Below are 111,390 nucleotides of genomic sequence, written 5' to 3'. Positions count from 1 at the left end.
TAAAAGCAGCTCCCGTTTTGGTTTTCTATACACTCGTTTTTTATGCAGACGGGGCTGCCGCAGACACGTGGTCCGCTCCCTCTCCGGACGACTCCCCCCGTAGGAAACGGTCCAGTCTGTCGGCCTCGGCGGCAAAATCGCACCCGATCAATGAGCTTTGCAGGCCGGATGAGATGGACCACGTCTCCTCGCGTTCGGGCACTGTCATCTGCTGTGCCTGCTTTCCCAGCAGCACGGGCATCTTAAACAAAAGCTGCCACAGCTCACCGTTGGTAAGGTTCGTTTCGATGCGGGGCAGCAGCTTGTTTGCGATGAGGTCCAGCTTGGGCAGGCTCAGCGTGGCCACCTGGTCCGCCGCGGCCTGCACAACTTCACGCTGGCGCTCCACACGCTCCCAGTCGCTGTCCAGCTTGCGCATGCGCGCATACACCAACGCGGTGGGGCCATCCAGCCGCGCCGTGCCCGCCGTCCATTTCTGCTCCCCGGCAATGCCGTTCATATAATCGGCCTCCGCCTGGCTCATATCCACCACCACGCCGCCAATGTCGGTAATGGCGGTCTCAAACAGGGAAAAATCGATCTTCACATACCGGCTCACATCCACTTTGAAATACTCCTGCAGCGTTTTCATCAGCAAGTTCGCGCCGCCGTAGGCGTAGGTATGCGTCAGCCAGTCGTCGCCGCGGTTCGGAATGGAAACGCCCACGCCGCGCTCGAAGGATACCAGTTTCCATGTGTTCTTTCTGCTGTCCACCGAAAGCATCATGATGGAGTCCGCGCGGGCGCTGCCGTCGGCGCTGTTTTCCCGTTCGTCGGAGCCGATCAGCAGAACGTTGATGACGCCGCTGTTGATGTTAACCCCGCCCTCCGGCGGCGCGATGCTGCCGCCGTTTTCCATCACGTCGATGCCGCTCAGATCCATGCCGTCAAAGGAGAGCACTGCATCTCCGGGGTCCGTTCCGCTCTGGCTGCTGCCGCCCTGTCCCGCCGAAGGGCGGGACAGCAGGTCCATTTTTCCGCTGATATAAGCGGCTCCCGCCGCGCCGGCCAAAAATACAACCAGCACGACCCCCGCCGTTACCGATAAGAATATCTTTTTTCTGCGTGAAAAGCTGTGCTTCACTGTAATGCCTCCCCGCGCCGGGCGCGTTGTTTCCTTTGTAGACTGATACTAGCACAGAAATATAAAAAAATTGTGGAATTTCCGGATAAAATTTTTCCGCAAGGTACCGAAGAGCCCTAAAGTCCTCCATTTGTCTTTTGCCATTTATTTTATATTCCCCGCATTTTGGATTGATTTCACAAATTTTTGTTTTATAATTAAATTAATTTAGTGTTTTAGCATCAATATGAAGGAGGCTGTTTATGGAAAATCCCGCGTTTGACGTCGCGGCGCTGCTTGCGCCGCCGGATATTCTGAAAAGCAAATGTGCTCTCTGCATCCAGCCCCATCCCGACGACAACGAGATCGGCATGGGCGGCACCGTGGCGGTGTTGGCGCAGGCGGGCTGCACGGTGCATTACCTCACCGTCACCAACGGCGACCAAGGGAATAAGAACCGCACGGCGTCCCCGCAGGAGACCGCACGTGTGCGCCGCGCCGAAGCCATTGCCGCCGGAACACACCTCGGTGCAAAGGAGTTCCACTTTCTGGACCACGGCGACGGCACGCTGGACGATGTGCTGGGCCTTTCGGCACAGATCGCCCGGGTCATCCGCGAGGTGCGGCCGGACGCTATTTTCGCGCCGGACCCCTGGCTGGCCTACGAGAGCCACCTGGACCATGCTGTAACAGGGCGCGCGGCAGCCAACGCCTTTTTGATGAGCGGGCGCGCTGCCATTCCCGGCGGCGGGGACACGCAGCCGCACGCCGCGTCTGCCATCGGCTATTATTTTACCGCGCAGCCCAATACCGTTGTGGATATTTCCGCCGTATTCGAAAAAAAGTTCGAGGCCATCGCGCTGCACGACAGCCAGATGGATGCGCAGACGCTGGCCATGTACCGCGTCTACTTCGGCATGAAGGGAAAAGAACTGGCCGCGGGTAAGAACTTTGCGCTGGGCGAGGGACTGAAAGTTCTCTCTCCGCTGCACGCGCACTGCTTTGTGGATGCCGCGCGCATTTGAATACGATCGAAAGAGGCGAGAATATGGAAAAAAACAAGACCTGCAACCGCCCCTGGCGCTATTCTCTGGCGATGTTCGGTTTGTCCATCGCAGGATACATGTACGTTACTTACGGCACCTTTTTTTACACCGAGACTATCGGCCTTTCCATGAAGCTGATCGCGCTGGGCAATGTGCTGTATGCGGTTTGGGACGCTTTCAACGACCCCATCGCGGGTTATCTGTCGGACCGCACACGCACCCGCTGGGGACGGCGCAAACCCTGGCTGCTGGCGAGCGTGCCTGTGTTCGTGCTTTCGTCCATCCTGTTTTTCAGCCCGCCCGCATCCCTGGGCACGGGCGTGGGGCTGGCCGTATATTTCACGGTATTTCTGATGCTGACAGAGACGGGCAACACCATCTCCACCGTGAACTACCACTCCCTGCTGCCCGAGCTGTACCGCGATGAAAAGCGCCGCAACCAGGCGAACGCCCTGCGGCAGGCCATGCAGCTGGTGGGCATGATCATCGGCGTTTCGCTGGTGCCCATGATCACTGCGGCCATCGGTTACCGCGCCACGGCGCTGGCGCTGGGGCTGCTCAGCGGCGCGCTCATCCTTTATTCCATACTGGGGTGCCGGGAGCGCAGTGAATTCAGCCAAAGCGAACAGCCCGGCCTGCTGGCTTCGTTGAAAGCTCTGGCCACCAACGCCAATTTCTGGCTTGTGTCCGTCTCCCACTTTTTCTACCAGTCCACCAGCGGGCTGTTGCTGGCGGGCATTCCGTTCTACATCAAGTACGCGCTGCAGCTGCCGGACAGCAACGCCACATTTCTCTCCGCGGCCGTGTTCGTCAGCGCCATCCCCTCGATGTACCTCTGGTACCGCCTTATCAACCGGCTGGGCACGCTTAAATGCTGGCGCATCGCGCTGGCGTGGCTGGGACTTTCGCTGGTCCCGATGTACTTTGTGCACAGCCTGCTGCCCGCGTGCCTTGCCGGCGTATTGGTGGGTGTGGGCATCGCGGGCGTGACCGCCAACCTGGACATGGTGAATTCCGTGCTCATCGAGGACGACGCGGCCCGCTATGGCGTGCGCCGCGAGGCCACGTTCTTCGCGGGCATCAGCTTTATCACCCGTCTTTCCAGCCTGACGCGCAGCGGCGTTTTGCTTCTGCTGTTCACGCTGTTCGGCTTTGAATCCGGCGAAAGCCCCGGCGCAATGCCCGGCACTGCCGCCCGCTTTATGATGATCGTCTTTCCCATCGCGCTGATGGCGTTCTCTGTGTGCGCCTCTCTGCTTGTGCGCTTCCGCGCTCCCGCCGCCAGAGCCGCAAAGCCCGCGGCAAAGCTGTAGATCCCTCCGCCGCCCGGCGCTTCTGCGCATTTCCGGGCGGCGCTTTTTCTTACCGCTCTTTTCTCCTGCGGGGAAATATGGTACAATGCCCCGCAGAAGAGGCAGCGGCGCACAGGGCCGCCGGGGAAAGGGGAAATGGAGCATGGACTATACGCTCGTCAAGCAGGTGCGGGACAATGCTCCCCTGCGGGAGAGTTTTTTCGCACTGGCCCGGCGTGTGTTCGGCCTTTCGTTCGAGGAATGGCACCGCGCGGGCTGGTGGACGGACCGCTACGTTCCCTATACGATGGTATACCGGGACGGCAGCGCGGCAGCCAACGTCTCGGTCAACCGCATCGACACGGTGTGGCGTGGCGAGGCTCTGCGGCTGGTGCAGCTGGGCACGGTGATGACGGCTCCGGAGCACCGCGGCAAGGGCCTTGCCCGCAGTCTGATGGAAGCCGTACTGGACGACTGGGGCCGCACCTGCGACGGCGTTTATCTTTATGCCAACGACACGGTGCTGGAGTTTTACCCCAAATTCGGCTTTGTCCCCGCGCGGGAGCATGTCTGCACGCTGCCGCTGCCCGCCCGGGGCGCCGCTCCGGCGGAGGGCGGCTTTGCGCGGCTGCACATGGACACGCAGGCCGGGCGCGCGCTGCTGCTGCGCTGCTATGAGCGCTCCAACCCTTTCTCCGCTCTGCCCATGCTGGATAACCCCGGCCTGCTGATGTTCTATTGCAGCGGCTTTTTGAAGGACTGCGTCTATTATTCTTCCGCTTATGATCTGGCCTGTGTGGCCACGGAGGAGGACGGCGTTTTCACCTGCTGCGACTTTTTCGGCACGGGCCGCTGCACGCTGGAACAGGCAGTGTGCGCCGCTGCCTCGGCCGCTTCGCCCGGCGCGGCGCGGGCCGAGCTGGGCTTCACGCCCGCAAGCGCCGCCGCATGCGCCCGCGCGCCCGTGCAGGGCGACGACCATTTGTTCGTGCTGGCGGGCGGATCGAATATTTTTGCGGAAGACCGCGTGATGCTGCCGCTGCTTTCCCATGCCTGAACGCGGCGCTGCAAAACATTAAAAAAAGGGGAGGGCCAAAAAAGGCGCCTCTCCTTTCCGCTCTCCCATTACAGGCGTTCGCCCTGGGTGGGCTTTAAAAACCACAGGCACACAAAGCCCGCCGCCGTGGCCGCAATGGCAACGAAATGCCGCACGGCCTCGCCTTCAAAGCAGCGGGCCAGCAGCGGGAAGCCTACGCTGCCCACGCTCATGCCCAGCGCCAGAAAGCCGTAGTTGATGCCCGCGTTCTTCTGGCCGAACAGGTCCGTTCCGGCCGCGGGAATGACAGCGGCCTCGCCGGAATAGCAGAACGTAAGCAGACTGTACACCAGGATCACCCACCAGCTGCCTGCATAGATGAACCACACCGAAAATCCGCACAGCGCAGCCAGCAGAAGCATGTCGGTATACCGCCGGCCGATCTTATCGCTGAGCCAGGGCATCAAAAGCCGTCCTGCCGCCGAAAAGACCGAGCCCACCACGATGCAGGCCAGCGCCGCCGTCTGCGAAAGCCCGCGTTCCTGTGCCAGCTCCACGATGATGGGGCTGAACAGCAGCACGGCCGGCGTTGCAAGCCCCACTACGGCGAACATCAGCCAGTATTGGTTTGTTTTGAGCATTTCTTTTACGCTGTAGTCCCGCGGCTTTTTGGGCGCCGCCCCCCCGCCGCGCTTCTGCTTCGCCGTTTCCCGGGGCGGCTGCTCCGGGTTTTCCAAAATAGCCGCGCCCGCGCCGCACACCGCCAGCATCAGAAGGCCCAGCACCCAGAACGCGGTGCGGATGCTCCAGGTGCCGATGAGAAAGCGGCCCAGAAACGTGAGCACCGCGCCGGACGCGCCCACCGCGCCGCCGATGACGCCCGTGGCCAGGCCCTTGCGGTCCGCATACCATTTCTGCGCGCAGGACATGACCGAAGGATACAAAAACGCACAGCCCAGCCCTACAGGCACGCTGAACACACCGTAAAAGAACCACGGATTTTCCCCCGGGATGAAGCCCGCGCCGCAGAAGCCCGCCGCCAGCAGCACCGCGCCTGCAAGCCCGGCCGTGCGCGGCCCCTTTTTGTCCTGTAAAAGGCCGCCCAGGATACACCCAATGCCGAAAAAACAAATGGTGAGGCTGAAAATCATGGCCGCGTTCTCTTGCGAAAGGGAATAGCCCTCGCACACGCCGCGCTGAAACACGCCCCAGGCCGCGGGCACGCCCGTCAGGACCTGGATGGCCGCGCCCGCGGCGAGGATCACCCATCTGTGCTGCTTTAAAAACGCCTGCATCATTCCAACTCCTTTGCGGGCGGCGCACGCGGCCCCGCCTCCGGGATAGTATGCGCACAGGCACGGGGGATTATTTCTCTTTTCTCCGCTTGACGAGGCTCCGGTTTGCGTGTAAGATTTTTTCATAACAGAAAAAGGGATGGGACATATGAAAAAAACGACGAAAATCGGCATCATCGGGGCCGGGCATGTGGGCAGCCACGTGGCCAGCAGCCTGATGACCCAGGGCCTGTGCGATGAGATCGTGCTGCTTGACACAGACGAGGGCAAGGCGCGCCGCCATGCCGACGACATCGCGGACAGCGTGGCCTATATGCCGCTGCCCGCAAAAATATACGCGGGCGGCTATGAAGCGCTGGCGGACGCGGATATCGTGGTGCTCAGCGCGTGCAGCACCATTTTTGAACAGGACCGTCTTCTGGAGCTGGGCGCGACGGTCAAGGTCATTGCGGAAATCGCCCCGCAGCTTACCGCCAGCGGTTTTTCGGGCATCGTAGTCTCCATCTCCAACCCCTGCGACGTCATCGCGCAGTATTTTGCCCGCATCACCGGGCTGAGCGTGGTGGGTACGGGCACGGCTCTGGACTCCGCCCGGCTGCGCAGACGTCTGGCGGCGCTGCTGGGCGTTTCGCCTCACAGCGTCTGCGCCTACGAGCTGGGCGAGCATGGCGACAGCCAAATCGCGGCGTTCAGCGCCGCCACTGTGTGCGGCAAGCCGCTGACGGACTGGATGGAGGAGCAGCCGGACACCCGCGGCCAGGCGGATCTGTACGGAGCCTGGCGCTCTACCGTGGCGGCCGGCTGGGACATCGTGCAGGGCAAGGGCTGCACGGAATTTGGCATTGGTGCGGCGGCTGCGGCGGTCATCAAAGCCATTCTGCACGACGAAAAGGCCGTGCTCCCCTGTTCCACGCTGCTGGACGGGCCTTACGGCCAGCACGGCGTGTACGCCAGCGTTCCCTGTATTCTGGGCGCTGCGGGTGTGGAAGAGGTCATCGAACTGACGCTGAGCCGCGACGAGGCGGAGGGCTTTGCCAAAAGCTGCGCCATCATTCGGGAGCACTGCGAAAAGCTGTAAAAAGCAGCTTGCTTCCATTTTGAGGCTACGGGCTGTTAAGCGCCGAGCAATAGTCATAACCACCCGCTAATGGTGGTTTCCTTACTCAAAAGAAAAACCGCGGGCGGTGCGCATTGCACCGCCCGCGGTTTTCTGCCTGTGCTACAAATCGTCTGCGTCCTGCACGGGCCTTTCCGTTTCGTCCAGCGGCTTGCCCGTATAGCTGCCGCTGGGGTCCGTCCCGCTGGGCGGCTGCAGCACAATGGCCCGCACCGTTGGGTTCTGGATGCGCGCGGCAGCGTCCCGCTGGGGCTGCGTGTTCTTTTCCATACCGTTCTCCCTCCCGCTTTTTGTATATAAAGTGCGCCGGACGCCCAAGATATATACAAAAAACGGAAGGAGGCACGCACGTGAGCAGAGCAAAAGCGTTCTGGCTGGGGCTGGGCTGCACGCTGGCCGTGCTGCTGCCCATCTATCTGGCGGTAGCCGCCGTCATTTTTACGCGCAGCGCGCCCGCCGACACTGTACAAAGCGGCGTGCCCATTGCGCAGCCCACGCTGGGCGATGAAAAAAACTTTTTGCTGATGACCGGGCCGGAGCAGCCCGAGACCTTTGTGCTGCTGCGCTTCGATGCGCTGGAGGGCAATTTGTGCTCGGTGGCCATCCCCGGCGAGACCGTGGTGCTTGTGAACGGGCAGCCCGCCACGCTGGCAGATGCGGCCGAACAGGCGGGCCCGGCCCAGGCCGCGGCGGCTTTGATGGAAACACTGGACATTGAAATCGACAATTACCTTTACTGCACCGCGGACCGTCTGGTGGATCTTGCGGCGGGCTTCGGTACCGCGCGCATCCCGCTGGCCAATTACATGACGCCCGAGGCCCTGGGGCAGCTGCAATTGAACATCCCCGGGGTACAGACGGTCTCGCTGACGCCGCAGATGCTGGCAGACGTGCTGGCTGCGGGCGCGGCTACGCCGGACATGCAGGCACTGCTGCGCGCGGAGGGGTATCTTGCCTTTCTGCGCATCGGCGGCGACGCGCTGGCAGACACAGTACCGGATGCCGTGCGCGCGGTTCTGGCGCAGAGCTCCACCAACCTGACGGCCACCCAGATCTTCGACTATGAGCGTATTTTCGGTTTCCTGCGCAAGGAGCCTCCCCAATACCGCGCGGGCGTACTGCCCGGCACATGGGCGGACGGGCGCTATGAGCTTGCGGAAAATTCCGTCACTGTCGCGGCGGCCTACTTCAAGCGCGCCTCCTCGTACAGTGCGTGGAGCGGCGACGGCGTATCCGCCGCCCCGGACAGTGTGCCTCAGGGCGCGGCTGGAGACACAGACGGACAGCCCGTCTCTCCGTCTGCGGCAGGCGGCGGGACAGGCTCCGGCAGCGCGGCGGCGGGCCCCGGCCCGGAAGAAGAAGCGGGCGTTCCGCCGGACGGCGGAGCGGGGCCGGAAGATGACGCCGCGTGACCCCCTGCGCCCGGGCCGCCTTGCCGCTCAAAAGCTCCCCGTGCTATAATATACCGGTTGATGCCTGCCGTCGGCGCGGCACACATTGCATTTTACCGAAAGAGAGGGAATGCTCATGATACCCGCAAAGCTCCGCCCGGGGGACACCATCGCGGTGTTTTCCCCCTCGTCCCCCGCCACGGCGACGGCCGCGGCGCGCTACCGGCGCGGCAAAGAATATCTGGAAGCCAAAGGCTTTCGCTTTTTGGAGGGTTCTCTGACAGGTCGGCGGGATTTTTACCGTTCCGGAACGATCCGGGAGCGGGCGGAGGAATTCAACGCGTTGGTCCGCGACCCGAACGTTCGGTGTATCATGGCGGCCATCGGCGGCAACAATTCCAACTCCCTGCTGCCGTATCTGGAGTATGAGGGCCTGTGCAAAGACCCGAAGATCATCGTCGGCTATTCGGATGTGACGGCGCTGCTGCTGGGCATTTATGCCCAGACCGGGCTCACGACTTATTATGGCCCCGCCGTGGTGGCCTCCTTCGGCGAATTCCCACCGTTTGTGGACGAGACCTATACATATTTTACCGACATTGTAACAGAACGGCTCACCCTTCCTCACACCCTGCCCACGCCCCCGCAGTGGACCGACGAATTTATCGACTGGAATTCCCAGGATAAAGCCAAAAAAGGGCGCGTCAATGCGCTGTTGACGCTGCACCCGGGAGCCGCGACAGGCACGCTCATCGGCGGGAATCTGAACACCATGCAGGGGATCTGGGGCACAAAATATTTTCCGGAGATCACGGACGGAACGATCCTGATGATCGAAGATTCCCTCAAGGACGCGGCCACGGTGGAGCGGAGCTTTTCACTGCTGAAATGCGCCGGCGTTTTTGAACGCATCTCCGGGCTTATTTTGGGCAAGCATGAAAATTTCGACGATATGGGCACGGGCCGCCAGCCCTATGAGATTCTTCAAGAGGTGATGGGAGATGTAGATTTTCCCGTGCTGGCGGAATTTGACTGCTGCCATACCCACCCCATGCTCACGGTCCCCATCGGCGCAAAGGTCCGGCTGGATGCAGACGCGCAGACGGTCACGCTGCTGGAGGAATAGCGCTCCAGCCCCGCTTTGCCGCCTTGCGGTCATACATTTTCCTGTATCAAAATCATGACCTTTGTAATGTATTCGTCTGGGGCTGAGATCATGAATTCATTCATCCCTACCTCGTAGGCATATCCGGAAAGCGTCAGGCCATTTTGTTCTGCATATTCGGTCATTGCCTCGTACAGCAGCGGCAGCCTGCTCCAAACGCCTTTCTGATATCCGCACAAATAGTTCCCCTTTGGGCGCGTCAGGCTGTCCGCCGCAGACGCGCTGCTCAGCGCGGGCGTATAGATTCCATCATAAGCCTCAAAGTTTCCGCCGTACACCTTGTCCAGCGAAATAAAACCGCCGATGCCCATACGGATCTGCTCTATGCTCCATTTCTCTTTGGCATGGGCGAACACCCGCTGCATGTCGTCCTCCGCAAAGTCATAGGGCAGTACCAGAAGCCTCTCGGCCCTGCACGCTTCTATTCTGATCTCCCGTTCCCGCAGCTCTCCGCAAAAAGCGGCCTGTTCCCTTTTTGCGCGCAGTACCTTTTGGGCGTGCCGCAGCTTTTTGATCTGCCGGCCGATCTCTTCTTCCTTGGCGGACGCTATTTCAAGAAAGCGGGCGGGTGTGGGCGCTTTGCAGTACGCTGCAATCTCATCGATGCTCATGTTCAGCTCCTTGAGCATGCGGATGTATTCAAAATCCAGGCTTTGGGCGGCGTCGTAAAAGCGGTAACCGTTTTCTCCCTTTGCCCGCGGGCTGAAAAGGCCGATGTCATCATAGTAGTGCAGCGTGCGCTTGTTCACCCCGTGCAGCTTTGCAAACTGGGCCGTTGTCAGGCTTTTAAAACTTTTCTTCATTTGTGCAGCTCTCCCTGTTGACTTTACAGTTACTGTATCCTTTATCTTATAGGATACCGAGATATAAAACAAGGAGGCCCTTCATGCCGCTGCAATTGAGAGAATATCAAAAAAATGACTTTATCGCTTTAAAAAACATCATCCGCAAAACCTGGCGCTATGACGAATTCAGCAGCCCAAAAACCGCGTCCAGGCTGGCAGACGTATTTTTGAGCAGTTGTCTGACCAATTACACATTCTCCCGGGTGGCCGTGCTGAACGGCAAACCCGTGGGCATTATTCTGGTAAAGGATATCGCGCGTCACACGTGTCCGCTTCCGAACAGATTCCGGCAGCTTCGGGCCGTTCTGTCGCTCTATCTCACCAAAGAGGGCCGGGCCGTATCCAAAATTTTTGAAAACGTCACGGGGATAGACAGGGAATTGCTGCGCGAAAGCGGCAAGAACTATCCGGCGGAGCTTGCATTGTTTGTGATGAGTCCCTCGTGCCGCGGACAAGGCGTAGGCAAAGCGCTGTTTCAGGCGGCTCTCGATTATACCGGCCAACAAAAATTAGACGAAATTTATTTGTTCACCGACACAAGCTGCAACTACGGCTTTTACGAACACCAGGGCATGCGGCGCCGCTGCGAAAAGGAGCATCTGTTCCATATCAACGGGAAAGCCGCTTCCATGCGCTTTTTTATTTACGACTGCAAACGAACAAAAAGCCTGCACGGTAAAGGCGCCTCCACGTAAACAGACGCGCCGTGCTTTCAAACAAAGCGCCCCGGACGCGGCCGGCATCGTTCAGCCGGACGCCCGGAGCGTTTTTTGCCGCTTTGCGGTTGCTTTTATGCCGGCCTCTGCGGCCGCACCGTCTCAGCAGCCCGTGAAAGCCGCCACCGCGTCCCGCAAAAAAGCCGCGCAGCCCGGCGTTTCAGCGTCGTAGTAGGCAGTGAAGCGTTCGTCCGCCACATACATTTCTGCCAGGCCGAGGTGTGCCTTGGGCGTGTACTTGGGCCAAGTGAAGCACAGCCACTGCTTATGCAGCCCGGCGATGCGCCGCCCCTCGGGCCCGTCCGGCGCTTCGCCCGCGCGCACCGCGGCGGCCAGAGCGGCGTTGATCCGCGCGCTCAGCTTCTGCATCTCGCCGTACTGCTCGGGCGAAAGCCCCATCAGCTTCGCGTTGGAGGCATCCACGGCCGTGTCTCCGTATTTGCCCCTTGCCTCTGCGCCGTATTCGGCCTCGTTTTCCGCCACGAGCTTCTGTTTGAAGCCCTCAAATTTCTCTGCGTCTGTCATCGCACATTTCCCTTCTTCCGTCAAAATGGTTTTGTCCAGCGTGGCCAGCAGAGCGTCCAGCTGCGCGCGCCGGCAAAGCAGCGCGGCGCGATGGCTCTGCAAAGCGGCCAGCCGTCCGGCGGAGGCGTCCGCCATCAGCGCGCCGATCTGTTTGAGCGGCACGCCAAGCGCCCGGTAGAACAGGATGCTCTGCAGCGCATCCACCTCATCCGGGCCGTACATCCGGTAGCCCACTTCGGTGACGCGGGCCGGGCGCAGCAGGCCGATCTCATCGTACCAGTGCAGCGTGCGTACGCTCACGCCCGCCAGCCGTGCAAGGCCGTTTACGGTGTATTCCATGGCTGTTCCTCCTTTCTGTCCGGGAGGCAGGCGGCGGTGTGCCGCCGCATCCATGCCTCCCAAAAGCTACAATACACTATGACGCACCGTCAGAGTCAAGCAAAAATTTTGCCGGGGCGGAAAAAATCCGTCCCGGCCTGTCCCGTTCAAGGCTCCTGCTGGCCGCGGATATGGTGTTCCACCCGCTGGATGATCATATCCAGTGCAACCAGATTTTTGCCGCCCTCGGGCACGATGATGTCCGCACAGCGCTTGCTCGGCTCCACAAACTGCTCGTGCATAGGCTTGACGGTCGTAAGATATTGCTGCACCACGCTCTCCAGCGTGCGGCCGCGCTTCTTCACGTCCCGCACCACGCGGCGCAGAATACGCACGTCCGCGTCGGTATCCACAAATATCTTCACATCCATCAGATCCCGCAGCTTGGAATCCGCAAAAATGAGAATGCCCTCAAGGATGATGACGCTTGTGGGCGCAATGAGCAGCGTGTCCTCGGAACGGTTGTGCACCGTAAAGTCGTACACCGGGCAGGCGATCGTCTCGCCCCGGCGCAGCGCCTGAACCTGCTCCACCATCAGATCTGTATCGAATGCGTCCGGATGGTCGTAATTCAGCCTGCAGCGCTCCTCATAGGGCAGCTCATCGTGGCGCTTGTAGTAATTGTCGTGGCTGATGACCGAAACGTCGTCGCCGAAGCGCTCCTTCAGCCGCTTTGTCAGCGTCGTTTTGCCGCTGCCCGTGCCCCCCGCTATGCCGATGATAAAGCTCTCCATCCCGCAATGCCTCCCGTTCTTTTTCGTGCCGCACGCCAAGCGCCATTCCGGCGGCCCCGCCGGACCAGCTCCAAACAACCTGCGGCTGTTTTGCACCCTCCGGTTCAGTATGCGATCTTGAACACCGCTTTTTTCACCTTATCGCAGCCCTGCGCCTTAATGGCAGGCTTATGCGGCTCCTCCACCATAAACACTGCGAACCGGCCCTCTCCCAGTACCAACGCGGCGCTGGCGGCTCCGTTCCACAGCGCAAAATCCTTTTCCTCGTCATAGGGCTCTGCTTCCTCCACATCGCCCAGCGCCACCTCGCACAGCTCCGCACCCTCCAGGTCCATCTGAAGATCCATATAGCGGGAATGCGTCTCGAATGCGCGTCCCTCGCCGGGCGTGGGCTCGGCCTCCATCACCGTGACGTACACGTCGTCCCCGTCGATCTCCGTGCGGCCCAAAGGCAGCGCGGAAACGTCGTTGTCCTCAATAAAATCAATGGCTTTGTCCAGGTTTGGGAACAGGCCCGTGTACTGGTTCAGATTTTCCAGCGTATCGTACAGCATAAATATCCTCTTTTCTTTTGAACGGCGGAGCGGCCGCCGGCGCTTCCTTCAGCATTTCACATCCGCTTTTCCCAATTATAACAAACCGCGCGGAGGAAATAAATCCTTCGCGCGGTTTTTATTATGCGGCAAGCCGGAATTATTTCAGCTCCGGCAGGCTGGCAGCCGCGGCGCTCTGGCCCACGCGGCGCGTTTTTTCGTCGGGTGCTTCGGGGCGGAAGGCCACGTCCGGGTATTCCTCGTCCATTACGCGGGAGGCCGTTTCCATAATGATGTCGCCGCCCTTGCCGCTCATCACGCGGCCCATCATCTGCACGTGGCGGATGTCGTAGAACATGGCGTACAGGCCCAGCGTGTGGCCCAGGTATACGCCGATGGATTCGTACACAGCCTTGGCGCGGGCGTCATCCGCGGCCATCAGGGCCTGCACTTCCTTGAGCTTTTCAGCCGGAGACGCGCCCGTCAGCTCGATGCCCGCGCGCGGGGCCAGCTTGATGACGCCGTCCTGGCTGAAGTATTTCACGCCGCAGCCGATGTCGCCGCTCCACTCGTCCTCCATGGCGTCCGGCTGGCCGTCCACGGGAGCAAAGGCAAGCTCGTTCAGCCAGCCGCAGATGTTGCCCTCGGTATCCACATAGCCCACAGCCTCGCTGGTGCCCATGGCGATGCCCATGATGCCGTTTTCGCCCAGGCCCATGGCGCCCGCCAGCGCGCTGACGTCGCCGTCGTTGGCCACCACCACGGGGATGTGATAACCAAGCTGGCTGGAAAGCTGCTCGGCCGCACGGGTGTAAATGTTCTTGACCTTCTTGTCGAACTCGTCCTTGCCCACCTTCAAAAACAGGCTGGCGACCATGCACTTGTTGTCGATGTACACGCCCGCGGAGGACACGCCGATGGCGTCCACATGGCCGCCCTTTTCCAAAATCTTGGCCGCGGCTGTGGACAGCGCCGCCATGATGCCTTCAAAGTGGTAATCGGGGTTGGAGATCGTCTTGGGGAACCATACGACTTCCTCGCTGTAAATGGGCTCGCCGTCCAGCACGGCGGACACCTTGCGGTCCGAGCCGCCGGCGTCGAAGCCGATGCGCCCGCCGTCCAGGTGGCGGCCGATGGATTCGGCGCGCTGCACTGCCTCGGGCTTTTTGTCGTAGGGCAGGCTCTCGACGATGAACTCCGTCTCGTACACCTGCTCCATAAAGCCCTTGTCAAAGGCGCGGGAGCCGCCCTCGCTGTACGCGGCGCGGATGGCTGCGGCCACGTTGTCGTCGCCGCAGATGCTCACCTTGAAGCCGCCCCAGCTCCACAAAAGGAATTTGACCAGACGGTCCACATAATACGCGTCGGCCTGCTCCATTTCCGGCGTGCCGTAGATCTTGGTCTCGTAGGTGCCGATCTGGCCGCCCGAGCGTTCCACGGCGATGCACAGGGGCTTCGCCGCGCCCTTCTGGTAATTTTTGAAGAACAGGCCCAGGGGCACAAAGCCCTTGTCCAGCTCCGGCACGTTTTTGACGGGGATGTCCACATTCAGGAAATTCATGCGCGCACACTCCTTTTTTGTTGAAAGGCCCGCGTCAAACAGCGCCGGGCCGCGATTGTTTGCTTTCATTTTAACACAGACGCGCGCGGTTTTCTTGCGCTTGCCGTATTCGTTTTTTGCACTTTCAGTTTCGTTTGGCCCACAGCTTCTTTTTTGTGCAAAAATGTGCCATAATAAAAACAGGGAAATGCGCCCCGCGTCTTGACGGAAAAATTTTTCGCATTATAATGAAAACTATTATCAATAATGATTTTAGGGAGGCCCATCTATGGATTATCACGCATTCGATAAACTCAGCTACGGGCTGTACATCGTCTCCTCCGAAGCCGGCGGAAAAGCGGCGGGCTGCATCGTCAACACACTGGGGCAGGTGACCGTTTCCCCGGTGCAGGTGGCGGTGACCATCAATAAGGAGAATCAAACCACCCGGACCATTCTGGAGTCCGGCAAATTCTCGGCCACTGTGCTGGCCGAGAGCGCCTCGATGGAGCTGATCGGCCGGTTCGGGTTCCAGTGCAGCCGGGATGTGGACAAGTTCGCGGGCTTTGCCTGGGCGCGGGATATAAACGGCGTGCCCTATGTGACAGAGCAGTGTGCGGCGCGCTTCGCCTGCACCGTAGTGAACGAGGTGGACCTCGGCACACACATCCTGTTCGTGGCGCGCGTGGATGACTGGGCCGTGCTGGACGATGTTCCGCAGATGACCTATGATTATTACCACGCGGTAAAGAAAGGCCTCACACCGCCCAAGGCCTCCAGCTACCGTCCGCCCGAAGAAAAGGTGACGGGATGGCGCTGCACGGTGTGCGGCTATATCTATGAGGGCGAGGCTCTTCCCGCCAACTACAAATGTCCCATCTGCGGCCAGGGTGCGGAAGTATTTGAAAAAATCACCGGTTGAGTTTTCCCGGGAAAACAATGTAAAACAGCGCGGCGGGCGCTTCCCTTACCGGAAGCACCCGCCGTTTTCTGCACCCGCATGGCCCGGAAAGGGCCGGTGCGGGAGGTTACTTTTCTGTTTTGGCCAAACTGCGCCGCCAAACGCCCGAGCGGGTGTACAGCCAGCCCAGCGGCACCGAGATGGAAGGCGCTACGGCACAGGCCGCGTACAGCCCGTAGATGCCCCACAAATGATTGAACAGCAGGCTGAGCACCACCCGGAACACGATGCAGTTGGCAAAGCTGGACAGCATGGCAAAGGTGGAATGCCCCGCACCGATGGCCAGCGCGTGGTATACCATAAACACTGCGTAGAAGATCTGTCCCAGGATCTCGATGCGCAGGTTGAGCACCGCCGCATCCCGCACGGCGGCTTCATTTGTAAACACGGCGGCCATCTGCGGCGCAAACAGCTCCACCAGAACAATCATCGCCGCAGCCATGGCGCATGTGATCTTCATGGCAGTGTACATCACATCCTTTGCACGCTCGAACTTGGATGCGCCGAGGTTCTGGGCGATCATCGTGGTCGCACCGCTGGCCATGGCGGAGATGAACAGCTGGCAGATGTCCTTGATCTTGATGGCCACGCCGTTGCCCGCCGAAACATCCACTCCGTACTGATTGACAAGAAATGTTACCACCAGCCAGCTGAACCCGGCAATGGTCATTTGCAGTGCACTGGGGATGCCCAGCCGAAGAATGAGCCGGAGCAGTGCGCCGTGCATACGGAAAAACGACAGCTTCGGCTGCAGCAGCCCGGTGCGCCGCGCCACCAGCACCAGCGCCATGCCGAAGCTGACGGCCTGCGCGGCAGTTGTGGCAAGCGCGGCGCCCGCGGTGCCCATGCCAAGCCCCGCCACGAACCACAGGTCCAGCACGGTGTTCACCACCGTAGCCACGCCGATGATGAGCAGCGGCGTGCGGGAATCGCCCACGCCGCGCAGCACGGCGGAAAGCGCGTTGTAACCGAATACGAACACCATGCCCACCGCGCAGATGCGCAAATACGCCACAGACTGCTCCATGGCCGGGGCACCCAACAGGCCCAAAAGCGGATATGCGCCCGCGTACAGGCCCACAGCCGTCGCCGCCCCAAGCAGCAGCGAAAGCGAGAGCAGCGTGCCCGACGCCTCGCCCAGCCGCCCATGCTCTTTTGCGCCGTAATACTGGCCGATGATGATATTGCCGCCTGTTGTGATGCCGATGGCGATCTTAGTAAGGATGTTTAATATCTGTCCCGAATTGTTGATGGCTGAAATGGCCGCGCTGCCCGCAAAGTGGCCTGCGATGACCGTGTCCACCATGCTGTACAGCGCCTGCAGCAGGCTGCTGGCCACCAGCGGCATCGCATAGGCCAGCACCTGCCGCCATACGCTGCCGCGCGTCAGATCCCTCTCGCCGGACGCCAAGGCGTTTCCCCCTCCCCCGCGCGCTTTGCGCGCGGCCTGTTTTGTTCTTCCCGCACAGGGCGCCGCTCCGCCCCGCCGTTGTTTACCAGTATAACAAAAAAACGTGCGGCGTGCCAGTGCGGTACGCCGCGCGTTTTTTGTTTCAGACCGTGGAAAAAAGAACGCCTCCGCCCACCACCGTTCCTCCGTCGTACAGCACCAGCGCCTGTCCCGGCGCGGGCGCGCGCTGCGGCTCGTCAAAGCGCACGCGCAGTGTGTCGGGGCCTGTCTGCCACGCAGTGGCCCGGCGGGCGGGCTGTCGGTAGCGCAGCTTTGCCAGCAGGCGCACCGGACGTTCGCCCAGTGCGTCGCAGGCGATCCAGTTCAGCTCCCGCGCGTCCACGGTGTCGGTATACAGCGCACCGGCCCCGGCAACTGTAACGGTGTTGCGCGCCGGGCACACGCCGCGCACATACAACGGCTGCGGCGCAGCAATGCCCAAGCCCCTGCGCTGGCCCACGGTGTATCGGATATATCCCCTGTGGCGTCCCACGACGCGTCCGGCTTCATCCAGGATATCCCCCGGCGGACAGGGGCAGCCCGTGTGCCGCTCCACAAAGGCGGCATAATCGCCGTCCGGCACAAAGCAGATGTCCTGGCTGTCCCGCTTGCGGGCGTTGCCAAAGCCGTTTTCCAGTGCCAGCGCGCGCACCTCCGCTTTTGTCAGCGCGCCCAGCGGGAACAGCGTGTGCGCCAGCTCCCGCTGCGTCATGCCGTAGAGCATGTAGCTCTGGTCCTTGCCCGCGTCCAGCCCTGTCTGCAGCAGCATCCGCCCATTGGCGCCCCGGACAATGCGTGCGTAATGTCCCGTGGCCACATGGGTACAGCCCATGAGCTGAGCCCGGCGCAGCAGCGCGGAAAACTTGATGTGTTTGTTGCAGTCGATACAGGGGTTGGGCGTTTCACCCGCCAGATATCCCTGCACAAAGCGCCCGATCACATCCCGTTCAAAAGCTTCTGTGAAATTAAAGGTGTAGTGCCGGATGCCCAGCCGTCGTGCCACGGCGCGCGCGTCCTCCACATCCTCCAGCGAGCAGCAGGTGCGCGCGCCGTCCGGCGCGGCATCCGCACCCGCATACAGGCGCAGCGTCACACCCGTACAGGCCCAGCCCGCCTGTGCCAGCAGCAGCGCCGCAACAGAGCTGTCCACACCCCCGCTCATAGCCACAGCGGCACGCCGCGCGCCCGTTGCCTGTTCCATTGCGTTCTCCCTTCCGCGGGCTGTGCCCGCAAGGCAAAAGCGGCGGCCTAGGGCCGCCGCTTTGCGTATTTCTTTGAAGCCCTCCGCGGCATAGAGCGGCTTCCGGTTCAAGCCTCCAGCGCCGCGGCAAGGTCCGCCAGAATGTCATCGATGTGTTCCGTGCCAATGGACAGGCGGATGGTGTTTGGCCGGATGCCGCTTTGGGCCAGTTCCTCCGGCGTCATCTGGGAATGCGTGGTGCTTGCCGGGTGGATGGCCAGGCTTTTGACGTCCGCCACATTCGCCAGCAGCGAAAAGATGCGCAGTTTATCAATGAACGCCTGCGCCTCGGCCGCGCCGCCTTTGATCTCAAACGTAAAGATGGAGCCGCCGCCGCGGGGAAAATACTTTTCATACAGCGGGCGATATCCATTTTCCGGCAAAGAAGGATGGTTTACCCGCTCCACCTTCGGGTGGTTCACCAGAAAATCGACAACACGAAGCGCGTTTTCCACATGGCGCTCCACACGCAGGGAAAGGGTCTCCAGCCCCTGCAGCAGCAGAAAAGCATTGAAAGGCGAGATGGCCGCGCCCGTATCCCGAAGCAGCACCGCGCGGATATAGGTGACCAGCGCCGCGGGCCCCGCAGCCTGCGTGAAGCTGACGCCGTGGTAGCTGGGGTTGGGCGCGCTGAGGGCCGGGAACCGGCCCGCGGCCGCCCAATCGAACCCGCCGCCCTCCACAATGACGCCGCCCAGCGACGTGCCGTGCCCGCCGATAAATTTTGTTGCCGAATGCACCACCACATCCGCGCCGTATTCAATGGGGCGCAGCAGGTAGGGCGTGGCAAAGGTGGAATCCACCACCAGCGGTATGCCGTGACGGTGGGCGATGGCGGCCAGCGTTTCCACATCCGCCACGTCGGAATTGGGGTTTCCCAAAGTCTCGGCAAACAGCAGGCGCGTTTCCGGCCGGATGGCGGCCTCCACGGCCGACGGGTCGCCAATATCCACAAATGTGGCCGTTACGCCCGAAAGCGGCAGCGTATGAGCCAGCAGATTGTATGTGCCGCCGTAAATGGTCTTGGAGGAAACGATATGCCGGCCAGCCGGCGCCAGCGCCCCGAACACATAAGCGATGGCCGCTGCGCCCGAAGCGACCGCAAGCGCGGCTGCGCCGCCCTCCAGCGCCGCTACGCGCTGCTCGAACACATCCTGCGTGGGGTTCGTCAGGCGGCCGTAGATGTTTCCCGCGTCCCGCAGGCCGAAGCGGTCGGCTGCATGGGCGCTGCTGTGGAACACATACGAGGCGGTCTGGTAGATCGGCACGGCGCGGGCATCCGTGGCGGGATCCGGGTTTTCCTGCCCCGCGTGGAGCTGGAGCGTTTCAAAATGTACGTTCAAACCTTTAAAATCAGACATGGTAACAGCCTTCTTTCTGTGCAGGCCCGCGCCGCACGGCGCGGGCGGGTGTGCGGCGGTCATCCTCCCATGCACATTCGGCTGTTCCGCCAGCGGCACAGCCGCTGCTGAATGGTATCCCGGCTCATGCCCTGCGCCTCCATTTCCTATCATTTTAGTATGTTTTATAGGATAATGCATTCCTCCGCCTCTGTCAAGCGTTTTGGCCGCAATTTTTACGTTCCGTGAAAAATACAGATGGTTGCCTTTCCGCCCTTTTTCACTATAACCCTCCTGGAAACGGATGGTTCCCGCTTCCAATAGGAAAAGCGGAGGGAACATGTATGCCTACGGATAACAGCAGGATGGTATTTTTCCCGAGTATGTTGGCCAAGTACTCGACCGTAGGGTTTGTGTGGCGGATGCTGCGCCGGCTTCCGTACAGTCTCCCTTTCCCGGTTCTGGCGGACGGTTCGACAAGCTCTGCCCTGCTTGTCGTGTGCAAGTGCCGCGCATTCGGGCAATGCGTCTGCCTTGCCGTCAGCATGCTTTTCTTTGCGCCGGTCTTTACGCCCATCCCCGGCTTCGGCCGCCCCGGCCTATCTCGGCCCGCAGCATCGAGCCCTTTTCAAATTCCATACAAAAAACCCTTGGCCGCGTCCGGAGTTCATCCGCGGCCAAGGGCGAGGCGCTTTCCGCAAACGGAAAGGCGGAGGTTCAACTTACGCCGAGATAAGGCGCGGGGTTCACCAGGCTTCCGTTCACTGCTACCTCAAAATGGCAATGGTAGCCTGTGGCGACGCCGGAAATGCCGATGGTGGCGATCTGCTGGCCGCGCGTAACGGTGGAGCCCGCGCCCACCAGCAGCGCCGAGCAGTGAGCGTAGCGCGTGGTGATGCCGTTGCCATGGTCAATAAGCAGATAATTGCCAAAGCTCCAGTGGTAGCCGGCCTCGATGACCGTTCCGGAATCCGCCGCAAGGATGGGCGTGCCGTTGGGCGCACACAGGTCGATGCCGCGGTGGCCGCTGCCAAAGCGCGTGGTGATATAGGAGAGGCTGGGCACCGGGAACGTCATGGAGCCCGTGCCCACGACGCTTCCGCCGGCGGCTGTGGAAACACCGTACTGTGCCTCACGCGTGCCGATGGTATAGATGCGCGGTGTCATTTCCTTGGTGACGGTCACTTCCACGGGAACGGTGGAGATGACGCTGCCGTTGACGCTGGTCTGCTCGGCCACCACATGCTGGGTGCCGTCGCGCCCGCGCTGGGAGATAAAGCGCACGCCTTTGTTGTACTGGTCGGATTCTACTTCCTCTGTGGTATATTCCAGGGTCTCGTCATATTCAATGAGGTCCGTCACCTTTACGCTCAGCACGTCGCTGGACTGCAAAGCCTGCAGCACCATCGTGGTATCCTGCACAGAGTTTGTGAAATAGGTGCCGGGCACCTGCTCGATGGGGTACAAAAATTCCACGCGCTCGTGGGTGCCGTCGTTATAAGCGGCCAGTGTGTCGTCCAAAAGCTGCTGCACCGCACGTCCGTCCTCCACAACACCGATAAGCTCCCCGTTCACGCGGATGCCCACGGCTTTCATGATCTTGTCTGAGGATGCCGCGATGATCTTGTCCACCAGGTCGCTGGCGCTGGTGCGGGCGGCGGGGTCCACGATGCGAAGCTCGAACACCGGATGCTCGTCCCATTCCACCTTGGCGCCCTCGGACGCCATCACGCGTTCCTGCACCATTTTTTCGGCGGAATCCCAAACGCCTTCATTTTCGATGAATACAAGAAAGTCGCCGCTGTAGCTCACGCCCAGCGAGAAGCTGGAGCCCAGCACCTCCTGCACGGTGAAAACCAGCACACACAGCGCGGCGGCGGGCATCAGGTAGCGCAGAGCGCCGCCGATCAGATGCCGGTAGGCGTGGACGCCGTTTTTAAAATAGGCAAAACCGGCCCGCTTGCCGCTGCCGCCCGCCTGGGCTTCCGCCCGCGCGGCGTCGCGCATATGGCGCACGCCGCTGGCAAAACGGCGCGCCGGGGCCGTAAGGTCGTCCCAGATGCTGGAAAACAGCGCCAGCAGCGGGCCGCCCACAAAGCGCAGCAGCGCGGCCGCGGCGCGCAGCGCCAGCCGGAACGCGCCGCGTATGCCGCGCCCCAGCCGGATGCAGGTGTATTCCGCCTGCGTGCCCACGCGGTAGAGCAGCTGGCCCACTGCATTGTAGGTGGCACGCAGGGGCGGTTTACCGCCCTTGGGGGGCAGCGCGGCCTCGTTCTGGCCCCGCTGCATGCGCACCACAAATTGCTGCGTCACGCGGACGGCGGCGCGGGGCTTTTCGGCCGGGCGCTCCTGTGTTGCGGCGGGAGACTGTGTTGTAACAGGCGCGGCGTCCGGCTGCGGGGCCGCGTTCAGGGGTTCGTTCGGTTCCATCCGGTATCTCCTTGTTCCGGCGGTTTATCGGGCAAAGTACAGCCCGCTGCTGCCGTTGAAAAGCTGGTCGGGGTCAATGCTCTGGTTGCCGATGCGCGCCTCGTAGTGCAGGTGCGGGCCTGTGGAATAGCCCGTGCTGCCCGCCTGCCCGATAAGCTGTTCTTTTTCCACGATGTCCCCCTGCTTGCAGGCAAGGGAATCCAGGTGGAAGAAATAGCTTTTGAGGCCGCCGCCGTGTTCGATGACAACGGTGTTGCCCGTCATTTGCAAAAAGCCGGCATAGACCACCTTGCCCCGGCCCGGAGCCCAGACCGCATCGCCCAGGTCGCAGTCATAATCGATGCCTGCGTGTCGTTCAGGGTAAGGCGAACCGTTGGTGTAGCGGTACAGGCCGTACTGGGTGTTCTGGGCGGTGGTGCCGCAGGGGCGGATGAACGTGCCGCTCCAGTAGATCTCCGCGTCCGCCGAGGCGTACAGCGGAAACATTACGTCTTTCCATTCCTGATTGGCGGCGGCGCTGTTCACCGTGGCGTCGGCCACGCTCTGGTCAATGGTCATGTTCTGCTTGGGAAAATCCCGGTGAACGACAGTCACAGTCTGCGTCACGTCGACGCTGCCGCACGTTACGCGCACGGTATAATCGCCGGGCTCCCGGTTGTAGTGCACACCGATGAACGCGGCCTTTCCGCCAGGCACGTCACAGAATTGGGCCAGGCTGAGATCTGTTTCGACGGATGGCTCCGGCCCGTCCAGAAAGCCCGTGAGCAGCACGGTGACCACTGCGCCCTGTTCCACCCGTGTGGAGGAAAATTCCACCTTGGGTTGTGCGCTGACGTTGACGCGGGCGCTGTACCGGAACACGCCGTATCCGTGGGCGGGCGCGCCGGGTTTATCGGCGGAACTGTGCCGGGGAACCGTTACGTCCGCTTCCAGCGTGTACTTGCCGTTGGCGGGGAACGCAACGGTTACCTGAGCCTCGTTATTTACGTCCAGCAGCACATTGCCGGATGCTTCCTTCACCACAAGATGCGTGGGCCGGTCCGCGGGCAGTGTTATATCCAGCGAGGCCTGCTCCCAGGTGCCCAGATCCTGCGTTTCCAGCGTGGCGGGCGCGGACGCGCTTTTGAACAGGACGCCGCCCATCACAGGGGCGTTCCATTCATAGCCGTTGACGGCCAGCGCCGTGCCGCCCGCGGTAACGGCAGGAGCGTCGAATGCTTCGGGGTCGGTATTATAGTAAAACCAGGCCACCGCCCCGCCCACGATGAGCGCGGCCAGTACGGCCACGAGCAGCAGCCAGAGAAGGATTTTTTTCAGTACGCGCATGATCAGTCCTCCTGTTGCGGGGAAAGTCCGGATAAACAGACGTTCCGCCGCCCTTCTAAAGCCCGCCGCTCCACTTATCGCGCTTGGCCGCTTAGAAAGATGGCGTTGAAGCCGCCGGCGGCTTCAAACAAAATTTCACTCGCTGAAATTTTGCATGGTTCAATGTTCTTAAAGCCCTGTGCGCCAGCACATGGGCGTGTGCAATGCACACGCGCAGCCGTGTAAGCGGCAGCTTTGAGGGTTATTATACCATATTTCTAAGCTCACACTTCGCGTATCGCTCGTGTTCACTAAGAAACATGGTATCTATGCCGCTAGGCTCATGCTTCGCCTGTGGCTCGCATTCGCCAAGCGGACATATTATACCATATTCCTGCTGTGAACGCAAAAAGAATGGCACGGGCGGCGGCTTTGTGCTATACTTTTGGCATATCTTCAGCGCAAAAAAGGGAGGGACGGATATGGAGCCATCCGTAAAACCGGGCCGTTACCGGCACTTCAAGGGAAACGAGTATGAGGTGCTGTTCTGTGCCCGCCACAGCGAGACGCAAGAGGAAATGGTGGTATACCGTGCGCTGTATGGTGAGCGCGGGCTTTGGGTGCGTCCGGCCGCTATGTGGAATGAAACGGTGGAACGGGACGGCAAAGCGTCTCGGCGGTTCGCCTACATTGGCCCGGCGGACGGCCGGACCCCCGGGGAATAGGAGTGGAGAGAGCATGAAAGATTTCAGAGCGCGGCGTTGGCAGCAGGAAGACCGCAACCCCATGATGACAGTATTTGAGAAGGCGGGCAGATATCCTGATATCATCGACCTGTCCATCGGCGATCCGGACCTGAAAACGCCGCAGAAAATCATCGACCTGGCGTTTGCAGACGCGGGCGCGGGCCATACGAAATACACCGACCCCTGGGGGGACCCGGAGCTTCGGGAGGAGATTGCCCGGTTTTACGCCGAAGAATACGGCGTGGCGCTGGGTGAACGGGAAATTTTTGTCTCCACGGCCGGGTGCGTTGCCATGTACCTTGTTATGGAGGCCATCCTGGACCCCGGCGACGAGGTGCTCATTTTTGACCCGTACTTTTCAGCCTATGCCACACAGGTACGGCTGGGCGGCGGCGTGCCGGTGTTCGTGCCCTGCCGCGAAGCGGACGGCTGGCAGCCGGATATGGAGCGCGCTGCGCAGTATCTGACGCCGCGCACCAAGGCGCTGGTCATCAATACACCCAACAATCCCACGGGTGTGTGTTATTCCCGACCGACGCTGGAGGCGGTGGCGCGCTTTGCCCGGAAGAACGACCTGCTGGTGGTGGCGGATGATATTTACACCAGCTTTTGTTACAGCGAGCCATTTTTGCCTGTTTTGACGCTGCCGGGCATGAAAGAGCGCACGGTGGCCATCAACAGCTTCAGCAAGAATTTTGTGATGACGGGCTTCCGCGTGGGCAACATTGTAGCGCCGGAGCCCATTGCGCGGGCGGTGAAAAGCATCAACGACAGCGTGGTATATTCCGCGCCCGCGCCCTCCCAGCGCGCCGCGCTGCACGCGCTGCGCCGCCGCAAAGAGCTTGCTGCGCAGATCGTGCCGGAATTTTCCGCGCGCATGGCCTATGGCGCACAGCGCATCCGGGAGCTGCCGGGGTTCACGCTCAGCCCGGCGGGGGGCGGCATTTACCTGTTCCCCGGTGTGGGGCCGACAGGGCTTACAAGCGCCGAGGCCTGTGAGCGTATTTTGGAAGAAGCCCATGTGCTGATGCTGCCCGGCTCGGCCTTCGGCGACGCGGGAGAAGGGTATCTGCGCATCGCCTGCACCGTGGGGTTGGACAAAATGGAGGAGGCCTTCGGCCGCATGGCGCAGATGCCCATGCTGCAGGGCCGCTGAGATAAAGCAAAAGCGCCCCCGCGCGGCCCGTAAAAAACGGCCGCGCGGGGGCGCTTGCAAGATGCATGAAGTACGGGCGTCAGGAAATTGGGGTTCCGCAGCCGGGACAGAACGCTACGCCGGACGGCAGGCGCTGGCCGCACAGCGGGCAGAAGACGGGGACGGCGTCGGGCGCGGCTCCCGAGCGCTCGGTGCCCGGAGGCCCGGCCGAAGCGGTGGGAACCGGGGGGGCTCCCACCGTGGTAGCCCCAAAGGGCTCGGCCGCCGGCGGCATGGCCTGCGCCGGGACGCAAGGAGCGCTTTTTTTGCGCATGTTACGGATTACCCATGCGATGAGCCCCAGACAGGCTGCCGACAGCACGCCGACCAGCACTTTGTAGAGCGGGTCGTCCCCATTTAGCCCGGCGGAAGCCGTCCGGGGAAGTGGGGCCGGGCCGGTAAAGCGCAGGCCGCCGGCGACTTTCTCAACAAAATCGTATTCCGAAGAAGTGAGCGTGTCACCGTACAGGGCAATTCCTGTTAAGTAATAGACATCGGCGCCGCGAATGGTGATGTATTGACAGGAATGCGTTGTTATGCCATCCTTGGAACCTAGGATATTGGCGCGGACAAAGCGGATGCCCTGTTCAGAGGAGTAAACGCTACAATCGTCGGCCGTAATATTATCCAGTTGTTCGTAGATGGATTCTACAAAAGCGCACAATTGCGCATCCTCGGAGTTTTCCCAATCGATCAGGCTGTTGGAAGGGAGTTGAACGCGGACAAGGGTAAACTCCAAAGGAGGTTTAAAAAGAACGGCGTCCAGATACAGATCGTTTTTATTCATGTTTTCGAGTATGGCTGCGCCATCTACGTTCAACGTTTCGAAAATGGCGTCGTCCACGGGTGTTTCGCGTGTAAGGATGAGGCTGCCGGCGGGCAGCGACAGCGTGACGGGCACGCCGGGAACCTCCACTGTGTCGTCCTCCTGCGCGTAAGCCGGCACCGCGCTGAGTACACAGAACGCCAGCGCCGCCGCAAGGGCGCGGGTGTGTTTTGCAAGACGAATCTTCATTCTTTCCGTTCCCCCTTTTTTTCATGATCGCGTGGGTTTGAGATCATTATAGCATATCGGTCGGCGGCGCCGCCCTGGCCGTTTGAAAAATTGCCGAATTGCCGGGATAAAATCTTGTTTTTTGTGTGGTTTGTATAGCGCTGCCGGGCGGATAATGCTATAATACATCTGTATATACGCTTTACGGGTTGCAGGACGCCGGACATTTTATATCCGTTTTTACCTGGATTTTGCCCGAAAAATCGAAGCAACGGGGAGGTGCTGCCCATGGAGCAGCAGGAAAACGAGCTGGAACAGGCGCGCAGAGAGATCGACGCGGTGGACGCGGAGATGGCGGCGCTGTTCTGCCGCCGTATGGACGCCGTGCGCAGGGTGGCCGCATACAAGCAGGCCCGGGGCCTGCCTGTTTTGGACGCTTCCCGGGAGGAGGCCGTCGTGGCCAAAAACTGCGCCCGGCTGCCGGACGAGGCCTACGCTGAATATTACGAGGATTTCATCCGCCACACCATGGGCCTGTCCCGCGCGTTCCAACGCGCGGTGCTGGGCATGGGGACCGTGGCCTATCAGGGCGTGGAGGGCGCGTTCAGCCACATTGCCCTCACCCGCCTGTTCCAGCATGTACGGGCGCAGGCGTATCCCACTTGGGCGGAGGTGTTCGACGCTGTGGCCGGCGGCGACGCGGCCTACGGCGTGCTGCCCTTTGAAAACAGCCATGCGGGCGACGTTTCCGAGGTGCTGGACCTGTGCTATGCCCACAGGGATATCTGCGTGTGCGACGTATACGACCTGCCCGTCAGCCAGAATCTGCTGGGCGTTCCGGGCGCGCATTTGTCGGACGTGAAAAAGGCTGTGTCCCATCCGCAGGCGCTGCAGCAGTCGGCAAAGTTCATCCGCAGCCTGGGGCTGGAAACGCAGGCCTTCCAAAATACTGCCGCCGCGGCAAAAAGCGTAGCCGAGGCGGGAGATAAAAGCGTGGCGGCCATCGCTTCGCTGGAGACGGCGGCGCTGTACGGCCTTTCGGTGCTGGCGGAGAACATCAATACCAGCGAGACGAATACCACGCGCTTCATCGTCATCGGCAGGAGGATGAACGCTGCGGGCAACCGGTTCAGCCTGTTGTTCACTGTGGACCACCGGGCGGGCCGGCTGGCCCGTGTGATGCAGCTCATCGGTGCGATGGGCTTCAATCTGGAGTGCATCAAAAGCCGTCCCATGCCCAATGTGCCGTGGGAATATTATTTTTATGTGGAGGTCGTGGGCGACCTTTCGGCGGAAAAATCGAAAGAGCTGCTGGACACGCTGTCCGGCGTGTGCAGGACCGTGCGTGTGCTTGGCGTATATGACCGCCAGGCGGCACGGTAAAACAGCGGGAAAACAGTTTTCAGCCGCGCACAGCGCGGCGCAGAAAAACGCGGGTGTGAGGATATGAGTATGAAATTGACGATGCGCCTTGGCGTGCGCAGCTATGACATCATTATCAAGCAGGGCGGCCTTTCGCGCGTGGGGCAGCTGATCAACCTGAACCGCCGCGTGCTGGTGGTAAGCGACACCGGAGTTCCGGAGGCATACCTGAAAACCGTACTGGCCCAGTGCCGGGAGGGCGTGCCCGTAGTGCTGCCGCAGGGCGAGGGGACCAAGAGCCTGGAGTGCTTCGGCCAATTGCTCACCGTGATGCTGGAGCACGGCTTTACCCGCGGCGACGCGGTGTTGGCGCTTGGCGGCGGCGTTGTAGGGGACCTTGCGGGCTTTGCCGCGGCCAGCTATATGCGGGGCGTTACGTTCATCAACTGCCCCACCACGACGCTTTCGCAGATCGATTCCTCCATCGGCGGAAAAACGGCCATCAACCTGGCGGGCACCAAAAACACTGTGGGCGCTTTTTACCAGCCCAGCCTTGTGGTGGCGGACCCGGACACGTTGAAAAGCCTGCCCGAGCGCCATTTCATCAACGGCCTTGCAGAGGCCGTGAAGGCGGGGCTGATCGCGGACGAGGGCCTGTTTGAGCTGTTCGAAACAGAGGACGCCCACGAGAAGATCGAGGAGATCGTCTACCGCAGCCTGGTGATGAAGAAGAACGTGGTGGAGCGGGACGAGCGGGAGGCCGGCCTGCGCGCCACGCTGAACTTCGGCCATACGCTGGGCCACGCCATTGAAAGCGCAAACCATCTGGGCGGGCTGTACCACGGGGAATGCGTGGCGCTGGGCATGCTGCCCATGATCGAGGACGCCTCGCTGCGCCGCCGCACGCGGGCCGTGTATAAAAAGCTGGGCCTGCCGTCCCGTATCCGCTACGATGGCGATGAAATATTTGAATTTATCCGTCACGACAAAAAGACCGGGCCGGACGGCGCCATCACCGTGGTAAAGGTGCCCCGCCTGGGCGAATGCAGGCTGGACAAGGTTCCCTTGGAGGATCTGAAGGCCATCATCGGGGAGGGCGTGCGATGAGCGACACGTACGGCAAAAGCGTCACGCTCACAATCTTCGGCGAGAGCCACGGCCCCGCTGTGGGCGCCACAGTGACGGGCCTTGCGCCCGGCGTGCCCGTGGACATGGAATTCATGCGCGGGCAGATGGAAAAACGCCGCGCCAAGGGAAAAATATCCACTTCCCGCACAGAGGCGGACGCGGTGCGCGTGCTTTCGGGCGTATACAGGGGCGCGGCCACGGGTACGGCGCTGACGCTTGTGATTGAAAACACCAATACCCGCAGCGGCGATTATACAAAAACAGAGGAGCTGCTGCGCCCCGGCCACGCGGATTACACCGCCCACATGAAGTACGGCGGCCATCAGGACGCGCGGGGCGGCGGGCATTTCAGCGGGCGGCTCACGGCCCCCGTTGTGGCGGCGGGCAGCATCTTCACAAAACTGCTGCAAACAAAGGGCGTCGCCATCGCCACACATCTGGCGCAATGCGCGGGCATTGACGACGCGCCCTTTTCCGGCGACCCGGCGCGGCTGAAGGAGCAGCTGGACGCACTGAACGCCGCGGATTTTGCGGTGCTGGACCCGCTGCGCGCCCGCGCCATGACGCAGGCCATTGAGGCGGCCGCCGCCGAGGGCGATTCCGTGGGAGGGATTCTGGAAACGGTTGTCCTGGGCCTGCCCGCGGGCCTGGGCGAGCCGTTTTTCGGCAGCGTGGAAAGCACGCTGGCCGCGCTGCTGTTCAGCATTCCCGCCGTCAAGGGTGTGGAGTTCGGCCTGGGCTTCGGCTTTGCGGGGCTGACGGGCAGCAGGGCCAACGATGCGTTCCGCATGCAGGGAACCCGCGTCGTCACGGCTACCAACCACAACGGCGGCGTAAACGGCGGCATCAGCAACGGCATGCCGCTGGTGCTGCGCACGGTGGTAAAGCCTACGCCCAGCATTTACAAGGTGCAGCAGACCGTGGACTTTGCCGCAAAGCGCAATGCCACGCTGCAGATCAGCGGCCGGCACGACCCGTGCATCCTGCACCGGGCGCGTGTAGTGCAGGACAGTCTGGTGGCCTTCGGCCTGGCGGACCTGTGCGGCCAGCACTTCGGCACAGCATGGCAGGAGGGCACGGCATGGAATATGGATTGATCGGCGGGCGGCTGGGGCACAGCTATTCAAAGCCCATCCACGAGGCGCTGGCGGGCTACGATTACCGCCTGTGCCCGCTGCCTACGCCGGAGGAGGCCCACGCGTTCATGCGCGCGCGGGATTTTAAGGCGATCAACGTCACGATCCCTTATAAGGAGCTTGTGATGCCCTACTGCGACGTCATCGACGACGCGGCCCGGGCCATCGGCTCGGTGAACACCATCGTCAACAAAAACGGACGGCTGGAGGGCCACAATACCGATTTTGCGGGCTTTACCTGTCTGCTGCGGCGGAACGGCATTTCACTGCGGGGAAAAACCGTGATGCTGCTGGGTACGGGCGGCACACAGAAGACCGTGCTGGCTGTGGCAAGGGCCGAGGGGGCGGCGCAGGCCGTGCTCGTCAGCCGCCGCAGAGCCGGGAACGCCATCACCTACGAGGAGGCCGCGCGGCGCGCGGACGTGCAGGTGATCGTAAACACCAGCCCCGTGGGCATGTATCCGAACAACGGCGAATGCCTTGTGGCGCTGGAGAATTACCCACGGCTGGAAGCTGTGCTGGACGTTATTTACAATCCGTTCCGCACCGCTCTTTTGCAGCAGGCCGAAGCCCGCGGCCTGCCCGCCGTCAACGGCATGCTGATGCTGGTGGCCCAGGCGAAGTACGCGGCGGAGCATTTTCTCGGCAGGCCGCTCCCGGACGCGGAGATCGACCGCATCGACCGGGAGCTGCGCGGAAAGCTGTCCAATCTGGTCCTGGTGGGCATGCCCGGCAGCGGCAAAAGCAGCCTGGGAAAAGCCTGCGCCAAGCTGCTGGGCAAGCGCTTTGTGGATATGGACGACGTTCTGGTGGAACGCATCGGCGGGCCCATCAGCAGCATCCTTTCCCCGGGCAATGAAACGCCCTTCCGCAACCTGGAAAGCGCTGTGGCGGCGGAGCTGGGGAAGGAAAACGGCCAGGTGATCGCCACCGGCGGCGGCGCAGTGCTGCGGGCGCAGAACGTGCGCGCTCTGCGTCAGAACGGCGTGGTGGTCTACATCGACAGGCCGCTCGGGCAGCTCGCGGTGGGAGGGGCGCGGCCCCTTTCCCAAAGTGCGGAGGCGCTGGCCGCCATGCATGCGGCACGTGCGCCGCTGTACGCCGCGGCGTGCGATGCGCGTGTGGAAAACGACGGCCCCTTTGAAAGCGTGGCCGAAGCCATAAAGGAGCGTTTTTATGAAATTCTTGATCATTAACGGGCCGAACCTGAACATGCTGGGCATCCGCGAACCGGATCTATACGGCACGCTGACCTATGACGGCCTGGTGGAATACGTTGCGGCCGAGGCGCGGCGGCTGGGCGTGGAAGCGGAGTTTTACCAGTCGAACCACGAGGGGGACCTTGTTACGGCCATTCAGCAGGCGTATGGGCGCATGGACGGCATCGTCATCAACGCCGGGGCTTATACGCATACCAGCATCGCCATTCTGGACGCGCTTAAGGCTGTGTCCGTCCCTGCCGCCGAGGTGCATATCTCCGACGTGGCAAAACGGGAGGATTTCCGTCAGGTGAGTTATCTGGGCATGGCCTGCTGCTGTAAATTCGCGGGCGAGGGCAAGCAGGGCTATGTTCACGCCATGGAAAAACTAATTGAAATAATCAGAAACAAAAATACTTAAAGTATAAAATAATCCTACAGCGTGCCGCACGGAAACGGCACGCGGCGGCGCTGGGCCGCACCTGCCGCGCGGCGCGCGGTAATCCAACAAGCAGAGGGGAAAGAAAGCAATGATCATCAGCACAAAACGGGGCACTCCGGCGGCGGAACTGGATAAGATCATCCGCGAGTTTGAGGCGAAGGGCCTGTCCGTCACCATGATCCGCGGCACGGATTACAATGTGTTCGGCCTAGTGGGCGACACGACGGTTATCGACGAAAAACAGGTGCGGGCGAACCCGTATGTGGAAAACGTGCAGCGTGTGTCCGAGCCTTACAAAAAGGCGAACCGCCTGTTTCACGAGGTGGACAGCATCATCGACGTGGGCGGCATCAAGGTGGGCGGCAGCGAAAAGATCGCCGTCATCGGCGGGCCGTGCAGCATCGAGAGCGAGGAGCAGGCCGTGCGCATTGCCCGCGAAGTGAAGGACGCGGGCGGCTGCATGCTGCGCGGCGGCGCGTACAAGCCGCGCACCTCTCCCTATGCGTTCCAGGGCCTTGGCACAGAGGGCATTTTGGCCATGGCGGCGGCGCGTAAAGCGACCGGCATGCCCATCGTCAGCGAGCTGATGAGCGAGGACAAGATCGATGAATTTGAGGAATATGTGGACCTTGTGCAGATCGGTGCGCGCAATATGCAGAACTTCCAGCTTTTGAAGGCCGTGGGCAAAATGAAAAAGCCTGTGCTGCTCAAGCGCGGGCTTGCCAATACCATCGAGGAATGGATCATGAGCGCGGAGTACATCATGGCCGGCGGCAATGAAAACGTCATTTTCTGCGAGCGCGGCATCCGCACGTTTGAAAAATACACCCGCAACACGCTGGACCTTTCGGTGGTGCCCATCCTCAAGCAGAAATCCCATCTGCCTGTCATCATCGACCCCAGCCACGCCACGGGCGACTGGCGCCTTGTGGAAAGCATGAGCCTTGCGGCCATTGCGGCCGGGGCGGACGGCCTGATCATTGAAGTGCACGACAACCCCGAAGCCGCCTGGAGCGACGGTGCCCAGAGCCTGAAGCCGGAAAAATTCCGCGCCGTGGTGGAAAAGGGACGTAAAATCGCCCAGGTCATTGGGCGGGATATGTAAGCGTCTGCAGGTGCGGAAACACGGAAAGCCTCCTAAGCTCCTCAACGGCAAATAAGGGCTGGTTTTCCGCCGCGTCCTTGTCGGCCTTAAATCGGCCTCTGTTTTGCTTCGCAAAACCGGGCCCGCAGACATTGCCCCCTGCTGGAGGCAATGCGCGCGCCTTCCCGGCAGGCCTGCGCCTGCCGCGGCCCCGCGCCGGCGTAAAAAACACCGCCTCTGGAATGAAGATCTTTGCGCGGGAATGAAATTTTATCGAAGGGAGCAGGGTTCGTGGGAAAGCTGTGCGGGCTCTTTGCGCTTGGGGCAATGGCCGGCGGATTGGGTTATTTCCTTTATCTGAACGGATTTTTGGTAATAAATGCTAAGACAGCGCTGCTTTATATCGGTTCGCCCCGGTTCGGAATGAGACGGAATTTCACAAAAGCGAATTTTTCATCCTGCAGCGGAGTCGTCAAAAGGGTGATTTGCCTTCGGAAGGCGGGGCGTTATTCGTTCACCTTTTTGTCGAGCACGACAAAAGGGACGGTTTTTGTTGAAATTCAGGGCAGAGAGAGGAACGTTATTGCAACGCTGGATCGTGATAACCCGCGTACCGTTATCGAGACGGATCAAATGAAGAGATACCGTGTTGCAACCAGATTTGTTCAAGCCGATGGAGAATGTACGCTTTTCTGGAATAAGGAAGAAACGCTTTGAATTCCCGTTTTTAAACGGCCCGGAGAAAGCGTCGTGGGGTTGCTCTGCCGCATCGCCAACGACACAGCCCGAAACAGTCCCGCCGCGCCTCAGGCGCGGCGTCAGACTGTCGAAAAAGGCAAAGAAGCAAAAGAAGAATCCGGGGAAAAGCTGGCGGTGGCAAAGCCATGCATCTTTGCGCAGCAAAGTGCAAGCCACGCGGCGAATGCCGCCAAAAAGGGGTGGCGAACCCCTTTTTCATTTAAAATAAATCCGCCCCGTGCGCGGCGGATTTTAAACAGGAGGTTTGCCCATGCGCGCGATTCTGTACCCAAGTGAGATATCCGGCCGCGTGGCCGCGCCGCCGTCCAAAAGCATGGCACACCGTGCGCTCATCTGCGCGGCGCTGGCCAAAGGCGAAAGCCGCGTGTTGAACCTTTCCGCCTCGCAGGATATCACGGCAACGCTTGCCGCCATGCGCCTGCTGGGTGCGTCCGCGGCGGATATGGACGCGCCGGAGTGCAGGCGCGGCGCCGCGGCGGCCTATGCCCATTGGAGCGGTGAGCGCACTGTCTCCGGCCCGGGCTCCCTTATCCTAAAAGGAACGGGCGGCCTGCCCTTTGCGCCGGTGTCCGGCCCGGTGGATTGCTGCGAAAGCGGCAGCACGCTGCGGTTTCTCATCCCACTCTTTTCCCTCACGGACGCGCCGGTACGCTTTACCGGGCGAGGGCGGCTGATGGAGCGTCCGCAGGGCGTATATGCGCGGATGTTTGCGGAGCGGGGCCTCGGCTTTGCGCAGGACGCAGACGGGATTACGGTGCGCGGCGCGCTGTCCGCCGGGGAATATACGCTGGCGGGAAACATCAGCAGCCAGTTCATCAGCGGGCTGCTGTTTGCTCTTCCGCTGCTTTCCGGCGCCAGCGTCATTCGAATCACGCCTCCGTTCGAGAGCCGCAGTTATGTGGACCTGACGCTGCGTGCGCTGGCCGATTTCGGCGTGCGGGCCGCGTTCACGGATGAAAACACCATCGCCGTGCCCGGCGGGCAGACGTACCGCCCCTGCGCGTACACGGTGGAGGGCGATTATTCCCAGGCCGCGTTTCTGGCGGTTTTGGGCGCGGCCCGGGGCGGCGTGGCCGTCACGGGCCTGCGGGAGGATTCTCTGCAGGGCGACCGGGCCATACTGGATATCCTGGCGCGCTGCGGCGCGCGCATCATCCGGACGGACGGCGCGGCGCTGTTTGAAAAAAGCGCCTTGCGGGGGACGGAGATCGACCTTGCGGACTGTCCCGATCTGGGGCCGGTGCTGATGGTGCTGGGCGCGCTGTGCAAAGGCGAGACGGTCATCCGCAACGCCGCGCGCCTGCGCATGAAGGAAAGCGACCGTATCGCCGCCATGGAGCAGGAGCTGCGGAAAATGGGCGCGGAGCTGTTTTCCACACAGGACACCGTGACCGTGCGCGGCGGCGCGCTGCATGGAGCGGACGGTTTATACGGCCACAACGACCACCGTGTGGTGATGGCGCTGGCCGTGGCCGCGTATGCGGCGGGCGTGCCCGCCGCCATCGGCGGGGCGGAGGCGGTAAACAAGAGCTGGCCGGACTTTTTTGAAGCGGTCCGCGCGCTGGGCGGAAAGGTGGAACTGACGGATGAATAAAGAGCGCAATATCTGCATCGTGGGCCTGGGGCTCCTGGGAGGCAGCTACGCCATGGGCCTGACGGACGCCGGGTATACCGTCACGGCTGTGGATGTGCGGCCCGAGGCCATCCGTTACGCGCTGGAAAAGGGCATCATCGCCGCGGGCGCGGTGGAGGACTTTGCGCCGCTGCTGGCCGGGGCCGATGCGGTGGTGCTGGGCCTGTATCCTCACGCGCTGGTGGATTGGCTTCGAAACAACCAGAAGCACCTCAAGCCCGGCGCGCTGCTCACGGATGTGTGCGGCGTAAAGAGCGGTGTGGTGGAGGAGATCCAGGGCTTTCTGCGCCCGGACGCGGAGTTTATTGCCAGCCATCCCATGGCGGGCAAGGAAGTGAGCGGCGTGGAGCACGCGGATTGCGCGATCTTCAAACCCGCGAATTTCATCATCGTGCCCACGGAAAAAAACACGCCCCGGGGCCTTGCCTTTGCGCGCGGCCTGGCCGAGACGCTGGGCTTTGCCCACATCACGCAGCTCACCTGCGCCGAGCACGATAAAATGATCGGTTATGTCAGCCAGCTTACCCACGCCATCGCCGTCAGCCTGATGAACGCCAACGACAACACCCATCTGGCCGAGTACACCGGAGATTCCTTCCGGGACCTGACGCGCATCGCGAAGATCAATGAAAATTTGTGGAGTGAGCTGTTTTTCCTGAATAAGGAAAACCTGATCGCGGAGATCGACCAGTTTTCCGCCAGCCTGGAGGGGCTGAAACGTGCGCTTGTGGAAAATGACGAGACGGAATTGAAACGGCTGTTCGTGCAGTCCACTGCGCGGCGCAGGCTGTTTGATAAAAAACGGGAGGCGCGCTGAGATGAAGCTGGAGCAGATGCCGCGTTATCCGCTGCTGTGCGGCTTTACGCCGCTGCAGCGCATGGAGAATCTGGAGCAGGCGCTGGGCTGCGGCCCGCTGTACATCAAACGGGATGATCTGACGCCGCTGGGGCTGGGCGGCAACAAGACGCGCAAGCTGGAATTTCTGTTGGGAGACGCGCTGGCCGGGGGGGCGGACACGCTGGTGACCGTGGGCGGCGTGCAGACGAATCACGGCCGTCTGACGGCCGCCGCGGCAGCGAAGGCGGGCCTTGCCTGCACGCTGGTCCTGGACGGCGCGCAGCCGGAAAAGCTCTCCGGCAATCTGCTGCTGGACTGCCTGCTGGGCGCGTCGCTGGTGTACACGGACGGACGGAGCACATCGGCGGTCATAGAGGAAACGCTGGCTGCGTTGCAGGCCGCGGGCAGAGCGCCCTATTTCATCCCGGAGGGCGGCAGCAACGCCGTGGGCAGCGCCGGGTACCTTGCCATGGTGCCCGAGCTGCTGGCACAGGCGGGCAGTCTGCCGGTTCCCCCCGCGCGGCTGGTGTGCACCATGGGCAGCCTGGGGACGTTCGCGGGGCTGTGGCTGGGAGCCAGAGCCTTCGGCGCGCCGTTTTCCGTCACGGGCGTGGCGGTGAACCCCACAACAGGATACACGAGGGAAAAGGCCGCGGCGCTGGTGAATGAGATGAGCGCGGCCTACGGGCTGGACATTGCCGCCGCGCCGCAGGATATGGATATCATCTACGCCGACGCGGCGCACGATTACGCAGGCCCGGGCTACAACGTACCGGACGCAAAGACGCGCGGGGCCGTGGAGCTGCTGGCCCGCACGGAAGGCATTTTTTTGGACCCGTGCTATACGGCCAAGTCCTTCCGGGGCTTTTGCGATATTGCGCGGGAACTGGACGGCGGAGCCATATTTGTACATACGGGCGGCACGCCCGCTCTGTGGACGCAGGAGCATCTGGACGCTTTTGCGGCGGACTACTGGAATTGAATCAGACACGGCAGAGTCATAACCACCAGCTAAGCTGGTGGCTTGAGCAGGCTCTATAAGAGCCTTTTACCGGCAGGCGTCTCAAGGCGCACCGAATCCTCTTTCGTCTGCATCTCGCGCTCTGCCGCCCGTAAACGGGCAATTCGCTTTCCCGATCGCTTCACTCGACGCTTGACGCTAAAGCCTTTTTACGGGGTTCCTCCACCGGCATAGCCGGTGGTTTCCTTACTCAACAAAAGCGCCCCGGCACATGTGTGTGCCGGGGCGCTTTGTTTTGAAAGGGATCAGACCTGCGTGACTTCGCCGCCGTGCCGCGCGCGCATCCACGCTTCCAGTTCTTCGGCGGGCATGGGGCGCGCATAAACGTAACCCTGCACCAGGTCGCAGCCTATGCTGCGCAGAAAATCCACCTGTTCCGGCGCTTCAATGCCCTCGGCCACCGTCTCAATGCCCAGCTTGCGGGCAAGCTCCACGATGGATTCCACCACGTCGTGGGCGCGCTGGGAATCGTCCAGGAAAAAGCTGCGGTCCAACTTCACGGAATCCACCATGAAGGACTTGAGCAGCCCCAGCGACGAGAACCCGGCGCCGAAATCGTCCAGCGAGCAAAGGAAGCCAAGCTCATGCATGCGCCGGATGGCCTCTTTTACGTTCAGGATATCGCCGACAGTGAAAAAGATGGATTCCGTCAGCTCCAGCTCGATCAGGCCGCCGGGGATCTGGTACTGATCCCGGATATCCGCAAACCGCTGCAGAAAATCCGTTGTCTGGAAATGCCGGCGCGAGAGGTTCACCGCGACGGGAAACACCGGCGCGCCTTGCGCCAGGCGGCCTGCAAGCATGGCGCAGACCTCCTCGAACACATACAGATCCAGCCGGCAAATGTCGCCGCTGCGCTCGAACACAGGGATAAAATCCGAAGGGTAGATAAACCCCTTCTGCGGATGCTGCCAGCGCACCAGTGCTTCGGCGCTGGCTACCTGCCCGTCCCGCAGACGGACCTTCGGCTGGTAATACACCTTGAAGTCCCGGTTTGCCAGCGAGCTGTCCAGCAGGTTGACAAGCTCCTTTTCAAGATGCATCCGCGCGGTGATGCCCGCGTCGTAGAACGCGCAGCGCCCGTTCTCCGCGGGCTTGCTTTTGCGGGCGGCGTCCGCGCGGTCCTGCATTACAGTGATATCGAGCCCTGGCTCCTGTACAAGGTAGGCGCCCGCCAGCAGCGTCAGATAATAGGGCGTCTCCCGCTGGGCGTTGAAAGCGTTGACGTCGGCGCGTATTTCCTCCAGCCGGGCAATGACGGCGTCCTCCCGGTGCTCGTGCAGGCACAGGAAAAAGTGTCCGGCCTCACCGCGCGCGGCGGCCTCGTCCGGCCGGATATGGCGTCCCAGCACCTGCATCACATGGCGCAGCGTATCGTTGCCCTCTTTGGGGCCGAAAATCTCATTGATGAGGCGGTAGTCCATCAGGTTCAGCGAAACAACGGTGAAGGCGCCAGGCTTTGCGCCATCCAGAACACGGCGGCAGGAATACTGAAAGCGCGCGTTGTTCATGCCGCCCGTCACCGGGTCCACAAAGGCGATGTGCTCCAGCTGGCGGCGGTGGCTGTAATAGATGCCGCACATAACGGCCAGGATCAGCGAAAACAGTACGATGACCGCGGTACTGAGCCGGAAGGTATGCTGGATGTATGCATCGGTATCATGGGAGATGATGTCGGCGGGCAGGATTGTGAGAAGCACCCAGTCAAACGTTTCCAATGGATCGTAGGACATGATCACGTCCACGCCGTCCGGGGTGGTAAATACGATTACTCCGCTCACATTTGCCTGCATATTGGCCTGCATCTCTCTTACGGCAGAGGCCAGCTCCGGATCCTTGTTTGCGACAAACAGGTCGTCCAGGGCGAAGAAAAAGTCCAGGTTTGTGGGAGAGATGACTACGTTGCTGTCGCGGTCAATAATACAGGAAACGCTGTTGCCGTCAAAGCCGTCGGTCGCGATCAGTGCCTGCATGTTGGCTTTGTCGCGCTCTCCGGCCAAAACGCCGAAAATGCTTCCCTCGTAGACGATGGGAACGGTATAAAGGATGCGCTGGTTTTCCAGAAAGGAAACGCCGCGTTCCCCGGCCGCGGAAGCCTCGAAGCCCGGCAGGCCGCTGAAATTATGCGTGGAAGCATCGGTGCAGATGCCCTCCCCCTCTACATCGCACAAAACAAGCTGCGTAAAACCAAGCATCTGTGCTCTCTGCTTTAAAAAATCCATGCGATGCTCAGCTCCGTCTATCCGCACAAGGCTGTCCGTTAACATTTCCAGCGTCTGCATCACATTGGCAAGCTGTGCGTCGATATTCTGAGCCATCTGGAAAGTCACATCACTCACATAGGCCTTTGTTCTACGGTCCACGGCAGTCTGCAGGCCGTTGGCGTTTACCACAGAGAAGATGCACACGGCGGCGATGAGCACCGCCAGGAATACGATCAGCAGGCCATAAAGCGAACGGCGGAGCCAATTACGGGAATTGTGCCGGACAGGCATGCTCTGACGCCCCATAATCGTGAACCCTCCTTTGGCCGCACGGCCTGAAATATACAGCAGCGGCGCAGCGCCGAATATACTATAACTGTATAATATTTCAGTCAAAAAGACAAGCAATTGGCAGCTTTTTTATATAGAAAAAGTAAAAAGCAGCACCAGCGCAGAAATAAACTGCACTGGCGCTGCAAAAATAACCAGCCGGACTCAGACGCCGGAATAGGCGGAGAAACCGCCGTCGATGGGGATGACGACGCCCGTGATGAAGGAGGCTGCCTTGTTGTTCAAAAGGAACAGCAGCGCGCCGTCCAGCTCCTCGCTTTCACCGAAGCGGCCCATCGGGGTGGCGGCAAGGATCTTGCCGGTGCGCGCCGTGGGCGTGCCGTCCGCGTTCCACAGCAGAGCGGCGTTCTGCTTGGTGGAGAAGAAGCCCGGAGCGATGGCGTTGCAGCGGATGCCCACTTTGGAGAAGTGAACGGCCAGCCACTGGGTGAAGTTGGAAATGGCGGCCTTCGCACCGGAGTACGCCGGGATCTTCGTGAGCGGAGTGTAGGCGTTCATGCTGCTGATGTTGATGATGTTGCAGCCCTCGCGGCCCACCATCTGGCGCGCGAACGCCTGCGTCGGGATCAGCGTACCCAGGAAGTTGAGGTTGAACACGAACTCCACGCCGGAAGCGTCCAGGTCAAAGAAGCTTTTGGTGTCGGCGTCGATGTCGCCTTCTTCAAAATATTCCTTATCGGTGGTGGCTCGCGGATTATTGCCGCCCGCGCCGTTCACCAGAATATCGCATTTGCCAAAGTCCTTTTCCACGGCGTCCGCCACTTCATAGCAGACGGCCTTGTCCAGCACGTTGCACTTGTAAGCCTTGGCAACGCCGCCCTCGGCGGTGATCTCATCCGCGAAGCTCTGCGCGGCTTCCTCGTTCAGGTCCAGCAGGGCGACCTTCGCGCCCGCGCGGGCCAGCGTTTTGGCAAACGCGCTGCACAGCACGCCGCCCGCGCCAGTGACAACGGCAACTTTGCCGGAAAGATCGGTATCCAGTACATTTTTGTTCATGGGAATGACGCTCCTTTCAAAATTCAAATGGCGGGCGGCATGCGGCCGCCCGGCGTTTTGGCGGAATCAGCAAAAGCTGCGGGTTTCCTGCGGCCCATTCCGCAGGCTCCAGACAACCTGCTGGCGCAGCGGGCCGCGCGGCCTGTACGCCGGTTCGGCGGGAGTGCAAGCCCCGCCGGGCCGGAAAACATCCGAAGAAGCCGCCTTATTTGCGGTCCTTCTCGCAGGCTTCAAACAAGCCGTTGATATAAGTGGCCCCAAGGGCGCGGTCAAACAGGCCGTAGCCGGGCTTGCCCGTCTCGCCCCAGATCATGCGGCCGTGATCCGGGCGGACATAACCGTCGAAGCCCGTCTCCACCAGCGCCTTAACGATCTCGTAGATATCCAGGCTGCCGCAGCCGGACAGATGAGCGCGCTCCTCAAAGCTGCCGTCGTCCATGATCTTGACGTTGCGGATGTGCATGAAACCGATGCGGCCCATGGCGCTGTATTTGCGCACCATCTTGGCCACGTCGTTGGATTTGGCGCAGCCCAGGCTTCCGGTGCACAGGCACAGGCTGTTTGCGGGGCTGTCCACCAGAGCCAGGAAGCGGTCCAGGTTTTCCTCACAGGTGATGATGCGGGGCAGGCCGAAGATGGGATAGGGTGGGTCGTCCGGATGAATGGCCATCACAACGCCGCACTCCTCGGCCACGGGAATGACCTTCTTGAGGAATTTCTCAAGGTTTTTCCACAGGCCTTCCTCACCGATGGCGCCGTAGGCGTTGATGAGTTCGCGCACCTCCTCCTGGGAGTAGCTGGAATCCCAGCCGGGCAGATGGATGTCGTCCTTCAGCGGGTCAAGGCCGTTCATCTGGTCCCAGTACATCACCAGGCTGGTGGAGCCGTCCGGCGCCTTTTTGTCCAGCTGCGTGCGCGTCCAGTCGAACACGGGCATAAAATTATACGTGACGCACTTTACGCCGTACTTGGCGCAGCGGCGGATGTTTTCGCAGTACACGTCCAGCAGCTCGTCCACATTGTTGCGGCCGAGTTTGATGTCCTCGTGCACGGGGATGCTTTCGACAACATCGAACACAAGGCCGTGGGCCTCGCACTGGGCCTTCATCTTGGCCAGGCTCTCCTCGGGCCACACCTCGCCGGGCTTCACATCGTACACAGCGGAAACGATGCTGTGCATGCCCGGGATCTGCGAGATGTACTCCAGAGAAATGGGGTCGGATTCGCCATACCAGCGGAATGACATTTTCATAGAAAAAACCTCCCGTTTTGTTTTCGATACACTGGGGTGCGCAAAGCCGCAGAACGCGGCATTTTGATACTTTTAGTGTACCATACGGATTTACAATAAAAATTGTTATTATTGCTTGACGCATTGCGAAACTTGTCTTAAACTAAAAGCAAAGGACCGCTGGGGGACAGCGGCGGCACCGTCCATATGCGGTGCGGAAGGAGGGCTGCCGGTTGGCGGGCAAGGCACAGAATTTTACGCAGCGCCAGCACATGCTGCGCCCCGGATACGAGATCTTCCGCTACTGCGATTCCGAGCTGGGCGAGGTCTCGCTGCACCATCATGATTTTTACGAGATCTACCTGTTTCTGAACGGCAGTGTGGAATACAGCATCGAGAGCCGCATCTACCGCCTGCTGCCCGGCGACATCCTGCTCATCGGCCCCATGGAGCTGCACCAGCCCCGCATCGCGAAGGACCACGGCCCCTATGAGCGGATGGTGCTCTGGCTGGACAAGCGGTATCTGGAACAGCTCAGCACCCCCCAGACGAGCTTGACGCGCTGCTTTGACGCAAGCGCGCCCGGCCACACCAATCTGCTGCGCCTGCCGCCTGCCCAGCGGGCGGAGAGCCAGACGCTGATGGAACGCCTCGCGGCGGAGAGTGAGGGTGCGCAGGCCGCGGCCTATGGCAGCGATGTGGTGGCGCGGGCGTGCCTGCTGCAGCTTTTGGCCGGGCTGAACCGCTTTGCGCTGGCGGCCCCGGCCCGCCACGAGGTGGAGGACAAGGCGGGCCCTGTCGTGGCCGAGGTGCTGCACTATATCAACGAGCATTACCCGGATGAGCTGTCGTTAGACCTGCTCTCCGCAAAATTTTTTATCAGCAAATACCATCTTTCCCACGAATTCCACCGCCTGGTGGGTACCAGCGTATACCGGTACATCATCCAGAAGCGCCTTGTCATCGCAAAACAGATGCTGGCGAACGGCGTGGCGCCCACGGACGTATACGGCCATTGCGGCTTTGGGGATTACGCCAATTTTTACCGGGCGTTCAAAGCGGAATATCATATCAGCCCGAAACAGTTTCTGGGCCGGGCTGGAAATGAAAATACATTTGGAGGTTGACGCAAAATGTTTACTGTGACAAAAACCACTCAGGGCGCGTATACAGCCTATGTCCTGGCCGATACCGGCGCCGGCACCACCGCCACCGTCGTGCCCGAAAAGGGCGGCATGGTGACGAGCTTCACCAAAAACGGAGATGAATATTCCTGGCTGCGGGAGCCGAACTTCTCTCAGCCGGAGCGCCCGCGCTGCGCCATGCCCGTGCTGTTTCCCATGTGCGGGCGCGCGCCGCAGGACGCGAACACCTTCGGCGGCAAAAGCTATCCTATGATCATCCACGGCATCGTCCACTCCATGCCCTGGCAGGTGGTGGAGACGGGCGAAACGGACGGCGCATCCGTCACCGTGCGCGTCACGGACAACGCCGAAACGCGGGAAAGCTATCCTTTTGCGTTCAGCGTTACCATCCGGTATGTGCTCAGGGGCGGCGAGCTGCGCTTTGAGCAGACCTATGAGAATACCGGCAGCACGGACATGCCGTTCTCCTTCGGTTTTCATCCCTATTTCCGTGTTTCCGATGTGCGCAACCTGGAGTGGGATATCAAAGCCGGCCTGACGGCCGACCCGGACACGGGCAGAGACACGCCGTTTGAAGGCGTGGATTTCCCCTATGACGACGAGCAGACCACCCGCTATTATAAGGGCGTGCAGAGCCCCATGCGCTTTACAGACAAAGAGCTGGGCCACACCGTCACCGTGAAGTTTGACGGGAACTTTAAAAACGCCGTGCTGTGGAGCCAGTGCCCGCTGGGCTTCGTGTGTATGGAGCCGTGGAACGGATTCCCCGGCAGCCTTACCACCCCGGAACACGAGACGCTGGCCCCGGGCAACGCACTGAGCGCCGTTATGAGTATTGAAATTTAAGGCGATACCGTTTGCAAAGCAGCAGCCGCATGCCGGAAGTGTATTTCGGCACGCGGCTGCTGCTTTATGCATCGGCGGCCCGCTGAAGAAACCGCGCCGCCGCCGTCGTTTCGTCAGCAGAACACGAAAGGGAGCGGAACGGATGGAACAAACGGGAAAATTTTCAAACGGGCGGGCGGCGCTGGGGCTTCTGGCGCTGGTGATTCTGGCGGCGGCGCAGCTGGGCGCGCAGCTTCTGGCAAGCTTGCCGCTGATGGTGGGCGCACCGGTGTGGCTGGGCAATGTACTGGCCGGCGTGCTGTATGCGGCGCTGGGGGTGGCGGGGCTTTTGCTGCTGTGCGGAAAGGGCCTGCGCGTGACGCCGGAGGAATGCCGTTTTGCACCAGTGCGGCTGCGCCCTGTCTGGGCGGCGAGCGCGGTGCTGATGCCCGCGCTGGCGGCGGGCGCGCTGCTGTGTCAACCGGGACATTGGCAGGCTGGGTCTGCGGAGGACGCCGCGGCGGTGGCGGCGGGCGCGGTATTTTTCTTCGGCGCGGGCACGGGCATCGTCGAGGAGGCCGTGTTCCGCGGCGTTCTGATGACGGCCGTTGAGCGCCGCTGGAACAAAACGGCTGCGGTGCTCGGCCCCTCCCTGGCGTTTGCCCTGCTGCACGTCCTGGGGCGGGAGCTGAGCTTTGCGGGCATACTGCAGCTTCTTGCGGCGGGCACTGCGGTGGGCTTGCTGTTCTCGCTGGTGGCTTATGAGAGCGGCACGGTGTGGTGCGGCGCAGCCATGCACGCCGTATGGAATATGGTAATGATCGGCGGCGTGCTGCACATCGGCCCGGAGCCCGACGGATATGCGCTGCTCAATTATGTGCTGGACTCCGCTTCTCCGCTGGTAACGGGCGGTGATTTCGGCGTGGAAGCGTCTCTTCCCTCCATTGCGGTCTATCTGGGCTTCAGCGCGCTGGCGCTGGTGCGGCTGAAGCGGAGCAAGGCGTTTGCACACACTGCGTGAACAGCGCCCGGCCCGGGCTTGCCCTTCAGCCGGGGAGTGGCTGCGGGCCAAGTGGCAAAAAAACAACCGTCCCGGCACACACTGCCGGGACGGCTCTTGGCTATTTGTCCGGAGCGAAGGAAAACACCCGCCGCTCCGCGGGAATGCGGCGCGCCTTTATTCGGCCTGCCCGGCCAGCCTGGCCAGGTCCAGGCCTGTCACATCGCTGACAGGCACGCTGAACGCGATGCCGCGTTCGCCCGTACGGGCGAACGCCTCGTTGCAGATGGCCTTCATGATGGACTGCTTTTGGGCAGCGGCCGTCAGGATAAGCACTACGTCTTTTTCCGGCTGGATGGTGATGTGCAGGAATTTTTCGGCTTCCTCGCTGCTCAGGCCGCGCGCACGCGCCACAGTGCCGCCGCGTGCGCCCGCCGTCTTGGCCGCGGCCATCACGTCGTCCGCCATGCCGTGCTCCACCACGGAGATGATAAGCTCGAACTGGTTGTTTTCCGTCATCGGGGGAACCTCCCTTTCCACGTTGATCTCGGCGCGCACCCGGCCGCCGTCTGTTTGGCGGTTTGCCGCCGCGCTGATGCCGGAAAGCGGTACGGTGAATGCAATCCCCTTACCCGGCCGGGAAAAGCCAAGCGCCAGCGTCAGGTCCGCCAGCAGCGGCGCCACCAGAGCACCCGGCACAAGGCTGAGCACAATGTCCTTCTCCGGCTCGTCCAGCCCAAGGTAATCCATCACCTCGGCGCTGGCGGTGCCGTGCCCCAGCATCACCAGCTGCACGGCCACGTGCCGTGCCCGGCAAAGGTCCACTACGCGGTCGCCCTTGCCGCGGTCCACGATGGTCACCATGCAGCGCACGGGTGAAATGAAATCTGTCATGTTGCGTCCTCCCCGGCCGATACGCCGAATTCGATGATCTCCTCGTCCTGCACCGCGTGCACTTCGGCCGCTGCCGGCGCACGGCGCGTTTTGAACTGGTACACAAGGCCGATGATCTGGATGGTGATGAGCGGCGTCATGGCGACCATGGCCACGATGCCGAAGGCGTCTGTCAGAATATTGCCCCCCACGGCCTCGCACGCGCCCATGGCAAAGGGCAGCAGAAACGTGGCCGTCATGGGGCCGGAGGCCACGCCGCCGGAATCGAAGGCAATGGCTGTAAAGATCTTAGGCACAAGAAAACTGAGGCCGAGCGCAAGCGCATAGCCCGGCACCAGGAACCACAGCAGAGAAACGCCCGTCAGCACGCGTACCATCGAAAGCCCCAAAGATACCGACATGCCGATGGAAAGCCCTGCCATCATCACCTTCTGCGAGATGGCGCCGCCGGTGATCTCCTCCACCTGCTTGTTCAGCACCAGCACAGCCGGCTCAGCCTTGACGATATAATAGCCGATGAGCATGCCCAGCGGCACAAGCACCCAGTTATAAGGCAGCTCGGCCAGCTGCTTTCCGATGTAGTTGCCCGCGGGCATAAAGCCCACGTTCACGCCCGTCAGGAACAGCGTCAGCCCCACCAGCGTGTACAGCATGCCCACCAGGATCTTTACCAGAGCCTTGCGGCGCAGCTTCAGGAAGAAGACCTGAAACACCACGAAAAACGCGAGGATGGGCGCCAGCGCCAGCAGGACCTCTTTCGCGTAATCCGGCAGGGCGTGGCCGAATTCCAGCCAAAGCTCCCGCGTGCTGGCAATGTCCGGAATGGACAGCGGCGTATAGCCGGCCCCTTCGGGGTTGTAGATCATACCCAGGATGAGCACGGAAAGGATGGGCCCGATGCTGCACAGCGCCACAAGGCCGAAGCTGTCGCTCTCGGCGTTTTTGTCGCCGCGCACGGCTGTCAGGCCCAGACCCAGCGCCATGATGAACGGCACTGTAATGGGGCCCGTCGTCACGCCGCCGGAATCGAATGCCACGGCCAGGAACGCGTCGGGCACGAACGCCGCCAGAGCGAATACCACAATGTAGAAGCCGATGAGCAGCCACGAAAGGTTCCATCCGAACAGGATGCGCAGGAACGACACCACCAGGAAGAACCCCACGCCGGCGGCCACCGTGAAGATGAGCACGCGGTCCGGCACCGCGGGCGTCTGGCGGGCCAGTACCTGCAGGTCCGGCTCGGCCACGGTGATGATCATGCCGATAACAAAGCAGGCTGCAACGATGAGCCACAGCCTTTTTGAGCGCGTGAGCTGTGTGCCCACCTGCTCGCCGATGGGCATCATGGCCATGTCCGCACCCAGCGTGAAAAAGCCCATGCCCAGAATGAGCAGCGCAGCCCCGGCCAGGAACAGCATCAGCGTGGAAAGCTCCATGGGCACCACCGTCATGCCCAGCGCCAGTACGATCAGGGTGATCGGGATGACCGCGCTCAGCGATTCGTGGATCTTGAGTTTCAGTTTCTTGTTCATATCTCGCCACCTTTCCATGCGTCCGGGAATAATACCATATGTATTAATATTATCATAAGGAAAGGGCGAAAGATGTTAAGAAAGTATAAAGATAATGAAACCGGTAGGAATTCCCCTTTGTTCGCGGGAGCGAAAACATAAAATCCCCCGCAGCAGGCGTCGTCCTGCATTCAGGGGATTTTATCCGTTCTATGTTTTTTACCGCATCTGGTCAAAACTGCGGCGGGCCGGATGTGAGGGCGGATCCTTATACCTCGTAATCACAGCACACGCGTTCGCAGATGACGCTGTGCACGAACTCCTTGACCTTGCAGTGGGCCGGATGGTCCGCGTATACGGCCAGCGCCGCGCGGTCCTCCAGCTCAGTGTACAGCGCCACGTCGTAGCCGTTGAAGCCCACGCCTACCTCGGCGCGCAGCAGCCCGGGCACAACGCCCACCAGTGCCTCCAGCTTTTGCTTCATGATGGCACCGTTCTCCGCCACCTTGTCCTTGTCGGTCAGGTTCCACATTACGATATGTTTAACCACTTTTCATTTCTCCTTTTAGTATAATTATTGCACGCTGCCCGTGCGGCGTTTGTTTTCAACAGCATATCACGGTTTTTCTTCAATTTCAATGTCCTCCAGGCCAATATCGTTTTTGATGACGTTGCCCGGGGCGATGGAGGTCTTGCCGTATTTTCTGCGGATGGCGTCCAGGCTCTGTTCCAGCCGTTCCCGTTTTTCGTTCCGGGGACGCTCCGGCTCCAGCAGTGAGAGCTGGTGTCCCTCGCGTCCGTCCGTCAGGTTCAGCGCCGTAACCGTGAGCATGCGGATGGGCGCGTCCAGGCTCCAGTTGGCTTTTACCAGCTCCAGGGCCGCCCCGCCGATCTCTCGCGCCAGATGGGAGGGCCAGGGCAGCGGCTTCTGGCGGGAGATGCTTTTCAGGTCCGGGTTTTTGATGAGCACCTGCACGGCAGCAGCGTAAAGGCCGTGGGCGCGCAGGCGGGTGGCCACTTCGTCCGCCAGCGCATAAAGCCCGGCGCGCACGTCGGCTTCGCCCACCAGGTTGCGCTTGAACGTCAGGCCGTTTCCCACGCTTTTTATCTCCGGACGCTCGTCCGCGGTACGCACGGGAGAATTCTCCTCCCCTCTGGCGTAGGCGCCCAGCTCCGGCCCCAGCTTGCCCAGCGCCGCGCGCAGGTCCTCGTCCTTCGCCGCGGCCAGCTGCCCGATGTTCCGGACGCCCAGCCCTGCCAGTGTGTTTTGTGCCGAGCGCCCCACGTAAAGCAGCGTGTTTACGGGCAGCGGCCACACGATACGCCGGAAATTTTCCGTGTCGATGACCGTCACAGCGTCCGGCTTTTTATAATCCGACCCCAGCTTGGCAAATACCTTGTTGAAGCTGACGCCCACCGAGATGGTGAGGCCGGTCTCGGCCTTCACGGCCCGGCGGACGGCGTCGGCCACTCCGGCGGGAGAGCTGCCGAACAGCCGCCAGGTCTGCGTCATGTCCAGCCAGCTTTCGTCGATTCCGAACGGCTCTATACGGTCTGTATAACGGGCATAGATGGCGTTGACGGCACGGCTCATCTCCCGGTACTGCCCGTGGTGCGGGGGCAGCAGCTTCAGGCCGGGGCACTTGCGCAGCGCGCTCCAGACGGTTTCGGCCGTCTGGACGCCGTACCGCTTTGCGGGCTCGTTTTTCGCCAGGATGATGCCATGGCGGTCGTCCGGGCTGCCGCATACGGCCACGGGCACGCCGCGCAGCTCCGGGTAGCGCAGCAGCTCTACCGAGGCATAAAAGCTGTTGCAGTCGCAGTGAAAGATCACGCGCTGTTCTTCCGGCAAATCCGCCGCCCTCCTCTCAGGAACAGTACTGGACGATTCACAGCTGGCACCTTCAGCACGCAGCTGTCCGTTTGCGCGCCCGCCTTGCGCAGGCGCAGGGCCGTGCGTCCGGCCAAAGGCACGGGCGGCGTCTTTGCGGCTGTGCCGCCCCGCCCCCGCTTGTAAATTTTCCGCTCTGCTTCACAAAAATCCCCGTCAATACACAAACCGCGGCGGCCGGAGCCGGACAGCCTGCGCCCAAGACGCGGACTGCGGTTTTTGTTTCGTGCGGCGCAAAATTTTCCTGTGCGGTCCCGCGCTCCGAATTGTGCGGCGCCGGCCCAGGTTCCTTTTGCTTATTATAACATTTTGTAGTATAATACAAAATACATAACGGCGCATCCCGCGCCGTGGAAAAAACAGGTAAAAGCCGCATTTGAAAGGAGCTTTTGACATGGACAGCAATGTGAATAAAATTCTGCAGAATATCGTGAACACCGCCACCCTGGCCGCCGACGAGGCAAAGGCCGCGGTGCACAGCGCCGGAAAGGCCGTTGCCGGAAAATATGATGAAGTGAAGATGAACATCGAGCTTGCCCGCCTGTCCGACGAGCAGGAGGACGTATTCAGCGACATTGGCCGCATGCTGTTCCTCATGCATACGGGTGCCGTTAAAGATACGGTAATGAGCGACGAGGGCGAAAAGTCCCCGCAGCAGGTCATCGACGCGCTGCTGGTCTCGGCGGAGCAGGTACAGCAGGAGATGGACGTCATCACCGACAAGCTCACCGTGTGCCGCAACGAGAAAGTCTGCCCGTGCTGCGGCCGCATCTGTGGTGAGCACGACGCGTTCTGCGCGGTGTGCGGCACGCGCCTGTCCGAGGAAGAGCCGGAGGAGGAGAAAGCGCCCGCGGCAGAGCCGGAAATACAGCCCGCAGCCGCCGACGCCCCCGCGGCGGAGCCGGAAGCAGAAGCGGAGCTGCCCGCGGAATAAGCGCGGCGGAGAAAACAAATGACGTATACGATCTACGAATTGCTGTGCTTTTTTGTCATCTACTCGGTGCTGGGCTGGTGCCTTGAGGTATGCTTCTGTACCATCAATACGGGCCAATTCGTCAACCGCGGCTTTTTGAACGGGCCGGTGTGCCCCATTTACGGCTTCGGCATGGTGATCGTGCTGGTGGCTCTGACACCGCTGGCCCACAGCCTTCCGGTGCTTTTCGTGGGCGGCGCGCTGCTCACCAGCGCGCTGGAGCTTGCGGCCGGCTGGATATTGAAAAAGGTGTTCCACACCAGCTGGTGGGATTACAGCGACGTCCCGTTCAACCTGGGAGGGTATATCTGCCTGAAGTTCAGCCTGGCCTGGGGCGTGGCCGTGGTGGCCGTTATGAAAGGCGTCCAGCCCGCGGTGGCGGCACTGGTGCGCGCCGTGCCCCGCACGCTGGGCATTGTGCTGCTGTGTGCGGCAGGCGCAGCCTTTGCGTGCGACCTGGCGGTGACGGTGGCCGGCATCCTCAAGCTGAACCGCGACCTTGGGCATATTGCCGAGGTGGCGCGCCTGCTGCACGCAGGCAGCGACCGATTGGCCGAGGGCCTGGGCGACACGGCGCTGGCCGTGGACGGCAAGCTGGATGCAACAAAGCTGGACGCCGCCGCCCGCATCGACATCGCCAAAGCGGAGATCCTGGACCACCGCAACGCCGTGGCCCGCCGCCTTTTGAAGGCGTTCCCCAACATGCGCCCGGCCGAGCATGAAGCGCTGGAGCAGCTGAAAAGCTGGGTCGAGGAAAAAAATGCCGCTCTGCGCGCGCAGGCGGAAAAGGTAACCGGCAAAAAGAAGTGAAGAAGGAGCTTTATCCCACATGAAAACCACCCCGTTGAAAGGCATGAAAGACATCCTGCCGCGCGAGCAGCGCATCCGCGACTACGTGCAGGGCGAGATCTTAAAGACCTACCGCGCCGCGGGCTTCGAACGCATCTCCACGCCCATTATGGAAGACATGGAGAACCTGGACAAAAGCGACGGCGGCGACAACCTGAACCTGATCTTCAAGGTGCTCAAGCGCGGCGACAAGCTGGAAAAGGCGCTGGCCTCCGGCAGCGAAAAAGAGCTTTCCGACATGGGCCTGCGGTACGATCTGACACTGCCGCTCTCGCGATACTACGCGGCCAACCGGGAGCAGCTCCCCGCGCCGTTCAAGGTCATCCAGACAGACCGGGTGTACCGTGCCGAGCGCCCGCAGAAGGGCCGCCTGCGTGAATTCGTGCAGTGCGACATCGACATCCTGGGCGATGAAAGCCCCAATGCCGAGGTGGAGCTGATTGATGTGACGGCCCGCGCGCTGCTGGCCATCGGCTTTTCCGATTTCACCGTGCATATCAACGACCGCCGCCTGCTGCGCGGCATGCTCGAAAGCTTCGGCTTCGCGCCGCAGGCGCTGGACACCGTGTGCGTCACGTTCGACAAGCTGGATAAGGTCGGCCCGCAGGGCGTGGCGGCGGAGCTTGAGGAAAAGGCGATGCCCGCCGCGGCGGTGCAGGCGCTGGAGGCCTTTTTGGAAAAAGGCGCATTCTCGCTGGATGATGTATCCGCGCTGTGCGCGGACAAGAGCCTGGGCGGCTCGGTGCGTTATGTGTTGGATACCGTGGGCAGGCTGTCCGGCGGCCGGTATGCCGTCGAGTACACGCCTTCGCTGGTGCGCGGGCAGGGCTATTACACGGGGATGGTGTTCGAAGTAACGTGCGCCGCGTTTTCCGGCGCCGTCGCGGGCGGCGGACGCTACGACGACATGGTGGGTAAGTTCCTCGGGCAAAAGGTGCCCGCAGTGGGCTTTTCCATCGGGTTTGAGCGCATCTGCTCCATCCTGCTGGACCAGGGCTACGCGGTGCCGGACGAAAAGCCGCGTCTTGCGCTGCTGTACGGTGCGGACGCGGATTTCGCGGACGTGCTGCAAAAGGCAGAGGCGCTGCGCGGAGAATACGCGGTGACGGTGCTGGCCGCGGCCAAAAAAGTGGGCAAACAGCTGGACCGTTTGCAGCAGAGCGGCTGCGCGGCTGCGTGCTTTTATGAAAAATATCCCGAGATAAAGCCGCTCGGGGAAAACGCGTGAGCGCTGCGGCCGGGGCGGGCGACGCCCAATACCGGAAAATGACGCAGACGCCCATCCCAAGGCTCGTTGCTACGCTGGCCGTGCCCACCATCATCAGCATGCTGGTGACGGCAGTGTACAATATGGCCGACACGTTTTTTGTGGCGCAGCTGGGCACCAGCGCGGCGGGCGCCGTGGGCATCGTGTTTTCGCTGATGGCCGTCATCCAGGCCATCGGCTTCATGCTGGGTATGGGCGCGGGCAATCTTGTTTCCCGCTATCTGGGTGCGAAAGAGCAGCGGCAGGCGGACTGTGCGGCGTCCACCGCATTTTTTACGGCGTTGGCCTTCGGCCTTGGCATCACGGTGCTGGGCACGCTGTTTCTGGACCCGCTCATGCGTGTGCTGGGTGCGACGCCCACCATTCTGCCCTATGCGCGGGATTACGCGCGCTACATCCTATTCGGCGCGCCGGTCATGTGCGCGTCCTTCGTACTCAACAACATCCTGCGGGGCGAGGGCAAGGCCATGCTGGCCATGGTGGGCATCGGCCTGGGCGGCGTGCTGAACATAGGGCTGGACCCGCTGTTCATCTATACGTTCGGGCTTGGCATCGCGGGCGCGGCCATTGCCACGCTGCTCAGCCAGTGCGTCAGCTTCGCCATTCTTCTAGCGTGCTTTCTGCGCCGCAAAAGCGCGGTGCGCCTGCACATCGGGCAGGTGTCCCGCAAGGCAGAGGTGTACGCGCGCATCATCAAAACGGGCATGCCGTCCTTCTGCCGCCAATCTCTGGCCAGTGTGGCCACGGTGCTGCTGAACGTGAACGCCGCCGTTTACGGCGACGCGGCCGTCGCGGCCATGAGCGTGGTGGGACGCATTTTCATGTTCGTGTTCTCGTTCATGCTGGGATTCGGGCAGGGCTTCCAGCCCGTTGCGGGCTACAATTTCGGTGCAAAGCGGTACGACCGGGTGCGCGGGGCCACTTATTTCACAATGCTGGTGGGCACGGTGCTGATGAGCGTGCTGGCGGCGGCCGGTTTTCTGGCCGCGCCGGGCGCGCTGGCGCTGTTCCGCCGGGACGACGCGGAGGTCATCGCCATCGGCGCGCTGGCGCTGCGGGCGCAGTGCGTGGTTCTGCCGCTGTTCGGCGTTTCTACGGTGACGAACATGCTGCTGCAGGTGACGGGGCAGTCCGGGCAGGCGACGTTCCTGTCGCTGTGCCGCCAGGGCATTTTCTTTGTGCCGTTCATTCTGCTGCTGCCGCAGCTCATAGGGCTTTTGGGCGTGCAGCTCGCCCAGCCCGCGGCCGACCTGTGTACTTTCGCGGTGACGCTTCCGTTTTTGCTTTCATTCCTGCGGCGGCTGAAGCTGTGGGAACAGGCGGAACGTGCTGTGGCGGAAAAATAAGGATATGGAAAAGCCGCGGGGATAGCCCGCGGCTTTGTTCTTTCCTATTGCTTCAGTTTCCGCGATTCTTTCGCCAAACGCATTTTGACGGTTTCCATTTTTGAAATATACCGGCTGGCGTATAAAAACGTGCCGGCCACAAATCCCCGTGCAATGCCCACAATGGTTCCATACGGCTCCGTTTCCGCAAGTTCCGCTACGTCCATCGCCGCAAAAAAAGCCATGCTGGCAAGTGCCATAACAAACATGGCACACATTCTTCTCGAAAAAACTTTCCGCTCGATATTGCTATAGTCTGCAATTTTCAACATCAATTCCTCTGCGCTGCCGTCTGTGCGCCCGCCTTTTCTTTCTCCATCCAATATCTCGCTGACTTCGACCTTATAGTATTTTGCAAGCTCGATCAACAGGTCGAAATCCGGCATGGTCGTGCCGTTTTCCCAACGGGAAATACTCCGGTTGGAGACGCCCCGCGTCTCAGCAAGCTCCGCCTGCGTGATAGCTTTTTCATTTCGCAGCGTTTTTAAAAAATGACCTGTTTTTGTTGATTCATAGTCCCTGTCTCCTTTCGCTCCCTAAGAATATCGTTTTCACCCGAAAAAGTACAGGTCACAGGCCGAGAGTTGTGGGACGGCAAATGCAAAACGGTGGATCTGTCCGCCTACAGATTCGCCGTTTTCACATCATTGTTTAAAAAACTCATGCGGTAAATTTTATGGCGGCCCTGCTTCATGCGGTATAAGCCCACAGGTTTTTGATCTGCGGCTCCAAACGGCTGTACTCCCACAGGGATGCGCTGCGGGCGGGACTGTTGGGGTCTACGACGCACAGCAGCCCGTCCTGCGTGCCGGTCAGCACGATAAAATGTCCCGCCGTGGTAAAATCGCCGGGGCGCATGCTGCAAATGATGGGCTGCCCTGCTTCCAGCGCGCCGAACACGGCGGCTTCCGTGAGTGAAAGCTCCTGCGCGTACAGGCCAAAGTGCTCGCATCCGCTGCGCATCAGCTCCCAGCTGGTGCCGTCCGCGCCGGCATACCCCTGGCGCTGCGCCCATGCGGCGATGGCTGCGGGTGTGAGAGAAGCGTCCCCCGTCAGGCCGCAGGCCACCACCGAGAGCGCTGTCGGCCCGCAGCCCGTGATGGCGAGGATACTGCCTCCGTAAGGCGTGCAGCCCCAGCGCGCGTCCCATTGCAGCAGCGTGGGGAAGCTGCCGCGCACGGCCTCCTCCACCCTGGCGGGCGGCGCGGCGTCTATAAGGCTGGGATACGCCAGCACAAAGCCAAGCGCTTCCTCATTGCGGGCCAGCAGTGCGGCCACGTCGGCGGGCCAGCGGGAGGGCTCGTCCAGCATGGGCTGCACCTCGGGGTGCGCCGCGGCCAGCGTCTCGATGGCCAAGCGCGTCTGGGCGTCCCATTCGCCGCCCAGGCTCACAGATGCGGACGCGCCGCCCGTTCCCGCGCCGCTGTAAGGTGTGGCGGAAACCAGCGCGGGCCAGACCCGAGCCAGCAGCACCACCCCGGCGCACAGGCAGAGCACACCGCAGCAGCGCGCAAAAAAGCGCCGCGCGCAGTGCTTTCGCGCCCGTTTGCGGCGGCGTGCCCGGGCAGGGCGGCGGGGCGCGTCGTCATAGTGCAGATAACATGCAAGATCATTTTCAAAACGTTCGTTCACGGGAAACCATCCTCTCTGTGAGCCTATTATAGAGAACAAATCTTAAAATAGGCTCGAGCAGAGCTTACAAGTTTCTTAAGGCAACACCGCACAATTCACGGCTGAAGCCTTAAGCGTCGCCTCGCTTGCAGATTTTCCGGCAACTGTCACAAAAATGCTCGCGAATACACAAAGTATTCGCTGCGCTTTTTGTTTAACCTGCCAAAAAATCTGCCGGCGCGATTCGACTCTTAGAATTGTGCGGTGTTGCCTTAATCCTGCCGCTGCCGGCTCGGAATGAGAAAAGCCCCGTGAACGCGGGTTTTCCGCTGTTCTTCCCGGCGTCTCGAAGGTCGGCCGCCGGGTCATAACGCTTTTCTGCCGCGCGTGTTGAACCATACCACGCTGCAAAGCACCAGCACCGCCCCGGCAAGCGAAAAGCCGGAAAGCCGTTCGCCATAGGCAAGCGCCACCCATACAGGCGTGAGGATGGGCTCGATGGCCGTCACCAGGCTGGCCGTCATGGGCGGCGTGGTGGCGATGCCCCTGGCGATGAGGACATAGGAAAGCCCAAGCTGGAACACACCCAGCGCAAAGATACATACCATGGGGACAAAGCTGAAATCCGTCTCGCCCGAAAGGAACGGAAGGCCGATCAGCGCGCCCGCCACCTGTCCCAGAAAATAAGACGACATCGCGTCGCCTTCCGGCTCGGTGTTTACCAGGAATACTCCGGCATAAGCCACGCCGCTGCCCAGTCCCAGCGCGTTTCCCAGCAGCGTGCCCGCCGCAAGGCCGTCCGCCACAAAGCAGCCGATGCCTGCAAATACCAGCACGCACGCGGCCACGGCGGCGCGCGGCGGCTTCTGCCCCTTGGCCAGCCACAGGTACAAAAGCACAAAAATAGGCGCGGTGTACATCAGCAAAATAGCGTTGGCCGCGCCCGCCAGCTTGGTGGCGAATACATACAGGTTCGTTGTCAGCGCAAGGCTCAGCGCGCCGCAGGCCACGGCTCCGTTCCAGCGCAGGCGCCGCCCGGCCCGCCACAAAAACGCGCCCGTGATGCACGCCGCAATGACGTTGCGCGCGCCGTTGATGGCCAGCGGCGTCCACGGCACACCCTTGATGCACACGCCGCCAATGCTGCACAGCATCGCCGCCAGCGCCAGCAGCCACGCGCCGTTTTTCTGTTTCATGCCGCTTCCCCCTTTGCAAAAATGCGCCGCTTCACTCTTGCAAAGCGGGCGTTTGTGCCGTATCATAAAAAGATAACAGGCGCCGCGCGCGGCGGCCCATTCAAGGGTATGAAGCAGGGGTTGTCTGATATACGGAGGGGACGAAAATGAAACCATTTATCGCAGCGGATATTTTGCTGCCCGCACCGCAAACGGATATGGGCCTGTGGCCCGCGCTGGCGTGCGACCAGTTCACAAGCCAGCCCGAATACTGGCAGAAGGCCGAGGCGCTCACTCAAAACGCGCCCAGCACATTGCACATCACCTTGCCGGAGGCATATCTGGAAAGCCCGGATGTGGACGGTCGCATTGCGGCCATCCACACCGCCATGGCCGATTACCGCGCCCGGGTGCTCACACGCGGTGTCCACGGTTTTGTATATGTGGAACGCGCGACGCAAAGCGGTGTGCGGCAGGGCCTTGTGGGCGCTGTGGACCTGGAGGCTTACAGCTATGAAAAAGGCTCCGCACCGCTGGTGCGTCCCAGCGAAAATACCATTGTGGAGCGTATTCCGCCGCGCCTTGCCGTGCGCCGGGGCGCGCCGCTGGAAACGCCTCATATCATGATGCTGCTGGATGACGCTGCCTGCGGCGTGGTGGAGCCGTTCGCGAAAAAAAAGGCGGCGCTGGAAAAACTGTACGACACGGAGCTGATGCTGGGCGGCGGGCACATTGCAGGCTGGGCGGTAACGGACGCTGCGGACATTGCGGCTGTGGAAAACGCCGTAGCGGCGCTGGGCACACAGGCGGCGTTCGACGCAAAATACCCGGACGCGGCCGGCCGGCCGCCGCTGGCCGTCGCCGTGGGCGACGGGAACCATTCCCTTGCCACGGCCAAGGCGCACTGGGAGGAAATAAAGGCGGCCCTGCCGCCTGCCGCGCGGCAAAGCCATCCCGCCCGCTGGTGTCTGGTGGAGCTGGTGAATATCCACAGCCCGGCGCTGGGCATCGAGCCCATCCACCGCGCGGTATTCGGCGTTTCCATGACGGAGCTGGCAGGCGCGTTTTTGTCGTTCGCGGCGCGGCACGGCGCGCATGCCTGCGGCATGGCCGGGGCGCAGCAGACCTTTTGCTTTGTGGACGAAACGTGTGCAGGGCCGGGTACGGCGGAGCGTGTGGAGTGCCTGAAAAACGCGCCCTGGCCCCTGGCCGTGGGTACGCTGGACGCATTTTTGACAGAATTTCTGGCGCAGCGCCCGGGCGCGAAGGTGGATTACATCCACGGCGCGGACAATGTGCGCGCACTGGCGCGGGCAGGCGCGGTGGGCGTCATCCTGCCGGATTTCGCCAAGAGCGACCTGTTCCGGGGCGTTGTGCTGGGCGGCGTGCTGCCCAAGAAGACGTTTTCCATGGGCCACGCCGAAGAAAAGCGATACTACCTGGAATGCCGCCAAATCGCGCCGCAGACATTGTAAATTGCGGCCGGACGCGCTATACTGTTATAGATAAAGGCCGCTGCGCCGTTGTATCGCGTGGCCTTTGCCGAATGCCCCGCCAGTTTTGCTTCGCGTGGCGGGCGCCGGGGTCTGCTCTTGAATTTGTGCCGACGCGAAGCGGCGGAATGGATGATTTTTATGGAAACAATGGGAAACCTGCGCCGTACCCACTATTGCGGGACGCTGCGCGCCAGGGACGCGGGCACACAGATGACGGTGGCCGGCTCCATCGCAAAATGCCGCGACAAGGGCGGCGTTATTTTTGCGGACCTGCGGGACACCACAGGCATCCTGCAGCTTATTTTTGACGATTCCACGGACCGGGCCGTGTTTGAAAAGGCCTCCGGCCTGAAAAGCGAGTATGTCGTTATTGCCGCGGGCACGCTGCGTGAGCGCGAGGCGAAAACGGACAAGATCCCCACGGGCGAGGTGGAACTGTTCGTCACCGAGCTGCGCGTGCTCAGCGGCGCGCAGACAACTCCCTTTGAGGTGCGCGACGGCATCAATGTCAACGACCAGCTGCGCCTGAAATACCGCTATCTGGATCTGCGCCGCCCCTCCATGCACGAGCCCATCGTGGTGCGCTCCAAAATTGCCAAGGTGGTGCGGGATTATTACGACGAGCAGCATTTTGTGGAGATCGAGACTCCTATGCTCATCAAATCCACGCCCGAGGGCGCGCGGGATTATCTGGTGCCCAGCCGTGTGCAGCCGGGGCATTTCTACGCGCTGCCCCAGTCGCCCCAGCTTTACAAGCAGATTTTGATGCTCTCCGGCTTTGACCGGTATTACCAGATCGTCCGCTGCTTCCGCGACGAGGACCTGCGCGCCGACCGCCAGCCCGAATTCACGCAGATCGACATGGAAATGTCGTTTGTTACAGAAGACGACGTGATGGCCATGAACGAAGGCCTTGTAAAGCGCGTGTTCCGGGAAGTGCTGGGCGTGGACGTGGAAACGCCTTTTCGGCGCATGCCGTACAGCGAGGCAATGGCCCGCTACGGCTCCGACAAGCCGGACACCCGCTTCGGGTTGGAGCTGCAGGATGTGACGGATGTGCTGCGGGAAAGCGGGTTTGCAGTGTTTAAATCCGCCGTTGAGGCGGGCGGCAGCGTGCGCCTCATCAACGCAAAGGGCCTTGCCGGCGCGCTCACCCGCAAGGAGATCGACAAGCTGGTGGACGTGGCCAAAACCTATGGTGCCAAAGGCCTTGCCTACACGCGCCTGACGGCGGACAGCGTGACCTCCAGCTTTGAAAAGTTCCTCTCCGAGGAGGAAAAGGCCGCGCTGCACAAGGCGGCGGGCGCAGAGACCGGCGACGTGCTGCTGGTGGTGGCCGATGCGAAAAACAGCACCGTGTTTGCGGCGCTGGGCGCGCTGCGCCTTGCCGTGGCAAATAAGTGCGGCCTCATCGACCCGGACAAATTCAACTTCCTGTGGGTGACGGATTTCCCGTTCTTTGAATATTCTGAAGAAGAGGGCCGCTGGATGGCCATGCACCATCCGTTCACAATGCCCCGGGCCGAGGACCTGGACAAAGTAGAGAGCGACCCGGGCAGCGTGCGCGCGCTGGCCTACGACATGGTGCTCAACGGCTGTGAGCTGGGCGGCGGTTCCATCCGCATCAATGATCCGGCCGTTCAGGACCGCATGCTCAAGGCGCTGGGCTTCAGCGAGGAGCGCGCGCGGGAGAGCTTCGGATTTTTGATGGACGCCTACCAGTACGGCGCGCCGCCCCATGGCGGTATGGCCTTCGGCTTCGACCGCATGGTGATGCTGATGCTGAAGCGGGATTCCATCCGCGACGTTATCGCCTTCCCAAAGGTGCAGAACGCGGGCGAGCCTATGAGCGGCTGCCCCGAGACCGTGGAGGAAAAGCAGCTGCGTGAGCTTTCCATCGCTTATGCGCCCATCGAAACGGAAGAATAAAACCAAAAGGCCGCTGCGGGAGTTCCCGCGGCGGCCTTTTGCCGTTTGTATGTAATTTGAAAAGGCATCAATCCTGCGGGCCGAGATAAGCCGAGCTGCCGAAGCCGAGGATGAGCGTAAAAATCGGCTCAAAGAAAAGCATGCCGATGGCAAAGCCCACGCCATGGCCAAATGCACGGCACTTGCGCACGACAAGCAGGATGTTGACAACGAACGCAAACAACAGCAGCAGCATCGCGATGAAAAACATGGCATAATTGATCGAGCCGTCCGCCTGAATGGAGAAGGGAGACAGCACGAAAGCCAGAACGGTAGCCGCCAGAGTGGCCCAGAAAAGATTCTTTTTCTTCCAGGAAATTTTATAGGTGATGTAGGTGCTGTAAATGGGGATGATGGATTTCCAGCCGGCTTCCCCGGCTTTGGTAAAGATCCGCCATGCGGCAACCACATGGAGCAGCCACCACACAAACCCCACGATCGAGTATGTGGCCAGCATGCTCAGGAAAAACACCATCATACTGTTATCCATAGACATACATGATTCCTCCACTTTTTATATTGGAAACGGTAACCGTCCGTTTCTAAGAGGATTATAATAAAAAAGACAAAAAATGCAATTCTCTGTATTTTTCACAGAGCCGAAACAACGCGGCAAAAACTTTTGACAAGGACACGGAAATGCATTACCTTGCAGAAAATACGAAAGCGGCAGTGCCGCTGGAGGAACAGCCGAATGCGCATGGGAGATAACCGCCCGCGCCGGGACAGACGCTGGTACTGTACGACGGCGGAACAGCGGTGGGCGGGACGTCCTTTTTTCACTGTCTGAAACAAAAAACGCACAGCGTACCGCCACCGGCACGCCGCACATTTTTTGTTGTACTGGTAAACAACGTCAGGGCACAGCGGCGTTCTGCGCGGGAAGGACAAAACAGTCTGCCCTCAAGCGGGCTTGCTTCAGCATCGTCAGCTGCTCTCCTGCTCTGTCTTCCTCCAGCTACACAATGTCCGCAGCATTTCTTCTATCTCCCGCCCTTTCTCTCCGAAAATGACTTTTCTGCGCTATTTTGGCGCAAGCACATTGTGATATTTGCAATTCCAAATCGTATGCAATAAACCATTTACGTCATTCACCTGAATGGCCTTCCCTGTGTTTTTTAGTTCGTGCCGTCGGCTGGCCTCACTCCCTATCCTGTTACAGAGATTTTTCATTATCGGCATCAGCATTTTTGGACCGCTCGCCCAGCGAGTGGTTTTTTATAAAAAAACAGCCGCAGGAACGCCTGCAGCTGTGGACGGGAGCCTATTCTATTTGCAAAGCGGGTCCGGCGCTCAGCGTCCCACCTCGGAAAGACGAAGCTCCTTGTTGTGCTCCTCGGCCCAGGTGATGCTCCAGGCATTGGTGAACAGCAGCAGCTTGCGGCCCTTGAAATCCTCTACGCGGCGGGTATCACTGGTAAGATTCAGCGCCTTGGGGTCGCAGTCCTCGTTCTCGATCCACCGGATAAAGCTGTACGGCAGATTCTGCATGCGGATATCCACATTGTATTCGTTCTTAAGGCGGTACTCCAGCACCTCGAACTGCAGTACGCCCACCACGCCGACGATGACCTCTTCCATGCCGCCGCCCAGCTCCTTGAAGATCTGGATGGCGCCCTCCTGGGCAATTTGTTCCATACCCTTCACAAACTGCTTGCGCTTCATGGTGTCCACTTGGGAGACGCGGGAAAAATGCTCCGGCGCAAAGGTGGGAATACCTGCGAAAGCAAACGGCGTTTTGGCTGTGGTGAGCGTATCACCGATGGAAAAGATACCCGGGTCGAACACACCGATGATGTCGCCCGCATAAGCCTCCTCCACGATCTCGCGCTCGGAGGCCATAAGCTGCGTGCCCTGGGCCAGCTTTACCTTTTTGCCCCCCTGCACATGGAACACATCCATGCCGCGTTCAAACTTTCCGCTGCAGATGCGGATGAAGGCGATGCGGTCCCGGTGGGCCTTATTCATATTGGCCTGGATCTTGAACACGAATGCCGAAAAATCCTCCCGTCTGGGGTCGATGGGGCCGGCGGAGGAATCCCGCGGCAGGGGCGGGGGCGAAAGGCGCAGAAAATCCGCCAGGAACGGCTCCACCCCAAAGTTCGTGAGCGCCGAGCCAAAGAACACCGGCGTCAGCATGCCGTGGCGCACCTTGTCCAGATTGAATTCATAGGCCGCGCCGTCCAACAGCTCGATGTCCTCGCTGAGAGTGTCGTGCAGCGACTTCGTCAGCAGTTCGTCCAGGCCGGGGTCGCCCAGCTGCGCCTCGATCTTTTCGGCTTGCTGCTGGCCCACCTTGCCCGAATGCTGGAAAGCGAGGATCTCCTTTTTGTTGCGGTCATACACGCCCTTGAATTCCTTGCCTGAGCCGATGGGCCAGTTCATGGGATATGTTTCGATCCCCAGCACCTGTTCAATCTCCTCCAGAAGGTCGAAGGGATTCTGCGCGTCCCTGTCCATCTTGTTGATGAAAGTGAAAATGGGGATGCCGCGCATGGTACACACCTTGAACAGCTTTTTGGTCTGGTTCTCCACGCCCTTGGCCGCGTCGATGACCATGACCGCGCTGTCCGCCGCCATCAGCGTGCGGTAGGTATCCTCGGAAAAGTCCTGATGTCCCGGAGTGTCCAGGATGTTGACGCAATAACCGTTGTAGCGGAACTGCAGAACAGAGCTGGTCACCGAGATGCCGCGCTGCTTTTCGATCTCCATCCAATCCGACACAGCGGCGCGCGCGCCCTTTTTGCCTTTCACGATGCCCGCCTGCTGGATGGCGCCGCCGTACAAAAGCAGCTTTTCCGTCAGCGTCGTCTTGCCCGCGTCTGGGTGCGAAATGATCGCGAACGTGCGGCGCTTATCGATCTGTTCGATAAAGTTTTCCACAAAAATCCTCCAAACCCGATATCCATGTTGAAAATACAATTTATTGTATGATATTCCGCGCAAAAAAACAAGGCGGACGACCAAAAAAGCCGCATTTTTGCGGCGCTCGTGTCAAAGAGGTCACACGATGATGTTTTTGATGAGCAGCGACATGGAGCCGTCCGGGTTGCGGATGAACTCCAGGGCGCTCTCGTCCCGGTACACATTCACCGGTACCTTGATCTCAACGCCGCCCGCGCTGCGCAGGCTCTGCTTTTCCATACGGCGCACCGCCGGGGCCGAAAGGGGCAGCGGCTCGTCCAGCGTGATATCATGCTCGGCCAGAGCTTTGGTGAAAGCCTCCCGCGCGTGGGGCATATCGCCGTACAGCTTGTCGCAGATCGCCTGCACGGGAACGGGGTCCGGCTTGCCCGCCCTGGATTTTTCCTCCGCGCGGGCCGCATAAAATTCCTCGCACACAGCCATGGCGAGCTCCGGCTCGTCCACGCCGGTGTTCCCGTAGAACTGCTGGTTTACCTCACCCGCAACCGCCTGGATGGCCGAAAGCTTCTCCCGCGGGGACAGCCCTGCCCGACAGCCCAGGATTCGGCTGCCCAGGTACGTTTGTTTGCGGCCGTCTATCTCGTACTTTTTTTCCAGCAGGCGCACGGCGTTGGTGCGCAGGTCCACAAAAAACGCCTCGTCCGCCTTACCGGACGTGCCCGGCAGCACCGTGCCCTGGCGCACTACCTCATTGACGGCGGGCCCGCCGTCCATACGGCAGTAATGCAGCCACCCGGGCTTGTAATTCAGCTTCAGCGCGGCCAGATATTCCGCACCGTCGATCTCCAGCAGAAGAAACGCCGCGTCTCCCGCGGGGATGGCCGGATTTTCCTGCATCACACGGAACCAGTCTCCGGCAATGACAGCCGTCTTTTTTTCAAAATCATCCTCGATGTTCCATAAGAGCGGCAGGAAGGCCGAATCGTCCGCCAGCGTGCAGGCCTTGGCCTCGTCGCTGGCAAAGCACTTGGCTGCGTGGCCGGCCAGATATTGCAGCGCGTCCTCGGAGGGCGGCAGGATGGCCTCGGATAAAATGGGCGCGTCCACGGCCGGGTCCAGCACGTGGAGGATGGCCTTGATGAGTTCGATGTTCATAGCTCTGTTCCTTTCCTTTTGGCAACCTTTTTATTATACTAAAAAATGCCGCGTATGAAAAGGTGCCTTCGTGCAGGAAAACATCTCTCAAGGTATCCGCCATGGGCTTTGGATAAGCCGTCCGGCCGCGAAGCGACGGCGGCAAATCTTCGCCGCCAGGGACATGCCCCGGCAATTTTGGATGCCCGGTGCGCGAAAAAACCCCGGCAATCCAAAGAGGATCGCCGGGGTTTTAAATACACCTGGCGCCAAGCCGTCGGGGGCAAAGCCGATACCTTCCTGCACCAGAGGTACATACAGTGACATTTGGGTCAAGCCACAGGCGGACGCGTCACGCGGGACCTGTTCTTGAACCGACGTTCAGCCGTACAGTTCCTCCAAGACCGTTCCGCGGAATTCCAGAAATGCGGCGGCCTGGGTGCGCGCGCTTTCGTACGCGGCGGAAAGGCGGCGCTCCACGACAGCCATGTCGTCCGCGCTTTCCATGGGCAGCAGCAGCGCATACTGGCTGCGGCTGTATTTTGTAAAGGTGTCGCTTTTGCGCAGCGTGCCGGCGATCGCCAGTTTCAAATCGTCCATGGCCTCGGCCAGCGCTTCCCCCTCGGGTGCACGGCCGCCGTCCGGCCCCTGAACGGTGATGAGCATCAGCGCCACCACCTGCCGCGCGCGCTGCGCGGTACGGGCCACGATGGCGTACATGCGCTTGAACACCTCATAGTTGCAGTAAAACGCACCGCGGTCGCTGCGCTGGCTGCGCAGCGCGTCGGACAGCTCGTCCCGAATGGCCGCAAAATCCTGCTCGGTCTTATTCACAGCCTCGGCTGCCGCGGCGTAAATGGAGCCGATTTCCGCGCACAGCGGGCGTCCCATCTCCTCTTCAAAATAGCGCGCCGTCTTGTTGTAGGCGATCACAATGGCCCGCTGCATGTGCAGCGCGTCCAGCGCACGGAACGTCCACAGCGCGATATCCTCGTCCAGCGGGTCCGTCACAGATGCGCGGGAGGCAACGTCCAGCAGCTCGCCGTAGTCGTTCTCCCCGGCAAGGCAGGCGCACAGGGCGCGGGCGCTGGCAAGATACCGGCGCGTAAAGCCCCGTGCCGCGCGCATCACCCACACCTCACCGGCCAGCTGGGGCAGCAGTTCTCCCCGGAACGCTCCCTCCGCTTTGCGCCAGGCTGCCATTTTTGCTTCGCTGCCGCCGGTGCAGCGCTCGGCCTTTTCGCACAGCTGTTCAAAGCGCTCGGTATCGACGCTCCACTTGATATGCCCGTTCAGGCAATAACCGCCCGCACGGAACAGGATGGGACTTTCAGCGGGCTTGACCGGCCCGGCCAGCTCCCGCCGCAGCGCATAAACGGTATTTTTCAGCACGTTGGCCGGGTCCGCCAGCTCCTCGCCGCCCCACAGCTCCTGCAGCAGCACCGAGGACGGAGTGACATGCTCCCGGTTGAGCGCAAGGTAACAGAACAACTGCCACGGCTTCGTCAGCTTGGCTGTGGCGTCCACCACGCAGCGCCCGTCGGCAACGACGGAAAAGTCTCCCAGCATTTTTATGGCGATCTTCTGGAGCATCGGGCCACCTCCGGCAAATTTCTATCCATTCTGATAGTACCGCATTTTCGTCAAAAGGTCAAACATTCTATGAAATTTTTACCGCTTTGACTTAAAATACGGCAAAACGCCCCGGCGGGGCTGCGCGGGGAAGCATGCTGCTCCTCCGCGCGCCCGTGCCGGGGCGCGTTTTCGGTTCGGTCTGCGCCGGGCATCAGCCCTCCGTACGCTGGGTGCTGCTTGCCTGCGGCGTGGATTCCTCCAGCGTGACGTTCGCTGTAACGATCTGCGTACCGCGCACCACCTGCACCTCGATGGTATCGCCCACCGCGTGTTCGCCGATGATGCCCGTGATATCGCTGGTGGAATTGACAGCCGTGCCGTCGATGCTCACAAAGCGGTCGCCGGGCTGCAGGCCGGCCTTGTCGGCCGCTCCGCCCTCATTGACGCTCTGCACATACACGCCCGCCTGGTTTACACCGTACTGGAACGCTGTCTGCGCGTCGTTGATGCTCAGCACCGTGACGCCCATGGCCGGGCGGCCGGTAACATATCCGTTGTTGATAAGCTCCTCGGCCACCTGAATGGCCGTGTTGACAGGGATCGCGAAGCCCAGCCCTTCGGCATTCTGGCCGCTGGACTTGGCGTTGACGATGCCGATCAGCTCGCCGCGCTCGTTGAACAGGCCGCCGCCGGAATTGCCGGGGCTGACAGCCGCGTTCGTCTGCAGCAGGTTCATGGTCTGATTCTCCACGGTCACCTCACGGTCCAGCGCGGAGATGATGCCGTCCGTCACGGTTCCGCCCAACTCACCCAACGGGTTGCCCACTGCCAGAGTGAATTCGCCTACCTGCAGACTGTCGGAATCGCCTACGACCGCCGGTGTAAGGCCCGTGGCTTCAATCTTCAACACGGCAATATCCGTTTTGGAATCCGCGCCCACGACCGTAGCGGGATACTCGGTGCCGTCGCTCGTGCGCACCGTCACCTGGCTGGCGCCGCTCACCACATGGTTGTTCGTGATGATGTAGCCGTCCTCGGTGATGATGACGCCGCTGCCCGCACCGCTCTGGACGTACTGACCAAAGAACGCGTTGGTGGTAACGGCCTCGGTGGTCACCTCCACCACGCTGGGCCCTACCTTGCTGGCGATTTCTGTGACGGAAAGCGCGTCGGCTGTGCTGGCCGTGCCGCCCGCGGCGCTGCCTGTGCCGGACGAGGCCGCGGGCGCCTGATAAATGACGGGGCCTGTGGAGCCGCCCTTGGCGAAGGTGTAGCCCAGATATCCGCCGCCGAAGCCCACGGCGCCGCAGAACACCACGGCGGCCGCTCCCGCGGCGACGCGCTTGCCCCAGCCGCGTTTTTTCTGTGCCGCATGGGGCGGCACCGGCGCGCCGCCCACACCCATTCCGGGCATTCCGGCGGGGCCGGGCGCGCCCTGCAAGGGCGATTCCGCCTCCGGTGCAGCCGTGTTCTGCGCATTTCTGCCGGGGTTGTTATTATTGTAAAGTTCGGAATAGTCGAATTCCCAATTGTTGTTCATAAGTCAACATCCTCCTTCTTTCCTGATGTTGCTTTCAGTATAGGCCATGGGTGTGAAAGAACTATCATACGGGTGTGAAAAAAAGGTGAAACCATGGGCGCGCGGCACAAAAAGGCCGCGGCGTCACACGGAACGCGCCGCCCGTTCACCAGGCCCGCTTTTCGATGCAAACGGGGATGGGCGGACAGCCCGGCCGGCCGGAAAAATCGCGCACAGACACGCGGTATCCTTCCGGCGGCAGACCCGTGAGAAACGCCAGCACCGCATCCTTTTCCGCCATGCCCTGCGGCCCGCCGTAATAGACGCATACCGTCATCACACCGCCCGGCCGCAGCAGTTCCAGCGCCGTGCGCATGGCCGGCACGCTCACGCCCGGCGTGGTGAACACTCCGTGGTCGCCGCCGGGCAGATAGCCCAGGTTGAATACCGCCGCGTCCACACTGCCCGGAGCCGCATAGGCAGCCAGGTTCGCGTGGCTGTCCAGCACCGCGCGGCCCACCTGTCCGCAGCCGTTCTCCCGCAGGCGGGCGTTGGTGTTCTCCACTGCCTGCGGCTGGACGTCAAAGGCCAGCACACGTCCCGCAGCGCCCACCAGACGGCACAGGAACAGTGTGTCATGGCCGTTGCCCGCCGTCGCGTCCAGCGCGAAAGCGCCGGGCCGCACATGCGTCCGCAGAAAGGCGTGGGCCACGGCCAGCGCGTTTTCGCCGTCGCCGTCCGGCGCGCCTCGCACCCATTTTTGGGGGAGGCTCAAAGGGCCGGCAGCGGCGCCGGCTTCTCGCGCGCGGGCGGGCTCTTCCCCTGCGGCGGGCAATGCCTGCTCCTGTGGGCGAAACCCGCACCGGCGCAGCAGCGCCTCCATCGCGGCATTGCCCGGCGGCGTTTGAGTATAAACCGGCCCCGGCCCGGCGGCGCGCAGCGCCCGGCGCAGCAGGAAGGTTCCATACCCCCGTCCGCGCCATTCCGGCGCGACCGCGCAGCCGAAAATTTCCCCTGCCCGAAGTGTCAGCGCACCGATGACGGCCCCATTCTTTTCCAATACAAAAACACCCGCCTCCGGCGCGGCGCCCAGCGCATCCAGCGCGGGAGCGTCCCCGTGGCGGGCAGCGCGCACCTCCAGCATTCGGCACGCCTCCTTTTCTTTCGGGCTTGATACACATTTCTGTGTTCGCAAAAAGCAGCGGCGCCTATCCCTGAAGCGGACGGGAAAAGGCGTGGCGTGTTTTTACAAAGCCCCGCTTTTCCAAAAATTCCTGGCTTTTCAGGTTGACGCGGGCGCAGGACGCCTGCACGGAAACACAGCCTGCGGCCTTGAACTGCGTGGTAAGCGAGACCAGCATGGCGCTGCCCACATTGCGGCCGCGCGCATCCTCCCGCACATAAAACTCATGGATGACACCCACAGGCGCGCATTCCGAAAAAGGGAAACGCACTTCGGTGTCGGCAAAGCCCACCGCCTCCGGTCCCTCAAAGGCCAGCACGATGCGCCGCCCAGTCTGCTCCAGCGCTTGGGCCAGCGCCTGCGCGAACGCCTCTCTGGGCAGCTCGCGGCCCGCCGCCGTACACATCAGAGTATAAAATTTTTCCGCGTCGGGCGCGGAAAGGCTGCGCAGGATCATAAACGCAGACCCCCTTTTTCTGTTCGTTCCCGCGGCGCTGCCGCGCCGCCGTGCCCGCTGTGCCGGCGCGTGGGCCGCTCATGGAAAAAGCCCCGGCCTCCGCCGCAGGGACGCGCCCGGAGAAGCCGCACAGGCCCCCGGCAGCATTCCCCGGCAGGCAGCCGGAGCCGCGGTCAAAATGCCAGCATATGGCCGGTAAAGCCGTAAATGGCCAGAGCCAGGATGCCGATATACAGCAGCGTGATGGGCAGCCCGCGGAACGTGGCCGGCACCGCGTCGCTCTGCAGCTTGCGCTGCCCCTCCGTCACCACCTGCACCGCCAGCACATATCCCACGCCGCTGCCCAGTGCAAAACCCATGGTCTGCACCAGGCTGAAGCTCTGGATGGTGCTGATGAACAGCGTGCCCAGAATACAGGTATTGAATGTGGCCATGGGCAGCACCGCCACAATCTCCCGCGCGCCGTGCAGGCGAAAAAACACCACCACGACCAGCAGTACGATAAAAAACGCGACCGTGCTGCACAGCACCATCACCAGCGGGCGGATATACATGCGGTATGGATACTGAGCCAGCCAGAGGTTGACAAAGTATCCAAGCGGTGCGCTGATGAGCTGGACAGCACACAGCAGCGCGCCGAACGTCAGGGAGTCCACAGTGGTGTCGTCCACCAGCTTGACAAGGCGGGATACGCCCAACGCGCGGGTAAACACCGCGTTCTGGGCAAACACCGCCATCACCGCGTAGGCAAAAAATACGCTCAGGGCCTTCAGCACTTCTATCATAGATGCTCCGCCCCCAGACTCATTTGTTGTTTTACGCTGGCAGCTGCGGCGCGCCACACGCACATGACCAGGGCCAGCAAGATAAAACCGCCGCTGGGCAGCTGCGCCATGGGGAAGAGCGCGTTTTTCATTACCTGCGTCCCCATCAGCGCGCCCGCGCCCAAAAATTCCCGCAGGCCGGAAATCAGCAGCAGCATCAGGATATAGCCCAGCGAGGTGATGATGCCCTTGCGCAGCGCCGTGCGCACACGCTCGCGCTGCGGCCTTTCATACCGTTTGAGTACGATGGGGTCCGCCACCAGCAAAGGCAGGTACAGGCCCAGCAGCGCCAGGTCCGACACCGGGTACAGCAGGCCCATCACATACCGCACGCCTACGAACACGGCCGCGGCTGTGAGCGCATAGGTGAGCCCGCGGAACCGGAAATACGCAAAGCGGCTGAGCAGCGCCGCCAGAACGCGCGTAGGTGTGAGCAGCAGCAGTACCGCCACCGAAAGCATCACACCGTTTTTCAGCGTGGTAGCCGCCACGATGAGCGGCGCGAGCCCAAGCCCCTGCATAATGACCGGGTTGTTGAGAAACACACGGTCGCGCCGGGCGCGCTTTTCCACATCCGCGCGGTGGGGACGCGGGGTCTCGCCGATAAATTCGCTCATGAGCGCACCTCCCTGCGGAAGATCTTCTGGGAGAACAGGCGGTCCAGGTAGCCGGCCAGTGCATTCACCGCCAGCACCGCAAAGCACACGCCCGTGTCATACGAGCCGAAATAACGGAACATCATTGTCATAAAGCCCAGGATCATACCGTACACAAAATGCGCGCGGGTATTTTTCGGGCGCGTCACCGGCTCGTTCACCAGAAACACAGCCGCAAAAACAAGCGCGCCGGAGAGCATCTCGTATTTGAGCGAGAGCAGGCGGATGTCCAGATACTGCCAGGGCAGCTCCAGCCCCAGCGTGTTCACACGCGGGTAAAAAAACGCCACCAGCGCGCAGGAGAGCAGAAAGCCGAAAGGGATGCCCAGCGTGATGTCCCGGCGCATCCACAGGTACATGGCGCACGCCACGAGGATGAGCACCGAAGTGGCGCCGATGGGCCCCGCATAATTGCCGAGGATGAGGTCGAACGTATCCACGTTGGGCACGCCTCCGGCGCGCAGCGTGTGGGAAACGCTCTCCATCACGGTGGCGCTGCCGGTGTCCAGCACGCTCATCGTGGTGAACGGCACGGGATACAAAAACACCTCGCCCGGCCAGCTGACGGCGGCGACGGCATAGCCGAAGGCCGCGGGGTTGAACGGGTAATGGCCGTACCCGCCGAAAGCGTGCTTGCCCAGCAGGATGGCCACCGCCACACTGACGACGACCACATAGTAATGCACGGTGGCGGGCAGCAGCAGGACCAGCACCAGCGCAGAGGGGATGCTGCTGTTTTCCGTTTTGTCGCAGGGACGGTGGCGCAGCCAGGCCACCAGATGGTCGCACAGCATGGCCGTGAAAGCCGCCGTCAGGCACAGCACCGCAGGGCGCGCGCCGTAAAAATAGGTCGACAGTGCCAGCAGCGGCAGCGTCATAAACACGATGTCCCGGTTCGCCTCATAGGCGCTGGGGGGCTGCAGGGGCAGCGCAGTCTCAGGGCTCATAAAAGTCGCCTCTTTTCGTTTTGGGTTAAACGGGGCCGCCGGCGGGCCGCACGCAGGTTCCTTCCGGACGCCCGGCTTTCCGGGCCGGCCCGCACAAAGCCAGGCTTCCGCCTATACGCACGCGGCGCGGATGGCCGACATTGCGGCGGCGGGATCCTTTGCGCCGAACACGGCACTGCCCGCCACAAGCACGTTGGCCCCGGCAGCCGCACACAGCGGCGCGGTGGCTGCGTCAATGCCGCCGTCCACCTCGATGTCCGTCGAAAGTCCACGGCGCTGCGCCTCGGCGCGGATGGCCGCGATCTTTTCCACCGCCGCGGGCATGAACTTCTGCCCGCCGAAGCCCGGCTCCACGCTCATCACCAACACCATCTCCAGCGCGTCCAGATAAGGAAACACCGCCTCGGGCGGCGTGGCCGGCTTGATGCACAGCGCGGCCCTGCAGCCCTCGTCGTGGATGGCCTGGATGGTCTGTTCCACAGGGCTTTCGGCCTCTATGTGGAACGTCAACAGGTTCGCCCCGGCGGCGCAGAACGGCTTTATATATTGCAGCGGGCGCCGGATCATCAGATGCACATCGTAAAAGGCCGGCACGCGCTTTGCCAAAGCAGCCAGAACCGGCACGCCCAGACTGATATTCGGCACGAACGCGCCGTCCATCACGTCCACATGCAGCATATCCGCACCCGCGGCCATCACGGCCTCACAGCTACGGCCCAGCTCCGCAAAGTCCGCGGCCAGGATCGAAGGAGAAAGTTTGATCATACGGCACCTCGTCGGCCTGTCTTCCGCCCGGCCCTCGGACAGAGACAAAGCAATAAGTATTGATATTTTACCTCATTTCAGCCGAAAAAGCAAATGAGGCGGCGCAAACGGGCGATACTGCTTTATAAACGCCTGCCGGCACGGACGCCACAGGCGCCCGCGCCCTGCTCCTTCGCCTTGACAAGCCCCCGTTTGTGCATATAATAAAGTAGTATATATCTGCCCGGGTCACCGGGTCCAAAGGAGCCTTTTGATGCCTGTTTCCGAAACCATCCTGCCCGTGCTCATCGGCGCGGATATGAACTGCTACACGCTGGCGCGCGCTTTCCATGAGGCCTACGGCGTGCGTTCTTACGCCTTTGGCCGCTGGGCCATGGGCGATACCATGTATTCCCGCCTGGTCCGCTTCACCGCCGTGCCGGACATCGACAGCGCGGACACACTGCTGCGCACGGTAACGGATTTCGCCGCCGCACACGCGGACAAAACGCTCATCGTCATGGGTTGTACCGACGATTACGCCAGCCTGCTCATGGACGTCCGGGACAAGCTGCCCGCGAACTGCATCGCGCCTTACATCACGCCGGAGCTGCGGGACAAGCTGGTTTCCAAGGCGGATTTTTACGCTCTGTGCGACAAGTACGGCATCCCCTACCCCAAAACCTTCTGCGCCGAAGGCCCCATGGACGCCGCCGCCCTGTCGCCCGAAGCGCTGGGCTTCGCGTACCCTGTAATCGTAAAGCCCTCCAGCAGCATTTTGTACTGGAAGCACCCCTTCGACGGCATGAAGAAAGTGTATACCGCCGCCACGCCGGAGGAGGCCTCGGCCATTCTCGCGCAAATCTACGGCGCGGGCTACCCGGACATTGTCATTTTGCAGGACAGAATTCCCGGCGACGACAGCTTCATGCATGTGCTGACAGCCTACTGCGATAAAAACAACAGCGTGAAGATGATGTGCCTGGGCCATGTGGGCCTGGAGGAGCACACGCCCAAGGCGCTGGGCAATCACGCGGCCATCATCACCGAATACAATGAGCCGCTGATGACAAAACTGAAAGCGTTCCTGGAGGACGTCGGTTACACGGGTTTTGCCAATTTTGACATTAAATACGACAGCCGGGACGGCAGCTACCGCGTGTTTGAGATCAATCTCCGGCAGGGCCGCAGCAATTATTACGTGACGGGTGCGGGGCTCAACATCGCCCGCTATGTGGTAGAAGACCGCGTGCTTGGCAGCGACCTCGGCCCCTGTGTGATGAATGAAAAAGAGACCTTCTGGCACAGCGTGCCCCGTGCCGTGGTGTACAAATACGTCAAAGACCCCGCCTTTGTGGAAAAGGCCCGCTGCCTTGTGCGCGAGGGCCGGGAGACCACCAGCTTTGGCTGCGGGTACGACCTGCGCTGGAATCCCAGACGCTTCGCCTATTATCTGGTGCACATGCAGCGCTATTTCAAGAAATTCAAGACCTATTACAAATAGAGCTGCGCTCCGGGCGCACCGCATGGGAAAGGAGGCTCCTGTATGGAACAGGCATTGCCCAAGGTGTTGGGCATCCTCGGCGGGCTTGGCCCTATGGCCACTGTTTATTTTTACGAGATGCTCACGCGCCATACCCAGGCCGCGCGCGACCAAGACCACATCGACGTCATCATCAACAGCCGCGCCACCACGCCGGACCGCACCAGCTATATTCTGGGCCAAAGCGCGGAGAATCCCTTCGACATCATGGCCGCGGACGCGGCGCGGCTTGTCACGTTCGGCGCGGATGTCATCGCCATCCCCTGCAACACCGCCCACTATTTTTATGACAGGCTCAACGAGACCATCCCCATCCCCATCCTGAACATGGTGGAGGAGACTGTGCTGGCCGCGAAGGCGGGCGGCAGCGCCCGTGTGGGCATCCTGGCCACCACAGGCACGGTGCGCACCCGCACCTACCAGCGCATGTGCGAAAAACACGGCCTGCCCTGCGCCGTGCCGGACGATGCCGCGCAGGCTGCCGTGATGGATATTATTTACGGAGACATCAAGCAGGGCCGGCCCGCAAATATGGACGCGTTTGAGCGGGCCGCGGCCTCACTGCGCGCGCAAGGGTGCGACCGCGCCATCCTGGGCTGCACCGAGCTTTCGCTCATCAAACGCGACGAGGGGCTGGGCGCTTTTTATCTGGACTCCATGGAGGTGCTTGCCAGAAACGCGATCCTCGCGTTCGGCAAAACGCCCATCGGCTTCGACTGAAGCGCGGCCAACGCCGCCATTATTTGCACCGCGGCTCTGCTCCGCGGCAAACAGGAGGTAACACCTGAATGTGTGGATTCATCGGCTTTTCCGGCAATCTTGATAACAAAGAGGCAATCTTGCAGAAAATGATGGACCGTATCGTCCACCGCGGCCCGGACATGGGCGGCATGTACACAGACGATGGCATCGCGCTGGGGTTCCGGCGCCTGTCCATCCTGGACCTGTCCGACGCAGGCGCACAGCCCATGGCCAACGAGGACAAAAGCGTGGTCGTTGTATTCAACGGCGAGATCTACAATTTTATGGAGCTGCGGCGGGAGCTTGAGGCCAAAGGCCACACGTTCCACTGTGGCGCCGACACCGAGGTGCTCATCCACGGCTACGAGGAATACGGCACGGAGCTGATCTATCGCCTGCGCGGCATGTTTGCGTTCGTGCTGTGGGACGCCAAAAACAAGCGTATGTTCGGCGCGCGGGACATTTTCGGCATCAAGCCGTTTTACTATTACCCCGTCCCGGACGGCTCGGGGCTGGTGTTCGGCAGCGAGATCAAGGCCTTTCTCGAGCATCCCAAATTCGTCAAGGCCGTCAACGAGAATGCGCTGCGCCCCTATCTGACGCTGCAGTATTCCGCCACAGAGGAAACCTTCTTCAAGGGCGTGTACAAGCTGCCCGCGGCCCACTATTTTGTGTATGAGAACGGCAAGATGGACGTGCGCCGCTTCTGGGACTGCGAATTCGACCCGCAGCCGCAGAACTTTGAAGCCTGCGCGGACAAGCTGGACGAAGTGGTGCACGAATCCGTGGCCGCCCACCGCATTGCGGACGTAAAGGTCGGCTCTTTCCTCTCCGGCGGCGTGGATTCCAGCTACATTGCCGCTGTACTGATGCCGGACACCACGTTCAGCGTGGGCTTTGATTACAACAAATTCAACGAGACGAACTACGCGGCCGAGCTTTCGGACAAGCTTGGCATCCGCAACCGCCGCAAGCTCATCACGGCGGACGAATGCTTCGACGCTTTCCCGGACATCCAGTACCACATGGACGAGCCGCAGTCGAACCCGTCCAGCGTGCCGCTGTATTTCCTGGCGCAGCTGGCCCGGGAGGAAGTGACGGTGGTTCTCTCGGGCGAAGGCGCGGATGAGATCTTCGCCGGGTACGAGTGGTATGCCGACACGCCTGCCATGGAAAAGTTTAAGCGTCTGCCGCTTGGCGTGCGCCGCGCGGCGGCGGCTGCCGCCAAAAAGCTGCCTTATTTCAAGGGCAAAAACTTCCTGCTCAAATGCTCCGAGCGCCCCGAGGACTACTTCTTCGGCCAGGCGCTTGTATTCCCGGAGGACGAGGCCAGCGCCGTGCTGCAGCCCGCTTACGACAACGGGCCGCTGGCTCATGAGCTGGCCGCGCCGTTCTACGCCCGTGTCAAAGGACAGGATGAAGTGACGAAGAAGCAGTATCTGGACATGAACATGTGGCTGCCCGGGGACATTCTGCTGAAAGCGGACAAAATGTGCATGGCCCACAGCCTGGAGCTGCGCGTGCCATTCCTGGACAAAAAGGTGCTGGAATTCGCCGAAACGGTACCCGTGGATTACCGCATCCAGGGCACGGACACGAAGATCGTGATGCGCCACGCGGCCAATAAAACGCTGCCGGACGAGTGGGCAAACCGCCCGAAAAAGGGCTTCCCGGTGCCCATCCGCTACTGGCTGCGGGAGGAAAAATACTACAACATCGTGAAGGAATATTTCACCAGCGATTACGCAGCCGTATTCTTCAAGCCGGACGCGCTGATGAAGCTGCTGGACGACCATTTCCACGAGCGCGCCAACAACCAGCGCAAGATCTGGACGGTATTTACGTTTCTGGTTTGGTACAAGCGCTTCTTTGTGGATGAGAAATAACGCGGAAGCGAAAGCAAAAAGTTTCTGGCCCGAAGCGCCCGGCTTCTGGTACGCGCGGCGGCGGGGCCAGCGTTCATTTTGCCGCTGTTTTCCGGCATGCCGCAGGCCGCCGGGCTCCACCGCCCTGCACGCTGGCTGTCGTGGGCGGCGCGGTCCGGATGCTGCTCGCAGGCTGGGCGCATATTTTGCCGCACGCGGCCGGGCAGGCAGGCGCGCGGCCGGTATGCGGCCTCGGGCGCTGGCGGCCCGTGTCTCCCGCAAAAGGCGAAATACGGCGGACGCCTGCGCCGCCGAAACGCCGGGCGTTTAAGCGCCGCGGCATCTTCCGTTTTTCCGGCCGCCCGCGCGGCCCAAAATAAAAAGGGCGCGTTTCATTCGCGCGCCCCGAAAGGGACTGGTACCTATGGAAAATAAAAAGACCTTCTACATCACCACACCGATCTACTACCCCAGCGACAAGCTGCACATCGGCCACAGCTACACCACCGTCATCTGCGACGCCATCGCGCGGTATAAGCGCATGCAGGGCTATGATGTGATGTATCTGACGGGCACCGATGAGCACGGGCAGAAAATTGAGGACAAGGCCGCGGCCAAAGGTGTGACGCCGAAGGAATATGTGGATGAGATCGTCGCCGGCATCAAAGAGCTGTGGAAACTGATGGACATTTCCAACGACCGATTCATCCGCACCACCGACGATTACCATGTGGAGAGCTGCCAAAAAATTTTCACCCGGCTTTACGAGCAGGGCGATATCTACAAAGGCGTTTACAAAGGGCATTACTGCAAGCCTTGCGAAAGCTTCTGGACAGACAGCCAGCTTGTGGACGGCAAATGCCCGGACTGCGGCGGCCCCGTGTACGAGGCCGAGGAAGAAGCCTATTTCTTCAAAACCGGGAAATATGCGGACCGCCTGCTGAAGCTGTATGAAGAGCATCCGGATTTCATTCAGCCTGAAACGCGCAAAAACGAGATGATCGCTTTCATCAACCAGGGCCTGCAGGACACCTGCGTTTCCCGCACCAGCGTGAAGTGGGGCATTCCCGTCCCGTTCGACCCCAAGCACACCATGTACGTCTGGGTGGACGCGCTTTCCAACTACATCACGGCTCTGGGCTACGGCAATGAAACATATCACGATTACGACAAATTCTGGCCCGCGGACCTGCACATCGTGGGTAAGGAGATCCTGCGGTTCCACACCATCCTGTGGCCCGCCATGCTGATGGCGCTGGATCTTCCCCTGCCCAAGCGCGTGTTCGGCCACGGCTGGGTGCTGCTGGACGGCGGCAAGATGAGCAAATCCAAGGGCAATGTGGTGGACCCCGTGGTCCTGTGCGACCGCTACGGCGTGGACGCGCTGCGCTATTTCCTCCTGCGTGAAATCCCGTTCGGCAACGACGGTATCTTCTCCAATGAGGCGCTTATCAACCGTATCAACGCCGACCTCGCCAATGACCTGGGCAACCTGCTCTCCCGCAGTGTGGCGATGATCGAAAAATATTTCGGCGGCACTCTGCCCGCCCAGCGCAAAGCCGAGCCGCTGGATGACGAGCTGGCCGCCATGGTGGAGGCCCTGCCCGCGAAGGTAACGGCATGCATGGACGTTCTGCAGGTGCCGAACGCGCTGGCGGAGATTTTCAGGGTCATCCAGCGTGCCAACAAATACATTGACGAAACGGCGCCCTGGGTGCTGGCGAAGGACGAGGCCAACCTGCCCCGCCTTGCCGCAGTGCTGTACAATCTGTGCGAAGTACTGCGTGTGGCAGCCGTGCTGCTTACGCCGTTTTTGCCCAACACCACGCCCAAAATGGCGCAGCAGCTTGGCCTGACGGCCGAGAGCATGCGCTTTGAGACGCTGGGCCGGTTCGGCGGCCTGCCCGAGCCGTTTACCGTGCACAAGGGCGAGGCGCTGTTCCCCCGCATCGACGCCGCAAAGGAACTGGCGGAGCTGGCCGCCGCCCAGGAGGCCGCGAAGGCTGCCGCCGCGCCCGCTCCGGCTCCCGCAAAACCGGAGCCTGCGGCCGAGCCCATCCGGCACGAGCCGGAGGTGGATTTTGAAACATTCTGCCGTGTGGAAATGCTGGTGGGCCAGGTGACGGCCTGCGAAAACATGAAAGAAAGCAAAAAGCTGCTCAAGCTGACGGTGTTCGACGGCGAACGTGAACGCACCATCCTTTCCGGCATCGCCAAATGGTACAAGCCGGAGGATCTGGCCGGAAAAAAAGTGGGCATCGTGGCCAACCTTGCGCCGCGCCCCATGATGGGCGGCAAATACGTTTCCGAGGGAATGGTGATGGCCGCAGACACTGCCGACGGCGGTGCGTCCGTGGTGTTCTTCCCCGACGACGTACCCACGGGCATGCGCATCCATTAACTTTCTTTGAAAAGAAAGTCCGCAAAGAAACTTTAAACGGGTTTCAGAATACACATGCGCCCCGGAGGCTTCCGGGGCGTTTTTGAACGGAGGGATACCATGATATTCGATACCCATGCACATTACACGAGCCGCCGGTTCGACGGGCACCGGGACGAAGTGCTGGACAGTCTGCCCGCACAGGGCGTATGCGGCGTGGTGGAATGCGGGGTGGACCTTGCCACCAGCCGCGCCGCTTTGGCGCTGGCTGAAACGCGGCCCTGGGTCTGGGCCGCTGCCGGCGTCCATCCGGAGAGCCTCATCGAGGACGACGCCTCCACGGTATATGAATTCCATGGCGACTGGCGCGCCGAGCTGGCGGCCATTGAACCGTTGTACGGCGATCCCCGGGTCGTGGCGGTTGGAGAATGCGGGCTGGATCACCATTGGCCCGTGCCGGAGGACGCCCAGCTGGCGCTGTTTGAAGCAGAGCTCGCCGCAGCACAGGAGCACAGCCTGCCCATTCTTGTGCATGACCGCGAAGCCCATGCCGAAACCTACGCGCTTTTGAAAAGGTACCGGCCCAGGGGCATTCTGCACGCATTTTCCGGCAGCGCCGACGACGCGCTGTGGATCGCCCGGCAGGGCATGCTGCTGGGCTTCGGAGGAGCGCTTACATTTAAAAATGCGCGCCGCGCCGTGGAGGCGGTGGCTGCGCTCAGCCTGGAAAATATCGTGCTGGAAACGGACTGCCCCTACATGGCGCCGGAACCGTTCCGGGGAAAAGAATGCCATTCCGGCATGATCCGCTTCACAGCCCAGAAAGTGGCGGACATCAAGCAGGTGCCTTTGGAGGAAGTGCTGCGTATAACAGAACAGAACGCCCGCGCGCTGCTGGGCGTATAAACGGCCCCGCACACCGGTCTGCCGCTCAAAAGCAGAAAGCTCCCGCCTTACCATCTTGAAAACGGTAAGGCGGGAGCTTATTTTCACAATGCCGGCCGCGGGGCACTCATCCTTCGAGGACCCGCGCCTTTTCCCATTTATGGCCCAGAAAACGCACGCCGAATACCAGTGAACGCACGGCCCAGTCGATCTGCATGGCCGTCCAGACGCCGAACAAGCCCATGCCCAGCCACGCGCCCAGCACATAGGACATGCCGATGCGGAACACCCACATGGACACCATGCTCGTCACCATCGTGAACCTGGCGTCGCCCGCCGCGCGCAGCGCGTTGGGCAGTGTGAACGAGGACGGCCAGATAAGCACCGTCACAACGCAGTTCACCTGCAGCACAGAAAGCGCAAGGTCCGTGGTCGTCTGCGGCATGGCGTAAAAGCCCACCAGGTACGGCGCCAGCAGGAACAGCGCGATATTCAGCAGGCCCATACTCACATAGGCCGCCGCCAAAAGGGTTTTCGTATAATGCCGCGCCTGCTGATAGTCTTTTGCGCCCACGCACTGGCCCACCACAGTGATCATCGCCAGGCCGATGGCCGAGCCGGGAATGTTGGACATAGAACCGACATTGTTGCAGATGGCATTGGCCGCGATAGCCGACGTGCCGAAGGTGGTGATGAGCCCCGCCACCAGCAGCTTGCCGATCTGGAACATGCCGTTTTCCAGCCCGTTTGGCACGCCCACGCGCAGGATGCTTTTGAGGATGCCGCCGTTCCATTCCGGGTGGAACAGGCGCTCCAGAAAGATGGGGTTGTCCCGGTTGCGCAGCAACAGCATCATCATCAGGCCCGCCACTGTGCGGGATGCCAGCGTGGCTGTGGCCGCGCCCGCCACGCCCCAGTTCAGGCCATAGATGAGCAGCGCGTTGCCGCCGATGTTGATAACGTTCATGATAAGAGATGCGAACAGCGAAATGCGGCTGTTGCCCATGCTGCGGAACAGCGCCGCCCCCGCGTTGTACAGCGCCAGCATCGGGTATGACAGCGCCGAAAGCCAGAAATATGTCTCGGCGGCCTGCATTACGTCCGGCTCCACATTGCCGAACACCAGTCGAAGGATGTGCCGGTTGAGCACCAGCACCAGCGCGCCGATGGCAACCGCCATGCCGAAGGTGGCGTATACCAGCTGCTTGGCGGAGCGGCAGGCATTTTCCCTGTCCCGCCGGCCCAGATACTGGCTTGCCACCACGGCGCCGCCCGTGGCCAGCGCGGCAAATATCTGAATGAGCAGGACGTTCACCTGGTCCACAAGAGAAATGCCCGAGACCGCCGCCTCGCCCACCGTGGAGACCATCACCGTATCGGCCATGCCCACCGTCACAAGCAAAAGCTGCTCCAGCACCAAAGGCAGGATCAGCCTCCAAAGCGCCTGCCGCGTAAACATCAGCGGGCGCGCGAATGTTTTTTGTGCCATCGTTTCCCCTTTTTGTGCGCCGCGGGCAGCGCCGCCGTCCCCGGAGAGACCGCCGGATGTCCGCTTCATTTAAAACAGCCGCAGGCCTTTTTCGGCCATGCTTTCCTTCCCTCGGGCCGCGGGCGGTGATTGTAAAGCCCGTGTAAACCCATGTCCTCTATTTTGCACCCGGCGCGCAAAAATTGCAAGCGCGCAAACAGCTGTCTGCAGTGTTTTTTGATTGCGAAGCTTGCGGAAAACACCGCGCACTTTCGCGCAAAAAATGCGCGCACCCAAAAGGTGCGCGCGAAAAGAACTTATTTGCCGAATACGTCCAGGCTTGCGGTCTTGCCCGGATAAATGCCCATCGGCTCGTAGTGCACGGTGGCCACGCTGACGATATGCGTGCTCTGCTCGGCATTGAAATCGTTCAGATACGGCTGGTGCTGGAAGTAGTTGGCGTCCAGCGAGCCGTCTTCCACACCGGTGTTGGGCATGACGTAATCGTCAAATTCCACAATGTCTAGCTCCACATTGTGCTCGGCCAGGAGGGGCTTCACATGCTCCAGGATTTCCGCGTGAGGGCTGGGCGACGCGCCCACCTTCAGCGTCACAGGCTCCGCGATCTCGGGAATATCCAGCTCCTGTGCGCCCATGGGCATCACAACGCCGTTGTAGCTCTCCTCGATCCATGCCTGCACGTCCCCGCTCATCAGCACGGCCACCAGAGCCTGCACGGCGGGGTCGTTTTCCCGGCCTTCCTTCACCGCAACGACATTGCCGTAGGTCTGCGCCGCCACGGATTCCGCGTCCTCTGTCGTGAGCACCTTATCCCCAATGCCCGCGCCGGAGGCGTAGTTGCCGTTGATGACGGCGAAATCCAAGTCCGGCAGGCTGGCGGGCAGGTTTGCCGCCTCCATCGCCTTGATGGTGACATTGTGCGGATTTTCAACGATGTCCTGTTCGGTTGCCTCCAGGCCCACGCCTTCCTTCAGCGTAAGGATGCCCAGGTCCTGCAGCAGGAGCAGGGCGCGGCCGCCGTTGGTGGCGTCCGCCGGGATGCCGATCTGATAGCCGGCGCCGCCGGAGCAGGCCGCCAGGCTCAGCGCCAGTACCAGCGCCAATACCAATGCCAAAAATTTTTTCATAACAAACTTCCTTCCCTCAACTGTTTTTCCAATATATCTCAAACCGCCGCAAACGGCGTGTTTGCCGAAGCCGGAGGCGCCCTGTTCAGCGCGTGCGCTTGTCCGCTTTGCGGGCGGCAAGATCAAAAATGATCTGGATGACGCACACCAGCAGGATCAGCAGCAGCACGGTGGCATACATGACGGGTTTCTGGTACCGCTGATAGCCGAAGCGGAACGCCAGGTTGCCCAGGCCCCCCGCGCCCACGCTGCCGGTGATGGCCGTATAGCCCAAAATGGTGATAAGGCTGATGGACAGCCCCCGCAGCAGGCTGGGCACGCTTTCCACCAGCAGCACCCGCGTGACGATCTGCCACCTGGTGGCGCCCATGCACTGGGCAGCTTCGATGACGCCTGTGTCGATTTCCTCCAGGCTCTGCTCCACCATGCGCGCAATGAACGGGGCGGCCGAAAGCGTGAGCGGCACCAGCGCTGCCGTGGCGCCGATGGACGTACCCACCAGCAGCCGTGTAAACGGAATGATGAAAAACATCAAAATGATGAACGGCAGGCTGCGCAGAAGGTTCACCAGCCATCCGAACACCGCGTTGAAGCGCGGCGCGGGGGCCACCCCGCCCGCCTTCGTCACTGTGAGCAGCACGCCCATGGGCAGGCCCAGCACATATGCAAACAGCGTGGCAAACAGCGTCATATATAAGGTTTCCAGCGTGCCCTCCCACAGCAGCGCGCCGTATTCGTTGAAAAACTCCGCCATTGTATTTACTCCTCTCTGCCCAGCAGCAGCTTTGTCACAGCGCTGCGCGGGCTGCCGAACACATCCGCCACCGCGCCGGACTCTGCCAGACGCCCCTCACTGATGACGGCCACATGGGAACAGATGGCCTGTACCACTGAAAGCTCGTGGGTGATGATGATGATGGTGACGCCCAGCTTTTTGTTGATATCCGTCAGCAGGGCCAGCATGGACTTCGTCGTAAGCGGGTCCAACGCGCTGGTGGGCTCATCACACAGCAGCATCTCGGGCTGTGTGGCCAGCGCGCGGGCGATGGCCACGCGCTGCTTCTGCCCGCCGGAAAGCTGGGCCGGGTACGCGCCCGCGCGGTCCTCCAGGCCGACAATGGCCAAAAGCTCCGCCACCCGGGCCTGCACCGCCGCCTTGTCGTATCCCTTCTCCAGCCGGAGGGGGAAGGCAACGTTTTCGGCCACGGTCTTCTGCATCAGCAGATTGTAGCCCTGGAACACCACGCCCATGCCCCGGCGCGCCGCGCGCAGCTGCGCGCCGGAAAGGGAAGCGATGTCCTGCCCGGCGAGCATGATCTGCCCGGAGGTGGGGCGCTCCAGCAGCGTCAAACAGCGCAGCAGCGTGGATTTTCCCGCGCCCGACATGCCGATGATGCCGTAGATGTCTCCTTTGCCGATCTCCAGGTTCACATCCTCCAGCGCCGTCACGCGCGGGCCCTTCCCCTCAAAGATCTTCGTCAGATGCGATATCGTGATCAAAACCGATTCTCCTTTTCTTTTCCCCTGTGCACCGCTCTGCGGCGGAGCAAACAAAAAGCCCGTCCCCGGAACTTACGTTCCAAGGACGGGCAGAAATGCTCGCGGTACCACCTTGTTTCGCTCTTTCCTCACGGAAAAAGCCTCAGCCGCTGCGCCCGCGGATGAAACGGGTTACAGCGCGGCACTGTAACGGGTGCGCCCGTCATGCGCTTGCCAAGGGCTCGCGCACGCAACTCAGAGGCCATGTTCAGCTATGCCCGCTTTGCTCCCTTCCACCGACCGGGAACTCTCTGAAAAAGCCTGCGCAGCTTACTCTTCTCGTCATCGTTTTTTGCGTATATTCCATATTATACACAAGTTTTCGCGGCTGTCAAGCAAATTTTTCTGCCGCGGTCAGGCCAGCAGCCCTGCGCCGCGCTCCCGCCAGCGGCCCGTTCGGTAACGCAAAAACGAGATAAGGTAATTGGCCGCCCAGCCCACAGGCACCGCGTACCATACCATCCGGATGCCCAGCCGGGGCGCCAGCACTGCCGCCAGAACCACGCGCAGCGTCAGGTTGACAAGATTTGCTGCGGTAAACGCGCCCATGTCTCCCGCGCCGCGCAGCACGCCGTCCGTGGTCATTTTCAGGCCGATGAGGATATAGAACCACCCCAGGAAACGAATGCAGGACGTTCCGGTCTCCAGCGCGAGGCGTGAGCTTTCCGCGTTGAGGAACAGCGCAATGAGCTGCTGCGAAAAGCACTGAAGCGCCGCGAAGATCACCAGCGCGAACGCAGCCAGAATGCCATAGCACGCCCGGTATCCCCTGCGCACACGGCTGTACTCCCCCGCGCCGATGTTCTGCGCGGTGTAGGAGGACATCGCGTTGCCCACCGCCGCCATGGGCACGGTGCAGATGCTCTCGATACGCATGGCCGCGGAATAACCCGCCAGCGTCTCGGCGCCGAAGCTGTTCACCACGGACTGTACCAGCATCATGCCGATGGACACCGTGGATTGCTGAAAGACGGACGGCAGCGCCACACGGGCCATGTTTTTCAATTCCCGCACATCGAAGCACACGGCCGACGGGGCATCGTAGGCCCGCAGCTCCCGCGCAAACAACAGGAAAGCAGCCACGGCGGATACTCCCTGGGCAATGAGCGTTGCCCATGCGACGCCCGCCACGCCCATCTTCAGCGTCAGCACCAGATACAGGTCCAGCCCCACATTCAGCACCGAAGAAAAAATCAACAGGTACAGCGGCACCTTGGAACGCCCCAGCGCGTTAAACATGGCTGAGAGCACATTGTACATAAACAAAAAGGGCAGGCCCAGAAAATAAATATTGAGATAGACCGCCGCATCGTCCAGAATGGACGCGGGCGTACGCAGCCATGCCATGATCTGCCCGCTGAAGGCAAGCCCGAACCCGCCCAGCAGCAGGCTCACGGCCAGAAATGTGAACAGCGCCGTGGAGATAAAGCGCTTCATCCTGTGATAGTCCCGCCGCCCGAAGGCTTGGCTGGTGAGAACGGACGCGCCCACCCCGCCGCCGATGGCGATGGAGATGAACACATTCGTCAGAGCATAGGAAGCCCCCACGGCCGCCAATGCGCTTTCACCCACAGCCTGGCCCACAATAACAGAATCCGTCATCGTGTAAAGCTGCTGGAACAGATTGCCGATGATCATAGGCGTTGAAAACGCGAGCAGCGCCTTTGCCGGGGCCTGCCGGATCAGATATTCCTTTTCCACTTTGACATGCTTTCCCTTCTGTGCCGGATGCCGCGCACCGCTATTCCAGCGGCACGTCGATCTTCCGGCCCCGGAAGTAGGTCTCCCTGTCCTGCGGGCCGATGGGACGCAGCACACGGCAGGGGCAGCCCACGGCTACCACGCCCGCCGGGATGTCCTTCGTCACCACGCTGCCCGCGCCGATGACCGTGTCATCCCCGATGGTCACGCCCGGCAGGATGACCGCGCCCGCGCCCACCCACACGTTGCTGCCGATGCGGACGTCGGCGTTGTACTGCATGGCCTGACGGCGCAGGCCCGGCTCAATGGGATGCCCCGCCGTGGCCACCGTGACATTGGGGCCGAACATCACACAGTCGCCCACATAAATATGGGCGTCGTCCACCAGCGTCAGGTTGAAGTTTGCGTACACCCCGCTGCCGAAATGCACATGGCGGCCGCCCCAGTTGGCGTGCAGCGGCGGCTCGATATAACAGTTTTCACCGATCTGGGCGAACATTTCCCGCAGCAGGGCGGCGCGCCTTTCCTGCTCGTGAGGGCGCGTGGCGTTGTAATTATACTGCTTCTCCAGACAGTCCGTCTGTTCGGCCATGATGGCCTCATCCCCCGGCAGATAAAGCCGGCCTTCCTCCATACGCCTGCGCGCTTCCTGTGAATCCATCGCAACAGCCATTGCTTTTTCCTCCGTTTCCCATTGCCGCGCTAGCTCCAGCTTGCGCGCCCGCGGCAGTGCCTTGACAGCGGCTTCCCGCCGCAGAGCGGCGCTTTTGTCCGTACACTGCTCCGCATATACCAGACGCACGGGCGCGCGTCCCCTGGTATACTTCGCGCCGCGCCCGCTTTGGTGGGCGGCAAGGCGCTTGGCCAGATCGTTCGTCCAGCCTGTGTACAGGCTGCCGTCGCCGCACTCCAGCATGTACACCCAATCCATTATCCGTTCAGCTCCATCGCGGCCTCACACGCGGCCACAGCGTCCTCCTCCGTGCCCGCAGTGACAAGGAACCGCCCCGCGTGGCAGAACCGCAGGGTCTCGATGCCCGAAAGACCGGGCAGCTCCTGCTCCGACGCACCCGCCCAGTGCGCGGGGAACGGCACCTTCAGCGCGGGCGAGCCAAAGGACGCGGGCACAGCCTGCGCCGCCCAGCCGCCCCGCTGGGACGGATATACCACAAAACGCGCCTTGCTGGGAATGAGCTGCTGCTTCCACGGCGCGAAGCGGGAGAGCCGCACGATGCGCCGCTTCATGCGGCCCAGCGCCTCATTCACCTCGGCGGCGGCGCGCTGCACGCTGCGGATGGCCTCCAGCTTGTGAGCCAGCATATCCTGCGCCAGCGCCACGGCCTGTGCAAAGCAGTCGTCCGGACGGTCCTCGCCATCCCACCGGGGATTGTACGCGGCGATGATATTGGCCAGCTGGTTGCCGCAGCCCGTATTATCGTCCAGATCCAGCGGCTGTACAAAGCTCTCGTCAAAGCGGCCCGCGTCCACGGGGCCGACAAGCTGCGGCCCCAGCTCCCGCCACAGCAGGCCGAAAGCCGCATAGGGCACACCGTTCTCCCGCACAGGGCTGTTTTTGGCATGATGATCGAACGGGCCGTCCCCAATGTCGAATACCAGCCCTGCAAAGCCTTGAGGCACCGCAAAGCCGCGCTGTATGGCAATGTTGGGGTTGCATATCTTCAAAAGCGCCGCGCTGAACACATCGTCGGCGTGAAATTTTCCGCCGTGGGTAAATGCGGTATCGGGTATCTGCAAAATATCGTCTCCTTTAAAGTGCCATAAAATCAAATCTACTCCCATAGCATAACATATGGGGGGCGTGTTTGGTAGCCGTTTTTTCACAGGAGGGCGAAAAACGCGGCTCCGGCTGTCTGCACGGGATACGATTTGGATACACAAAATGGGTATGCTATGGTATAGTAAAGGCAGTATTTTGTTTTATTTTGCCGTAAACTGCGGAAAAAAGGGGGTTTTCAAGGATGCATTTCAAACGCAGGCGGCGCCGTGCGGGCCGCGTGGTGCTTTTTGTTCTGGCTGCGGTGCTGCTGGCCGCGCTGGGAACCGGCATGTGGCTGCTGTGGCCCCGTGCCATGCGCCGGGATATGCCCAGTGCGGCGGCGCCCCAGGGCACGCTGCGGGGGCTGCGGCTCTCGTGGAGCTATCCAACGGCTGCGGGCGGGCTCTCCTCCGGCGGGCCGGAGGTTCTGGATACGCTGTTCGCAGACGCGGCGGCCTATGCCCAGGCCCATGGGCTGAACGCGCTGTTTCTGGACGTTGCGGACGCCGAATTGTCCAGCATCGCTTTCCGCGACCGCGCTTATGAGACCTGGCCCGGCGCGGCGGCAGACGACAGCCTGTTTCACAAATACGACCCGCTGCGCGCACTGTGTGAGCAGGCGTCCCAGGCGGGGCTGGCCGTGTACGCTGTGACGCCCGAGCTCTCCGGCAATGCGGATTGGGAGGCAGCGCTGGCGCGCATGCAGAAAAAATATGCCGTTGCAGGCCTGTATGTCGAAGGCAGCGCCCTGTTCGACAGTATTTCCCGGCAGGCGGTATTCTACGCGGACGAGGCCGCCTTCAACGATCCGTCGTCCCTGTTCCTTGCTTCGCTGGACACAGACGGCTTCCACGGCGCCGTATTCGATTATGCGCGGTGCCGGGCGCAGCCGGAGGCCTTCAGCGTGCTGGCCAGCGCGCTGGACGGCAGTGCGGCGCGGCCTGCGCTGCTGGAGTATACGCCCGGCGGGACACTGGCGGTATCCTATCCGGCGGACGGTGCGGCCGTCTACACCTCAGCCTGCTTTGTGATGGGCACGTCAGACCCGGCGCAGGAGCTGCTGCTGAACGGCACACCCGTGGAGAGCCGCGGCCCGGGCGGAACCTTCGGCGTGCTGGTGGACGTGGCAGAGGGCAGCAATGTGTATACCCTCACACAGGGCGGAACCAGCGTCTCTGTGACCGTGAACCGGCCCGCGCCCGCAGGCGGCGGGAGCGGCGGCACAACGGAGGTCCCCCACGACGACACTGCGGAAGTGGAGCCGGGCACGCCTGTGCGCATCCGAAACTGGATTGCCAGCCTGCTGTATGACCCCGCGTCCGACGGAAACATCAGCGAGACCGTACGCCAGGGCGCAGTTGCCACGGTGGCCGCCTGCACCGAAACACTGCGCGGCGGCAAGCGCACCTGGGCCTATCAGCTTGCCAGCGGGGATTTTGTGCTGGCTTACAATGCAGAGCCGCTGCCGCCGGAAACGCCCCGCGCCTCATTTACAGGCGCGGCCGCCGCGGCGACGGATACGGGCGAGGTGCTCACCTTTGCGGGCAGCGGCACACCGCTGGCCTATACCAACATGGTGGACGGCGCGCTGATGATGGATTTTTACGATGCGGACTTCGCGGCGGATTTCGCCGTTTCCGGTTCCGCTTTGGTGCAGAGCGCCGCGGTGGATCCGGGCGATGGCTGCACACGCGTCACGCTTACCTTTACCCAGCCCGTCTGGGGGCATACCGTGGAATATGCGGACGGCACCACGCAGGTCATCCTGAAAAAGCAGCCGGTGCGCAGCGATGTATTCGGCAAGCCTCTGACGGGAGTGGCCGTGCTGCTGGACGCAGGCCACGGTGACCATGACCCCGGCGCAATGGGCGCGGCGGGCACCGGGGCGCCCGCGGAAAAGGACGTCAATCTGGCTCTGACGCTGGCCGCAAAATACCGTTTGGAGCAGCTTGGCGCCACGGTGCAGACCATCCGGACAGACGATTCCTTCCTCTCTCTGGAGGAGCGCAACAGAGCCATTGTTGCCGGCCAGCCTGATTTTTTCATCGCCGTCCACCACAATTCCATCGACCTTTCCGTAGATGCGAACCTGCAGACGGGTACCGAGTGCTATTACTTCTACCCCGCGGGCAAAGCGCTGGCCCAGGCGCTGGTGCGCAATGTAACGCAGGCCACCTCCCGGCCGGACCGGGGCGCTCAGTGGGGCTACTATTATGTCACACGCAGCACCGTGTGTCCCGCAGTTCTGCTGGAGGCGGGCTTTATGGTGAACCCCTCCGAATACGAAAACGTCACCAGCGAGCCGCAGCTCTGGGCCGCAGGGGACGCCATTGCACGCAGCGTGCTGGAATGCGTGCCGCCGGGCTGAACCGCGCGCAAAAACAAACACCGCCGCCCCGGCAGCTTCGGCTGCGGGGCGGCGGTGTTCCAGCTTGTCGAAAAAGCTGCGCTTTTGCGCCAAGCTGCCTGCGAACAGGGCCTGCGGCCCCGTTCGCCGCGCACGGCGGCCTTCGGCTGCCGCTTCGCTCTACACGCCTCGGCACTGGCCCTGCGGGGCGCCGCGGGGTTATTTTAAATGAAAAGGGGGTCCTCCGCCTCTTTTTGGCGGCATTCGCCGCGTGGCTTGCACTTTGCTGCGCAAAAATGCATGGCTTTGCCACCGCCAGCTTTTTCCCCGGACGCTTCTTTTACTTCTCTGCCTTTTTCAGCTCCCGGGAGCTATTCCGGCGGAGCGTCCCCGCCGCCGTGCTCGCCGCGCGTCACCAGCAGGCTCTCGATGCGCTGGTCCTTCACTGAACGGATGGTCACATGAAGCTGCTTGTAGCAAAAGCTTTCCCCGGCGCTGGGAATATGCTCCAGCTCGGCCAGCGCCCAACCGCCCACAGAGTTGTAGTCGCAGTCGAACGTTTTGTCCACGAAGCCGATGGCGTCGAAAAAGTCCTCCACGTTCACGTCGCCCTCCACCTGCCAGCTGTTCTCGCTCAGCTGCCGGATGGGCGTTTCGTCCTTGTCCGTCTCGTCCCAGATCTCGCCCACAAGCTCCTCCAGGATATCCTCCATGGTCACGAGCCCCAGCGTGCCGCCGTGTTCATCCGTCACAACGGCCATGTGCTGCTTTGCCCGGCGGAACTCCGCCAGCAGCTCGCTGATGCGCTTGCTGCGGTAAACAAAAAGCACGTCCCGTTTGAGCGCCGCGGGCTCGATGGGCTTTCCCGCGGCCAGCCGGGCCAGCAGGTCCTTCGCATACAGTACGCCCACCACGTTGTCAATGGTCCCTTCATACACCGGGATGCGCGAATAACCGCCCTCCACACACAGCCGGATGATCTCCTCCGGCGGCGCGTCCAGCGCCGCCGCGGCCATATCCACCCGGGGCACCAGAATGTCCTGCACCGTCGTATTGTCGAACTCTATGGCCGACTGGATGATGTCTGTTTCCTGGCGGTCCAGCACGCCTTCTTCACCGACGGTGTCGATGATGGTTTTGAGTTCCTCCTCAGTCACGCTAGGCTGCACGTTCAGCTCACTGGAGCGCCGGCCTGTAAACAGGCGCTTGATCTGCACAAAGACCCACACCAGCGGAGCCAGCAGCGTTTTGACGATGTAAAGCGGGCCGCCCATGGCCATGCTCACGCGCTCCGCATGGTCCTTGGCGAAGCTCTTGGGCAATATCTCGCCAAAGACGAGCACCAGCACCGTGATAACGGCCGTGGCCACTGCCGCGCCCTGCTGTCCCAGCAGCGACGTGGCAATGACGGTGGAGATCGACGATGCAGTAAGGTTTACCACATTGTTGCCGATGAGAATGGCGGACAGCGTCCTGTCGTAATCATCGGAAAGGCCCAGCACGCGCTGCGCCTTTTTGTCTCCGTCATCCGCCTTATTCTTCATGCGGATGCGGTTGACCGACGAAAGCGCCGTCTCGCTTGCCGAGAAGAACGCCGAGAACGCCAGCAAAAGCAGCAGTGCCAGGTACATACCAGGGCCGGGGGTATCCAAAAAACCACTCTCCTGAAATCAATAGGGTCCCTTCCCGCCGTGCGGCCGGAAGCAAACAAAAATACTATAACAAAAAATGTGCAAAAATGCAAACAGACGCGCCGCGGCAGCCTGTGCCGGGCGCGCCCAGAGGCGTCCGTATCCGGTTTTCAGCGCGTGCGGTTCCAGGTATGGCGGCTGAACAGCACAATAATGGGGAATATTTCCAGTCTGCCCAGAAGCATATCCAACGAAAGCACAACCTTGGAAAAAGTTGAAAACAGGGAATAGTTGCTGGCCGGCCCCACGAGGTCCAGCCCCGGGCCGATGTTGTTGAAGCATGCCAGCACGGCCGTCAGGTTCGTTTCCAGAGAAAAATCATCCACGGAGACGGCCAGAAAGCTGGCCACCGCGATGGCGCAGTAGGCTGCCATATAGACGTTCACACCGCGCAGCACCTCGTCCTTCACAACGCGGCCGTTCACGCGCACCACATTCACACTGCGCGGGCGCAGCATGCGGCGCACCTCAGCCGCAAGGCTCTTGAACAGCAGAAGCAGGCGCGCTACCTTGATGCCGCCGCCCGTGCTGCCCGCGGACGCGCCCACCACCATCAGAATGCACAGGATGGCCCGGGAGAGCTGCGGCCACAGGTTGAAATCTTCGGTGGCGAAGCCCGTGGTCGTCATCACGCTGCTGACGGTGAAGGACGCATGATGGAACGCCTCGCCGAAGCCGGAGAAAAGCGGCGTGATGTCCGCTGCAATGACAAACATGGCCGTAAGCATGATACCGCCGTACAAAAGCAGCTCTTCGTCCAGCAGCGCCCCGCGCCACTCCCGCAGCAAAAGCAGAAAATAGACGCTGAAGTTTACGCCGAACAGCGCCATGAACACCGTACACACATTCTGCAGGTACGGGCTGTAATCCGCCATGCTGTTGTTTTTGATGCCGAAGCCGCCCGTGCCCGCCGTACCGAAGGCCGTGCACAGGCTGTCGAACAGGGGCATGCCGCCCGCCAGCAGAAACAATACGCACAGGACGGTGAGCACGATGTATATCTTATACAGCAGGCTGGCCGTCTGGCGCATGCGGGGCACCATTTTACCCACGCTGGGGCCGGGGCTTTCGGCCCGCAGCAGATGGATGCTGTAACCCGCTCCCTTTCCCGTGGGCACCACGGCCAGCAGGAATACCAGCATGCCCATACCGCCCAGCCAGTGTGTAAAGCTGCGCCAGTACAGCAGCCCGTGGCTCATGGCCTCCACGTCTGTCAGAACAGACGCGCCTGTGGTGGTAAAACCGGACACCGTCTCAAAAAACGCGTCTACATAATGCGGTATCTCGCCCGAGATGTAAAACGGCAGCGCGCCCATGGCCGAGAGCAGGATCCAGCCCAGGGCCACGATGATGAAGCCCTCTTTGGCGTAAAACTCCCGCGTGGCCTTCGCACACACGCCGTACAGCGCGCCGGACAGCGCCAGCAGCAGCGCCACCGTCCACAAAAAGCCCCGCAGGGGTGCGCCCGTCTCGCCGTAAACAAAGCACACGGCAATGGCTGGCAGCATGAAAAGCGCCTCCAGGAAAAAGAGCACGCCAACCAGCTTGCCGATCATTTTCTTGTTCATTCGTTCCTCCGGGAATGCCGGCCCTCAGTCGGCAAAAATGTCATTCAGGTCGTTGATGGGCTGGCCGCTCGTCGTGACGACGATGACGGTGTCCCCGGCCTGGAACACGTCGCTGCCCCGCGGGATGATGGTGCGTCCCTTGTGGGTGATGCAGGCGATCAATATCTCGGGCTTAAGCTGAATGTCCAAAAGTGTCTCGCCCAGGTGGCGCGTGGTCTCGGATGCGCGGAATTCCAGCGCCTCGGCCTTGCCCTCCACCATGCGGTGCAGCGTAATAACGCTGCCGCCCGTGGTGTTCTGCATGGCGCGCACATAGCGCACGATGTCCGTGCTGCACAGCGCCTTGGGGCTGATGAACGTGTCGATGCCCATGCTCTTGAAGGCTTCCACATATTCGGTGCGGTTCACCTTTGTGATGACTTTTGGCACCCCGATGTGGCTGGCATACATGGAAATGATGAGATTCTCCTCATCCATATTCGTCAATGTGATGACCGCGTCCGTGGAGCTGATGCCCTCTGCAGCCAGAATGTCCTGCCGGGAGCCGTCGGCTTCGATGATGACGGCGCTGGGAAGCAGCTCAGCCAGCTCCACACAGCGCTCATGGTTCTGCTCGATGATCTTGACGCCCAGCCCCGCGTGCAGGCAGCGCATGGCCAGATAATAGGCGATGCGGCTGCCGCCCACGATGATGGCGTTGCGCACCTTCTGCTTGACAATGCCAAGATGCTTGATGAGCTGGGCAAGGTCCTGAGAATCGGCAGTGACATAGATATTGTCCCCCGCCTGCAGCGTGAAGCTGCCGTCCGGGATATGCACGGTGCCGCCGCGCTCCACCACGCACACAAGCACGCGCACCCGCGCGATCTCATACAGGCGGTTGAGCGGGATGCCCGCCAGCTTGGAATCCTCGCCCACATGGATCTCTACGATCTCCACACGGCCCTTGGCAAAGGAATCCCGCTTGAGAAATGAGGGGAACTGCAGCAGGTGATGGATCTCCCGCGCGGCCGCAAGCTCCGGATTGATGGTCATGGAAAGGCCCAGCTCGTCCCGCATCAGCACCAGCTGCTCGGCATATTCGGGGTTGCGCACCCGGGCAATGGTGTGCTTTGCGCCCAGCTTTTTTGCCACGATGCAGGTGAGCAGGTTCGTCTCGTCCCGGCTGGTGGCGGCAATAAGCAGATGCGCGTCTTCCACACCCGCCTCTTTCAGCACGCCGATGGACGCGCCGTTGCCGTGCACCACCATCACATCATAGGATTCCAGGCTCTGCTCCAGCACCTTGGGGTTTGAGTCGATAACCGTGATATCGTGGCCCTCGCTGGAGAGCTGTTCCGTAAGGGCGACGCCTACCTTGCCGTCGCCCACAATAATGATCTGCATATTTCCGTCCCTTTTCCCTCCGGCCGCGCAGATAAACGCGGTGTTAAAGTTTTTCCAAAGGTATTAAGATTTTATGAATGCGCCTGTCGCATGAGTATTATAGCACAAAAAAAACGTATTGCAAGGAAAGGGGCTCTTCGTACGCGGTTTCCCCTGTAAAGCAGCCGCGCGGCGGGCCAAAAAGGCCCGCCGCGCGTTCGTTTTGTTCCGTTCCCGCGTTATTCCACTTCCTGCGTCCAGCCCATATCGTCGGGCAGCGTGCCCCACTGGATGCCGGTGAGCGTGTCGTACAGGCGCTGGGTGACAGGGCCTGTCTGGAAGCCGTTGATGGTGAGCACCTCGTCCTCGTAGCGCAATTCCCCCACGGGGCTGATGACCGCCGCTGTGCCCGTGCCGAACACCTCTTCCAGCTTGCCCTCCTTGCCTGCGCGGATGACGTCCGCGATGGGCAGGCGGCTCTCACAGTCCACCTTATAGCCCCATTTTTCCAGCAGCTCGATGCAGCTCATGCGCGTGATGCCCGGCAGCACCGTGCCCACGCAGGGCGCGGTGCGGATGACGCCGTCGATTTTGAAGAAGCAGTTCATGCTGCCCACTTCCTCCACGTACTTGCGCTCCACACCGTCCAGCCACAGCACCTGGCTGTAGCCCAGGTCATGGGCCTTCATCTGGCCGATCAGGCTGGCCGCATAGTTGCCGCCGCATTTGATGTAGCCCGTACCGCCCGGCGTAGCGCGGACATACTCGTCCTCCACATAGATCTTCACCGGATTCATGCCCTCCGCGTAATACGCGCCGGAGGGCGAAGCGATGATGATGAACTGATAGCTTGCACTGGGCTTCACGCCCAAATGCGCCTCGGTGGCGATGGTGAACGGGCGCAGATAGAGGCTGGTGTCCGGTTCTCCGGGCACCCAGTCTTTGTCCACGCTGACGAGCGCCTTGACAGCCTGTACGAAATCCTCCACGGGGATTTCCGGAATGCACAGGCGCCTATGGGTGCTCTGCATGCGGGCGGCGTTCTTTTCCGGCCGGAACAGCAGCACGCGGCCATTCGCAGCACGGTAGGCTTTCATGCCCTCAAAGCACTCCTGCGCATAATGAAACACCAGCGCGGCCGGGTCCAGCTCCAGGGAATGGTACGGCTCGATGCGCGGCGAGTGCCAGCCACGGCCCTCGGTGTAGTCCATGATGAACATATGGTCCGTGTAATGGTTGCCGAAGCCCAGATGCTTCTCGTCCGGCTTTGCCTTCGGCGCGGTGGTCTTTGTCACTTTGATGTCCAGCATACTTTTCCCTCTTCCATTGATGGCTGCGCGCAAAACCGCACAGCGGCAAAGTTCCACACCCGGCGCGCAAAAGAACCGCGGGGGCTGGTTTTACTCTATTTTAGCCGCCCTGCGGCCATTTTACAAGGGGCAGACCGCTGAAAATGTGTAAATCCGCCATTTTTTCCGCGCTAAGGCATATTTCCGCTCCACCGTCCCGCGGCGGGCGGTTTGCTTTTCGCACCGCTTCGTGTATAATGAAAAGCGGTTCGGCAACGGCCGGGCCGCACAGGAATGAAGAGAGGTTGGGAAAGCAATGGAACAGCAGATCCGCGCCGTCCTGTTCGACATGGACGGCCTGATGTTCGACACCGAGCGTCTGGGAGACGAGGTGTGGCGCGCCGTGGCGGGCAAATACGGCGTGACGATGACGCCGGAGGATGTCTCTCTGCTGCGGGGGCGCAACTACGAAAGCGGCCGCCGTGCATTTTTGGAACGCTTCGGCGCCGGGTTCCCCTACGACGACATGTCCGCAGAGGTATGGCGCGAGGTGGAAGCAAGGCTGGAGCACAGCGTGCCGCTGCGGCCGGGGCTGTTCGAGCTGCTGGACGCGCTGCGCGCCCGGAACTGCAAAATGGCCGTTGCTTCCTCCACAGACAGCGCCCGCGTGCTGCACAATCTGGAGACCGCCGGCGTGCGCGGTTACTTTTCCGCCGTCATCGGCGGCGACCAGGTGACGCATTCCAAGCCGGAGCCGGAGATTTTTCTGAAAGCCGCGGCGGCACTGGACACACCGCCCGGGCTGTGCATGGTGCTGGAGGATTCCTACAACGGCGTGCGGGCGGGCGCTGCCGCCGGGTGCTTCACTGTGATGGTGCCGGACATGGACCCGCCCACACCCGAAATGGAGCGGCTGGCCTGGGCCATCGTGCCCGGGCTGACGGATGTTGCGCGCCTGCTGGAGCAGACGGACCTGCAAAAGCGGTGACAAAACGCCGCCCGCTTTCCTCGAAAATAATATTGTATAAAGAAAACAGCCCTGCGGAACAGCATTTTGTTCCCCGGGCTGTTTTTTCGTATGTCCGCCGGGCCGCGCACAGGGCCGTTTTCCTGCCGGAGATCCGTTCCACGCAGCGTTTTACCCGCTCCCCTGGCCGCGCTCTCCCGCCTTTTTCGAAAAACGCATGCGTCAGCATTCCGGCGGCTCTGCATCCAAACGGTCCATCTCTGCAAACAGGCTTCGCACCAGGCTGACCGCCAGCATACGCTGGCGGGGCGAGCGCCCCTGCACCAACGCAGCAAGACACGCTTCCGCGTCTCCGCCGGGCGCGCCGCCCAACACCAGCAGGTCCAGGCTTACGTGCAGCGTCTGCGAGAGCTTTACCAGCGTCTCCAGCCCGGGCGCGCGGCTGCCGGATTCCAATTGGCTTACAAACACCGTGGATACACCGATCTTCTCCGCCAGCTTTTCCTGCGTGAGCCCCGCGTCCCGGCGTGCAAGCCGGATGCGCGTGCCGATCTCCCGATTGTCCATCTCGCACCGTCCCGTTGTCGTGTTTTGATATTAGCTTACAGCTAATGTTAATCTTTTGTAATAAACTGACAGCTAATTTATTATTGCTATAAGTTAATATATGTGATACAATGAGTTTAACGCTTCGCGGGATACTCTTGCCCCCGCCCTTCCGGCGCTCCAGGCATGCCGGTACAAAAAAACGCCGCATCCGAAGATGCGGCGTTGTAAGAAAGCAGCTGCTTACGCGGCAGCGGAAGTGCTGGCGCTCTCAGAGGTGCTGGCGGAAACAGACTCCGCAGCAGACTCGGAGGTGCTGGCAGAGGAAGCGTCGGCGGCCGGAGCAACATACTCCTCACCGTTGATCGCCTCGGTGTAGCCGGCGATGCACTCGAACATATACGCGTAGTCGGCGCCCGTGGCCGGGTCAACAGCGCGCTGCCAACTGTAAACGAAGTCATGAGCCGTCAACGGGGTGCCGTCGGACCATTTCAGGCCCTCGCGCAGATGGAACGTATAGGTCAGGCCGTCCTCGCTGATCTCAACGCTCTCCGCCTGGCCCGGGGTCGGGGTGGTGCCGTAGGCAACCGTGTACAGGCCTTCAAAAGCGTGGTCAATCATTGTGCCGCCGTCCACAGCACTGTTCAGCGCCGGGTCGATGGTGTCGGGGTCCGGGCCGGTGCAAACCTTCAGCGTATCCGTGCCGTTGCTCGCGTTCATGAAGAACTTGAAGCCCAGCGGGGAGGTGCTCAGGTTTTCCAGGTTCTGCTGGGCCATATAAATATCCACATAGTAGTAAATCGGGCACAGCATCCACTCGTCGAAGATGATGTCCTCAGCCTGATGCATCATCTCCATGCGCGCCTCAGCGTCGCCGGAGGACTTGATCTGCTTGATCAGGCTGTCGAACTCGGCGTTGGACCACTGGGCGTCGTTGTTGCCGCCGCCGGTGATCCACATATCCAGGAAGCTGATGGGGTCGTTGTAGTCGCCCAGCCAGCCGTTGCGGGCAACCTGATAGTCGCCGTTCTTACGGGTGTTCAGGAAGGTGGCCCACTCCTGGCTCTCCAGCGTCACTGTGGCGCCCAGCTGGCCCCACATCTGCTGCAGCGCCTCGCCGATCTGCTGATGGCCGGTGCCTTCGTTGTACAGATAGGTGATGGTGGGCAGGCCCTCGCCGTTGGGATAGCCGGCCTCAGCCAGCAGCTCCTTGGCCTTGGCCAGATTGGCCTCGTTGGCCCCGGCGGTCGGGTCATAATAGTCGCCGCCCACTTCGCGGAAGGAAGAGCCTTCCGCAGCATCGCTCAGGCCCTCGGACACGAACGCGCCGGCCGGGATCTGGCCGGATTTGCCGATCTGCTTGCAGATATAGTCGCGGTCGACCGCCAGCGTGAACGCCTGGCGGACCAGAGGATCGTCAAACGGAGCAGCCTGCGTGTTGTAGCTCACATAGTAGGTGCCGATCTGCCCCTCTTTGTGGAACTCCGGCGTGGAAGACAGCGCGTCGATCTCATCGTTGGGGACAGCGTCGATGAAATCCAGTTCGCCGGACTGGAATGCCGTCAGCTGGGCTGCGTCATCCTCCATCAGCGTGAACTGCAGGGTGTCCGGGCCAGCCAGGCTGTCCACGTTCCAGTAGTTCTCGTTCTTGACCATCGTGATGTGGGAGCTGGGCACCCACTCAGCAATCTTGTAGGGGCCGTTGCCGATGTAGGTGGCAGCGTCCACAGCCCAGGCTTCGCCGTTTGCCTCAACAGTCGCCTGCTGAACGGGAGCATACGCGGGGAACGCGGTCAGCTCCAGGAAATACGGCGTGCGGGCCGTCAGCGTGACCTGCAGCGTGTTGTCGTCCAGAGCTTTGACCTGCAGCGCATCCGGATTGTAAGCCGGAGCGGCGTCGGAAGCAGAACCGGACGAGGAAGAGCCCGCGGGAGCGGAGCTCGCAGTACCGGTCGAGGACGTGCTGCCGCCGCAGGCCGTCAGGCCCAGGCTCAGCACCATGACGACGGCCAGCACAAGTGCCAGTTTCTTCATAGTGAACTTTCCTCCTCAAAAATTGTTTATTCAACATTTCACACATGGCGCACCCATAGCATGCCCCAAGGTGAATTGTTTACAATTATACACGCGCGGACGCGCCGCGCAACGCTTTTTTGCAAATTGTCACTTTTTTGCAACTTTATTATAATAAAGCAGCGGGGCGGAAAAACGGCGCTTTCAGCGCCTTTTTCCATTTATTTCACTTTGTCCAGATGGTGGCAGGCGGCATAGTGTCCGCCAGACACCTCGCGCCATTTGGGTTCCTCTGCGGCACACTGCTCGTCTGCGTAGGGGCAGCGGGTGCGGAAGCGGCAGCCGGAAGGCGGGTTCAGCGGGCTGGGCACATCGCCTTCCAGCACGATGCGCCGGGATTCCCGGGCCGTCTTGGGGTCCGCCACCGGAATTGCGGAGATCAGGCTCCGGGTGTAGGGGTGAACGCTGTGGAAGGTCAGCTCATAGCTGTCGGCCAGCTCCACCAGCTTGCCCAGGTACATCACGCCGATGCGGTCCGAAATATGCTTCACGACCGAAAGGTCATGGGCGATGAACAGGTACGTCAGGCCGTACTGGTCCTGCAGATCTTCAAACATATTGACGACCTGTGCCTGAATGGAAACATCCAGCGCCGAGATGGGCTCGTCGCAGACGATAAACTGCGGGTCCACAGCCAAAGCGCGGGCGATGCCGACGCGCTGGCGCTGGCCGCCGGAGAATTCGTGCGGATAGCGGTTGGCATGCTCGGAGTTCAGGCCCACACGCTCCAGCATTTTAATAATGCGCTCCCGGCGGTCCGCCTTGGAGGACGCAAGCTTGTGGATGTCGATGGCCTCGCCCACGATGTCGCCCACCGTCATGCGGGGGTCCAGGCTGGCATAGGGGTCCTGGAACACGATCTGCATCTTGCGGCGGTACGGCAGCATGTTCACGGCCGTCTTTTTGCCGAATTTCGGCTTGCCGCTTTCGTCCAGCACCGGGGTTCCGTCCTCGTTGTACAGCGGCACATTTCCGCTGTCAAACAGCGTTTCGCCGTCATAGAGGATACGGCCTTTCGTCGGCTCGTACAGGCGCAGCAGCGTGCGGCCCGTGGTGGTCTTTCCGCAGCCGGATTCGCCCACCAGCCCCAATGTCTCGCCCTTGTTGATGGCGAATGAAACGTCGTCCACGGCCTGAACGTACTTTTTGTTTTTGCCCATGCCGCCGGCGGGGAAATATTGCTGGAGGTGCTGTACCTCTACCAGTTTTTCACTCATTGTACATTCCCTCCCTGTGCGGCTTCAAACTCCGCCTTTTGGCAGAGCCAGCACTGCGTGTAGTGCGTGTCGCTGAAATCGGTGCGCGGCGGCATCTCGCGCAGGCACACTTTCATGCACGCGCCGCAGCGCGGCGCGAACGGACAGCCCTTGGGCGGGTTGAGCATGTCCACGGGTGTGCCCTCAATGGGCACCAGGCGCTCATGATCCTTGGAATCCAGACGCGGGATACTGCGCAGCAGGCCCTTTGTATACTCATGCTTGGGTTCGTAGAAAATTTCGTCCGTGGTGCCGTATTCGACAATCTTACCCGCATACATGACGGCGATCTTTTCGCACATGCGCGCCACGATGCCCAGGTCATGGGTGATCATGATGATGGCCATGCCCAGCTTTTCCTTCAGGTCCATCATCAGCTCCAGGATCTGAGCCTGTATGGTCACGTCCAGGGCGGTGGTCGGCTCGTCTGCGATCAGCAGCTTGGGCTCGCATGCCAGCGCAATGGCGATCATCACGCGCTGGCGCATGCCGCCGGACAGCTCGTGGGGGTACTGCTTCAGGCGCTTTTCGGGCTCGTTGATGCCCACCAGCGTCAGCAGCTCCTTGGCCCGCTCGTTGGCTTCTTTTTTGGACTTGCCCGTGTGCAGCAAAATCACCTCACGGATCTGGTTGCCGATGGTGTACACCGGGTTCAGGCTGGTCATGGGGTCCTGAAAGATGATGGAGACCTCGTTGCCGCGGATCCTGCGCATCTCCTTTTCACTCATATCGTTGATGTGATGGCCGTTGAAGTCCAGTGTACCGCCGATCAGGCGGCCGGGATAGGCCGTCAGGCCCATCAGGCTGTACGCCGTGACGGATTTGCCCGAACCGGACTCGCCCACGATGCCCAGCACTTCGCCCTCTTTTAGATGGATGGACACGCCGCCCAAAGCCTTCACTTCGCCCGCGGGGGTGAAGAAGGAAAGGCGCTCGTCCTTGATGTCTACCAAATATTCACTCATGTGTGCGTCCCTTCCTTTCGTTTAGTTTTTCAGCTTCGGGTCGAATGCATCGCGCAGGCCGTCGCCGAACAGGTTGAAGCTGAGGATGACGACGGAGATGGCGATGGCCGGCGCGAACAGGCGGTACGGATAGCTCTGCAGACCGTCGATGGCCGTGCTGGCCAGGCTGCCCAGCGATGGCATGGGCGCGGAAACGCCGATGCCCAGGAACGAAAGAAAGCTCTCGGTAAAGATGGCCGAAGGGATCTGCAGTGTGGTGGTGACGATGAGCGTGCCGATGCAGTTCGTCAGAATGTGCTTTTTGATGATGCGGCCCGTGCCGGCGCCAAGAGCGCGGGCGGCGGTGACGTACTCGCTCTCCTTCAGCGTGAGCACCTGGCTGCGCACGATGCGCGCCATACCCACCCAGTACAAAAGAGCGAATACGATCAGGATGCTGATGAGCGGCACGCCAATGATGTTGATCCAGCCGAAGCCCGGCTTTTCCGCCAGAGACTGCAGCGGGTATTTCAGCGTAGAGGCCAGCAGGATGATGATGAGCAGGTCCGGCACGGTGTAGATGATGTCCACGATACGCATCATGAACAGGTCTACCTTGCCGCCCAAAAAGCCGGCAACAGAGCCATAGACCGAGCCGATGAGCAGCACCAGCACGCTGGCCAGCAGGCCAACAGACAGGGAAACACGGGTGCCCATCATAACGCGGACGGCATAGTCGCGCCCCAGGGAGTCCGTGCCCAGAATGTGGGGAAACACCTTTTCGCCCGCGGCCATGGCGGCCTGCTCCGCCTCGGAATACTGCATGGGGCCCAGGTTCTCGCTGCCGCGGATCTGAGTGGCGTAATCGTAAGGGTAAAACGCCGGCACGATAAACGCCAGGATCAGCACGATGATCAGCACCGCAAGGCTCACCATGGCGATGGGGTTTTTCCGCAGACGGCGCAGACCGTCCTTCCAGAAGCTGACGCTTTCGCGCATGACGGACAGGCTTTCCTTTTCGGAATCGCTGGCGGGCGCAAAGTCGTCGACGTTGAGCTGCATGCTCAAGATCTGTTTTTTGTTTTCCATTCCTTCGCTCTCCTCCCGCTTATTTCAGCTTGATCCGCGGATCGATGATCTTGTACACGATGTCCACGATCACGTTCATCGTGATGATGAGCGTGGCCAGGAAGATCGTGGTTCCCATGATGACCATATAATCGCGGCCGGTGATAGAGCTGACGAAGCTGTCGCCCAGGCCCGGGATCGTAAAGATCTTTTCAACGATCAGGCTGCCCGTGAGCGTATAGGCCAAAGCCGGCCCCAGATAAGTGACGACAGGCAGAATGGCATTGCGCAGCGCATGCTTAAACAGGCTCTTGCCCTGGGAAAGACCCTTGGCGCGGGCGGTGCGCATGTAATCCTGCCCCAGCACATCCAGCATGGAAGAGCGCATCAGGCGGCAGATGTACGCCGTGGGGTAGAAGCCCAGAGCGATGACCGGCATAATATAGTTTTTCCAGCCCGTAAGGCCGTAGGACGGCAGCCACCCCAGCTTCAGGCTGAATATATACAATAATATGGTACATACAACAAAGCTCGGCACCGCGATGCCGCAGGTGGCAATAACAATAATGACGTTGTCGATCCACTTGCCGCGGTTGAGCGCCGCCACACTGCCCAGCACCACGCCCACGACGACGGCAATGGCCAGCGCGATGCCGCCGATGCGCGCCGAAACCGGGAACCGGGAACCGATGATCTGGGCGACCGTGCGGCCGCGCTGCTTGATGGACGGGCCCAGCTCGCCCTGCAGCAGGTTGAGCATGTAGTTCTTGTACTGCACGATCACCGGTTTATCCAGGCCGTACTTTTCCTCCATGGCCGCAAGCACCGCCGGGGACGGCGATTTTTCGGACAGGAACGGCCCGCCCGGAACCAGGAACATGAGGAAGAAGGTGAGCATCGACACGATGACCAGCGTCACCAATGCCAACGCAACGCGCTTTGCGATATATTTCGCCATTTTGCCAACTCCTTTAAAGAAATAACGTTCCGCCCGGCCCGCGCGAGAGCCGCCGGAGCAAACTGTATTTTGCGCGCGCACACCGCAAAAAACAGCTTTTTGCCGCGCCCGCAGGAGAAAAAAGAATATAAACAAAAAATGGTGTCTAAAAACAACGTTTAAACACCATCGTTTAACATTCTCTGAATCATCATTTTAACAAGTTTTCTATGGTTTGTCAATTTTACTGCATGGATTTTTGTTGCCATGCGGCGACAAATGTTGCCAACGGATACATTTTTTTGAAAAAAAGCGTTTCTCTGTCCTCAATGTGCGTACACTCATAACACAAAAAAGCCCGCGGGCGGTTTCCCCAAAGGGAACGCCCGCGGGCTCACCGCGTGCAAAAAAGCAATTACGCAGCCGTGGAAGCGCTGGCGCTTTCGCTGCTGCTGGCGCTCTCGGCAACCTCAGAGGTGCTGGCGCTCTCAGAAGCGCTGGCAGACTCGGAAGTGCTGGCAGACGCAGAGGTGCTGGCCGGCTCGGAAGCGCTGGTGCTGGCCGGCTCAGACACAGACGTGCTGGACGGAGCTGTGGAAGCCGGAGCGCTGGAAGAGGAAGAGTCGGTGCCGCAGGCAACCAGAGACAGCGCCATCAGCGCCGCAACAGCAAGAACAAGAACTTTTTTCATAGTGAAAACCTCCATTTTTTCGATTCTTTATACAGCCTCTCTGCCCGCGCCGCAGAGTGCTGCGCAAGGGCATTTGTAAAGGCTGTGTCTGATTATAGCATTTTTTGCGTAAAGGACAAGATGTTTTTTGTGCATTTCAACGAATTGTAACTCTTCAAACACACTTTTTTCACAACATTCAGAAAATCGCTCAAAACATCTTCCGGCCGCGAAAGCACTTTTAGGCAGATTGGATATACATTGCGGATCCGGCGCTAAGCCCTGGGCATGCCGCAAAACACAAACTGCCCCCACGCGGCCGCTGAAAGCCGGGCTAAAACAGCAAAGGAAAAAATTTCCTGACTATATCAAGCTTAAATCCTGTTAAACACACCATTCAAAAAGTATTTTTTTTGAAATGCCCTTTTTGACCATGCATTCGTTGACAAGGGTGCCGTTCATGCGCTATGATGGTATTAAATTCGGCGTATTGATCCAGCCGCCCCGCGGCTGTGGATGGAGGGAAGCTGTGGATGTCCGGTACTGAAACGCTCTGGCAGGAGCTGATCTGCCGCCTGGAAGGCGTGCAGGCGGCCCAGGTGGTATTTGCCGAAAACGGCATGCCGTGCGAGATCCACGTGCTCGCCGGGCCCGAGAAAAGTTCGAAATCGCTGGTACGCGATATCCAGTCTGCTTTGACGGCGCAGTTCGGCGTACAGGTGGACCACCGCATCATCAGCGTTGCACAGCTCTCCGAGGGGCTTGCCCCCCGGGGGGATTTCCGTCTTGCCCATACGGGGCTGGAGATCAAAAGCGCGGGCGGGCGTGTGTCTGCTTCGGTAACGCTGGCGCGCGGCTGCGACACGTATACCGGCCACGGCGAAAGCGCGAATACGCCTTTTGCCCGGCGACGGTGCGTTTCCGAGGCCGCGCTTGCGGCAGTGAACCGCGCGGCGGGTGAAACCTGCTTCGAATTGGCCAGCGTGGATGCGGTGACGCTGGCGGGACAGGGTATCGTGGTGGCGCAGGTGTACAGCCTGCTGGATGGCCAACGCCTGCTTGGCAGCGCATTTTTAAATGAAGACCCCGACAATGCTGCGGTACACAGCGTATTGAGCGCGGTAAACCGCAGGCTTTCCGTTCTGCCCCACACGGCGGGGTAAAACGGGGCCGCTTTCCTTTGGTAAACAGGGGCGGGCCGGCACAGCGGAGCGGATATAGCATGCCCGGATAGCGGAGGGCAGAGTACCGTAAGGAGGCTATATCTGTTATGAAAAAGATCCTGTTTGCTCTGGCTTCTCTGTGCTCTTTGGTTCTCGCCAGCGGCGCTTTCTTCTGCGTAAGATAAGTACTTGAACGGGCCGGACACGGCCTGTTTCCCGGAGCCCTGCCGGCCGCCCTGTTTTTTGAAGTTTACGGCGCTTGTGTGCGCCATCTGGGATATATTTATATTGGGATATATTTATATAAGGTATATAGAAATCTGCGGCGCCGCCCTGCGGCGTCAAAAAACGGCGCATTTTGCGCCGGGCTGTGTGTGGCGCAGACCTGCGCCGGGAGGAAAACGGCTATGGACGAAAAAAAGCTGCGGGTATATACGACCGCCGTCTCCATTGCGGGGCTGTCGGTTTTTTTGCTTTCCCTTTGGGAGGTATATCCTTATTATCTGCCGGGCAGCAGCCGCGGGGATATCTGGAGCTACAGCCTGATGATGGTGCTGCTGATGGTGGTGTGCCGGATGCTGCCCATTTATTTCGCGGAAGACAAAACGCTGGAGATCAGCTTCGTGCCCGTACTGGCCTGCGCCATAACGGGCGGAGCGCCGCTGGCGGTGGTTCTGTTCGGGGTATCGACGCTTTTCACCGTGATGCAAAACCCCGCCACCAAGCATTATTACTGGCCATTGGCCCGTGAGCCCCGCAAGGAGCTGTTCAACACCGGGAACATCCTTGTTTCCATCAGCGCGGGCGGGCTGCCGCTTCTGTTGGCGGGCATGCCGGATAACCTGGCCTCTCTGCCCGCCCTTGGGCTTTCCCTGCTGTTCGCCGCACTGTGCATCCTTGTCAACCTGACGCTGTTCATCCTGTATTACCAGGTAGGCGGCATGGGCCAGTTCGGCACGCTGATGCGCCAGAATATCGGCGGCCTGCTGCCCAACATCATCGCCACCGTTCCGCTGGGACTGCTGCTGGGCATCGTCATCAACATGCCCAACAGCTACTTTTACATCGTGCTGTTCATGGCGCCGCTCATGCTGGCACGCTATTCCTTCAAGCTGTATCTGGACAGCAAATCCATGCATATGCGCACCATCGCCGCCCTGAGCATGGCCGTGGACGCCAAAGATCATTACACCCAGGGCCATTCCCGACGCGTAGCGTATTACAGCGAGGCCATTGCCCGCGCCATGCACAAATCTCCCAGCTTCGTGGCCGACGTCAAGACGGCCGCTCTGCTGCACGACGTGGGCAAAATCGGCATCGACGACGCCGTGCTCAACAAGCCCGCCGCTCTTACAGCCGAGGAATTCGAACTGATCCAGCAGCATCCTGTGATGGGGCGTAAGATCATCGACAGCATCCGTTTTTCCGACACGGTAAACGACGCGGTGCTGTATCACCATCACCGTTACGACGCCAAGGGCTATCCCGCCGAAGGTCCCGCTCCCGGCGAGCTGCCGCTCTCTGCGGCTATCCTTGCCGTTGCAGATACTTTTGACGCCATGACGTCGGACAGGCCCTACCGCAACGGCATGTCCCGCGAACAGGCGCTGGCTGTGATGCAGGAGGTGGCCGGTTCACAGCTCGACCCCAAGGTCGTGGAGGTATTCATTTCTCTGGCTCCAGAGCTGGACGCCGCACGCGAGCCTGAAGAAAGCCTGCTGTAGCCCGCGGGCTGTTCACGAAAGGAGGCGCACGGCTTGGTGCTGCTGGCATTCATTCTGTGCGGGCTGGCCGCCGGCCTTGCCTGCGGCGGCAGCCTGCGCGCGATGGCACAGCACAATATCGCGCTGCTGTGGCTTCCGGTGGCCGCCTATCTGTGCAAGGCTGCGGGGCCGTATGCAGCGCGTCTGTTCCCCGCGTTTGCGTCTTATGCGCCCCTGGCCGTATGTCTGCTGCATTATGGCCTGCTGTTTATTTTTGTGGCGGCCAATCTGCGCCGCGGTGTTTGGAGTTTTGTGTTCGGCGCCGGGGCCGGGATGAATTTTGCCGTTATTGCGCTGAACGGCGGCGCAATGCCTGTCTCCGCGCACGTGCTGGAGTCGGCCGCTGGCACCCGCCTGGCCGCGCAGCTCGCTTCTGGTGAGATCTTTGCCTACGCGCCTGTCACAGACAGCACGCGTCTTGTTTTTCTGGGCGATGTTCTGGCGCTGGAGCCGTTCGGGCGCCTGCTGGGCTTTGCCAGCATCGGGGACCTGGTGCTGGGAGTGGGCGCGGCGATGCTTTGCTTTACGATGCTGCGTCCCGCAAAACATTCGGTGTGACCGCTGTCTGTACGCACGCCGTCCCTGCCGGCAAACAAAGCGGTGCAGAAAACGCGGGCGGTGCTCCGGCTATAAGCGGCCCGTTCCGTTCGCCGCGGTATCTCCCAGTTGGGACCGCCGTTCCTTGCGGCCTAACACACGTTTTGTAGGATGTACCGGAACAAAGCGCCGATTGTTTTCAACGCGCGGTTTTATTTATGAACAGCTCTATAATGCTGCAAAATAAAAGGCCCCGATGCACGGACAGCGAAACAGTCCGTGCATCGGGGCCTTGGCGTATCCTTACACAGGAACTTCCCCATGCGCCTTTTCATACTCATTCACATATTTTTCCAACGCATACTCCATCTCTTTATTGGTAGAGCGTTTGTTCTCTATCGCAATGATTTTCAGCTTTGTGATCAAAGTCTCAGAAATGCGCAGGGAAAACGGTGCATAATAGTTTCCCACGGCACAGCCTCCATTCAAAGTGATATCAAAAGTATATCGTAATCACTTCAAATTATCCGAATGCATATTGATATCAAAACGAATTCATGCTATGCTTAAGAAGAAAGTTCTGGAAAGGAGTGCTGCGGCAATGGGCCCACAGGACCTGCTGGATGCGTTGGATGAGATCGTTTATGTGAGCGACCCGAATACATATGAATTGCTTTACGCCAACCGCCGCTGCCGTTCTCTGCTCCCCACCCGGGATTACAAGGGCAAGCCATGCTATGCACTGCTGCAGGGCCAGCCCGCCCCTTGTCCTTACTGCACCAATGCCCGGCTCACACCGGACAAATTTTACGTTTGGGAATTCAACAACCCTTCCATGGGGCGGCATTTTCTTTTGAAAGACAAACTGATTGATTGGGACGGACGTCCGGCGCGGCTGGAGATCGCGGTGGATATCACCGAACAGGAGCTGCTGAGCCGGGACACCGCCCGCAAGCTGGAGACCGAGCGAACATTGGTGGAATGCATCCGCCGCCTGATGGACGCGGCATCCTCCCGCGAGGCCGCGCAGGCCGTGCTGTCCTGTGTCGGCGGTTTCTATCAGGCATCTCACGCGTTCCTGCTGGAGCTACATGCTTCCGGCAGAAGCGTGCACTGCACCCAGCTGTGGACGGCCGCCGACGCGGAACCTCTGGAGTTTCCTTCGATCTCTCTGTCCAACGGATCGCTGCTCAACCGATTGCTTGAATCGCCTCAGGCACAATGTATCCTTGCGGAGCGGCTGGGCCCTGAATACCGTCAGGTCGCGGCACAGATGCAGGATGCCGGGGTCAGCGCCCTGCTATTTGCGCCGCTGCCGCACACGTTCGGCCGCGGCCTGCTGGGCGTTGCAAATGCCGCCTCCGGCATTGACGATACACGCGTGCTGGAATCGCTGGCCTACTTTGTCGGTTCCGAACTGTCGCGCCGGCGCCTGCAGTCCCGTCTGGAATACCAAAACCGTCACGACGCGCTCACCGGGCTGGAAAACCGTCTGCAATACCAGCGTTTTCTGGCCGGTCCCATTCCCGCCGGCCCCATCGGCGCGGTATTCTGCGACATCAACAGCCTCAAGCAGATCAACGACCGCTACGGCCACAGCCGGGGCGACGCCGTTATCATGCAGACAGCAGACGTACTGCGCGCCTGCTTCCCCGGCGCGCACATCTACCGCATGAGCGGTGATGAATTCGTCGTGCTGTGCCCGGGTGTGACGCAGGCCCGGTTCGAGACAATGCTCGCGAAAGCCCGCGACCGCCTTGCCAGTGAAACAGACTACGGCGTTTCGTTGGGCGGAGCCTGGCACGCCTGCGCCCGGGAAGATCTTGACGAGCTGGTGCGCGCTGCCGACGAGAGCATGTATGCGGACAAGCAGGAGCATTACGGCGTACCGGAGCATGGCTGACACGGCCGCGCATATGCGCGAGGAACTTTTTGAAAAAACGCCCCGCCCCGGGATACCCCGGCGCGGGGCGTTTGCCTTTGCTCCAGCCAAACACGGATGCTTCATCCGGGTATACTTTCACCGCCTGTACCGCGCTGTTTGCAGCCCCACCCAGGCAGGCGACCGGCCATTCCCCACGCGGCCGCAGCAAACAGCAGGAGCAGCACCGGCACATAATTGACCAGATAACGGCTGCGCGCCTCCCATATCAACAGAAAGAAAAACAGCCCGCAGACTGAGAGCCGCGCGGCAAACAGCACGTCTCGGCTCTGCTTTTGCAGCGCGCCGGCCAAAAGATACAGCAGCATGCAGAGCATCAATCCGTTGGCATAGCGCAGGAACAGCGAAAAGTGCGCCCTGCCTTCAAAAAAAATTTCCGCCCAGAAGCTATGCGGCTGGGTCGGTCCCATGGCCAATTTATGCGGCAGATAATAGGTGCCCTCGCCCCACGTATAACCGATCTTATCCAGTGCGTGCCGCACCAGACCCGCGGGCCCCATCTCCTTCAGGCGCGCGGCGATCTCGTCCCGGATAAGCGCCTTGCGCGTCTCACCGTCCGGCGCAGAAAATGTCAACACATAATCCTCGTTGTTGTACCCGCCGTTTCCCGCGAGGCCCATCATTATCCAATGCGTTTTGGGTATCTCATCCCCCGGCTGCGCCTTACGGAACGCACCGCTGTGCGCGGCCGCAAAGCTGCCCGCATTCACGCCCGCCACCACGGCGGCCAACAAAGCCAGCGCTGCCAGTCGCTCCCGCAGCTTTGGGAACGAGATCATCCAATCCAGCACCACGGCGATGACCATGATAACGACGGTCACTTTAAGCAGCGTCCCCAAAACGCCCAGCACAAAAACAGCCGCCAGCGGGCCCCGGCCCGGCCGCCCCTCCCGTCGGGCCGCGCGCAGGCGCAGCCAGCAGTACAATATGGCAATGGGAATGGGCGCGGTGACGGTATCCGTATAATAGACGGGCGCATACAGCAAAAACGGCGCTGTGGCCGCACCCAGCAGCAGCGTCAGCGCGCCGGCCCGACGGCCCAGCAGACGCGCGGCGCATAGGTACAGAAAGAACAGTGCAAGCTGCAGCAGCACCGCGCCGAAGCGCATGCCCCAAACCAGCAGCTCATACTCCTCCGTCACACCACAGGCCCGCAGCAGACGAAACAACTCCGCCAACAGCAGCATGAGCGGCTGGTTGTTGGGGAAATTGTTGAAATAAATACCGCCCTGCGCACCGTCTGCCGCAAAGTCCAGCGCGGCGCGCAGCACGATGCCGAAATCCCAGTCTCCGGTGGCACCCACCACCAGCGCCCTGCCCACATGGGCCTGCGCCAAAAAGCACAGCGTGAAAAACGCCGCCAGCAGCGTCCGGCGCAGCCTTTTGCCCGGGGCGGGCAGCAGGCGCAGCAGCCACGCGGCGCACAGCACGCCCACAGCCAGCGCCAGCCCCCCGGCCAGCAGGCTCCGCGGGCTTTGCGTGCCGAACACGTTCTGGTTGCAGAAAACCGCACACAGCACGATGACGGCGAACAGCAGCGCAAACGCGCCTGTAAACGCCCGTTTGAGTTTTTCACCCGCTTCGTCCATGGCTTCCTCCTGCTTTCCAGCGTCCCTGTGGGCACACGCTCTTTCTTCGAAAAAGGCCTTTCAGCCTTCCCTTTCCGCCCGCCATCCCTTGCAGACATCCACCCATGCATCGAAACGGGAATACTGTTCCAGCTCCGAGATGGTCAGTTCAATGGCACTGTTGCTGCTGCCGCAGGCGGGGAACACTGTTTCAAACCGCCGCAGAGAAGCATCCAGATATATTTTTACGCCCGGGTTGACAGCAAAGGGGCATACGCCGCCCACAGCGTGGCCCACCATCGCCTCCACTTCGCCGGGGGTGAGCATCTTTGCCTTGGTGTGAAACTGCGCCTTGAAGCGTGGATTGTCCACCTTGGCGTCGCCCGCCGCCACCACCAGCGCACAACCGCCGTCCACCAGGAACGACAGCGTTTTTGCGATGCGCTCGGGTGCGCAGCCCAGCGCCTGCGCGGCCAATTCCACCGTGGCGCTGGATACATCAAATTCCCGGATGCGCGCAGCGGCGCCGAAACTTTCAAAATATTCCCGTACCTTTTCAATTGCCACGTTCCCTCTCCCCTTCTGTGCCGCAGAGCAGATCTTTTCCGCCGCAGCTATAAAACTGAACCCATTGTAACAAATAACCGTCAGAAATGCAAAAATTTGTTTGGTCGTCCCGGCTGCGGGCAGCCTGAAAAAGGGGTGGTGACTGCGCCCGCAGGCGCGTGCCGGAGCGGTGCGAAGCCTCCCTTGCGGACAACCGCGCTGAAAGCGCGGCTCTTAGCGCGCAGATGCCCCTTTTTTATTTAAAATAACCCCGCGACGTCCCGCAGGGCCAGTGCCGAGGCGTGTAGAGCGAAGCGACCGCCGAAAACCGCCGTGCGCAGCGAACGGGGCCAAAGGTCCTGTCCGCAGGCAGCTTGGCGGGAAAGCGCAGCTTTTTCGACAAGCCAAAAGGCGGCGCAGCAAAACTGAACAGCACCCCATTTGTTAGG

The 111,390-nt window shown here is 61.1% G+C and carries 96 protein-coding genes, 2 pseudogenes and 1 other annotated feature; of the genes and pseudogenes, 41 read left to right on the top strand and 57 right to left on the bottom strand.

Going from position 1 to position 111,390, the window contains the following annotated elements; translation table 11 throughout:
• Nucleotides 1-40: 40 nt before the first annotated feature.
• Entirely contained in the window at nucleotides 41-1,123 is a 1,083-nt protein-coding gene (locus TQ39_RS08430) for an LCP family protein (RefSeq protein ID WP_050005212.1), read from the bottom strand.
• Between the two features lie 242 nt (nucleotides 1,124-1,365).
• Here TQ39_RS08430 and TQ39_RS08425 point away from each other — a divergent pair, with 242 nt between their 5' ends.
• The 3 genes from TQ39_RS08425 to TQ39_RS08415 all read left to right on the top strand — a co-directional run bounded on the left by TQ39_RS08425 (nucleotide 1,366) and on the right by TQ39_RS08415 (nucleotide 4,497).
• Nucleotides 1,366-2,127 (top strand): PIG-L deacetylase family protein, encoded by a 762-nt coding sequence (locus tag TQ39_RS08425; RefSeq protein ID WP_050005211.1) that lies wholly within the window; start codon nucleotides 1,366-1,368, stop codon nucleotides 2,125-2,127.
• Between the two features lie 23 nt (nucleotides 2,128-2,150).
• Nucleotides 2,151-3,461: an MFS transporter gene (locus TQ39_RS08420; protein WP_050005210.1), complete on the top strand. Its 1,311-nt coding sequence runs from the start codon at nucleotides 2,151-2,153 to the stop codon at nucleotides 3,459-3,461.
• Between the two features lie 85 nt (nucleotides 3,462-3,546).
• Nucleotides 3,547-4,497: a GNAT family N-acetyltransferase gene (locus TQ39_RS08415; protein WP_082052177.1), complete on the top strand. Its 951-nt coding sequence runs from the start codon at nucleotides 3,547-3,549 to the stop codon at nucleotides 4,495-4,497.
• A 68-nt stretch (nucleotides 4,498-4,565) separates the two neighbouring features.
• On the opposite strand, the gene TQ39_RS08410 is transcribed toward TQ39_RS08415, so the two are convergent.
• Complete coding sequence (locus TQ39_RS08410) at nucleotides 4,566-5,774, bottom strand: MFS transporter (RefSeq protein ID WP_050005208.1); 1,209 nt, start codon at nucleotides 5,772-5,774, stop codon at nucleotides 4,566-4,568.
• Between the two features lie 145 nt (nucleotides 5,775-5,919).
• On the opposite strand from TQ39_RS08410, the gene TQ39_RS08405 reads away from it, so the two are divergent.
• On the top strand, nucleotides 5,920-6,849 hold the full coding sequence (locus tag TQ39_RS08405; RefSeq protein WP_050005207.1) for a lactate/malate family dehydrogenase: 930 nt from the start codon (nucleotides 5,920-5,922) through the stop codon (nucleotides 6,847-6,849).
• A 141-nt stretch (nucleotides 6,850-6,990) separates the two neighbouring features.
• On the opposite strand, the gene TQ39_RS20820 is transcribed toward TQ39_RS08405, so the two are convergent.
• Entirely contained in the window at nucleotides 6,991-7,158 is a 168-nt protein-coding gene (locus TQ39_RS20820) for a hypothetical protein (RefSeq protein ID WP_009324104.1), read from the bottom strand.
• Nucleotides 7,159-7,238: 80 nt separating this feature from the next.
• On the opposite strand from TQ39_RS20820, the gene TQ39_RS08400 reads away from it, so the two are divergent.
• Both TQ39_RS08400 and TQ39_RS08395 read left to right on the top strand, forming a co-directional pair.
• Nucleotides 7,239-8,300, top strand: coding sequence for a hypothetical protein (locus TQ39_RS08400; RefSeq protein WP_050005206.1), 1,062 nt, complete (start codon nucleotides 7,239-7,241; stop codon nucleotides 8,298-8,300).
• Nucleotides 8,301-8,415: 115 nt separating this feature from the next.
• Nucleotides 8,416-9,405 (top strand): S66 family peptidase, encoded by a 990-nt coding sequence (locus tag TQ39_RS08395; RefSeq protein WP_123157558.1) that lies wholly within the window; start codon nucleotides 8,416-8,418, stop codon nucleotides 9,403-9,405.
• Between the two features lie 29 nt (nucleotides 9,406-9,434).
• Here TQ39_RS08395 and TQ39_RS08390 read toward each other — a convergent pair whose 3' ends face one another.
• Complete coding sequence (locus TQ39_RS08390; RefSeq protein ID WP_050005204.1) at nucleotides 9,435-10,247, bottom strand: MerR family transcriptional regulator; 813 nt, start codon at nucleotides 10,245-10,247, stop codon at nucleotides 9,435-9,437.
• A gap of 83 nt (nucleotides 10,248-10,330) precedes the next feature.
• Here TQ39_RS08390 and TQ39_RS08385 point away from each other — a divergent pair, with 83 nt between their 5' ends.
• Nucleotides 10,331-10,984 (top strand): GNAT family N-acetyltransferase, encoded by a 654-nt coding sequence (locus tag TQ39_RS08385; protein ID WP_050005203.1) that lies wholly within the window; start codon nucleotides 10,331-10,333, stop codon nucleotides 10,982-10,984.
• Nucleotides 10,985-11,107: 123 nt separating this feature from the next.
• Here TQ39_RS08385 and TQ39_RS08380 read toward each other — a convergent pair whose 3' ends face one another.
• The 4 genes from TQ39_RS08380 to TQ39_RS08365 all read right to left on the bottom strand — a co-directional run bounded on the left by TQ39_RS08380 (nucleotide 11,108) and on the right by TQ39_RS08365 (nucleotide 14,736).
• Nucleotides 11,108-11,869: a MerR family transcriptional regulator gene (locus TQ39_RS08380; RefSeq protein WP_050005202.1), complete on the bottom strand. Its 762-nt coding sequence runs from the start codon at nucleotides 11,867-11,869 to the stop codon at nucleotides 11,108-11,110.
• A gap of 146 nt (nucleotides 11,870-12,015) precedes the next feature.
• Nucleotides 12,016-12,642: a uridine kinase gene (gene udk, locus TQ39_RS08375; protein WP_009324098.1), complete on the bottom strand. Its 627-nt coding sequence runs from the start codon at nucleotides 12,640-12,642 to the stop codon at nucleotides 12,016-12,018.
• A gap of 104 nt (nucleotides 12,643-12,746) precedes the next feature.
• Nucleotides 12,747-13,196, bottom strand: coding sequence for a NanQ anomerase/TabA/YiaL family protein (locus TQ39_RS08370; protein ID WP_050005201.1), 450 nt, complete (start codon nucleotides 13,194-13,196; stop codon nucleotides 12,747-12,749).
• 139 nt (nucleotides 13,197-13,335) lie between these two features.
• Complete coding sequence (locus TQ39_RS08365) at nucleotides 13,336-14,736, bottom strand: ROK family protein (protein ID WP_009324095.1); 1,401 nt, start codon at nucleotides 14,734-14,736, stop codon at nucleotides 13,336-13,338.
• A gap of 268 nt (nucleotides 14,737-15,004) precedes the next feature.
• Here TQ39_RS08365 and TQ39_RS08355 point away from each other — a divergent pair, with 268 nt between their 5' ends.
• Nucleotides 15,005-15,637: a flavin reductase gene (locus TQ39_RS08355; RefSeq protein WP_050005199.1), complete on the top strand. Its 633-nt coding sequence runs from the start codon at nucleotides 15,005-15,007 to the stop codon at nucleotides 15,635-15,637.
• Between the two features lie 106 nt (nucleotides 15,638-15,743).
• Here TQ39_RS08355 and TQ39_RS08350 read toward each other — a convergent pair whose 3' ends face one another.
• The 5 genes from TQ39_RS08350 to TQ39_RS08330 all read right to left on the bottom strand — a co-directional run bounded on the left by TQ39_RS08350 (nucleotide 15,744) and on the right by TQ39_RS08330 (nucleotide 23,462).
• Nucleotides 15,744-17,087 (bottom strand): MATE family efflux transporter, encoded by a 1,344-nt coding sequence (locus TQ39_RS08350; RefSeq protein WP_050005198.1) that lies wholly within the window; start codon nucleotides 17,085-17,087, stop codon nucleotides 15,744-15,746.
• Nucleotides 17,088-17,229: 142 nt separating this feature from the next.
• Nucleotides 17,230-18,327 (bottom strand): tRNA 2-thiouridine(34) synthase MnmA, encoded by a 1,098-nt coding sequence (gene mnmA, locus TQ39_RS08345; protein WP_040910102.1) that lies wholly within the window; start codon nucleotides 18,325-18,327, stop codon nucleotides 17,230-17,232.
• A 107-nt stretch (nucleotides 18,328-18,434) separates the two neighbouring features.
• Nucleotides 18,435-19,727: an O-acetylhomoserine aminocarboxypropyltransferase/cysteine synthase family protein gene (locus TQ39_RS08340; RefSeq protein WP_009324084.1), complete on the bottom strand. Its 1,293-nt coding sequence runs from the start codon at nucleotides 19,725-19,727 to the stop codon at nucleotides 18,435-18,437.
• Between the two features lie 696 nt (nucleotides 19,728-20,423).
• Nucleotides 20,424-22,136, bottom strand: a complete 1,713-nt coding sequence (locus TQ39_RS08335; protein ID WP_050005197.1) for a M23 family metallopeptidase — start codon at nucleotides 22,134-22,136, stop codon at nucleotides 20,424-20,426.
• A gap of 24 nt (nucleotides 22,137-22,160) precedes the next feature.
• Nucleotides 22,161-23,462 carry a M23 family metallopeptidase gene (locus TQ39_RS08330; protein WP_050005196.1) on the bottom strand — a complete coding sequence of 434 codons (1,302 nt, stop codon included), beginning with the start codon at nucleotides 23,460-23,462 and terminating at the stop codon, nucleotides 22,161-22,163.
• A 461-nt stretch (nucleotides 23,463-23,923) separates the two neighbouring features.
• On the opposite strand from TQ39_RS08330, the gene TQ39_RS08325 reads away from it, so the two are divergent.
• The gene (locus TQ39_RS08325) at nucleotides 23,924-24,166 is read left to right on the top strand and encodes a DUF1653 domain-containing protein (RefSeq protein ID WP_009324078.1); all 243 of its coding nucleotides are present in this window, start codon (nucleotides 23,924-23,926) and stop codon (nucleotides 24,164-24,166) included.
• Nucleotides 24,167-24,179: 13 nt separating this feature from the next.
• Nucleotides 24,180-25,343 (top strand): aminotransferase class I/II-fold pyridoxal phosphate-dependent enzyme, encoded by a 1,164-nt coding sequence (locus tag TQ39_RS08320; protein WP_009324077.1) that lies wholly within the window; start codon nucleotides 24,180-24,182, stop codon nucleotides 25,341-25,343.
• Nucleotides 25,344-25,422: 79 nt separating this feature from the next.
• On the opposite strand, the gene TQ39_RS08315 is transcribed toward TQ39_RS08320, so the two are convergent.
• A complete protein-coding gene (locus TQ39_RS08315; RefSeq protein ID WP_050005195.1) occupies nucleotides 25,423-26,397 on the bottom strand; it encodes a zinc-ribbon domain-containing protein in 975 nt (324 codons plus the stop codon).
• 267 nt (nucleotides 26,398-26,664) lie between these two features.
• On the opposite strand from TQ39_RS08315, the gene TQ39_RS08310 reads away from it, so the two are divergent.
• The 10 genes from TQ39_RS08310 to TQ39_RS08260 all read left to right on the top strand — a co-directional run bounded on the left by TQ39_RS08310 (nucleotide 26,665) and on the right by TQ39_RS08260 (nucleotide 36,939).
• Nucleotides 26,665-27,759 (top strand): bifunctional chorismate mutase/prephenate dehydratase, encoded by a 1,095-nt coding sequence (locus TQ39_RS08310; RefSeq protein ID WP_009324075.1) that lies wholly within the window; start codon nucleotides 26,665-26,667, stop codon nucleotides 27,757-27,759.
• A gap of 69 nt (nucleotides 27,760-27,828) precedes the next feature.
• Nucleotides 27,829-28,845 carry a 3-dehydroquinate synthase gene (gene aroB / locus TQ39_RS08305; RefSeq protein WP_050005194.1) on the top strand — a complete coding sequence of 339 codons (1,017 nt, stop codon included), beginning with the start codon at nucleotides 27,829-27,831 and terminating at the stop codon, nucleotides 28,843-28,845.
• On the top strand, nucleotides 28,842-29,963 hold the full coding sequence (aroC, locus tag TQ39_RS08300) for a chorismate synthase (protein ID WP_009324073.1): 1,122 nt from the start codon (nucleotides 28,842-28,844) through the stop codon (nucleotides 29,961-29,963). The genes aroB and aroC overlap by 4 nt, the downstream gene beginning before the upstream one ends.
• Nucleotides 29,948-31,198 carry a shikimate kinase gene (locus tag TQ39_RS08295; RefSeq protein ID WP_050005193.1) on the top strand — a complete coding sequence of 417 codons (1,251 nt, stop codon included), beginning with the start codon at nucleotides 29,948-29,950 and terminating at the stop codon, nucleotides 31,196-31,198. Before aroC ends, TQ39_RS08295 begins: the two co-directional genes overlap by 16 nt.
• Nucleotides 31,179-31,622: a type II 3-dehydroquinate dehydratase gene (aroQ, locus tag TQ39_RS08290; protein ID WP_050005192.1), complete on the top strand. Its 444-nt coding sequence runs from the start codon at nucleotides 31,179-31,181 to the stop codon at nucleotides 31,620-31,622. Before TQ39_RS08295 ends, aroQ begins: the two co-directional genes overlap by 20 nt.
• Before the next feature lie 109 nt (nucleotides 31,623-31,731).
• Nucleotides 31,732-32,748 carry a 3-deoxy-7-phosphoheptulonate synthase gene (gene aroF, locus TQ39_RS08285; protein WP_050005191.1) on the top strand — a complete coding sequence of 339 codons (1,017 nt, stop codon included), beginning with the start codon at nucleotides 31,732-31,734 and terminating at the stop codon, nucleotides 32,746-32,748.
• A gap of 270 nt (nucleotides 32,749-33,018) precedes the next feature.
• Nucleotides 33,019-33,444: a hypothetical protein gene (locus TQ39_RS08280; RefSeq protein WP_050005190.1), complete on the top strand. Its 426-nt coding sequence runs from the start codon at nucleotides 33,019-33,021 to the stop codon at nucleotides 33,442-33,444.
• 292 nt (nucleotides 33,445-33,736) lie between these two features.
• Complete coding sequence (aroA, locus tag TQ39_RS08270) at nucleotides 33,737-35,080, top strand: 3-phosphoshikimate 1-carboxyvinyltransferase (protein ID WP_050005188.1); 1,344 nt, start codon at nucleotides 33,737-33,739, stop codon at nucleotides 35,078-35,080.
• Nucleotides 35,073-35,936, top strand: a complete 864-nt coding sequence (locus TQ39_RS08265; protein WP_050005187.1) for a prephenate dehydrogenase — start codon at nucleotides 35,073-35,075, stop codon at nucleotides 35,934-35,936. The genes aroA and TQ39_RS08265 overlap by 8 nt, the downstream gene beginning before the upstream one ends.
• A gap of 1 nt (nucleotide 35,937) precedes the next feature.
• The gene (locus TQ39_RS08260) at nucleotides 35,938-36,939 is read left to right on the top strand and encodes a pyridoxal-phosphate dependent enzyme (RefSeq protein WP_050005186.1); all 1,002 of its coding nucleotides are present in this window, start codon (nucleotides 35,938-35,940) and stop codon (nucleotides 36,937-36,939) included.
• Between the two features lie 284 nt (nucleotides 36,940-37,223).
• On the opposite strand, the gene TQ39_RS08255 is transcribed toward TQ39_RS08260, so the two are convergent.
• The 3 genes from TQ39_RS08255 to uxuA all read right to left on the bottom strand — a co-directional run bounded on the left by TQ39_RS08255 (nucleotide 37,224) and on the right by uxuA (nucleotide 41,781).
• The gene (locus TQ39_RS08255) at nucleotides 37,224-39,488 is read right to left on the bottom strand and encodes an EAL domain-containing protein (RefSeq protein ID WP_069955716.1); all 2,265 of its coding nucleotides are present in this window, start codon (nucleotides 39,486-39,488) and stop codon (nucleotides 37,224-37,226) included.
• 189 nt (nucleotides 39,489-39,677) lie between these two features.
• Nucleotides 39,678-40,529 carry an SDR family oxidoreductase gene (locus TQ39_RS08250; protein WP_050005185.1) on the bottom strand — a complete coding sequence of 284 codons (852 nt, stop codon included), beginning with the start codon at nucleotides 40,527-40,529 and terminating at the stop codon, nucleotides 39,678-39,680.
• Nucleotides 40,530-40,734: 205 nt separating this feature from the next.
• On the bottom strand, nucleotides 40,735-41,781 hold the full coding sequence (uxuA, locus tag TQ39_RS08245) for a mannonate dehydratase (protein WP_009324061.1): 1,047 nt from the start codon (nucleotides 41,779-41,781) through the stop codon (nucleotides 40,735-40,737).
• 212 nt (nucleotides 41,782-41,993) lie between these two features.
• Here uxuA and TQ39_RS08240 point away from each other — a divergent pair, with 212 nt between their 5' ends.
• The 3 genes from TQ39_RS08240 to TQ39_RS08230 all read left to right on the top strand — a co-directional run bounded on the left by TQ39_RS08240 (nucleotide 41,994) and on the right by TQ39_RS08230 (nucleotide 44,751).
• Nucleotides 41,994-42,887, top strand: a complete 894-nt coding sequence (locus TQ39_RS08240; RefSeq protein WP_009324060.1) for a helix-turn-helix domain-containing protein — start codon at nucleotides 41,994-41,996, stop codon at nucleotides 42,885-42,887.
• A 6-nt stretch (nucleotides 42,888-42,893) separates the two neighbouring features.
• Nucleotides 42,894-43,751, top strand: a complete 858-nt coding sequence (locus tag TQ39_RS08235; RefSeq protein ID WP_050005184.1) for an aldose epimerase family protein — start codon at nucleotides 42,894-42,896, stop codon at nucleotides 43,749-43,751.
• Between the two features lie 142 nt (nucleotides 43,752-43,893).
• On the top strand, nucleotides 43,894-44,751 hold the full coding sequence (locus TQ39_RS08230) for a CPBP family intramembrane glutamic endopeptidase (RefSeq protein ID WP_050005183.1): 858 nt from the start codon (nucleotides 43,894-43,896) through the stop codon (nucleotides 44,749-44,751).
• Nucleotides 44,752-44,907: 156 nt separating this feature from the next.
• Here the strand turns inward: TQ39_RS08230 and TQ39_RS08225 are convergent, their stop codons facing one another.
• The 4 genes from TQ39_RS08225 to TQ39_RS08210 all read right to left on the bottom strand — a co-directional run bounded on the left by TQ39_RS08225 (nucleotide 44,908) and on the right by TQ39_RS08210 (nucleotide 48,987).
• On the bottom strand, nucleotides 44,908-45,624 hold the full coding sequence (locus tag TQ39_RS08225; protein WP_009324057.1) for a P-II family nitrogen regulator: 717 nt from the start codon (nucleotides 45,622-45,624) through the stop codon (nucleotides 44,908-44,910).
• Nucleotides 45,621-47,156, bottom strand: coding sequence for a DUF1538 domain-containing protein (locus TQ39_RS08220; protein WP_050005182.1), 1,536 nt, complete (start codon nucleotides 47,154-47,156; stop codon nucleotides 45,621-45,623). The genes TQ39_RS08225 and TQ39_RS08220 overlap by 4 nt, the downstream gene beginning before the upstream one ends.
• Before the next feature lie 247 nt (nucleotides 47,157-47,403).
• Nucleotides 47,404-47,685, bottom strand: a complete 282-nt coding sequence (locus tag TQ39_RS08215; RefSeq protein WP_009324055.1) for a Dabb family protein — start codon at nucleotides 47,683-47,685, stop codon at nucleotides 47,404-47,406.
• A gap of 66 nt (nucleotides 47,686-47,751) precedes the next feature.
• A complete protein-coding gene (locus TQ39_RS08210) occupies nucleotides 47,752-48,987 on the bottom strand; it encodes a DNA polymerase Y family protein (protein ID WP_009324054.1) in 1,236 nt (411 codons plus the stop codon).
• A 433-nt stretch (nucleotides 48,988-49,420) separates the two neighbouring features.
• Between TQ39_RS08210 and TQ39_RS08200 the strand changes: the two genes are divergently transcribed.
• Genes TQ39_RS08200 through TQ39_RS08185 form a run of 4 tightly spaced genes read left to right on the top strand, consistent with a single transcriptional unit; the run spans nucleotide 49,421 to nucleotide 53,461 of the window.
• Complete coding sequence (locus tag TQ39_RS08200) at nucleotides 49,421-49,960, top strand: hypothetical protein (RefSeq protein ID WP_050005181.1); 540 nt, start codon at nucleotides 49,421-49,423, stop codon at nucleotides 49,958-49,960.
• Nucleotides 49,961-49,978: 18 nt separating this feature from the next.
• Nucleotides 49,979-50,809, top strand: a complete 831-nt coding sequence (locus tag TQ39_RS08195; RefSeq protein WP_009324052.1) for a putative ABC transporter permease — start codon at nucleotides 49,979-49,981, stop codon at nucleotides 50,807-50,809.
• Nucleotides 50,810-50,828: 19 nt separating this feature from the next.
• Nucleotides 50,829-52,076: a histidine--tRNA ligase gene (gene hisS / locus TQ39_RS08190; RefSeq protein WP_009324051.1), complete on the top strand. Its 1,248-nt coding sequence runs from the start codon at nucleotides 50,829-50,831 to the stop codon at nucleotides 52,074-52,076.
• Nucleotides 52,073-53,461: an MATE family efflux transporter gene (locus tag TQ39_RS08185; protein WP_009324050.1), complete on the top strand. Its 1,389-nt coding sequence runs from the start codon at nucleotides 52,073-52,075 to the stop codon at nucleotides 53,459-53,461. Before hisS ends, TQ39_RS08185 begins: the two co-directional genes overlap by 4 nt.
• A gap of 44 nt (nucleotides 53,462-53,505) precedes the next feature.
• Here the strand turns inward: TQ39_RS08185 and TQ39_RS08180 are convergent.
• From TQ39_RS08180 to TQ39_RS20815, 3 genes and pseudogenes are all read right to left on the bottom strand, one after another.
• A pseudogene (locus TQ39_RS08180) lies at nucleotides 53,506-53,985 on the bottom strand (helix-turn-helix domain-containing protein); the annotation flags it as partial.
• Between the two features lie 205 nt (nucleotides 53,986-54,190).
• Nucleotides 54,191-55,132 carry a C39 family peptidase gene (locus tag TQ39_RS08175; protein WP_242853468.1) on the bottom strand — a complete coding sequence of 314 codons (942 nt, stop codon included), beginning with the start codon at nucleotides 55,130-55,132 and terminating at the stop codon, nucleotides 54,191-54,193.
• Nucleotides 55,133-55,476: 344 nt separating this feature from the next.
• The gene (locus tag TQ39_RS20815) at nucleotides 55,477-56,307 is read right to left on the bottom strand and encodes a DMT family transporter (RefSeq protein WP_050005180.1); all 831 of its coding nucleotides are present in this window, start codon (nucleotides 56,305-56,307) and stop codon (nucleotides 55,477-55,479) included.
• A 146-nt stretch (nucleotides 56,308-56,453) separates the two neighbouring features.
• On the opposite strand from TQ39_RS20815, the gene TQ39_RS08165 reads away from it, so the two are divergent.
• A complete protein-coding gene (locus TQ39_RS08165) occupies nucleotides 56,454-57,761 on the top strand; it encodes a DUF1015 domain-containing protein (protein WP_050005179.1) in 1,308 nt (435 codons plus the stop codon).
• 159 nt (nucleotides 57,762-57,920) lie between these two features.
• Nucleotides 57,921-59,711, top strand: a complete 1,791-nt coding sequence (aspS, locus tag TQ39_RS08160) for an aspartate--tRNA ligase (protein ID WP_050005216.1) — start codon at nucleotides 57,921-57,923, stop codon at nucleotides 59,709-59,711.
• Nucleotides 59,712-59,778: 67 nt separating this feature from the next.
• On the opposite strand, the gene TQ39_RS08155 is transcribed toward aspS, so the two are convergent.
• The 11 genes from TQ39_RS08155 to rpe all read right to left on the bottom strand — a co-directional run bounded on the left by TQ39_RS08155 (nucleotide 59,779) and on the right by rpe (nucleotide 71,675).
• On the bottom strand, nucleotides 59,779-60,246 hold the full coding sequence (locus TQ39_RS08155) for a DUF5684 domain-containing protein (RefSeq protein WP_009323977.1): 468 nt from the start codon (nucleotides 60,244-60,246) through the stop codon (nucleotides 59,779-59,781).
• A gap of 797 nt (nucleotides 60,247-61,043) precedes the next feature.
• Nucleotides 61,044-62,633, bottom strand: a complete 1,590-nt coding sequence (locus TQ39_RS08145) for a peptide chain release factor 3 (protein WP_050005177.1) — start codon at nucleotides 62,631-62,633, stop codon at nucleotides 61,044-61,046.
• A 120-nt stretch (nucleotides 62,634-62,753) separates the two neighbouring features.
• Complete coding sequence (locus TQ39_RS08140) at nucleotides 62,754-63,770, bottom strand: nucleoid-associated protein (protein ID WP_009323975.1); 1,017 nt, start codon at nucleotides 63,768-63,770, stop codon at nucleotides 62,754-62,756.
• 360 nt (nucleotides 63,771-64,130) lie between these two features.
• Nucleotides 64,131-65,342 carry an AfsR/SARP family transcriptional regulator gene (locus tag TQ39_RS08135; RefSeq protein ID WP_050005176.1) on the bottom strand — a complete coding sequence of 404 codons (1,212 nt, stop codon included), beginning with the start codon at nucleotides 65,340-65,342 and terminating at the stop codon, nucleotides 64,131-64,133.
• A 193-nt stretch (nucleotides 65,343-65,535) separates the two neighbouring features.
• A complete protein-coding gene (locus tag TQ39_RS08130; RefSeq protein ID WP_009323970.1) occupies nucleotides 65,536-66,864 on the bottom strand; it encodes a S1C family serine protease in 1,329 nt (442 codons plus the stop codon).
• Between the two features lie 145 nt (nucleotides 66,865-67,009).
• Complete coding sequence (gene mnmM / locus TQ39_RS20200) at nucleotides 67,010-67,987, bottom strand: tRNA 5-(aminomethyl)-2-thiouridylate-methyltransferase MnmM (protein ID WP_082052173.1); 978 nt, start codon at nucleotides 67,985-67,987, stop codon at nucleotides 67,010-67,012.
• Between the two features lie 64 nt (nucleotides 67,988-68,051).
• Nucleotides 68,052-68,483: a GNAT family N-acetyltransferase gene (locus tag TQ39_RS08120; protein ID WP_009323963.1), complete on the bottom strand. Its 432-nt coding sequence runs from the start codon at nucleotides 68,481-68,483 to the stop codon at nucleotides 68,052-68,054.
• 173 nt (nucleotides 68,484-68,656) lie between these two features.
• Nucleotides 68,657-69,268 (bottom strand): Rnf-Nqr domain containing protein, encoded by a 612-nt coding sequence (locus tag TQ39_RS08115; protein ID WP_009323962.1) that lies wholly within the window; start codon nucleotides 69,266-69,268, stop codon nucleotides 68,657-68,659.
• Nucleotides 69,265-69,924 (bottom strand): Rnf-Nqr domain containing protein, encoded by a 660-nt coding sequence (locus TQ39_RS08110; protein ID WP_009323960.1) that lies wholly within the window; start codon nucleotides 69,922-69,924, stop codon nucleotides 69,265-69,267. Before TQ39_RS08110 ends, TQ39_RS08115 begins: the two co-directional genes overlap by 4 nt.
• Nucleotides 69,921-70,910, bottom strand: a complete 990-nt coding sequence (locus TQ39_RS08105; RefSeq protein ID WP_050005175.1) for an RnfABCDGE type electron transport complex subunit D — start codon at nucleotides 70,908-70,910, stop codon at nucleotides 69,921-69,923. The genes TQ39_RS08110 and TQ39_RS08105 overlap by 4 nt, the downstream gene beginning before the upstream one ends.
• A 111-nt stretch (nucleotides 70,911-71,021) precedes the next feature.
• The gene (gene rpe, locus TQ39_RS08100; protein ID WP_050005174.1) at nucleotides 71,022-71,675 is read right to left on the bottom strand and encodes a ribulose-phosphate 3-epimerase; all 654 of its coding nucleotides are present in this window, start codon (nucleotides 71,673-71,675) and stop codon (nucleotides 71,022-71,024) included.
• Nucleotides 71,676-71,928: 253 nt separating this feature from the next.
• On the opposite strand from rpe, the gene TQ39_RS08095 reads away from it, so the two are divergent.
• The 5 genes from TQ39_RS08095 to TQ39_RS08070 all read left to right on the top strand — a co-directional run bounded on the left by TQ39_RS08095 (nucleotide 71,929) and on the right by TQ39_RS08070 (nucleotide 79,089).
• Nucleotides 71,929-73,158 (top strand): carboxylate--amine ligase, encoded by a 1,230-nt coding sequence (locus TQ39_RS08095; RefSeq protein ID WP_050005173.1) that lies wholly within the window; start codon nucleotides 71,929-71,931, stop codon nucleotides 73,156-73,158.
• 42 nt (nucleotides 73,159-73,200) lie between these two features.
• Complete coding sequence (gene cuyB / locus TQ39_RS08090; protein ID WP_050005172.1) at nucleotides 73,201-73,917, top strand: cysteate racemase; 717 nt, start codon at nucleotides 73,201-73,203, stop codon at nucleotides 73,915-73,917.
• A 68-nt stretch (nucleotides 73,918-73,985) separates the two neighbouring features.
• Nucleotides 73,986-75,824, top strand: coding sequence for an asparagine synthase (glutamine-hydrolyzing) (gene asnB, locus TQ39_RS08085; protein ID WP_009323950.1), 1,839 nt, complete (start codon nucleotides 73,986-73,988; stop codon nucleotides 75,822-75,824).
• Between the two features lie 403 nt (nucleotides 75,825-76,227).
• Complete coding sequence (gene metG, locus TQ39_RS08075; RefSeq protein ID WP_009323948.1) at nucleotides 76,228-78,204, top strand: methionine--tRNA ligase; 1,977 nt, start codon at nucleotides 76,228-76,230, stop codon at nucleotides 78,202-78,204.
• Between the two features lie 99 nt (nucleotides 78,205-78,303).
• On the top strand, nucleotides 78,304-79,089 hold the full coding sequence (locus TQ39_RS08070; protein ID WP_050005170.1) for a TatD family hydrolase: 786 nt from the start codon (nucleotides 78,304-78,306) through the stop codon (nucleotides 79,087-79,089).
• 106 nt (nucleotides 79,090-79,195) lie between these two features.
• On the opposite strand, the gene TQ39_RS08065 is transcribed toward TQ39_RS08070, so the two are convergent.
• The 8 genes and pseudogenes from TQ39_RS08065 to TQ39_RS08030 all read right to left on the bottom strand — a co-directional run bounded on the left by TQ39_RS08065 (nucleotide 79,196) and on the right by TQ39_RS08030 (nucleotide 86,679).
• The gene (locus TQ39_RS08065; RefSeq protein ID WP_050005214.1) at nucleotides 79,196-80,557 is read right to left on the bottom strand and encodes an MATE family efflux transporter; all 1,362 of its coding nucleotides are present in this window, start codon (nucleotides 80,555-80,557) and stop codon (nucleotides 79,196-79,198) included.
• 296 nt (nucleotides 80,558-80,853) lie between these two features.
• Nucleotides 80,854-81,684 (bottom strand): MetQ/NlpA family ABC transporter substrate-binding protein, encoded by an 831-nt coding sequence (locus TQ39_RS08055; protein WP_050005169.1) that lies wholly within the window; start codon nucleotides 81,682-81,684, stop codon nucleotides 80,854-80,856.
• Nucleotides 81,685-81,769: 85 nt separating this feature from the next.
• On the bottom strand, nucleotides 81,770-82,438 hold the full coding sequence (locus tag TQ39_RS08050) for a methionine ABC transporter permease (RefSeq protein WP_009323940.1): 669 nt from the start codon (nucleotides 82,436-82,438) through the stop codon (nucleotides 81,770-81,772).
• 5 nt (nucleotides 82,439-82,443) lie between these two features.
• Complete coding sequence (locus TQ39_RS08045) at nucleotides 82,444-83,184, bottom strand: methionine ABC transporter ATP-binding protein (RefSeq protein WP_050005168.1); 741 nt, start codon at nucleotides 83,182-83,184, stop codon at nucleotides 82,444-82,446.
• A 78-nt stretch (nucleotides 83,185-83,262) separates the two neighbouring features.
• Nucleotides 83,263-83,518: a binding site (T-box leader), on the bottom strand.
• A gap of 59 nt (nucleotides 83,519-83,577) precedes the next feature.
• The gene (locus tag TQ39_RS08040) at nucleotides 83,578-84,924 is read right to left on the bottom strand and encodes an MATE family efflux transporter (RefSeq protein WP_050005167.1); all 1,347 of its coding nucleotides are present in this window, start codon (nucleotides 84,922-84,924) and stop codon (nucleotides 83,578-83,580) included.
• Nucleotides 84,925-84,964: 40 nt separating this feature from the next.
• The gene (locus TQ39_RS08035) at nucleotides 84,965-85,585 is read right to left on the bottom strand and encodes a maltose acetyltransferase domain-containing protein (RefSeq protein WP_050005213.1); all 621 of its coding nucleotides are present in this window, start codon (nucleotides 85,583-85,585) and stop codon (nucleotides 84,965-84,967) included.
• A 66-nt stretch (nucleotides 85,586-85,651) separates the two neighbouring features.
• Nucleotides 85,652-85,840: pseudogene (locus TQ39_RS21620) on the bottom strand (GIY-YIG nuclease family protein); the annotation flags it as partial.
• A 14-nt stretch (nucleotides 85,841-85,854) separates the two neighbouring features.
• A complete protein-coding gene (locus TQ39_RS08030; RefSeq protein WP_009323926.1) occupies nucleotides 85,855-86,679 on the bottom strand; it encodes an MYG1 family protein in 825 nt (274 codons plus the stop codon).
• Between the two features lie 224 nt (nucleotides 86,680-86,903).
• Here TQ39_RS08030 and TQ39_RS08025 point away from each other — a divergent pair, with 224 nt between their 5' ends.
• Nucleotides 86,904-89,069, top strand: coding sequence for an N-acetylmuramoyl-L-alanine amidase (locus TQ39_RS08025; protein ID WP_050005166.1), 2,166 nt, complete (start codon nucleotides 86,904-86,906; stop codon nucleotides 89,067-89,069).
• A 350-nt stretch (nucleotides 89,070-89,419) separates the two neighbouring features.
• Here the strand turns inward: TQ39_RS08025 and TQ39_RS08020 are convergent, their stop codons facing one another.
• From TQ39_RS08020 to TQ39_RS08005, 4 genes are all read right to left on the bottom strand, one after another.
• Nucleotides 89,420-90,700: a hemolysin family protein gene (locus tag TQ39_RS08020; protein WP_009323921.1), complete on the bottom strand. Its 1,281-nt coding sequence runs from the start codon at nucleotides 90,698-90,700 to the stop codon at nucleotides 89,420-89,422.
• Nucleotides 90,701-90,849: 149 nt separating this feature from the next.
• On the bottom strand, nucleotides 90,850-92,307 hold the full coding sequence (locus tag TQ39_RS08015) for a TrkH family potassium uptake protein (protein WP_009323919.1): 1,458 nt from the start codon (nucleotides 92,305-92,307) through the stop codon (nucleotides 90,850-90,852).
• A gap of 24 nt (nucleotides 92,308-92,331) precedes the next feature.
• On the bottom strand, nucleotides 92,332-93,693 hold the full coding sequence (gene trkA / locus TQ39_RS08010; protein WP_050005165.1) for a Trk system potassium transporter TrkA: 1,362 nt from the start codon (nucleotides 93,691-93,693) through the stop codon (nucleotides 92,332-92,334).
• 218 nt (nucleotides 93,694-93,911) lie between these two features.
• Nucleotides 93,912-94,982, bottom strand: coding sequence for a branched-chain amino acid aminotransferase (locus tag TQ39_RS08005; protein WP_009323915.1), 1,071 nt, complete (start codon nucleotides 94,980-94,982; stop codon nucleotides 93,912-93,914).
• A 295-nt stretch (nucleotides 94,983-95,277) separates the two neighbouring features.
• On the opposite strand from TQ39_RS08005, the gene TQ39_RS08000 reads away from it, so the two are divergent.
• Complete coding sequence (locus tag TQ39_RS08000; protein ID WP_050005164.1) at nucleotides 95,278-95,949, top strand: HAD family hydrolase; 672 nt, start codon at nucleotides 95,278-95,280, stop codon at nucleotides 95,947-95,949.
• Nucleotides 95,950-96,150: 201 nt separating this feature from the next.
• Here TQ39_RS08000 and TQ39_RS07995 read toward each other — a convergent pair whose 3' ends face one another.
• The 6 genes from TQ39_RS07995 to TQ39_RS07970 all read right to left on the bottom strand — a co-directional run bounded on the left by TQ39_RS07995 (nucleotide 96,151) and on the right by TQ39_RS07970 (nucleotide 102,773).
• The gene (locus tag TQ39_RS07995) at nucleotides 96,151-96,495 is read right to left on the bottom strand and encodes a helix-turn-helix domain-containing protein (RefSeq protein WP_050005163.1); all 345 of its coding nucleotides are present in this window, start codon (nucleotides 96,493-96,495) and stop codon (nucleotides 96,151-96,153) included.
• A gap of 222 nt (nucleotides 96,496-96,717) precedes the next feature.
• Nucleotides 96,718-98,508, bottom strand: coding sequence for a peptide ABC transporter substrate-binding protein (locus tag TQ39_RS21905; protein WP_050005162.1), 1,791 nt, complete (start codon nucleotides 98,506-98,508; stop codon nucleotides 96,718-96,720).
• 200 nt (nucleotides 98,509-98,708) lie between these two features.
• A complete protein-coding gene (locus tag TQ39_RS07985) occupies nucleotides 98,709-99,764 on the bottom strand; it encodes an ABC transporter ATP-binding protein (protein ID WP_009323907.1) in 1,056 nt (351 codons plus the stop codon).
• The gene (locus TQ39_RS07980; RefSeq protein WP_009323905.1) at nucleotides 99,761-100,768 is read right to left on the bottom strand and encodes an ABC transporter ATP-binding protein; all 1,008 of its coding nucleotides are present in this window, start codon (nucleotides 100,766-100,768) and stop codon (nucleotides 99,761-99,763) included. Before TQ39_RS07980 ends, TQ39_RS07985 begins: the two co-directional genes overlap by 4 nt.
• A gap of 21 nt (nucleotides 100,769-100,789) precedes the next feature.
• Nucleotides 100,790-101,836, bottom strand: a complete 1,047-nt coding sequence (locus tag TQ39_RS07975; protein WP_009323903.1) for an ABC transporter permease — start codon at nucleotides 101,834-101,836, stop codon at nucleotides 100,790-100,792.
• A gap of 19 nt (nucleotides 101,837-101,855) precedes the next feature.
• Nucleotides 101,856-102,773 carry an ABC transporter permease gene (locus TQ39_RS07970; protein WP_009323902.1) on the bottom strand — a complete coding sequence of 306 codons (918 nt, stop codon included), beginning with the start codon at nucleotides 102,771-102,773 and terminating at the stop codon, nucleotides 101,856-101,858.
• Nucleotides 102,774-103,153: 380 nt separating this feature from the next.
• On the opposite strand from TQ39_RS07970, the gene TQ39_RS07965 reads away from it, so the two are divergent.
• The 4 genes from TQ39_RS07965 to TQ39_RS07950 all read left to right on the top strand — a co-directional run bounded on the left by TQ39_RS07965 (nucleotide 103,154) and on the right by TQ39_RS07950 (nucleotide 106,906).
• Nucleotides 103,154-103,522, top strand: coding sequence for a hypothetical protein (locus tag TQ39_RS07965; protein ID WP_050005161.1), 369 nt, complete (start codon nucleotides 103,154-103,156; stop codon nucleotides 103,520-103,522).
• A 433-nt stretch (nucleotides 103,523-103,955) separates the two neighbouring features.
• Nucleotides 103,956-104,585 (top strand): hypothetical protein, encoded by a 630-nt coding sequence (locus TQ39_RS07960; RefSeq protein ID WP_050005160.1) that lies wholly within the window; start codon nucleotides 103,956-103,958, stop codon nucleotides 104,583-104,585.
• A 407-nt stretch (nucleotides 104,586-104,992) separates the two neighbouring features.
• Complete coding sequence (locus TQ39_RS07955) at nucleotides 104,993-106,309, top strand: HD-GYP domain-containing protein (RefSeq protein ID WP_009323896.1); 1,317 nt, start codon at nucleotides 104,993-104,995, stop codon at nucleotides 106,307-106,309.
• A gap of 36 nt (nucleotides 106,310-106,345) precedes the next feature.
• The gene (locus TQ39_RS07950) at nucleotides 106,346-106,906 is read left to right on the top strand and encodes a DUF5317 domain-containing protein (RefSeq protein WP_242853469.1); all 561 of its coding nucleotides are present in this window, start codon (nucleotides 106,346-106,348) and stop codon (nucleotides 106,904-106,906) included.
• 282 nt (nucleotides 106,907-107,188) lie between these two features.
• On the opposite strand, the gene TQ39_RS21220 is transcribed toward TQ39_RS07950, so the two are convergent.
• Nucleotides 107,189-107,356: a hypothetical protein gene (locus tag TQ39_RS21220; protein ID WP_009323891.1), complete on the bottom strand. Its 168-nt coding sequence runs from the start codon at nucleotides 107,354-107,356 to the stop codon at nucleotides 107,189-107,191.
• A gap of 130 nt (nucleotides 107,357-107,486) precedes the next feature.
• Here TQ39_RS21220 and TQ39_RS07945 point away from each other — a divergent pair, with 130 nt between their 5' ends.
• Complete coding sequence (locus TQ39_RS07945) at nucleotides 107,487-108,788, top strand: sensor domain-containing diguanylate cyclase (protein ID WP_050005158.1); 1,302 nt, start codon at nucleotides 107,487-107,489, stop codon at nucleotides 108,786-108,788.
• A 101-nt stretch (nucleotides 108,789-108,889) separates the two neighbouring features.
• Here the strand turns inward: TQ39_RS07945 and TQ39_RS07940 are convergent, their stop codons facing one another.
• The 3 genes from TQ39_RS07940 to TQ39_RS21445 form a co-directional block, all read right to left on the bottom strand.
• Nucleotides 108,890-110,416, bottom strand: coding sequence for a glycosyltransferase family 39 protein (locus TQ39_RS07940; protein ID WP_050005157.1), 1,527 nt, complete (start codon nucleotides 110,414-110,416; stop codon nucleotides 108,890-108,892).
• Between the two features lie 60 nt (nucleotides 110,417-110,476).
• Nucleotides 110,477-110,962, bottom strand: coding sequence for a YbaK/EbsC family protein (locus TQ39_RS07935; RefSeq protein WP_050005156.1), 486 nt, complete (start codon nucleotides 110,960-110,962; stop codon nucleotides 110,477-110,479).
• Between the two features lie 235 nt (nucleotides 110,963-111,197).
• The coding region (locus TQ39_RS21445) for a hypothetical protein (RefSeq protein WP_207641400.1) at nucleotides 111,198-111,390 on the bottom strand (193 nt) is incomplete at its 5' end.

This window comes from Ruthenibacterium lactatiformans (assembly GCF_000949455.1).
In the GTDB taxonomy this organism is placed as follows: Bacteria; Bacillota; Clostridia; order Oscillospirales; family Ruminococcaceae; genus Ruthenibacterium; species Ruthenibacterium lactatiformans.
This window is presented reverse-complemented; position numbering and strand designations above follow the sequence as displayed.

What these genes read in the sequence shown, in the direction of transcription:
- TQ39_RS08425 (WP_050005211.1), top strand. Translation starts at nt 1,366, where the DNA reads ATGGAAAATCCCGCGTTTGACGTCGCGGCGCTGCTTGCGCCGCCGGAT.
- TQ39_RS08420 (WP_050005210.1), top strand. Translation starts at nt 2,151, where the DNA reads ATGGAAAAAAACAAGACCTGCAACCGCCCCTGGCGCTATTCTCTGGCG.
- TQ39_RS08415 (WP_082052177.1), top strand. Translation starts at nt 3,547, where the DNA reads ATGCCCCGCAGAAGAGGCAGCGGCGCACAGGGCCGCCGGGGAAAGGGG.
- TQ39_RS08410 (WP_050005208.1), bottom strand. Translation starts at nt 5,774, where the DNA reads ATGATGCAGGCGTTTTTAAAGCAGCACAGATGGGTGATCCTCGCCGCG.
- TQ39_RS08405 (WP_050005207.1), top strand. Translation starts at nt 5,920, where the DNA reads ATGAAAAAAACGACGAAAATCGGCATCATCGGGGCCGGGCATGTGGGC.
- TQ39_RS20820 (WP_009324104.1), bottom strand. Translation starts at nt 7,158, where the DNA reads ATGGAAAAGAACACGCAGCCCCAGCGGGACGCTGCCGCGCGCATCCAG.
- TQ39_RS08395 (WP_123157558.1), top strand. Translation starts at nt 8,416, where the DNA reads ATGATACCCGCAAAGCTCCGCCCGGGGGACACCATCGCGGTGTTTTCC.
- TQ39_RS08390 (WP_050005204.1), bottom strand. Translation starts at nt 10,247, where the DNA reads ATGAAGAAAAGTTTTAAAAGCCTGACAACGGCCCAGTTTGCAAAGCTG.
- TQ39_RS08385 (WP_050005203.1), top strand. Translation starts at nt 10,331, where the DNA reads ATGCCGCTGCAATTGAGAGAATATCAAAAAAATGACTTTATCGCTTTA.
- TQ39_RS08380 (WP_050005202.1), bottom strand. Translation starts at nt 11,869, where the DNA reads ATGGAATACACCGTAAACGGCCTTGCACGGCTGGCGGGCGTGAGCGTA.
- udk (WP_009324098.1), bottom strand. Translation starts at nt 12,642, where the DNA reads ATGGAGAGCTTTATCATCGGCATAGCGGGGGGCACGGGCAGCGGCAAA.
- TQ39_RS08370 (WP_050005201.1), bottom strand. Translation starts at nt 13,196, where the DNA reads ATGCTGTACGATACGCTGGAAAATCTGAACCAGTACACGGGCCTGTTC.
- TQ39_RS08365 (WP_009324095.1), bottom strand. Translation starts at nt 14,736, where the DNA reads ATGAATTTCCTGAATGTGGACATCCCCGTCAAAAACGTGCCGGAGCTG.
- TQ39_RS08355 (WP_050005199.1), top strand. Translation starts at nt 15,005, where the DNA reads ATGGATTATCACGCATTCGATAAACTCAGCTACGGGCTGTACATCGTC.
- mnmA (WP_040910102.1), bottom strand. Translation starts at nt 18,327, where the DNA reads ATGGAACAGGCAACGGGCGCGCGGCGTGCCGCTGTGGCTATGAGCGGG.
- TQ39_RS08340 (WP_009324084.1), bottom strand. Translation starts at nt 19,727, where the DNA reads ATGTCTGATTTTAAAGGTTTGAACGTACATTTTGAAACGCTCCAGCTC.
- TQ39_RS08335 (WP_050005197.1), bottom strand. Translation starts at nt 22,136, where the DNA reads ATGGAACCGAACGAACCCCTGAACGCGGCCCCGCAGCCGGACGCCGCG.
- TQ39_RS08330 (WP_050005196.1), bottom strand. Translation starts at nt 23,462, where the DNA reads ATGCGCGTACTGAAAAAAATCCTTCTCTGGCTGCTGCTCGTGGCCGTA.
- TQ39_RS08325 (WP_009324078.1), top strand. Translation starts at nt 23,924, where the DNA reads ATGGAGCCATCCGTAAAACCGGGCCGTTACCGGCACTTCAAGGGAAAC.
- TQ39_RS08320 (WP_009324077.1), top strand. Translation starts at nt 24,180, where the DNA reads ATGAAAGATTTCAGAGCGCGGCGTTGGCAGCAGGAAGACCGCAACCCC.
- TQ39_RS08315 (WP_050005195.1), bottom strand. Translation starts at nt 26,397, where the DNA reads ATGAAGATTCGTCTTGCAAAACACACCCGCGCCCTTGCGGCGGCGCTG.
- TQ39_RS08310 (WP_009324075.1), top strand. Translation starts at nt 26,665, where the DNA reads ATGGAGCAGCAGGAAAACGAGCTGGAACAGGCGCGCAGAGAGATCGAC.
- aroB (WP_050005194.1), top strand. Translation starts at nt 27,829, where the DNA reads ATGAAATTGACGATGCGCCTTGGCGTGCGCAGCTATGACATCATTATC.
- aroC (WP_009324073.1), top strand. Translation starts at nt 28,842, where the DNA reads ATGAGCGACACGTACGGCAAAAGCGTCACGCTCACAATCTTCGGCGAG.
- TQ39_RS08295 (WP_050005193.1), top strand. Translation starts at nt 29,948, where the DNA reads ATGGAATATGGATTGATCGGCGGGCGGCTGGGGCACAGCTATTCAAAG.
- aroQ (WP_050005192.1), top strand. Translation starts at nt 31,179, where the DNA reads ATGAAATTCTTGATCATTAACGGGCCGAACCTGAACATGCTGGGCATC.
- aroF (WP_050005191.1), top strand. Translation starts at nt 31,732, where the DNA reads ATGATCATCAGCACAAAACGGGGCACTCCGGCGGCGGAACTGGATAAG.
- aroA (WP_050005188.1), top strand. Translation starts at nt 33,737, where the DNA reads ATGCGCGCGATTCTGTACCCAAGTGAGATATCCGGCCGCGTGGCCGCG.
- TQ39_RS08265 (WP_050005187.1), top strand. Translation starts at nt 35,073, where the DNA reads ATGAATAAAGAGCGCAATATCTGCATCGTGGGCCTGGGGCTCCTGGGA.
- TQ39_RS08260 (WP_050005186.1), top strand. Translation starts at nt 35,938, where the DNA reads ATGAAGCTGGAGCAGATGCCGCGTTATCCGCTGCTGTGCGGCTTTACG.
- TQ39_RS08255 (WP_069955716.1), bottom strand. Translation starts at nt 39,488, where the DNA reads ATGGGGCGTCAGAGCATGCCTGTCCGGCACAATTCCCGTAATTGGCTC.
- TQ39_RS08250 (WP_050005185.1), bottom strand. Translation starts at nt 40,529, where the DNA reads ATGAACAAAAATGTACTGGATACCGATCTTTCCGGCAAAGTTGCCGTT.
- uxuA (WP_009324061.1), bottom strand. Translation starts at nt 41,781, where the DNA reads ATGAAAATGTCATTCCGCTGGTATGGCGAATCCGACCCCATTTCTCTG.
- TQ39_RS08235 (WP_050005184.1), top strand. Translation starts at nt 42,894, where the DNA reads ATGTTTACTGTGACAAAAACCACTCAGGGCGCGTATACAGCCTATGTC.
- TQ39_RS08230 (WP_050005183.1), top strand. Translation starts at nt 43,894, where the DNA reads ATGGAACAAACGGGAAAATTTTCAAACGGGCGGGCGGCGCTGGGGCTT.
- TQ39_RS08225 (WP_009324057.1), bottom strand. Translation starts at nt 45,624, where the DNA reads ATGACAGATTTCATTTCACCCGTGCGCTGCATGGTGACCATCGTGGAC.
- TQ39_RS08220 (WP_050005182.1), bottom strand. Translation starts at nt 47,156, where the DNA reads ATGAACAAGAAACTGAAACTCAAGATCCACGAATCGCTGAGCGCGGTC.
- TQ39_RS08200 (WP_050005181.1), top strand. Translation starts at nt 49,421, where the DNA reads ATGGACAGCAATGTGAATAAAATTCTGCAGAATATCGTGAACACCGCC.
- TQ39_RS08195 (WP_009324052.1), top strand. Translation starts at nt 49,979, where the DNA reads ATGACGTATACGATCTACGAATTGCTGTGCTTTTTTGTCATCTACTCG.
- hisS (WP_009324051.1), top strand. Translation starts at nt 50,829, where the DNA reads ATGAAAACCACCCCGTTGAAAGGCATGAAAGACATCCTGCCGCGCGAG.
- TQ39_RS20815 (WP_050005180.1), bottom strand. Translation starts at nt 56,307, where the DNA reads ATGAAACAGAAAAACGGCGCGTGGCTGCTGGCGCTGGCGGCGATGCTG.
- TQ39_RS08165 (WP_050005179.1), top strand. Translation starts at nt 56,454, where the DNA reads ATGAAACCATTTATCGCAGCGGATATTTTGCTGCCCGCACCGCAAACG.
- aspS (WP_050005216.1), top strand. Translation starts at nt 57,921, where the DNA reads ATGGAAACAATGGGAAACCTGCGCCGTACCCACTATTGCGGGACGCTG.
- TQ39_RS08155 (WP_009323977.1), bottom strand. Translation starts at nt 60,246, where the DNA reads ATGTCTATGGATAACAGTATGATGGTGTTTTTCCTGAGCATGCTGGCC.
- TQ39_RS08140 (WP_009323975.1), bottom strand. Translation starts at nt 63,770, where the DNA reads ATGAACATCGAACTCATCAAGGCCATCCTCCACGTGCTGGACCCGGCC.
- TQ39_RS08135 (WP_050005176.1), bottom strand. Translation starts at nt 65,342, where the DNA reads ATGCTCCAGAAGATCGCCATAAAAATGCTGGGAGACTTTTCCGTCGTT.
- TQ39_RS08130 (WP_009323970.1), bottom strand. Translation starts at nt 66,864, where the DNA reads ATGAACAACAATTGGGAATTCGACTATTCCGAACTTTACAATAATAAC.
- mnmM (WP_082052173.1), bottom strand. Translation starts at nt 67,987, where the DNA reads ATGCTGGAGGTGCGCGCTGCCCGCCACGGGGACGCTCCCGCGCTGGAT.
- TQ39_RS08120 (WP_009323963.1), bottom strand. Translation starts at nt 68,483, where the DNA reads ATGATCCTGCGCAGCCTTTCCGCGCCCGACGCGGAAAAATTTTATACT.
- TQ39_RS08115 (WP_009323962.1), bottom strand. Translation starts at nt 69,268, where the DNA reads ATGATAGAAGTGCTGAAGGCCCTGAGCGTATTTTTTGCCTACGCGGTG.
- TQ39_RS08110 (WP_009323960.1), bottom strand. Translation starts at nt 69,924, where the DNA reads ATGAGCGAATTTATCGGCGAGACCCCGCGTCCCCACCGCGCGGATGTG.
- TQ39_RS08105 (WP_050005175.1), bottom strand. Translation starts at nt 70,910, where the DNA reads ATGAGCCCTGAGACTGCGCTGCCCCTGCAGCCCCCCAGCGCCTATGAG.
- rpe (WP_050005174.1), bottom strand. Translation starts at nt 71,675, where the DNA reads ATGATCAAACTTTCTCCTTCGATCCTGGCCGCGGACTTTGCGGAGCTG.
- TQ39_RS08095 (WP_050005173.1), top strand. Translation starts at nt 71,929, where the DNA reads ATGCCTGTTTCCGAAACCATCCTGCCCGTGCTCATCGGCGCGGATATG.
- cuyB (WP_050005172.1), top strand. Translation starts at nt 73,201, where the DNA reads ATGGAACAGGCATTGCCCAAGGTGTTGGGCATCCTCGGCGGGCTTGGC.
- asnB (WP_009323950.1), top strand. Translation starts at nt 73,986, where the DNA reads ATGTGTGGATTCATCGGCTTTTCCGGCAATCTTGATAACAAAGAGGCA.
- metG (WP_009323948.1), top strand. Translation starts at nt 76,228, where the DNA reads ATGGAAAATAAAAAGACCTTCTACATCACCACACCGATCTACTACCCC.
- TQ39_RS08070 (WP_050005170.1), top strand. Translation starts at nt 78,304, where the DNA reads ATGATATTCGATACCCATGCACATTACACGAGCCGCCGGTTCGACGGG.
- TQ39_RS08065 (WP_050005214.1), bottom strand. Translation starts at nt 80,557, where the DNA reads ATGGCACAAAAAACATTCGCGCGCCCGCTGATGTTTACGCGGCAGGCG.
- TQ39_RS08055 (WP_050005169.1), bottom strand. Translation starts at nt 81,684, where the DNA reads ATGAAAAAATTTTTGGCATTGGTATTGGCGCTGGTACTGGCGCTGAGC.
- TQ39_RS08050 (WP_009323940.1), bottom strand. Translation starts at nt 82,438, where the DNA reads ATGGCGGAGTTTTTCAACGAATACGGCGCGCTGCTGTGGGAGGGCACG.
- TQ39_RS08035 (WP_050005213.1), bottom strand. Translation starts at nt 85,585, where the DNA reads ATGGATTCACAGGAAGCGCGCAGGCGTATGGAGGAAGGCCGGCTTTAT.
- TQ39_RS08025 (WP_050005166.1), top strand. Translation starts at nt 86,904, where the DNA reads ATGCATTTCAAACGCAGGCGGCGCCGTGCGGGCCGCGTGGTGCTTTTT.
- TQ39_RS08015 (WP_009323919.1), bottom strand. Translation starts at nt 92,307, where the DNA reads ATGAACAAGAAAATGATCGGCAAGCTGGTTGGCGTGCTCTTTTTCCTG.
- trkA (WP_050005165.1), bottom strand. Translation starts at nt 93,693, where the DNA reads ATGCAGATCATTATTGTGGGCGACGGCAAGGTAGGCGTCGCCCTTACG.
- TQ39_RS08005 (WP_009323915.1), bottom strand. Translation starts at nt 94,982, where the DNA reads ATGCTGGACATCAAAGTGACAAAGACCACCGCGCCGAAGGCAAAGCCG.
- TQ39_RS08000 (WP_050005164.1), top strand. Translation starts at nt 95,278, where the DNA reads ATGGAACAGCAGATCCGCGCCGTCCTGTTCGACATGGACGGCCTGATG.
- TQ39_RS07995 (WP_050005163.1), bottom strand. Translation starts at nt 96,495, where the DNA reads ATGGACAATCGGGAGATCGGCACGCGCATCCGGCTTGCACGCCGGGAC.
- TQ39_RS21905 (WP_050005162.1), bottom strand. Translation starts at nt 98,508, where the DNA reads ATGAAGAAACTGGCACTTGTGCTGGCCGTCGTCATGGTGCTGAGCCTG.
- TQ39_RS07985 (WP_009323907.1), bottom strand. Translation starts at nt 99,764, where the DNA reads ATGAGTGAAAAACTGGTAGAGGTACAGCACCTCCAGCAATATTTCCCC.
- TQ39_RS07980 (WP_009323905.1), bottom strand. Translation starts at nt 100,768, where the DNA reads ATGAGTGAATATTTGGTAGACATCAAGGACGAGCGCCTTTCCTTCTTC.
- TQ39_RS07975 (WP_009323903.1), bottom strand. Translation starts at nt 101,836, where the DNA reads ATGGAAAACAAAAAACAGATCTTGAGCATGCAGCTCAACGTCGACGAC.
- TQ39_RS07970 (WP_009323902.1), bottom strand. Translation starts at nt 102,773, where the DNA reads ATGGCGAAATATATCGCAAAGCGCGTTGCGTTGGCATTGGTGACGCTG.
- TQ39_RS07960 (WP_050005160.1), top strand. Translation starts at nt 103,956, where the DNA reads ATGTCCGGTACTGAAACGCTCTGGCAGGAGCTGATCTGCCGCCTGGAA.
- TQ39_RS07955 (WP_009323896.1), top strand. Translation starts at nt 104,993, where the DNA reads ATGGACGAAAAAAAGCTGCGGGTATATACGACCGCCGTCTCCATTGCG.
- TQ39_RS07945 (WP_050005158.1), top strand. Translation starts at nt 107,487, where the DNA reads ATGGGCCCACAGGACCTGCTGGATGCGTTGGATGAGATCGTTTATGTG.
- TQ39_RS07940 (WP_050005157.1), bottom strand. Translation starts at nt 110,416, where the DNA reads ATGGACGAAGCGGGTGAAAAACTCAAACGGGCGTTTACAGGCGCGTTT.